Genomic DNA, 115343 nt, shown 5'->3' on the forward strand with positions numbered 1-115343 from the left:
TGGCGGAGTACCTCGTCCTGACCGAGCGCTTGGGCGATCTCACGCAGGTACGGGTCGACGGATCCAAAAGGTCGTGTCTTACCGACAAGAATCTTGTCGAAGACGAGTTCGTCATGCACTTCATCACGAGCGAGCAGTTCCTCGTAGAGTTTCTCGCCTTTTCGAATGCCGCTGTAGACGATTGGAATCTGCTCTTCCGTGAATCCACTCAAGTGAATCAAGTTCTTCGCGAGTGTCGTGATGTGGACCGGTTCACCCATATCGAGGACGAACACTTCGCCACCTTTTGCGAGGACACTCGCTTGGATGACGAGACGACTCGCTTCCGGGATTGTCATGAAGTAGCGCGTCATCCGGGGATCGGTGATCGTGATCGGTCCGCCTTTCGCGATTTGTTCTTTGAAGAGTGGAATGACGGAACCGCGGCTCCCGAGGACGTTGCCGAACCGGACGACGGCGAACGTCGTCTCGCTGTTACGCGCCATCTGCTGGATGACCATCTCGGCGATTCGTTTCGTCGCCCCCATCACACTCGTCGGATTGACGGCCTTATCGGTCGAAATCATGACGAAGCGTTTGACACCAGCCGCTTCCGCCGCTCGAGCGACGTTGCGTGTTCCATAGATGTTGTTCTTGACGGCTTCGCTTGGGTTATCCTCCATTAGCGGCACGTGCTTGTGGGCTGCCGCGTGATAGACGAGATCCGGTTCGAACCGTCGCATGACTTCAAGCATCCGATCACTGTCTTGCACATCGGCGATGACGGATTCGAACTGGATGTCCCGACTGAGACACTCGAGTTCCCGGCGGATCAGATAGATGCTATTTTCGCCGTGTCCGAGAAGGATGAGCCGTTCAGGACGGAAGCGAATCAGTTGCCTGCAAATTTCGGAACCGATCGAACCACCAGCACCGGTGACGAGGACGGTCGCGCTATGAACGCTTCGTTCGATTTCCGTAATATCGAGTTCGACCGGTTCGCGACCGAGTAAGTCAGCGATCGAGACTTCACGAATTTGTTTGATCGAGACCTTTCCGGACGCCAGTTCGACGAGCATCGGTAACGTATGCGCTTCGACTTGGGTTTGTTTAATCCGGTTCAGCAATTCAACCCGCTGCGGATACGGTAACGATGGGATCGCGAGAACGACTGCTTCAATCTTTTGTTCCTCGATGATGCATTCGAGTTGGTCGATTGCTCCGATGACGGGAACACCGTGAATCCGCATCCCGCGTAGTTCGAGCGAATCATCCAGTAATCCAACGACGTTTAAGATATGCGATTTCTTTTGTTTCAGCTCTTTTGTGATCATCTGACCGGAAGCACCGGCACCGATGATCAGCGTTCGTTTGCCGAGCGTCTTATTGTCAGGGACGAGTCTTAAGCTACGTCCACGAATCAACAACCGGACGAATAAGATACCGTTCAAGACGAGTCCGGTCTGCAAGAAGATCGCTCGTTCGACCGCGAAGTCGAACAACGCGTATTCAAGACCAAGTAAGACGAAACTGCTGGCGAGAACGACGACGAGGAGAACGGCGAGATCACGAAGACTCGCGTAACGCCAGATGATTTGATAGAAGCGCATCCAGTGTGCAACGAACGTAAGGGCGACCCACTGGATGAGAGCGATTTCGAGTGCATCCTGCAACTCGAAGTTGACGGTGAGATGGAGCGGATTAAAGAAGTAGAACGTAACGACAGTCGCGAGTGCGATGATTCCGGCGTCGATCAGGCGAAGGAGTCCGATCTTCAACTGCCGACGGTACGGGGTGAGCGGGGAATGCTGCATGACGGTGTCTCCTCTCCTCTCTCATGAATGGGTGCGGGGAATTGCTTTCGGATAACTATCAGTGGATTCACGTGTCGCTTCCTTTTTGCTTAACGAGCGAGAATAGACGATCAGGAGTCCGAGCATCAGACCAAGAACGCCACCGATCCCTGTATTCATCAGAATGTTCGGTGATACGGGGTTCGTTGGAATCCGTGCACTCGAGAACACTTCCGTCTTACTCGTGTTAATCAGTTGCGGGAGATAGTCCTGGAAGACTTCCGTCATCGTGTTCGCTTGAATCGCTGCCTGCTCCGCCGAACGATCCGTGACGGATAAGGCGATGACTTGCGAATCGAGATTGCTCGAGACCGTCAGACGATCCGTCAAATCGAATAACCGCTTGTCGGTGACGTTCATCTTTTGGGCGACCTGATCGACGACCTCTGGGCTTCGTAAGATATCTTGATAGGTACTGACGAGTGTCGGCGTCGATGTCGCCTCAGCGTTCGCTTGAGGAACGACGAGGATGTAGGCCGTCGCCTCGTATGTCTTTGGAATGACATACATGCTGAGTGCATATCCAGCACCCGCGAAGAGAATCATGAAGAGTGCGAGTAGCCACCAGCCGCGTCGGAGCGTCGTCAAATGATCTCCGAAGGTTTTTCTTTGATGCATCGAGCTCACTGTTGTTCACCTCTTTCTGACTTGACCGAATGGATGGACATTGGTTGTATCTACACCTTATTTCCAATCGAATCCCAAAACAATTAGAGCTTGGTGGAAATGATTATATTTTTTTCGGTAGCTATCTCGCTTGCGCAACACTAGTTCACCGTATGAATTCATGTCACGAAAAAAACGCGATTCACGAAAAAATGATCACGTTTTTCTTAATCTTTTTTCATTTATCTGCATGATGTTTTGAAAGATAAGGGTAAATACCAATTTGATGATTAAAAAGTGTTCAAATCGGTAATAAGTCCTATATGAAGGGTGGATAGTCTTTAGAAATCATGTTAAAATCAGCCAATATACCCACATCGTTTGCCTTATCCATCCTAGTCGCTTGGATCATGCTCGATGCTTGGATTCGTCCCTTATCCTTCACGGACGAAGTGTTGCCGAAACAGTGGTCTCTTTGGTTGCTTCCGGTCTACATCGTTCTGTTCAGCGTCTGTTGGCTCATCTTACGACCGTTCTATCGCGCCAATCGGGCGAGAGGACATCAAATCGCACTAATTTTTCTGATTTATCTGACATTTCATATCGTTTTTTTCTTCTTTAACACGAATACGGATCGTATTCTTGCTTCGCTTTACCTCATCTCGACTTGGCTGTTCGTTGGCATCGTCTCTTCGCTCTCGCGTACATCAATCGAACAATGGCAACGGCTGTTGTGTCACTTTCTTTATGGACAAGCCGTCTTTCTCGCTTCCTATGCCCTCATCGTCTCATTTGGTTCAGAGTATGTTCCGGTCGAAAACCTGCAATGGCTTCGGATCGGTCCTTTGTCATTTCCTCAACTGTACGTCGGGGAACAAGGTTCATTCCTTCGCCTCGCTGGTCTGATGAACAATCCGAATACGCTTGCAGCATGGCTTGTTCCAGGCGGACTGTTTGCTTGGTTCTACTTGCTCAAACAGTTCCCGCGTCGGCAAAGCTTTCTGCACGTCGTCCTCCTCCTTCTCATCATCATCGCATTACTCAGAAGCGGTTCGCAGACAGGAATCTATTCTTTTCTCCTCCTTGCTCTGCTGACGAGTATTCGAATGGTTCCGGAAACGAGACAGCGGGTGCAGGTGACAGCGTGTTACGTAACGGGCAGCTTGATCCTCCTAGCTGTCTTTGCGTTTCAAGGACTGCTTCCCCGTTTGCTCAGTCTCAACGGACGATTGACGCTTTGGCAAGCCGGATGGCGCGCTTCCGCTGATTCGCTATGGGTCGGGCACGGAATCGGGAGTGCCCCACGCGGACTGGAGGAACAACTGAACGAACAAGTTCTCTATACGTTCCACAGTACACCGATCACTTATCTCTATGAATTTGGACTCATCGGTTGTTTGCTGTACGGTGCAGTCTTTCTGTATCTGTTCTATCGACTGTTTCGGATTCAGACAACGGATCTCGCGTTTCTCGCACTGTTGCTTGCAAGCTGGCTCGGACTACTTCAATTCACGGAAAGCATTCTCGTTAGACCGAGTGGATTTTATTTCATTTGGCTCAGCCTTCTCGCTTATACGTCGCTTCGTCGACTTCCACCTCACGACAGTACCCACACCTAGAGCACCTACATGAAAGGGGTATGACATCATGAAGAAATGGACAGAACAACAAGTCATCGATAGCCTAATCGAAGCTAGTATCGAATATCCCGCTCTCGACGCAAAGACGTATGCGCGCTGGTCGGTCGGAAAAGACATTCCATCGATCACGACGATCATCAATGTATTTGGCTCTTGGCGTGAAGCACTCCAAGCCGCTGGTCTCTCATCGATCCGTCCTTATTTCTCAGACGAAGAAATCCTTGCTTTCATCAAGGAAGCGTCAACGCGTCTTCATCCTTTCCATAGCAACAGCTACCGGGAGTGGGCAAAGGCGAAACATGGCCCCTCCTTGACATTGATCAACTTACGCTTCGGTTCTTGGTCACGTGCACTCGAAGAAGCACACATTGAAATGACACGTTCTATCTCGATGACAGAAGAACGTATTATCACGGCACTGCTCGAAGCTTCAGATGTCCTTCCACGTCTGACGACACAGACGTATGCGATTTGGGCACAAGAAAACGGACATCCGACAGTCGCGACGATTGCCCGTAAATACGGTTCATGGGCAGATGCCCTCGCTTGCCTCGACATCGCCCCGCCTCGCCGGAAATGGGTCGAAGAAGATGTCCTTGAAGCACTGCGGCAGGCACAAGAAGAGTTACCTTCGCTCAGCATCATTCATTACCGAAAATGGGCAGAAGGTCGCTCGGTTCCGAGTACTTCGACAATCAATGCTCTCATCGGTAGCTGGACCTCCGCCGTGCAATGCCTCAAGCGTGCACGCGTCTCTCTTTCCTGATCAGCCTCCTCTACCTAAAAGGAGTGACCCGGTCTCGACCGGATCACTCCTTTTTCGTGCGCTCATGGTTTTTTAATTTGCTCAAGCAGTGAGGCAGGCAGTAGCGTCACCGTGTCGTGCTTCAATAAATAGATGTCTTCCGCATATGCCCCGATGCGTCGGGGATTACGTTGTCCCTGTAGATTGTTTCGGATCGCTTTCGGAAAATTGACGCCGCATTCATAAGCATGCGGATACCCCCCACCGAATCGCGGATTGATCTCTGATAGGTAGAGCGTTCCGTCCACATCGAACAGGTCAAAATCAAGCGGTCCGACAAGACCGGTTCCATCTAAGACGTGCTCAACCAGTTCAAAGACATCATCACGTTTGACGGAACGACTCTTATCGGTTTCTCCTGCACGCATGACGAGTTTCTCCTTGATGAAGATATCGGTCACTTCATGCGTCAGCCAGTCGACATAGACATCGACACCGAGCTCTTGTCCTCTTAAGTATTCTTGAATCAATAAATCTGGATAGGTAGCGAATAATCCTTCGACGACCTCAAGTGAAGAAACCGCCTGGACATGGAGACTGGCACTCCCATTGCGTGGTTTGACGAAGACCGGGAACTGGACCTCCCCTTGCGCAAGTGCGCTCCGGAATGCTTCGAGCGTCACGTATGTCCGCGCATGCGCGATCCCTTCCGCGACACAATACGTATACATCGCGTACTTGTCGAAACAGAGACGACAGGCATCCATCGGTGAGACGAGGACCGTGACACCGATGGCTTCAAACCGTTCCGTCGCCGCTGCGAGTAACTCCAGTTCAGGATCAATCAATGACAAGAGCGCCGTCACCTGTTCGCGCTGGCACAATTCAAGTAAATGCTCGATATAATCCGGTGCATCGATCCGTGGTACGAGATAATGGCATTCCGTCATATAGAGACCCGGTGCGAGTGGACTACAATCCGCGGTACTGACATGACCGTTTGGCATCTCACGGACAAAATACTCGACCAGTTTCGTCCGACGACCAACGCTCGTCATCAATAAATGGGAAGTCTTCATAAGGCAGTCTCCTTCGTTAAAAGTGATGCCTGTTCTTTTCGTTCCGGAAGGAAAGACTTCCTGCTTGGCGTCGTACTTTTTTCCTATAGACGAGTAGATAACATCCGATTCCAATCAAGGCACCCGTTCCATCGAGTAAGGCATCTTGGATGAGACCTGTCCGGTCCCCTGTCAAAATCTGATGGAACTCATCAAAGACAGCAATCATGATTGCTAACGAATAGGCAAACAAGACGGCCAGTCCTGTCGTTAGGCGACGACGCGTCAAATCAATCAATCCCACACCTAACACAAGAAACGTTGAGACGTGCGCGGCTTTTCGAATGAAAAATTCAATGAAGCCACTCCGTCCGAGTGCAGCGACACTGACTTCTCCGTGATACGAGAAAGAAATGAAACGCAGATGATCGACGAATTCTAACGGAATGAAGCGCGATAACCCTGGTTTGATGGATTGTTCCTGGTACGGCATCGAACTTGAGATAAAGAGGACTAAGAGAACGGCAAGGACGACGTAGCCGGACCATGTAATTTTTTTCATGAAGACACTCCTTTTTTCACATACACCTTAGAATAGCATGTGATTTACCTCAGCATGACTATCGTTTTAAAAGCCAGATTTAGTATTTCACTATCTTTTTATTTCCTTATTCAAACGTTTTTTACATTTCAAAGGTTTCTCCCGTACGATAAGTGGTTAATTAGTACTATAAACGATGACCTGAGGAATAGGAGTGAAGCGCTATGAATCGCGCACTTGGAAAAAAAATCATGCAACTACGAAAACAGCACAAGTACACCCAAAAGCATCTAGCCGAAAAATGCGGTGAAACTGCGACGACGATTTCCGCATATGAACGCGGACAACGGATGCCAACTCCCCAATCCCTCGAACGCTTAGCACTTGCTTTAAATACAACAATCATTGATTTGATTGATCCAAAGCATGTTCAGCACCCATCTCTGAATGAATTCATACAACAAGCGCTCGAACCGACGAAACCTCTTGATTTGAAGCTCGTATTAGAGGATTTACTTGTTCACTTGAGTTTATCTAAAGAAATTTATTTCGATGGTAGACTGATCTCAACTACAGTTCGAGAAGAGATGGCGACTTCGATTGATCATGCGTTAAAACGCGGATCAGCATCGATCGAAGCCTAAAAAGAGAAAAGGCATGGGGCGTAATCGCTCCCATGCCTTTTCTTTGGATTAATCAGTTTTTACGACATGATCGATGTACAATTGATTTTCTTCATATGTTGCCTCCAACAGCCTTCGGAAAAAAGTGTTTTGTTTAGTTTTCTCCGAAACAAACACACGATCATATCGTTGATGTGTCTGTTTGAGAAGACTGAATTTTAGCGTTCGAAGTTCTGAAGAAAAAAACAATTGAATACCGTGATGTCCGAAAGCATCCATTGCTCTCGATTCTTCTAAGAAGTGAAAGGATTCGTCTGGAAACAAAGTCTCAATGAACGATAGACAGCTTTTTTGAAAGGTAGTTTCGTTCTGATTTTCCATGATGGTCCGGCTCCTCTTTCTCATGATGTACTTTGAATCGTAATACAAAACTTCTGTATCTCCATACCCTGCCTTTAGACCTATTCAAACTAAACTAGGAGATATATTTTTAATTTATTCTCCTCCTATTCTATCAAAAGCTTATTGTTTATTGAATTCAAGAACGACAATTGTTTTTCCTTCATATATTGATCGACCTTCATAACGAGAGAGTTTCGCGAATTCAAACAAGGTTTCAGGTTTGTATAAGTAATCGATTGCATAGCTTACTTTTTCTTCGCTACCTGATTTTAAATACGCATTAAATAAGAGTCGTTCGCCATCTACATGATGACCAAAGAACATTAAAGTATCATGTATCCGTCGAGTCGAAATGGACTGCTCTGATTCTCTTAGATAAGGAATATCGTGCAACGAAACGAGCAGTTTTCCATGTACACCTAAAAGTTGACGTATGTTCCGAAAGAATAATAGCAGTTCCCCACGGTTGTAATGCATGATGGTCGTACCAGGAAGAACGATCCGATCAAAAAATTCAGGACCTACGACGTCTGTCACATCATGGCTCCAGCCATATACTTTATGACGGTACGGTGTATCGATTTGATGTGTCCGAATCATTTCTGACTCGATCAAATATAAATCGTATCCTTCATCAGATAAGAGATTAAAGAGTTTTGGATCGAACGTGCCGTAAAACAGAACCTTCTCTTCTTTTTGTAGATAGCGTCGATAAAACGTCAATTCATCAATTTCTGTGACTTGCTTCGCTTCTTGATACAGTTGCCCAAAACGTTCATCCGCATAAACGTGATCGAGTACTTCAACACGTGAATAGCTTCCCTTTCTTAAAAATGGACCAAATAATACGTCACTCATGATACATCAACTCCTTATAGTATCGAATCGCTTCTGCATAGTCTGCTCCAAGTCGTTCTGGTAATACATCAAATTGTTCTTTTTGATCAGCTTCAAGAATCCACAAAAATGCTTCGTTCGTTTCGAATAGTTGCATCGATGTTAAATCGAAAGCGAAATACCCCTCTTCGTTTTGAATACCAATCAACGTGAGTGGACCGATACGTCCAATCGTTCGTGGTAATTCTAAATCTGAATAGGGTGTAACAAATCGACTTTCACCTGAAAATGATCCTGCGAGTTGATAGAGTAACGGAAATAACTCGAGTTCCTTTGGTGTGGCCATTGCCTCTAACTGCCCTGCTCTTTGCTCAACCATTAGAGAAATGTCCGAACTCAACCGATCGGTTTTCTGACGATCCGCATAGATACCATCTTCAAAGAAAAAAAGACGATATGAATTTTTCAATCCAGCTTGTGTCGCATAATCCAATATACCGGCGAATCGTTCGTTTTGAATCCACCCGGTATCCTTCCAGCGCTCCAACTGACGAGCGAGTTCTGCCCGAGATAAAACATCAAGTCGTGTTTCAAGCGGAGGGGACAAGGTATCAACGAAAGCAAGAAGGACTGGCGTCCGACTCATTAATTCAATGATTGGTAGATCGTGACGCATCGGATGATCGAAATACACGATACTATTCACTGTCATCGATGTGAAAAAAGATGCCGGAATACGATTCAACAATGAGCTATCTTCGATATAGACATGCCGCAACGGTTGCGGTTGGAATAGTGAAGCATATCGATGAACGCCCGTCATCAAAGACAATAACTCGTTTTGAACGATGGGAAGTACTAACTTTTCATCCTCAAATATGAGAGGTAGTTCCAAACCATTTAGAAAATCGGGTTGTCCAAATACGATATCACCTTCCGCTCGAATTAAATGAAACTGAACGTGAAGCATCTGCTGCTGCAAATAAGCAACCAGTCGTAATGTCCGTTCTCCTTCACCTTGTAGAATAAAAAGATAATGCTCATATTCTTGAAAATCCATATAATCCAGTAAATCCTCGAACGTATGCATGTCGTAATCAAAAACATCTAAAGAAAAACGATGGGTTTCACAAAAGTGTCTCATCGCTGAAGAGGGACGTGAGCGTTGTAACCAACCATCCTGTTCTGATACGATCGTAATTCCTATCATGTGATTGCTCCTTTCTGATGAAAATCATGCAAAAAGGACTTCATCCCACATACGAATGAAGTCCTTAGAATGATTCAAGCAGTCTTGTTTCTATCTTTCTTAGACTTAGCAATGGTTTGATCCATTTCCCGATGAGCCAAGGGGGCGACTGAGACGGTAGCAGCATTGAGACACCAAGCGCAAGAAGTCATGTTACGTCGCGTTTCTTTTAAGATGAGTGTCATGGGTGTACCCCTTTCTGAATCAAATACGGCGGGCGATGAAACATTGATATGAAATCAAGTAAATCTATGGTATCCCTTTGCAAACACTTCTATAATAGAAATGGATACTGAGTAACAGTTCAATTTTCATGAAAGGACGAGGATCCAATGGATCATTTCACGTCACCGCAAATCGGTTTAGCGTTACGTCGTCTCCGAAAAAAACACAACTTGACACAAAAGGACTTGGCAAGTGGAATCTGCAGTCAAGCAGAAATTAGTAAGATCGAGAGTGGTACACATTCGCCAACAGTTGAGTTGTTATATGCGTTATCAAAACGATTACAAGTTTCAATTTCTGCTTTTTTAGATCCTAATCGTCAACAAGATTCACTTAAGACGATCGACGAAGATTTATTATATCGCTTTAGAAATTTAGATTTTGAATCTATCTATAAAGAGAGTCAAAAGATTTTAAAGCAGCATGATTCTTCTTTTGAATATGTCTTACTCTATAAATATTACTATTATATTTGTTCATATCGGCTTCAAAAAATCGATTATCGAACCTGTATCGTAGAGCTCCAAAACTTATCAACAGAATACCTAACATCTCACTATTCGCCTAATATGTTGATTCGTATTAAATCAGCTATTGCGAATCTATACTCTGAAAATAAAAGTTATCAACACAGTATTAATGTTTATGAGGAAATCCTAAAATTAAACTTTGATAGTGATGATTTAGTGACTGAAAAAATCAGAATCATGTATAATTTTTCTAAGATTTTATTAGAGTTCTCAAAAAATGATCAAGCTTTACAATTAATTGATGAAGCAATCGAAGAAAGTCTTAACTTTAAAGATATGTCTCTCCTAGGGCAACTGTATTCCCAAAAAGGAGATTGCTTAGAGAGACTAGGTGCTTCGAAAGAAGGTATACTTGATGCGTACGATAAGGCGTATTTTTTGTGTGATTTGCTCAATATGAATCACTATAAAAAAATTATTGTTTCAGTGCGAAATAACTATTTAAAAAATATAAGTGAATCGATTGAATAATTACGCCCGCTTCGTAGCGTATTCTAATGGAAGACGTTCAATCGCTACGTCACGCTTGACTGAGTACTCAAGTGGTAAACGTTCGATCGCTACGTCACGTTTGACTGAGTACTCAAGTGGTAAACGCTCGATTGCTACGTCACGTTTGACTGAGTACTCAAGCGGTAAACGCTCGATTGCTACGTCACGTTTGACTGAGTACTCAAGTGGTAAACGCTCGATTGCTACTTCTTTATGATCAAGTTGATTTGCAATGCCAACTCCAACAGTAGCAGTCAATGAGAAAGCAGCAATTGCTAAACTTAATTTCTTTTTCAAGTTCATATAAATAACCTCCTAATTTTTTTCGGCTGGCTTTGTAACAACATCATATATCCTTAGACCCCCTCTAAATATTCGAATACGAATATTTATGTTATTTTACACATTATTCATTATAACCATTACTTTTGACACGTATCATATGTCCTGAATACTGTCCTTTTTTTACAAACTATCCATCAAAGTGTTGAATTTGTGTATGAAAATAGATTCTTTTGAATATTCCATCGCTTTATTTTTTCAAATCTAAATAAAAATGCTCGTTCAACTCATTAGAGTCGAACGAGCATCTTTATTTAGATGATTGTCGTAACGCAATGACGTAAAAGATACCGAGTACTACAATCACGCCTAGTAGTATCGAACTAATCGTCGTCCGAGTCGATGTATCGGGCATCCATATCCCAAGTCCTAAATTGATTGCTGCGATGATTAGGACGAGCCAAACAATTGTACGTGGTCGCATATCGATCTCCTTTCCATTCTGCCTTCCCATCGTCGAATATGCTATGGTGGAAACAACGAAGGAGGTTCTTTCATGAATAGACTTGCTGTATTTTGTGGTTCCAAAGATGGTGCCGATTCACTCTTTCGAGAGGCGGCAGGAAAACTCGGTCAAGCGCTCGCCGCGCGCGGCATCGGACTTGTATATGGAGGATCACGCGTTGGAACGATGGGCGCAGTCGCAGATGCTACGCTCGCTGCTAAAGGTCAAGCAATCGGTGTTCTTCCCCACTTTCTTCAGGAAAAAGAACTTGCGCATCCTGGACTAACCGAACTGCATCTCGTCCACTCGATGCATGAGCGAAAAGCCAAAATGTCAGAGCTCTCTGATGGATTCATCATTCTTCCGGGTGGTCCAGGAACGATGGAAGAATTTTTTGAAGTTTTCACTTGGGCACAGCTTGGACTTCATGAAAAGCCATGTGGTGTACTGAACATTGATGGCTACTATGATCCCTTGATTTCCCTATTCGATACGATGGAACGGCAAGGATTCTTGATTCCCGAACACCGTGCGATGTTGATCGTCGAGTCAGATGCTGAACGTCTTTTAGAACGCTTTGCAACGTATGAAGCACCGCGCGTCAAAACCTATATGGATCGTTCACAAACCTGATGAAAACGGAGTCTTGAACTCCGTTTTTTTTGATTACATTTCTTGATTTGCGATGATTCCTTCTTTTTCCACTCTCCTTTAGCATTCTTCACTCCTTTTACTAATTCCTACTTACATGATATAAAAAGCCAGATACCGATTGGTACCTGGCGCAGAGAATCAAAAGAAATTTAAGATTGCGTCGCTGAGATTCACCAAAGATGGCGTCTCATCAACGACCATTAAGCTTCCTGCTGCAAGTACAAGAATACCTAGCGCAGATAAGATCAATGCCGGATGTTTGATGTTTTCCTCTGAATCCGTATTTTGTTTCCCGGAACGGGCATTAGCCGCCTGTGCTTTTAAACGGTCACGCCGAAATTGATGTTGCTCCTCTTTCGACCATTTTTTATATTCCGCAAGAAACTTTTTATATTCCGGTAAGACATCTTTGGTTGTTCCGTCGAGTCGTACTTGACCGTATTCGAGCCAAATGACGCGTTCACAAAAACTCTTGATTTGTGACAACGAGTGACTGACGAAGATGATCGTCTTACCTTCATCCTTGAACTCATTCATCTTATCGATACAACGATTATAGAAGGTTTGGTCACCAACGGATAGGGCTTCATCAACGATTAGAATATCTGCATCGACATTGACGGCAATCGCAAATCCGAGTCGAGATTTCATCCCACTCGAATACTTCTTGATTGGCTGATCGATGAAATCACCGATATCCGCGAAATCGATGATGCCTGGCATCCGACGCTCGATTTCCGCATCATCCATCCCAAGCATGAGACATTTCAAGCGAATGTTCTCTCGCCCTGTCAGGACATTCTTTAATCCTTGTGAGACGGCGATGATCGCGACTTCACCATTAATGGCGACGTCTCCTTCGTTTGCATAGATGATTCCTGAAATCAAGTTCGAAAGTGTAGATTTACCGGAACCGTTGATTCCGACGAGTCCAACGACTTCACCCGAGCCGATTTCAAGCGAGATATCTCGCAGTGCAGTGAATGTTTTAACGCTCTTGCTTTGATTCTTGAACAAGAGCTTGAATTTTTCTTTCGTAGTCGTAACCATGTCGAAGCGTTTCGTGACATGGTCGAGTTTAATCATAGACATGGCGATTTCCTTCCCTTAGACGAGCTCAGTGAATGATTTACGGAACTTGATATGCAAGAATGTTCCGGCTGTGAACAAGAGGAGCGTCACACTCCAGAAGTACAGTCCAGTTGGCCATTCCTGCCAGACCCAATGTCCTCCGAGCAGACTCGCCCGGTATCCCTCGACGAGATAGTAGACCGGATTCAGGCGAAGGACACCGTGCAGGGCGTCCGGGAACCGCTCAATATTCCAAAGAATCGGTGTCATATAAAAAAGCATCCGCATCATCGATTGCAAGAAGAGCTGAATATCTTTGACGAGCGTAATGAGCGTTGAAAAACAAAGTGAGAATGCGTAGACGAAAATGTATGTCGCAATCATGTAATAAGGCAACTGAAGTAGTTTCCATGTAATCGGAATCCCATTTGCGAGGATGACGATGAATACGATCACAAGCATTGCGAAGTGTTGATACATCCGTGACAAAATAACGTATGACGGAATGGCACTCATCGGGAAACGCATCTTCGTCACCATCGCAAGTCGACTATTGATCGAGTTCGATCCACGTAATAAAGCGTCGTTGATAAAGAACCAAACGACGATCCCACAGAGAAGCCATACGATGAATGGAATGTTTCCATCGACATTTTCATTTCCCCGAAGACCGACACCAAAGACGAACCAGTAGATGAAAATTTGGAGACCCGGATTGAGGAGTTCCCATAAGAGGCCAAGGCGTTGTTCTGCGTGCGCGGACTTAATTTCATATCGCGCGAGCCGGCGAATCAAAGGAAAGTTTTCAACCTGTTCCCGGATGATACTTTTCATTTCTTTCAACATAAGTGTAAGTTCCTTCCGATTTCATGGTGCATGTATTTGTAATTCAATGAATTCTGGATCAAATTCAAACAAAAAACGGGTTCTGTCCGCGATTCCTCAAACGAACATTCCTCCGATCGACATGATATATCATGTCTAATTATCCATCCCTCCTCGTTTATCTTTCAATTGTGTATACACGAAGTACACTTAATCAATTCTAGCCATCCGTAAAAAGCGTGTCAACGTATAGCGTGAACCGACACCAAACTGTAGCTTTCCCGTTGAAACAAAAAAATCGACAAGGACTCCTTGCCGATCCATTCACAGGATTAGGTATGTGTAAAGTTAGGAAATTCAATTGTCGTCGGTGGAGAGGCGAGCCCCCATATAATCAAGATTCCCATTATACAAAGTATACCTACGAGTAGACTCCTACGTATCTTTTCATCCATTCGTACTCCCGCCTCCCCATCGCATATTTTTCATATAGTAAATTATACATTTTTTTGAAAATGTTTACTACGCGATTCTCTCAAAATGAGGACAATTTCCTACAATCTATTATAATCTACGTTTCTTTTGAAGGAGGAACAAGATATAATGTAAGCGCAATCATTTATCTTTTCTTCTTTTAGGTAGAAGAAAACAAACGACTTGCAAGAGTTGTATTGTCGTCGGACCTAAGAATTTACGCATTTTACAAAAGGTTCATGACACGATTGTCCGTTAAGCATTTATAGTAGAAGAAGAGGTTACCGATCGCTGGTTGACCTCATACTATCTCGAGGGAGGATTTTTATTTATGTACAAATCAAAACCGCTTTACGCGGCAGCAGTAGCTGTCGCATTGACGACATCGGCAATCGTGCCGGCTGCACAAACGACCGTATCTGCTGCAACACATGTCAAAGTCAAGACGGTCAAATTGAAGTCTCTCACTTTCACGAAGGGTGAGCCTGTTAAACTTCCGGCTACATACAAGGGAGAAAAAATCTCATGGGGTGCATACAATAAGCACATCTTCAATCGCTACCAAACGGTTCATGGCACATATGGTAAGAAAAAGCTCCCAATCGAAGTAAAGATTCACGTCGAGAATTATGTGATCAAAATCATTGAGTCCGTTAAGGAACAAATGATTTCAGTCGATCAAAAACCAGTCCTTCCTAAAAAACTAGCTGTTCTTTACGCTAACGGCAAAGTCTACGATAAAGAAATCAAATGGAGCAAAGTTGATACGAGTGAGTCAGGTACTTACTATGCGACAGGTAGCTTGACGCATAAAGGCAAGACGGTCACGACAAAAGCAAAAATCATCGTCCGTGACATCAATACAGATGATTTCAGCCTTGCCTTGCTCCATACGAACGACACACACGCTGCACTCGATAACGCTCCAAAACGTGCGACTGTCATTAAAGAGCGTCGTGCCGCTTACCGCGCCGAAGGTACACCGTCGCTTCTTCTTGATGCTGGTGACGTCTTCTCAGGATCACTCTACTTCAACGAGTTCAAAGGACAAGCTGATCTCGAACTCATGAACTACATGAAATATGACATGATGACGTTCGGTAACCATGAATTTGATTTGGGTGACCAAGATCAAGGTGCTGCTTTACAAGCCTTCGTTGCTGGTGCGGACTTCCCATTCATTACAGCAAACGTTGATTTCAGTAAAAATCCACTCTTTAACGGCATGCAAAAGAAAACAATCACGTCTGGTCCGGAAGATGGACGGATCTACCAAGGTGTCATCAAAAAAATCAACGGTGAAGAAGTTGGTTTCTTCGGCTTGACGACAGAAGAAACAGTTGGTATTTCAAGCCCTGGTACGATTGCATTCTCAAACTATATCAAAAGCGCTCAAGCGACCGTTGATAAGTTCAAAGCACGCGGTATCAATAAAATCGTTGCGTTGACACATATCGGTTACGATGATAATTCTGAAATTGATAACGATCCATTGCTTGCACAAAACGTTGATGGTATCGATGTCATTATCGGTGGTCATACTCATACGAATCTTACTAAACCAGTACTGATTCCTGCGAGTGAAGAAACAAAGAAAAAAGAGCCTACAGTCATCGCCCAAGCTTCTCAATATAGTGAATTCCTTGGAGATGTCAACGTAACGTTTGATTACAAAGGAAAAGTCAAATCATACAGTGGTTCGACGATTGAAGTAAAACCGTATGCAGCAGATCCTGGAGCCGCTGCTATTCTCAAACCTTACGCGGATAAAATTACAGCAATCAAAAACCAAGAAGTTGGGGTTAATATTGTATCTGCCCTTCCAAACCCACGTACTGGTGGCACTAACACAGTGAGCGTTCGAAATAGTGAAACAGCTCTCGGAAACTTAATTACGGACGGTATGCTTGCAAAAGCGAAATCAATTAACCCAGAAACCGTCATCGCTGTTCAAAACAGTGGTGGAATTCGTGCCGCGATCGATGCAGGTCCACTTACAACTGGTGAAATCTTAACTACTTTACCATTCGGTAACACACTTGCACTCGTGACAATGAACGGTTCACAACTTAAAGATCTCTTTGAAATCAGTGTTGGACTTGCACCACTTGAAAATGGTGGATTCTTACAAGTATCAGGTATGAAACTTGAGTACGATGGTTCAAAAGCGAAGGGACAACGTGTTACGAAAATGACGATTACGAAAGATGGCGGTGTAGAAGAGCCCATTGATCCAGCCAAAACGTACACAGTTGCTACAAACGCTTTCACTGCTAAAGGAAGCGACTTCTTGACACCATTTGAAGATGCGTATAAATCAGGACGTGTGAAAGACCTCGGTCTCTCTGACTGGGAAACATTCCGCGACTACGCGATTTCGAAGAAAACAATCGATTATAAAATTGAAGGACGTATCCTTAACGTGGATCCAGCTCTTCAAGGTAAATAAGTTCATAAAAAATGCTCCTTCCCGATTTCGGGAGGAGCATTTTTCTTATAACGTTTGAGACGTATGTTGCTTTAACAATCGAATGATGTCGTCTAATTCATATTGCTGTGCCAACATCAAAGGCGTCAAACCATCCTTATTCTTAATCGAGACGTCTGCCCCTTGTTCTAGCAATACTTTCACGGTTTGAACGCCTTCCCCTTCCACCGCATGATGTAAAGGTGTGTACTTTTGATCATCAAGCTGATTGATGTTTTCACCGTTCTTTAAATACAGTTCTACTAATTCATTATTGTTACTATATACTGCTGTGATGAACGGACGTTCTCCGAAGTCATTGATTGCGTCCACATCACTTCCCTGCTTAAGTAACGTATCAAAGATTTCCTTCAGTCCTTCACTTGACTTGCGATACCCTAAATAGTGAAGTGCTGTATCACCATCTGCATCCACGGCTTTCATATCTCCGTCCGGTAACTCCTTCTGAACTTCTTCCAACGTACCTTTTTGAATGGCAGCCATCAACTTCGTTTCCTGCAATCCATTCGCCTTTGATTCATCCGATGAGGTGACGACAGCTTTTGCGGTTTCATTTGAAAACGAAACGTTCTGGACACTCCAGCCAATCAAAACGAATGCTACTATACTCGATGCTACCAACAAGAATCGAACAGCATGCTGCCCAGTAGGAGTCTCGCGTGACATCCAGCCTAATTCAATCAATCGTCTGTCTGTCGTCGGTGTCGTGTAGACCATTTCGCTAACGACTTCAGCTAGCGTAATCTGCCTCTTTTCAGCTAAATATGCTGTTACATCGATTTCATTGATCAATTGGTGCCGTCCGTTTTCTTTTAGAATACTCTGCATGACACTATCTGGATCGTCTACAAGATGCATGGCTTGACGATCCCGGTATAAGGATATAGTTCGTAAATAAGCCGGTCTTAAAAATGGAATCCAACTGCCTAATAGTAATGCGAAACGTTTTTCCTCGTCATTATGCTTCAGACGAAGCAACTCCCGAACTCGTTCGAACTCATTTCGCTCCCGCATGGCTTTCTCTGGTAAAAAAAACACGTTCGTTCGAAACAGACTCACGCCTCTAATCGGCGATACGTCGTCTCCGACGATATAGATGCGTGGTGTCTTTAAATTCAAACGTTCCGATAACGACGCGATATCATGATATAGTTCCGGAAAACGATATTCGGTTACCTCAATGCCTTCTTGTTGCAATCGGATCACCGAGGAAAAGAGTCGCAATATTTTCCAGGCGAGCCAGACAATCGTTAGCCCCATTAAGACAAGGCCCAAAGCGCCCAGTTCAAAAGACAGGTAGACCAGTGCCCCTACTGTCGCAATCGCATTTAAAAACAAAAGCCAGAAGTATATTTTTCCTTTCATGCCAGTCCTTCTTTCTATGTGTCTCTTCTCTTTATTCTTTAGTTTAGAGTAACATTTTCAATTTTGTCGTGCCTATATTTTTCCATTCCTTACTCTTTATCGGTCAACTTCTTGTGATTTCAAAGCAAAAAGCACCTTATCTCAAAAAAGATAAAGTGCTACAGACTTAAAGTGATGACGGTTTTGGTTCACGCAGGAGATGCTTGATGTCCTGGAACGTGACGAACGTCTTATTTTTTGCATCGTACAGTTTATAACGTAAGGATTTTAAGCTAGAGAACAAACCGATCGTCGTCGCCTTTTGAAGCGGTGGTGTCGAGACGTGTGCTTTCTCTAGATGATAGTTCGGTACACGCGGACTCAAGTGATGGACATGGTGGAAACCGATGTTTCCTGTCACCCACTGTAATACTTTAGGGAGTTCGTAATATGAACTACCTTCGATCGCAGCCTTGACGTAATCCCATTCGTTTTCATCTTCAAAGTAGGAATCCTCGAATGTATGCTGGACATAAAATAACCAGATACCAAGTACGCCTGCTGTGAACATCGTTGTCCCTTGGATGATCAAGAATGCTTGCCAGCCAATCCAGTAAATTAAGAGACCGTACAAAACGATCAGTGATACGTTAATCAGATATGTGTTAAGACGCTCTTTCTTCCGTGCGTCTTTCCGGTTGAAACGACTTGTCACCAAAATCAACAGCAACGGACCTAGCCCGAACATGACGAGCGGGTTCCGATAGAGTCGATATTTCAATCGCGTCCATTTCGATGACGCAATGTATTCTTCGATTGTCATTACCCAAATATCACCGACGCCCCGCTTGTCCAAGTTACCGCTTGAAGCGTGATGAATCGCATGTTCTCGTTTCCACTTTTCGTATGGAAATAGCGTTAGCACACCTGTAATGGTTCCTACGATTGCATTCGCTTTTTTGTTTTTGAAAAACGAACCATGTGTACAATCGTGGAAGATGATGAACATCCGCACGACGAATCCCGCAGCGATCATCGCAAGCGGTACTGCGAGCCAGGCTGACACGTGAAGTGCTTGATACGCCAAAAACCAAATGATGAGAAACGGCAGGATCGTATTGATCATCTGTCGGATGCTGGCCTTGATGTCTGCCTTCTCAAAAGGCGAGACATGTTTGCGCAGCTGTGCGATTTTTTCTTTACTCATGTATTACTTCCTCCTCGGATTGTTCCAGCGTTCACGACGCTAATGATGATGATGCCTAAAAAATGAAAGAATTGAGCGGCGTACGTGACGATGTCCTCGGAGATTCGAACGTAATCATGCCCATATTGATTAATCGCTTGAATATTTTTAGTACCAAGTAATGATATCATATCATATATTTTTCAGGATTTTGATTTATTAGAAAAGTTTTTTTAAAAATAAGGCTGACAAAAAAGAATGACACGTCTTTTCACGCCCTTTCCTCAGGCGAGACTCAAGTCAGTTTTCCTGCCTTATTCAGGCATGAAATTGGGGCTTGTTTGTCCCTGATAGCGCAAACATACGCATTTTCCTGTAGGAGTGGCGTATGACGCGTCACTCTTTTTGTTATGAGGTAAAGGTGACAGCTCATCACTCTGCCACCCTGACCTTTGTAGAGAATGACTGTTGAGTCAGCCTCACTGTCATGTATTAGACAATTGGCGGTGACACCAAGATTTGTTCAGCGTTCCATTTTAATCGATCGACGACATTCGCTCCAGACCACTGTTCAATCTGTTGATACGCCGGCATAAGATGAAGATGGTCTGTTGCTTTTTTAGCGTTGGATGCGATGAAGTGTACCCATCCTTTTTGAACGGCACGCTGACAAAATAGTTTCTTCTCTTCTCCGTGATGACCGAGAATACTGTGTGTCGCCAGTTGACAACGCACGCCCTTTTCAATTAGCTGGACTAGACGTTCAGGATGCTCGAGAAGTTCTGCGTTATCTTCCGGTTGCGCAAGGATTGGCAAATACCCGTCTTCGATTAATCCCGTCATGATTTCTTCCGTATAGACCGGTAGTGGATCGTCGGGGCAATCGATTAACAGATAGGCGGTATCCGCTAACGTCAAGACGTGCCCTTGGTTGACCGCATCACGCAATCCGAGTGTCAAACGCGTCTGTTGTCCCGGATAGACAAGGACAGGAATCTGTCGCTGGGCCAGTAAAACATTCAGCTCTGCTACGATCAATTGGACTTCTTCTGCTGTCGCATGCGTCGCATATGGTGTTGCGATGATTCGGCGCACCTCTTCCGCAGCAGCACGCCGTGCCATGCGGATCGTTTCTTCGACATGAGTCGCTCCCTCATCGATCAACGGCAAAAGATGATTATGAATATCGATCATCAACGTTCCCCCTTTTCTCATTCGTCGTCCCATAAAAAATGATATCATAAAAGGAAACGGAAAATTCATACATATCCTGACGTTAGAAGGAAGGAGGATGCCTTATGCATCGCGCCTTATCCGCTTTACAATTCTATACCTCTCACATGGAAGTTGATATCAAGCGTCTCCATGAACGAATCCTGCTGTCCTTGTCTTCCTCTTCTTCGCTTCAGGCGACCTGCCTTCATCTGACAGGGATAGCACCCTCGCGACCGTTTCAGCAAGATACGGTTCGTCCAGAAGAGTGGCAACGATTTTTGGACGGTCATCCACACGAGAGCATCGCCGACTTTTATGGTTTCCTTACATCTGTTCCTTTACTAGATGAAGGAGACGAGATGCCGCTCGAACAGACGACGCCCAATGCAGTACCGAAAAAGCGAGTCTTGTCCTGGCGACTCGTCCTCCTCGCGCTCGCTTGCTTCTGTATTGGTGCGCTTGCTACATGGGGATATCAGACATGGGCGAAGAAAGACGTAATCTATCATTTCGTCTCCACGAAATCGAGTCCGATTTATCGTCATCCTGATTCCTCGACCATTCTTCAATCCGCCGACTTTGGTGATGCATTCCCTGTCCTCGATATCGTCAAGGATCGTGCGCGTATCCAGCTCCCTGACCGGACGCAGGCATATATGAAAGCGAGCGACCTATCCGAAAAAACGATTGGTTCCATGATGACGGATCAGGCGTTGTTGAAATGGACGGACGCATATATGACGCTTCCGAAACAAACACGAGCGACCGATCTATTGGATGATCCCGCTACGACATGGGTCGGTCTCGGATCACCGAAACAGAAAATCAAAACGGCTGTAGATGAAACATGGACGTATGAGTCATTCACCATACACCTCATCGATGATCGCGCATACGCCATCGATTGGAAGAGCCCACGCCTTTCCCAAAAAGAGTTAGCGCGTCTTGGGACGTTCCAGCGAACGAATACAGCGGGACGACTGCGCATAAGTACCCATTATCAATTACAGATCATCGAGTCCGAGTCGCGTATTCAGCTGATTCGTCTAACAAAACGGATGTAAAGCAAAATCAAGAAAAAACCGCTCTTTTTATGCTATTATTAGATAAATAATGGAATTTAACGGAGGGTATCCTATGAACATTTTAGTAACAGGAGGCGCTGGCTATATCGGCAGCCATACCTGTCTCGAACTGCTACGAGAGGGTCATGAAGTCATCGTCGTCGACAATTTAAGTAACAGTCATCGGAGTGCCCTTGAACGTGTCGAACACATCGCGGACCGGACGGTCACATTCTATGAGTCGGACGTGCGGGATGAATCGGCACTCGAACGGATCTTCCAAAACCATTCGATTGATGCTGTCATTCATTTTGCCGGTTTAAAAGCGGTTGGTGAATCGGTATCACGCCCGTTGTTCTACTATCAAAACAACCTGATCAGTTCGCTCGTCCTACTCGAAGTGATGGACCGACATGATGTCAAAAAACTTGTCTTTAGTTCATCTGCGACCGTCTACGGTGTGCCGGAGACGACACCAATCACCGAATCTGCTCCGCGCTCCGCGACGAATCCTTATGGTGCGACGAAACTGATGATCGAGCAGATGCTTGAAGACATCGCGTTCGCTGATCCGACGTGGGATATCACATTACTCCGCTACTTCAACCCGATTGGTGCCGATATGAGCGGTCTGATCGGTGAGGATCCAAACGGTATTCCGAACAACTTGATGCCATATGTGACACAAGTTGCTGCTGGAAAACTCGATACGCTTCAAATTTTCGGAAATGATTACGATACGGATGATGGTACGGGTGTCCGCGATTATATCCATGTCGTCGACTTAGCGAAAGGACATATCAAGGCACTCTACCATGATCATTCCGGGATCGAGGCATTCAATCTAGGAACGGGACAAGGGACAAGTGTGCTTGAACTCGTCGCGACGTTCGAAGATGCGACGTCTCTGCAAATCGATCGAAAGATCACGGCACGACGTCCGGGTGATGTCGGATCGTGTTATGCGGATGCTTCAAAAGCAGAACGCCTCCTCGGATGGAAGGCGGAGAAAGACTTGTATGATATGTGTAAGGATGCTTGGCGCTGGCAATCTAAGAATCCAGACGGGTATCAAAAATAATAGGTAGGATAAATCATTTTACCTGCAATTAAAAAGGGCGATCCACTTCCGATACGAATTCGGAAATGGATCGCCTTTTCAAATTAACCTACATACTATTGATCTCCTCAAAAGAACCTTTAACCGCTTCACATCCAGGAACGATTCAATCGTTCACTCCATCGTGTAAAACGCATCGAGCGTGGCGGTAACACCATCCGACAAAACGTATGGTAATCAATATCCGAGACATAATGGATGAGTCGCATGAGCGCAAACGCAAACGTCAAAGTTGATCCGATCGCGAAGCTGAGACCGTATCCGGAAAAACCGAACGGCGCGATCAACAAAGCTAAAATCCCATTAGATAAGAAGAACACGCATGAAATCCATGCCGCTCCTTTTTGATCTTCAAAATACAGTAACAAGAGGGTCAAGACGAGAACCATCGCATTCGAGAACGCACCGATCGTCGTCATTTGGAAAATGCTGATCGTTGCTTCAGGTAATGCGAGGTAACCGAGCAATGTCGAGGCGAACAATAAGGTGAACAGCGTAAACAATCCTTGATTTCGAAACAGTCGTTGTAATTCCTGTCGTAAGACGAGTAACATCGCGTCCCGCGCTTTTTCAACTTGATCCAGCGTTCCGCCCTCGTTCGCGTATCCATAGAAGATGCGATACCGTTCATAGAAACGCGTCTCGACGGAAACGACGAAGATCGTCATCGTCGGGATGACCGTCAAATAGGATAAGAAGATCGCCGTATCGTATAACGGATGATAACGGAATGTCCCGAGATGAACAGCACCGCCGTCAGAGAACCAGATGACCCAGTTCCCGACCCACACCCCGATATTGTAGAGAAAACTCGTCCAAAAGAGCGCCGGGTAACGATCAAAATAACTCAAGTAGGTAAACTGATTTTTCGTCCCGCGTTGCGGGAACGTCAACAACATCGAGGTGAATAGACCGAATAACGTGATGACCATGCCGAATGTGAAACCTGCCGTTAAGGCAAGACTTGGTGTCACGATACCCGTTACATACTCCATCAGATACCGATCAATCAGTAAGACCGATCCGACAGCTACGATACCGCCAATCAAAAAGCTGTATGCGACAGCCTGATAGAACTTCGCGGCACTTAAGAATAGGAAATGCACCCAGATCAAATTGATCGTCATGAACAATATGAAGATCAGCCCGTTCAACAAGAACGGAAGTTTTGAGAAGCTGAGGAAGATGAGAAAGGCGATACTGCCTAACGCCATCGTCATCTTCGTCATACCTAGAAATGCAGGAAACAGATCTTCATATCGTTTCTCGTAGAAACAGTCTGCCAAATAGCGCGTGACGACGAGTTGCTGAATACCGAGCAACACTTGTGAAAAAATGAAGCTGTATGAGACGACCAGATTGAAGGTCGTCCGTTCTTCAAAAGAAGCAATCGACAGGAACGTCGTCAGCCACTGGGTCACAGCGATCGTCAAGATGACGATGAGCCATGGACCGGACGTGACGAGTCCAGCGAAAGCATATGCCTTTAACCGAGATGAGAAATAGTCCTCTTGAAACAATTTTTGAAGCTTAAACCCGATGCCCGCCATACGTCACCCCCCTCTCTTGATACAATGTTTGATACTCCGAGATGAAGCGGTGCGTCTGATAATACGCAAGCGCGCGTTCTTTCCCATTTCGTCCAAAGCGAATCGCCTCTTCCGGATGTGACTGGAACCAGGCACACCGTTCTGCGATCCGGCGAGGATTGACCGGTGGCACGACGAATCCAGCCGGACCGTAAGGATCATCCTCACGTCCGTTGATCAGCTCGGAACACGCACCGACATCAGTGACGACCCACGGTATCCCTGCAGCCATGCCTTCTAGGACAGCCAGTGGTTGACCTTCGGAAATACTCGTCAACAAGCAGACATCAAATGATGGCAGATAGCTCCGGATATCGACCTTTCCGACGAGTTTCACACTCTCTGATAGTTCAAAGAGATCGATTTGTTCTTGGCATTCACGGGCGTATTCCGGATCCTCTTCAAGCGGACCCATGATCGTCATTTCAAATGGAACGTGCATTTCCTGTAAAACCTTCGCGGCATGGATCATCGTCTTGATGTCCTTGATTGGAACAATGCGGACGATTGCGCCAATCCGGAGTACATCTTGCTTTGGAGTATGTCCTAACGCAGCAAGTCCTGTCGCATCAATTCCATTCGGGATGACGCGAATTTTTTCGGCAGGTGCTCCGAGTTCACGCTGCAATTCACCGTTTCGGTCAAAGAGCGTGATGATATTGTCCGCCCCAGCGTAGGCTTCGCGTGATAAGTGATGGAAGAACTGCACCCAGTGCATGCGGTATTCTTGTGGAATCCACATCGCTTGGACGAGCTCCTCTTCTCGTTCACGGGAGTAGATCCCGTGTTCCGTTAGGACGAACGGAACGTGTTGGCGTTGTTTGATCGCCGCTGCGACGAGTCCCGCATATCCCGTCGACGCGGAATGGATCAAATCGACGGTCGGTAAGTCGGCTTGGAGCAGTTCCAGAACAGGCGCATACATGCTACGCCACATCCATAAATAATCGATGAAGGAGCCAGCTTGTCGTTCTTCCCGGTAACTCGTCTTGACGAGATCAAAAAAGAGACGACTTGAGAAAAATTGCGTCGATGTTCCGATCGCCTGACCGAAGAGTGGGAAAATCGACGTGTTCGTCGCTTGGAATCGCATCCATCGTTTGATATCCTCTTCCTGCTCCGGCGTCAATATCTGTTTTAGCGGACGCGTCTCATGGGTTTGATCGAGTGGAAGGTTCGTCACACCAACGACGTTCGCGGGAAGCGTGTAACGGAACTCTGCTTCCGTCATGCGTGTAGGTGTGATCGTGATCAGCTCGAACTCATGCTCTGTCATTTGTTGAATCAGCATATGTGCCCAACTAGCGACGCCACCACTGACATAAGGGTAACTCCCTTCTAACACTAAACCAATCTTCATTGGGATCCCTCCAGTACCGGTATGCGCGCGAAGTTCTTCTTGAGTTCTACTTCGTATAAATCGTCCGCATCTCCAAGTTTTCGCACTTGCCCGTACGCGAAGGACCCGGTCGCTAGTTTTCCTTCATTGACACGAACGACCATCTTCGAAGGAAGGAGCATTTGACTACCTGAAATCTCAATCGCTGTTTTAGAATAGCGAACATCGATTTTCGATTCTTGATACAACTTCATTTTTTTGTAGCCATCGTACTGCGTCATGCTCTCGAGATACGGATAATCCGTATGGATCGTTTTGAACATCTTTTCAATCGAACGTTCCATCGTCGGCCACCCTTGCCCTTTTGAGCGTCGTTCATCGAGAACGTCATCCGGGTGGATGAAGTGCGAGACAAGTCCGAAGTTCGCGACGGCATCTGCTAAGACAAACATGTCTTCAGGCGATTCATTGTATCCGCTTGTGATTCGGGGGAAGTTATAGAGATTCTTATGAATCGGATCTGGCTCAAACTCTTGGATGTAACTTCCTTTTGACGGGTCTCCGATATAAAGAGACGCGATGATCATTCCATCCGGAAACGCCTCATTTAAGACGGATAGACCGGTCGGACCAATGATGTTCGAAGGTGGTACATAGCTGCGCAATTGCTCGTTCGGGAAGAAATACTGATGTGCCACTTTTACTTCCTCAATACCTTTCATCATTTGAGAACGATCGTCCCATGTGTTATAGCCAAGTCTTGAATCCATCGTCTCCCCATTAACAATGAGCGGTTGGTGGTTATATCCATGTAAACCGAGCTCTCCACCCATCTTCAATAATCCGCGTCCGAAGTTCAGCATCGGAAAACGAATGTTTTCAATCAACTGCTCTTCCGTATCATCGATGGCGTTCTTATAGCTTCCGATGATGAATCCGGAATAAATGACATCCTGTTCCTTCGCGACCCGTTGCATGTCTTTCCACCACACTTCTGCAAAGAAATCTTTAACGGTCAAATCATAGTTTTTCTGAATCGCTGGATTGGAGGCATCTGGTACGGGTGCCGGGAAATCATCGAAGTGCGCTAGCTTCACAGCGACTTGCTGACTGACGAATGTCGGAAACAGTAATGACAGGGACTGGACGAGTAGACCACGCGAGTTTTTTTCGAGTAACGAAGAAGTATTCCAGAACAAGACCTCTCCTTTTCCGTATTCATGGGTCCATAAAATCGGATTCCCATCAGCCTCGATTTTGACGTCGGCATCTTTTAACGTCACATCCGCAATACTATGGACAAACAAAGTAGAAGTCTTCGGTAAATCGATATACCCGGGAAATAAATCTTTTTTGAATGTCATCCCGTTAACATTCTCTTTAAAATCACCAAAGCGTTCTACCCCTACTAAGTCGCCCCATTTCGGATCAATGAAGCGACCGGCGATGTACAAGCGACCGCCTTGTTGGACGAATTTCCGAATGGTCTCGTACGGCCATTCTTTCGTATGTTCACCAGATAAGACTAGTACGGTCCGGTCACTCGGTTGAAGCATCTTGATGTCTGATGTGCGAATCCGTTGGTGATCGATTTTCGCATATTTCAACGCGTACGAGAAATTTTCGATTACACCTTTCGATAGATCGCTATCGTTTTGAAGCAGGTAGACACGAAGTGCTTCCCCTTTTGCTTCAGTCGTTTTCGTGTTTGCTGTCTCGAATGAACGGACCTTCGTTTTTTCAGAAGGAATCAGTCGATGTGGATAATCGAGACGAAACAGCTGTACGATGCCCATCGTCACGAATAAGACGACAAATAATCCAATGAGATAGCCATAAGGTTTCTTATTCATTGGTCTCCTCCTTCCAAACGTTCCAATATGAAGCGATGCTCTTCTGGAATATCCTCTTCTGCTACTGTTGTTCTTAACTTATGGAGCACCGGACCGATCGAAGTCCAGTCCTGCCGTTGAAAGTAATAACGAATCAACGCTAAATATCCGTCTGGCAACGTCGGATGGATCTGAATCATCTCTTCGTAGAAGGAAATCGCTTTTTCCTCTTCTCCTTGACGTATCGCCATTTCCGCTTCCGCTTCAATCCGGACGAGATCCGTCGGATAGAGAGCGCGCATTTGTTCTAGCACGAGGTGAAGTCGCTCATCGAGTCGACCGATACCGCCTTCATCTAATAGACCACTGTCGAGGAAGGTTTTACATTCCTGAATGAACAGATGATACGTCGTCACGTCTACCGGATTGAGTTGTTGTTCCCGTAGCCGAAGATTTGCTTCATAACGGTCAAATAAGGAATTTCGGACCGTCGCTGCGTAGTGGACGGTTTCCGAGTCATCATGATCAAGTCCGTATTGCAAATACTTCCCAGTCTCCTTCAAGGACGATGTCGTCAAATGAATCATCGATTGCTTCCGGCGTTTCGCATCCATGTTCAATGCCTCCTTGATCGGAACCATCTCCATATTGTCTGCAGCTTGCTGTTGAAGTCCTTCGAGATTCATCACGTCGAACTGCACATATTCATCGTAATCCAGTAACGTATCGGAAGAAGTAAAACGACGGGAAATCAGATAAGCCAGTCCCCCTAGTACTTCACCGAGAAGTGGTAGGACGGCACTGAACAAGCACACGAACGTTAAGATCCCTCGCTCTTGCTCTGGCAATCGAAAGACGAGTACACGATAAGCCAATACGATGAGTAAAAGATGAAGTACATAAAGCATGAGCAGGAGTGCCGTCATTGGACGCGCCCTCCTTTTTGAACGTACACAGCCTTGATTCGTTCGAGGAATCGGTTCGCATGTTCTTGAGGTGTTCCGGGTAATAAGAATTGGAGGTGCTCCGTGTTTTCATCAAAACCGATCAGGTCGATTTCACGCATCGATTGCCGCAAGATCAATTCCAGTTCAATCAGAGAAAACGGTGTATTGCGAATATCAAGCTGTACGAGGCTATACGGCTGACCATAATGCTCGCGTCGATATTCTTGGTATTTCACTTTCTTCTCGAAGTGCTCCCGTTTGAAGATACGCGTGCCTTCAATCAATTCATGACGCGTCTCGATCCATTCCATCAGCATCGCTTTCTCGATGCGCGACCCTGTCCAATCGACGATCAATTGCATGACGTGCATCTCATAGTTCGTCAAACGTTCGAAGGCGATCGATTGAATGACGACGACTTCCTGGATGCGTCCGTCATAACGGATTGGTGCAATCAGTAACGGGACATCTGTCTCATCAATTGTCCGGATGGCAATCGCCTGTTTCTGGAACATCCGTTGATAGATGCCTTGTTCCGGATCGATGAACATCGTTTGCGGCAACAGTTCCTTATCACCAAAACGAATATGCAAACGAAGCGTACGACGTGACGCATCAACGTGATAGATCGCGATTTCCTTCGCATCGAAGGAATCCTGTAAGATTTGCAACAGCTTATCGCGTACGATGTCCGCGACGGATTGATCAAGTTCTGTCCCGATCCGGTAAATGTTCGTCAACGTGTGATTGGATTCAAGCACTTTGTTACGCATTGCCTCTTGCGCAACGCGCAATTTTTCGAGCGTATCGCGCAACCGTTCGTTCTCTTCTGTCACTTCCTCTTGTCGTAAGCGTAAGGATAGATAACGTTCTTGGAAAGAAGTACTGAACATGCCGCATGAAATCGCGACTAAGAAGTGCAAAATGATCCATGACAATTCGCCACGATCATAAACGAAGAGTAAGACGTCTTCTCCCGCCCAGGCGAGAGAACTCAGGTGATAAATCATCGTAAACAGAAAACTCGCGAATGCTCCGAGGAGTCCATAACGGAGAGAAAAAAGTAAAATATAAAAAATAAGCGGATCAATCGTCCATTTTAAGATCGAAAGGTTAAACATATAGTCTAAAGTGCCGATAATAAGAATACTAACGATCATCTCAATCCACTTGATGCCTTGCCGGTGCTGAGTATATATCATTTTATTCACTCCTTTTGTTTTTTATCGGTATGAAGATGGAAGAAATGTATCGTTGGAACACTACAATTTCATATCGAGAAGGGCAAACTTACTGAAAAGTAAGGGCGCAAAGACATGGGTCGTCGATCTACGGATACCGATCGCCAGTCTGCAATGCCGCGGCCGCTCTCTGATAATTAATCAGGAGGCTATCAACATGGGTATTATCTCACTCAAGCGCATGACGTCTATTTTGTGCATTCTTTTATTAGGAGTGTTCTTCATGTCGTCACTAGACGCAAAAGCAGAAAAATCCAATCCATTGGACAATGCGAAGTCGTACAAAGTTTACTACGACGCACCGTCAGCAGCGAAAATCAAAAAGATGCAACAATACGATGTCATGATCATCGAACCCGTCTTTTATTCCGCTGCACAAATTAAACAGATCCAACAAAACGGTACAAAAGTATACGGCTACATCAACACGATGGAAGCAGACAACTGGAATACGGATTTGATGGGACAACTCGTCGAGTCAGACTTTTTCCATCGCGATGGTCAGCGTATTCATTACGCTGAATGGGATTCGTACTTAACGGATATTACATCGAAGCACTACCGAGCTGTTTTAATGAAAGAAGTCGAGAAACAAATCGTCCAAAAAGGACTAGATGGCGTTTTCCTCGATACAGTCGGTAACATCGATAACGAACATGCCGACCAGCCTGCCGTTCTTGAACAACAACGGGTAGGAATGACAAACTTCTTAAAATCACTAAAAACAAAACATGCATCTCTATCATTGATCCAAAACTGGGGATTCGGAACGTTGAAATATCATACGTATCCTTATGTCGACGGCATCATGTGGGAGAACTTCAATTATTCAACGGTCGCCAACGATCAGTGGTCAAAGGATCGGATGACAGACCTCCAAAAATTGAGTCAATCTCAAGACATCAAAACATTGACGATTTCTTCTGTACAAGGAACAAAAAGTGCGACACTCGCTCAAAAAAATGGATTCCTTCACATGAAATCAAACGTCGATTTGAATTACAATAAATTCTAAACCCTTTCATATACCACCTTATAAAATGACAGTGAATCCCATCACTTGTCAAGTATCTGGCATATGCTTTACTTCGAAGATGAAGGACCATTTCCCTCTAAAATCTGAGGAAAATGGTCCTTTTTGTCTCGATAGAAATCTATTATGTCAAATACTGATATACAGTATTTGACACTACTTGTTTTTAATTATATATTTTAGAAAACTATTTGTATAGATTGGATGTCTTATATATGATTCAAAACTGGATGATTCAAGGGTCCATGATATTCGCCCTGACGTATCTCCTTTTAGCCACATACCAACTGATTCGTAATAGAAATAGTGAAATCGCAGGCACTGTCATCCTGATTCTCTGGTTTGGCAGTTACTTGTTGGTCATCGACGTCTTATTTTTATCATATGCATTGATCTGGCAAGTCATTCCTTTTGTTATACTGGCTTATCATCGAGAAAAAAGAGCGTTCTTCAGTATAGCGCTCATCACTTTAATGAATACAGGAATGAAGGCAGATATCGAGCAAGCGCTCCTTTCAGTAGTGGGCATCGTGATTCTCTCCTCACTCCTACAAAAAAAGACATATCTCGCTCTACGCTTAGGTATGCTGCATCTTCTAATCGGAAGTACCATTTTGTTCTTCCTACCGGATCGAACGCTTTCCACGATCGTCTTTCATGTAAGTCTCACGTTATTGATGTACGGGATATTCCTCTATCTGTTGCCGCTGCAGCAACGCCACCGAAAACAGCTCGAGGTCTATCAACATTTAGCGGAGTATGATGCGTTGACGGGGCTTGCTAATCGGCGGGCATGGGAATTACGTGCCAAGACACTCGCCGGTCAATCTTCGACCTATCACTTGATCATCCTTGATTTGGATCAGTTCAAACAAGTGAACGACCAATATGGTCACTCTAATGGTGATGCCGTGTTGGAACAGTTCGCAAAAATTTTAGAGCGCAATACACGCCCAGAAGATTTAGTCGCCCGGATGGGTGGCGAAGAATTCATCGTGCTCCTGACCGATTTGACGGCAGAACAAGCGACTACCATCGCTGAACGGATCCGTCAGGAAGTCGAACGGCATACGTTCCGTTTGCTAGACGGCTCTTCGATTCACGTCACGACATCAATCGGACTCTCTTCCGGAAAACGCGGCATCCCTGTCCAGCACTCGATGGAACTATCGGATCAAGCACTCTATCAAGCAAAACGATCGGGACGAAACATCGTTCGGATTGCAAGTCATCTACTATAAAGAGTTCGACGCTTACGCGAACTCCACCTTACAGAGGACACATCGTCCGACGTATAAGGTGGAGTTTTTGCTGTTTATAATTAATCAAAAAACGTGTACACCCCCTCGGGCGTACACGTCTGCTTCACTGGAATCGTTTCAGGAACGCTTTTAATTCTTCATGCATTTCAGGATCCTTCATCGCATATTCAATCGTCGTCTTGACGAAACCGAGTTTCTCACCGACATCATGACGGTTCCCCTCGAAATCAAACGCATAGACCGCTTGGTCCGCATTCAACCGTTCGATCGCATCGGTCAATTGAATCTCGCCCCCAGCGCCTTCCGACTGGTTTTCCAAGTAATCAAAGATATCCGCCGTCAAGACGTATCGACCCATGATGGCAAGATTCGAAGGCGCCGTCCCGGACTCCGGTTTCTCGACGAATCGGCGGACCGGATAAAGTCGTCCCTCTTTATCGAGCGGATCGATGATTCCGTAGCGGTGTGTTTCTTTCGGTTCGACTTCTTGGACACCGATGACGGACTGACCGGTCTCTTCGTAGGCGTCCATCAACTGCCGGATCGCCGGCGTCTCCGATTCGACGATATCATCACCGAGCAAGACGGCGAATGGTTCGTCGCCGATGAATTGACGAGCCGTCCAAATCGCATGACCGAGTCCTTTCTGTTCTTTTTGACGAACATAAAAGATATTCGCCAGATTCGTCGAAGCACATACCTTTTCAAGTAACTCCGTTTTTCCCGACGCCTGAAGTGCGGCTTCTAGTTCATATTGATGATCAAAATGATCCTCGATCGCACGCTTGTGTTTCCCGGTCACGATGATGATATCTTCGATTCCTGCGGCAGCGGCTTCTTCAACGATGTATTGGATCGTCGGTTTATCGAGAATCGGTAACATCTCTTTTGGCATGGCTTTTGTTGCCGGTAAAAAACGTGTGCCGAGCCCCGCAGCTGGAATAATGGCTTTTTTGATTGGTTTTTTCATGACATTCGCTCCTTCGATCATTCAGTATGCAGCCAGTTCATCAGGTTGCGGTAATTTTCGATGCCTTGTGTTTCATATAACCCAGGTTTCGTCCGCACATGTGGGAGTGGTCGTTCGACGATTTCGACCATCTTTTCTGCGAATCCCGTGACGTCTCCTTCAGGGACGAGGTAACCATTTTGACCATCTTCGATGATTTCACGCGGTCCGTACCGAACGTCGTAAGCAATGACAGGACAGCCGACATTAATGCTTTCCATGACGGTTAATCCGAATCCTTCAAAGCGACTCGTCAATAACGACGCACGGGACGCAGCGAAGACTTGGTCCGGTGTCGATGTGAAGTCGTGAATGAGAACATCTTCCTCGATATTCAGTAAATACATCATCTGCTTCATCAATGCTAGTTGTCCATCCTCATCCGCGCCATACAGCGCAAGCTTCGTCGGATGTCCCGATCGTTTGAAGATTGCGTAACTGCGGAGCAAGTGCTCGAGTTGCTTTTGTTTTCCAAAGCGTCCGATAAAACAGAATTGATCCTCTACATGCGTCCGGTCGATTTCGACCGGTTTGATCGAGTGCGGAATGACTGCGAACTGATCATCCGGTATCGGAAAACGCGCTTGAATCTCGTCTTTTTGATGTGTCGTCAAGACGAGATATTTTGCCACACGATCTGATCCTTCGAGAGCGGTTTGGTAAGATTTTTTGATTCGTTGCTGATCTAACTCCAAATGAGAATTATGGAACACGAGAATATTTTTTGTCCGTACCTGACAGTTGAGCAATGACCAGTCGAGAAGTCGCGCATCGTTGAAGACGATATCTCCATCCGTCAAACGGTGATTGAAGTAGTAGAGAAATAAATCCTTTTCAGTCTGAAAGGTATGGACAGGACGTCCAAGTTGGTAGGTTTGAATCGAAATCAATTTATTCCGTTTTTGTTCCTCATAATGTTTTTCGCAGTAGATATGACCTTCTTGATCATAGAACTGTTCATGAATTTTTTTATGCGTTTTTGGTGAGTATCGAATCTTGCGATGCAATCGACCGTTATCGTTATATTGCCAACGTTCGACTTTTTTCTTCGATGCAGGACTCATGAAGTCTTCAAACGACAGCTGATCACTCGCTTCATGGTACTTCCGGTATAAGACATATGTGTCCCCGTCATAGTACCGGACTGTGTCTGTGTCTACCTGCACAGCTCGTAATCCTTCGATTTCCCGGGAAGTCACAAACGGTGTCGTAGCTCCATATAATCGATTTCCGGAGAGCCATTCGTAGATATTCTCGATTTGCGTCGTCTCGCTTAAAATGTTCTTTTCTCTAAAGATTTGTACGATACGATCGTATGCTGCATCATAGTTGGTTGTAAGGATCGTTGTCGCATAGCCAAGGTGTTTTTCGATCATTGCGATTCGACTGAGGAGCGACTTCGTGCGTCCCCCATGTTGTGCCGGCAATGTCGAAGTCATCGTATACAGCATGATTCACACTTCCTTTTTCCCGTTCTCCGAACTATTCTCTGTCAAGACAGACAGTCGCCTGTTTTCTTTTTCATATTTCAGCATCTTTTATTATTTCCGAACTGCCTCTCTCAGAAACTTCAACGAGCATATTGTTTACTTTTCCCTCTTTTTTAACGGTTTAACAGCAGGTCCTTCCATCACTGCCCCGTCGTGTGCAAAGCGCGAACCATGGCACGGACAGTCCCATGAGCGTTCGGCTGCATTCCACTTCGTATCACATCCCATATGGGTACACGTCGTTGAAACGAGATGAAGCCTTCCGGCAGGATCACGATATCCCCCGACTGTCTTTCCATGATGCCGCACAAGTCCTCCTTCGTCAGGCTGAAGATCTTTTGCGTCACGATGTGCTTTTGATACTTTCCCTTTTACGAGTTCAATCGCGACATCCGCGTTATTCTTGATGAATTGGGTCGCGTCGACTGCTTTAAGTTTTGATCGCGTCGGATCAAACAGATGTCGAAACCGATTCGGTGTCCCAGTTAAAAGATCACTGAGTAACAGTCCTGCCGCAATACCATTCGTCATGCCCCATTTTGCAAATCCGGTTGCGACAAAGACGTTCGGGTCATCTGCTGTCATTTGACCGACATACGGGATGTGATCCAGTGTAATTAAGTCCTGCGCCGACCAAAATCGGTCGAACGTTTCCACTTGAAAGGCGTTCGTCGCAAAATCTGCTAAGTGCTGATAACGTGCCATCGTTTCCGTTTCGTGACCCGATAAATGATTTTCTCCACCAAACAGTCCTAATCGACGACCGTCCGAAGTACGTGTGTGTCGTAAAGAACGACTTGGTTGATCGGCACTCATGAACATACCGTCAGGAAACGAATCGTCGACGAATCCTGAAACGATGTACGATCGATGAACTTCAAGCTTCGAAAAATATAATCCTTTGAAATCATGAAACGGAAAATGGGTTGCGATCACGACCTTCTTAGCTTCAATACGATGTCCATTCTCAAGGACGATCGTCGGTGTTCGATTACTTTCAATCGTCGTCGCCCGTGACTTTTCATACAGCGTCCCACCTTGTCGGACGAAATGTTCTGCTAAGCCCTGTAAGTACTTGACGGGATGAAACTGTGCTTGATCGCGCAGAACGACCGCCCGCTTCACGGTGTACGGCAACTTCTTCTGTACTTCATCTGTCGCATCGCCACCGTTTATCTCAAGACGAGCATACGCTTTGATTTCACGATCCATCGCATGCTCTTTTGAAGAAGAGACATACAGATACGCATCTTGGGTCTCAAGCTCACACGCTAGATCAAGACGTTCGACTTGATGACGAAGAAACGTAATAGCTTCTTCATTTGCTTGATAATAAAGTCGTGCTTTGTCCTCTCCTACACTTTTGATCAATTGATCATAGATGAGACCATGTTGAGACGACACCTTTGCCGTCGTATATCCAGTCGTACCAGATGCCACCTCTTCTGCTTCAATAACACCCACGTCATACCCTCGTTCTGCGAGTTGCAAAGCGGTGACTAAACCGGCAATGCCAGCTCCAACGATGACGACATCATGTTTTGCGTCTGTCTCAAGGGGTGGATACGATACACCAGCAGATGATGCTTTCCAATACGATGACGGGAAACCGGATAATTCAGACATACAAAAACTCCTCTCTTCAAACAGGCACAACGATCAACTTCGATAGTATTAGTGCTTCCCTGTCTGCGACAAAACATGCACAAAAGATATTTTTTTATATAAGAACGTCATCCGAAGTTTTTGAACCTTAAATATGAGCAACGAAAAACAGCCCCTTTTTAATCAAGAGGCTGTCCATATTCATGAACTTAGTTTGTCCGCTTGGCGTTCCAGCAGTCCGAGGCGGCGAATCTTTTTCTCCTCGACGACGGCGACAATGGCGAGGGCGATCAAACCGAACAGTAACGCAGCATTAAAGATGACAAACGTGTCACTCCAACCGTGCAATGTAACGGAACCGATCGTTAGACCATTCGTTTCCGGATCAGCGATTTTTGCGAGACCGACTTTTGCGATCGAATCACCGAACAAGTAACCGAACGTTCCGACCATCCCGTTCGTGACTGTCGTCGCTTGTTTTGGTGCAAAGCTGATGACCGAGACACCGATCAAGAGCTGCGGGCCGTAGATGAGCGCACCGAGTGCGAACAATGACGCATAAATCATGAGTTCACTCGTACCGTAACGATAACCGAGGACCGCGACGGCCGTCAGCAAAAGACAGATCGCGGCAACGAGCGCCCGGCGTCCTTTGAGTAAATCGGACACGTAACCCCAAATCATACTGCCGCATAACGCACCGATTTCAAAGAAGAAGATTGTATTGACGGCACTCTCCGTGCTGAAGTGCAAGTGTTCCGTGACGTAGAGTGGTGCCCAGTTATCAATCCCGATCCGGACGATATAGACGAAGACGTTCGCGATACAGAGCGTCCAAATCCAGGGGTTCGAGATAACGTATGTCTTGAAGATTTGCCATTTTGTCATGCTTTCTGCAGCAATATTTTCCGGTTCGATCGGTTCCTCGAAGATTTCTTCACTCCGATTCCATCCGAGTTCCTCCGGATCATCCTTCCCGATGAACAGACCGACGATCCCGATGACGAGCGCGATCGCAGCTGGGAAGATGAACATCCCGACGACACTGCCGTTAAAGAAGACGTTCGCTCCCCAAAGGGCGAGACCACCGGCAATCGCTCCACCGATGTTGTGCGAAACGTTCCAGAAGCCGAGGTAGCGTCCGCGTTTTTCAAACGGTGTCCAGCGAGCAATCGTCGAGTACGACGACGGTCCCCCAACCGATTGGAAAAAGCCACTAAGTCCCCATAAAACCATCAAGAGACCGATTGGACTTCCACCGGCACTCATCAACAGTCCCATCGCGGTGACAATTAGAGAAGATAAGATCAATAAGAACGAGATGACACGTTTCGTGTTTTTCCCGTCAACGAAATAACCGAGTAACGTTTTCCCGATTCCGTATGTAATCGAGAAGGCGAAGCCGATATATCCGAGTTCCGTCGTCGTAAAGCCGAGTTCCTCTTTCAAGAGCGGTTGCGCTGCCTTGAAGTTGTTCCGGATGAGATACATCGCCATGTATGAGAAGAAGACGACTAAAAATGCCTTTAAGAATTGTTGTAACCATTGTTTCCGTTGTACTTCGATTGGTATGCCGGCATTCGGCAATTTTTTGATGCTGAAGAAGCCCATCTTCCATTTCCCCTATCTGAATCAGAGTCTTCGCATCATTTGTCCTGGAGCTGATTGAATCGACGGAGATAATCCCGATAGTCGGCGACGATATCCTGTCCGACGTTTTGCTGGATCGGTTGTGTCTTCGCGATCGCATAGGTCGGCGTACCAAACGAGACTTTCCGCAAGATTGCCTGACCGTCTGCTGAGAGCACGAAACGCATGAAGGCGTTCGCCTGCTTTTGTTGCGTCCGTCCTTTCAGCTTTGAAATCGCGTTGATCGAGTACGTATCGAGTGGAATGCTTTTGACCGGATAATACTTTTCGCGCAGCGATTGTTGATCCCCGATGAAATTGACCCCAAGCATCGCTTCCCCACTGGCGACATACGACGTCGGTGCAAAGCCGTTCGCCGTGAATAGTCGTGTTCGCTCGATTAGCTGGCGTAAGACATCTTCCGCCTTCGTTCCGTATCCGTCAAAGACCGCTTGCAGAATCGTGGCACCGGTACCAGAATGGTTCGGATCCGGCAAAATCAACTCGTTCTGATACCGCTTTGCCGTCAAGTCAGCGAGCGTCTTCGGATACGGTGCTGCCCCGAACCGCTCGTTCCAAACGTCTGTATTAATGACGATCGCTAAGCGTTCGACTTCATAGCCAATCCAGTAGCGATCCGGATCCTGCAGTTCCGCTTGATCCATGTCGCTTGGGAACGGTGTCGATAAGCCGCGTTGTTTGAGCGTCTGGTGGGCATCCCATGTTCCGCCGATGATGACGTCGGCGCGCGGGTGATCCGCTTCCTTCGTAACACGCCGGACGAGTTCTTCTGTCGAGAGACGCACGAACTCATACGTACAACCCGCCTGCTCACAATATGACGACAGCAAGGCGCGACCGATATCCTCTTTCGCGGAGACATACGCCGTCAAATGCGGAACGGTTTCCCGTGCAGCCGTTCCCTGCTTCGTCTGCTCATTGTTGCGGACGATCCAAATGCTCATGAGACAAATGATACTCAGCAAGAAGAGCATTCCTTTTCTCATCGATCTGCCTCCTTCCCGGTCGGCAGGAGTTGTCCTTTTAAATAGAAAGTGTTTCCATTGTCATCATCCATGTACTGAACGCTGAACAATGTCTCGTACACGGTGATATTCAGCAGATTGGCACGCGTATTCTGCTCATTCATGAACCGTTGAAGCTTGAGAATGCGCGGCTGCCGCTGACTCGCATCAAGTGCCTGACCGACTTCTTCGTAGTCCGTCATCGGCTCTGCTTGCGCCAGGCGACGCTTGACGTCTTCACGCTCGCGTGCGGTTAGAGTACGCGACCGTCCCGCTGCATACCATGTCACGACTTCCGCCTCAGCAAACTGACGCGCGAGCTGTTCCGGTTCGTGGTAAGCGTTTAAGAACCGTGCTTTTAATGTCGTCGTCTGGGTGCTGGGACGTTTTGCAACACATTGTCCATTCAGTGTCATGCTTTCCCCGAGCGAGAACGTCCACGTCGTTCCGTTTAAGAAACGAAGCGTCCCGTTAAATGTCGCAGGATCTGCTGGACAGGTCCCGTTTGTCACCGTCTTCATTTGCTTCAATAGCGTCGTGATGCGCTGGACTTCCGTTCCGTCTTCTACCGTCTGCTCCCCCCATGCCCGGTGACGTAACGTCAACTCGGTCGGGAGCGAGTCATCGGAAGCATTCAGTCGTTTCGGTCCATCGAGGACATGTAAGCGTCCGAAGACCGTCTGCTGAAGCAAAAGAAGACCGAGGGCAAACAAGACCCCCATCAGGAAGAGATAGGCGATGGTCGATGCTTTCATGATTCCTCTCCTTGCTTGATTCTTAGATTACGGGGTAATTGTTTCGTAAATCCGGTCGAATTGTTTCGTAAATGTATCATTTGTAAGCGATTACATCACGTTTGGTCGGCTAATCGGAATGTAAGTGTGATACGTGTACCGCTCGCATCACTTTCCAGTGCAAAATCACCGCCTTGTTCCTGCATCAAACGCCGACAAAGCGGTAGACCGAGTCCATTCCCGCTCGCCGTCGTCAGACTATGTTGCTCCTCCTTCCATTCGGTCAGGACGGCTGGATCCATACCAATTCCGTCATCTGTCATGAGAAGTTGTAAGCTCGTGTCCGTACTGACTACTGCGAACGTCACCGTCATCGCGTCACTGTATTTGACGGCATTCTCGAGAAGATTTAACAAGACTTGTTTCGTCTGATCCGGTTGTCCGAGCACGTAAATAGGCGGAACATCCTGTTCGACTTGAATCCCTTGTCCGTCAAGTCGCAGTTGCATGATGAATAAGGCGTCTGCGAGCAGGGCATCGAGTGCGAACATCGTCGACGTCGCGTGGCGTTCGTTGCGCTGTTGTTTCGCCTGTTCGAGATTATGCGAGACGAGTCGTAATAAGCGCTGGCTCTCGACTTCGATGTAGTGGTAACAGTGTGCCGCTTCGTCTGGCGGCAGCTTCGGAATTAACTCGACGTAGCCCATGATCGCCGTCATCGGTGTTCGAAGTTCATGGGTGATGTGATCAATGAACGTCTGTTGGTCGTTTCGTTGTTGCTCCAGTTGCCCGATGTTGTGCTGAATCGCGTCAGCAAGCGTCGAAAAGTCCGCTGCCAGTCGATTCAGTTCTTCGTATGGATAGGCTGGAAGTGCGTTTGCATAATGCCCCTTCGTCAAGGCATGCGAGACGCTACGTAAATCGTCGATTGGTCCAATTAACGTCTTCGCCATCCGCCGCGCTGTCCAAACGGCAATCACAATCAACATCAGAAACACACCGGTGAAGACATAGGTAAATTGTCGAAGCAGTTCCGCTTCCGTCCGGAGATCGACGAGAAAGCGGACTGAACCGATGACGTCTGTCTCACCATACAGCGGGCTCGAGAAGAATAGCACAGGAACATCGGTCTCTTTGAGGAACAGATAACTCGATTTTCCTTTTAAGGCTTGATCAATGTCCCCTGCGAGAAGCGGTAATTGATCGCGCTCCGAATCGGCGAGTAGTTCCGCATTCGGTCCGAACAGTTGGACGCGCGCGTCAAACCGGTCTGCTAAGTATGAAGCGATTGGGACAGCCGTATCGGCGAGCGAGTCCGTCTCTTCGCTCGCGAGATAGTTCGTCGTATAGAGTTCTGCTTCCCGACTCAGTTTTTGGACAGACTCGACGGCGTTCTCATAGAGGTTCGATTGAATAAAGGCATAAAGAATCAAGAAGAGAACGAGCAGTGCCGGAACGAGGAGCAAAACAAAGTTTTCCGTGATGACTTGACGTAGCTTCATGCGTCGACCCATTTGTAGCCGACACCGTAAATCGTCTTGATCCGCTCCCCTTGCGCTCCGAGTTTCTTCCGTAAACGCTGGACCATAATATCGACGGCACGGGTCTGACCGGAGAAGTCAAAGCCCCAGACCTGTTCGAGCAGTTCGTCACGCTCGAAGACCCGTTTCGGATGGGTCAGGAAGAGTGCGAGCAACGCATACTCTCGGTACGTCAGCGGTAACGGTTGACCATCGAGACGGATGACGCGTTCTTCCGGATCAACCGATAAGAAGGGATCCGTCACGACAGGCATGGGTGGTGCGACCGTCTTTACACGTTTCAACAGATTTTTCACACGTAAAACGAGCTCTGTTCCATTAAACGGTTTCGTCATATAATCATCCGCTCCGAGCTGCAGACCGATGATCTTATCATTCATTTGATCACGTGCTGTCAGCATCAAGATCGGTAAATCAGGTGTCGTCTTCCGTAGCTTGGGAATCAAATCGAAGCCGGTCGTATCCGGTAGCATCAAATCAAGGACGATCAAATCAAACGTCTGCGTCTCTTGCAATGCGAGTGCCGTTGCCCCGTCCGCTGCCGTCTCGACCGTCTGACCATCGAGCTCAAGTTGTAGTTTGACGAGATGCCGAATGCTCGCCTCATCATCGATGACAAGAATATGCATAGGAATTCCTTCTTTCTGAACAGGTTTTTCTGTTCCCTAGCGTATCATGGAATCGCTTGCAATCGCACCGAATAGACAAATGAAAAACCAGCTCCTGAATCGACAGGACCTGGCTTGTACTTATTTCACTGTAAATTTCACTGTAACGGACTTATCGTAAGCATCCGGCTCAAAGTTCCACTTCTCAACGCCCTTTTCGACCGCTTTAAAACCATTTCCGTCACCCTCTATCTTCCCCTCTCCTGAAGAAAATACCCGATAGACGTAAGGCGTTGTATCCTTCGTCGACTTACGGACGATTCCAAAACGTTGACCTTTTTTTAGCGTTATCGACTTCCCACTTGTCAGATGTGTTCTACCACCATAGTAATCAAGTAACATGTATGTTGAAACTTTTCCGACAGCCGCCCGGTCATCCGCTCCTGAACCGATCCGATGTTTCAACGTCTTGTTTTGATAGGAATAGACGTCATACACGATAGTGGAAGATCCCAGATACAATTTCTTATTTTTGATGAGTGCCTGACCAAACACATATGCTTGTTTTGCTTCGAACATCTTTTTGATCGACTTCCCGTTCGTCGACCCGATCAGTATGGGTATTAAAAAGCCCCCACTTCCTTCGACTGATCCGATGACAAGCTGCTCCTTCTTCGTATCGACTAACTTCCCTTTCGACCAAACATCGTAGTAACCCGTGTCCCGATCCGTATATGTATAGATCGTCGTCCACTTCTTCTTTTTCGCATCGTACTTTTGAGCTTTTCCGATGACATCATTCGTATACGTCTTCGAATTGAAGCGTTCATACAGCGTGAACGTCTCAGGGTATTTTCCACCAAGTAGATAGACGGACCGTACATCAATCGGTTTGTAGCCACCGGATAGCTTGCTTTTTTTTAGTAAAGCGATTTGTCGATCAACGATTGATTTTTCCCCTTTTCTTAAAGCTGCTGCTGAGTCACTCGCTGCTGGCAACGTGCTGAGCACAAGAGCAAGTGTCGATGCTACTACGATTTTTCTCACTATAAGTCCTCCTCTGATTTAATAGGTCGTCGTATCGTTTTGGCTAAATGATTTCAGTGGTTGTGAATCCACGATGTACCATCGTTCATTCTTCACATCATATTTTAGATAATACTTGAACGGGATGTCTTCTCCTGGGTCGCTCTCCTCAAGTGAATCATCCTCTTCTCGATAATAATCGCCCTCGTAATAGCATAGCGCTTCGACCGTAGCCGATAAATCCGTTGCTTTTTCGCTGACCGTGATCGATGCCGGTGAATATTCGACCGAATCGAGGTATCCATCCCAATAGACACCACGTTTGTTCATGCTGGCATAATAACTTTGTTGTTTGTTCAAGTAAGCAGCCGACGTGAATAACGTGAACGCAGACGTGTCTTTATCGATATATGCCTGCTCCCATTCCTTCGCATGCTGGTGAACCGTATCGATGATATCTCCTTTGACGGACTCCCGGACTTCCATCCCTCTACCGTCCGCTGAATCCGAGAGAGATTTCCGCTGATTGACGAGCCAGTCTTTCCCGGACTTGACGAGGTTCAATTCCCAAACGATCGTACTCGATTCTGGACGTTCATGTAGATAGGGTTGGTACGATCGAGAGGAATAATCGACTGTCGCTTTGACCGTTGCTTGGTCCCCTTTAATCGTGATGTCGTTTTGAGGAATGTCCTTGACGCTGAGCTCTCCGTCAAAGATGTATCCACCTGTGACTAAGTCATTCAAGCTCCCTTGGAATGTCTGATTGTACGTATCGGTGCTGACGGAAAGTCCTTTGACACTTCGGTCTGTCAATGCATCTTCGAGTTCTCGGAAGAAGAGTGTCGAAATATCTTGGATATCTTTATAGTCTTGTTCCGATACTGCCTTCGAGTCTGATTTTTGCGGTGTTTCCGGATCTTGCGACGATTTCGAATCCGTCTTTTCCTCACTCTTCTTCTCTTCCTCACCAATGACGAATGAAGCATTCTGTTTTTTACGCTCGACCACTTGAGGCGCCTCTTCCTGATTCAAGAAGAAATACGTCCCTCCACCGGCAGCGAGCAGAAGAACGAGCGCTCCGATTCCAACCGTTCGCTTATTCCGCTTATTCTTTTGTTTTTTCTCATACTTGATGACGACGTATGCTCGTTCGATTTCCGTCCGTTCCTCGGATTCGTCTGGATGCGCTTCTAACTTTTCAGCGTACGCTTGCTCCAATTCTTTCATCGATGAGGTACGCGATATCCCTAATCGTTCATATGGATCCATAATTCCCTCTCCTTTTTAAAAATTTTGTTATTTTTTATCTTTATTTTACATTATAATGACAAAGGTAAGAAAGGAGTGCTTTTTGTGTCACATTGTTCGAATTGTCAAACCCCGATGAATGACCAGATGATCTATTGTCCGGTCTGTGGTCAAAAGAATCATCGAACGCGGTCCCGTTCATCTAAAAAATCATGGTTCATCGGATTGTTACTTCTCATGCTTTGTATCGGTGGAGGTACGTTCGGTTACTTGAAATATCAAGCTGCACAACCGTTGTTTAAAACAAGTGAGTTGACGCGGTCCGCTGCGGATGTCGATCAGGTCTTGCCGGAAGGTTTCTCATCGACTCAACGAAACCAGCTTACAGATGACGAACTTGAGGATTTCCTCACGTTTGATACGGCATCACCCGATTCGCTATACCACTTTTTGAGTACGTATGCCGAGCGTCTTCCTTCGATCGGAAACGAAACGGGCGGTGACTGGGAATACTACGACTCGTCACTCGATGAATACATACCGTATGCCGACTTGTTCTATGGAGACGATGATTTGACGGAAGACGAGCGCGAGTCCTTCGGCAATCGACTCGCCTTTTCAGAAGAAAGTCCAACAAGCCACGTCGCCTTACAAAATATGACGTTCGACGTTATAAAAGCCATTGATGAAACACACTTCCATGTCGAGACGACCGAAACATACGATCGACGAGACTTCGATATGGAAAACCAGCCATCTCATTGCGCCAGCGTCGAATATGAAATCACGTTCGATGACGAACAGTATTACATCACGTCGATTAAACGAACGTTCAAGAAGGAGGCTACCTCATGATGTCACGTGTACTTCCTCTTCTCTTCACAGCTCTCGTACTCAGTGGCTGTAACAAGGATTCAGCGGATCTTTACTTAAAGCAAAGTGCTCAAAGCACGCTTTCCGGAGACCTTTACGAAGAACAACAATGGCGTGAAAAGGCTCGTGCAGAAGGAGCGACAGACAAACGTCTGATTGCGCTGACACAACAACAAAAAGCGTTTCATGATCTAGAGGCCGCTTTATTCATGAATCAGACGACCGATGCTGTACGTTACGCGGAACGGGTCATGAACCAGACGTTTGGTGACCGAGCACTCGCGAACGAAGCCGCACGCCGCCACCGGACTCTTAATAAAGTAGAGAAGGCGTTTCGTGACGTGGCAGGAACCTATACTTACTCGACGAGCGATCAAGGCGAGTACGAGCAAGATTATACCGATGCGACGATCGATGTCGTGACACGTCCGAATCGTGAGGCGACATTGACGGTTCATGATGCCCGTGATTTTGAAGGACAACCCCTCGATGACTATTCGTACAGCGGACGTTTTAATTCCGATAACAGCTTGATGCTCTACTTTTATGAGTCAGCTTTAGAGATCACGTTTAATGAAGACGGCAGCCTGACATTCCATAGTATGGGCATTGAGCAGGACTCGACGATCGACTTTGAACAGACGACCAAACAATCCTTATGATAAAACGCTTGTCTTCGAAAACGGAGACAAGCGTTTTTTGAATCATCCTTTTGTATCTTTGAAGCGGCTCAATCCATACCCTGCCAATCCGCCGAGGAACGGGAAGAGGAAGAGCATGAACGCATTCCACCATGTCAACGTAGAGACGACGATACCGGCTAATAAATCGTTGTCCCATTGAATTTCAAGTCGTGCTTGTGTGAAGTAAGCTAAAAGAAGTCCACCGACCAAGAACACACCAGCATAAATTGCAACACCAGGTAACGTCCGGATCCAGCGGAAACCGATTCCGACGTGAATGACGAACATCAGAATTAAAGCAATCAAGCCGTACGGGGCGACACTTGAATTGACAAGTTGTTCTTCTTCGAACGACGTGGAGGCATCTGCCATTTGTGCGAAGCGTGTCAACAGTCCCGCATCCACGGTCTCATCGAAACGTGTCACTTTCGGATCGAGTGTCGGCTCTTCTCCATTTTCAATCTGATTGTAGATGATTCCTTGAATGCGACCAAGATTCGATGCTTCTCCGGCTTCTTCGACCGGCCGTTGAAGATCACTTAAGCGGTCTTCGCCATATAAGGCAGCACCTAAATGGAAGTCTTCCGTCAAGACAGTCATCTTGAAGTCGACTTGTCCTGCTTGTGACATCGCGTAAAACGGAGATGCGCCACTCAACAGAACAAGGCTTGCGGATTCACCGAATTCGACTTCGTCCAGTTCATCCATCTGATTAATGTAATACAGTTGCCCGAACGATGTCAGAAGGACACCGAGCAAGTAGATGCTCATCAACGTCGTCGCGGCAATCCGTCCGACCTGCCAAGAACCGTCGAGATTCGTTTGACCAATGAATTGGAATAAGAGGACACCAGCAAACGATAGAATGAAAATACGAATCATCCCAGCGAACAGATGCAGATCGAAGATTCCGAAGTCCGTCGCAAACAATCCGACGACCAGCGTGATCACTGATAACGTCAGGGCGAATACGACAGCACGTTCAATGCGTTCATTCCACGATGTCGCCTTGATTCCTATGACACCACCGCGTTCGAGTAACCAGGCACTTCCGATAAGAAGAAATAGCCCCGGTAAGGACAACAAGAAGTGCCCTGAGAAAATATGAAAATCAAGCTGATTGACAGCTTTTTGAATTTCAGAGAAATATTCCGTATCGTTACCTGTCACTTCCATCAGAAAGCGCGACTTCAAGTCTTCACTTGATGTCAGTTGTAGACCAGCAAGCGCAACGAATGCGAGGAAGAAGAACATGCCGAACGTACTAAAGTCGTCTCCCATGTTTTGTTGCACCGTCTTGACTCCTTCGAGTGCCGGATTATCGCTGAGAAGACCCAGCATGACGAATAAGAAGACGATGATGGCAGCAAAAAAGATGACAGCAGTGATACTACCAATCGCAAGACTCGGATTCCCGAGTGATAGATTGAATCGCGATAAGAATGCTCGTCCCCGCTCTTTCCACGGAAGATTCACATTCCAATCTTGCGACTTTAGCTTTTGCCGAATATCGTGCATGCCCGGTAGACGATCCACGAGCGACTCTTCTGACGTCGCGGCGACAAGACGCGAATGTCCGCAATTTGGGCAGTAGGACGAACGACCGTCCATTTGTGTACCACACCCGACACAGAAATGCGCAGCTTGTTCAAAACGGATAGGACGACCCTGCTTGTCTAAGGGTGTTCCGTCTACTTCGCAGTACTGGGCGTGCGGAGCATGCGCTTGTCCACAGGTCGAACAATATTTCATAGACGTTGCCCCATTTCCGATCCACAACATGTGCAATAGTGTTGCTCACTTCGTTGTGGCGTGTGGCACGTCATGCATTCAACTTTCGCTTGTTCGTTCTCGCGCGGGACGGACGTACCGCATTTCCCGCAGAACTTCGCGCCTGGCTCAAGCGTCGTACGGCATGACTTGCATTGTTTTTGAGCCGCTTCGACTTCCATCTCGTCGATCCGTGACAAGGCGCCGAATACGAGTACTTCTTGCGCAAGAATCTCCTCGATTTCTTGACGACGTCCTTCACTTCGGAGCTTCATGTAATGCCGCTCACCGATTTCATACAACAAGCGCCCTTTCTCACGTCGTGCTTGCTCGGCCTGTTCCTGTAATTCTTTTGCTGTCATTCCTTGAAAACGTGATTTGACTGATTGCCAATCCATCATCTGTATAGCCTCCCTTATGTTCATTTGATGTTCGTTGCTTGCTGAATTCGGAACTCTTCTTCATAACTATCTTCACCACTCGTATACGTGAAGAGATAACGGAAGAGGGATTTTGCGGTCGATTTTCCTGGTGATTCACTATCCGGTGTGTACATTTCACCCCGGATGTATGTCGTCGCCATGACTTCGATGCCGACCGTATCGCCATATTCGACGAACTTCGCTGAAGAACGATCAATCGATGCGTTCATGAATTCACCGTCCCACTCCAAGTCCTTCCGGCTCCAATCGTCATAGTTCTTTTGTTGTTTTGCGAGATATGACGCATCATCAACGAGCGAGAAGTAACTCGTATCCTGATAGATCGCTGCATCGACCCAGTCAGATGCATGCGCTTCGACGACTCCCTGAAGTTCGTTTAAAACGGCTTCAGACGGTTTGAATGTGAATGTCGCTTTTTTCGTATCGGGTTTGACGAGAATCTCATCTGACGTTTCTTCTCCCCACGGGAAGTCATTCTCGACTGAGAGCTTGATTCCGTTTTTCGGGATCGGTCCGTAGTTCTTCAAGTCCGACACTTGTTTAGAAGTCGACTTCCCGTCAACGATCAAATAGGCATCCGGATAGGTCTGATCCAGTTCGATTGCATCCCCTTTTAACGTGATTTCGAATTTGCGATTCGACGCATCCAGCGTCAACGGGTTGATCGTGACCTCACTCGTTTCTTTTCCATATTCACCGTCATACGCAATCTTCGCATCGGTCAATCCCGGATAGACACCGTCCATCATGATGCCTTCTTCCGACGCCTTGCTGCTTTCCGTCCCGACCGGATTCACGAGTGTGACCTTTGTTCCTTTAAAATTACTGACGACTTCCGTTTTGACCGTATCCAGACGGAGTCGGTAATCCTTGAAAATACCGAGCTGACGACCGTTTGCTACGATTTGACCAGGAACGTCACTTTCGTTTTCTGCTTGAATCGACGCACCAGCCATCAATAAATAATCCATGAATGATTTCTTTTGTTCCGGCGTCTCTTTCAAGGCATCTAAAAAGCGTTGTGCCATTTTTTGGTCGATCGGCTTTCCATTAAATTCTGTATGCTCAGCAAGTAACGCAGCGTCACCTGAGCGAATCGCGTCACGTACTTCATTCGTCGTCGCTTCAACTGTGAACCATTGCGTAGCGAGTCCATAATAGGCGCCGCCTGCTACGACCACTAACACGACAGACAGAAGAATTGCTTTCGCAGACTTGCTCATCTTTTTAGAGCGCGCGGGTCTCGCATCCCGTTCTGTTTTCACAGGTTCTGGGTGTTCTACATGTTTTTCTAGGGCATCACCGCAACTTGGACAAAATTTCAGTCCACGTCTTGCGGCATCCGAACAGTTCACACATGCCATTCGATGTCCTCCTCACTCGTCATCTATTTATAGTAAAAAATAACCATAGAAAATACTAACATGCATTCAACTTTTTTACTATATTTCATCAGAATATTTTAGAATCTAATTTTAATATCAAATAAAAAATGTAAAAACTGTTTACCAAATGCAGTTGTACGGATAAAAGGATTAACTCAAAAGTCGAGCTACACAAAGATAAGGGTGGCAGAATGATGATCTGCCACCCTTATCTTTCCTCAGTGATTATTTTTAATGTATAGCGCTGGTCATCGTGTTGAATCCTTTCTTGAATTCTAAAATAACAATCGGATATCATTCTTGCCAATTTATTCACTTCACTATTTTTTAATGAAATCATTTTTACTTCATCAATTTTCATTCATCCTAAATAGATTAGGATTTCAATGAAAAACATTGTATAATTTAGATGAATTTGTAAATAATTTTAATTAGGAGGCTTTTTATGAATAAGTTGCTTCTTCCACTTCTTGCGACATCCCTTTTGTTGCCTACCTCGATTTCTGTCGATGCTGCTTCGAAAGCAACCGTCGTTACAAAGTATGCCCACGATAAAAAAAATCTGAAGTACCCTTATGTGTCTAAAGGATTGACTACGTCAGTAAGAAAGACGATCAACGCCGATTTGACCGGGTATTCAAAATTTCTCTATCAAACATATCTCGATACAGAAGCCTTTGAAAAACAAGAAAAAAAGAAGGATTATTGCAAGGAGTTACCCGCCACTTGTAACTTCACTTTCGATAGCTCGTATAAACGGGTCGGAGATAACGCCTCTTATCTCAGCTTCACCGTGCAAAATCATACTTACCTTGGTGGCGCACATGGATCTACCTACAAATTCGGTGTCAATTACTCTTTGAAAACCGGAAAAGAAATACGGATCACATCCGTACTAAAAACTTCCACACAAATGAAAAAGGTAGAACGATACATTTATGATCGTCTCAAAAACAATGAGAATTATTTCGTGGATCATTTGAGTGATATTGATGTATCGAGCACATCTGAGTTCTACTTTACTAAAAACGGTATGAAGGTGATTTTCCAAGAATATGCGATTGCCCCTTATGTCATGGGACAACCAGAAATTTATGTCCCTAAATCCGTATATCAATAAAATGGAGTTTCCTCCACCTCTGCTTGGTTAAAAAGTGGAGGTGTTTTTGAGTTATTTAATCTCATGATTAAAATGGACACAGATGCTTTACTTTGACGTAAAAACGATTCAACTCAGCTGTAACAAGGCTTCGATGTCTTGATTCATCCCTTTGTACAACTCATGAATCGAAGTGACGATCTCATCGTTGCTTGAAAAGGAGTCTTCAATGATTTGATTCGTATTATAGGAGTTCGCTTGAAGATGATCTTTGAATGCAATCAGATACGATCGCTGCTTTTCATTAAAGTATTCCGGTTGATATCTGACATGATGTCCTATGCTTTTCACTAAACCGTTCATGTCATTCAATAATTGTAGTACATCCGCTTTACGTACATCTTTCTCATTTAATGCAGAAGAAGCGAGGACGTTCTCCACCTGCGCCTTTATTTTTTCATTGTATTCTTCATCTTCCGACAGAGTCGGAACGTGTGAAGACAACTTTTGAAGGTTGTTGTGATAACGACTCGTTGTTTGATCCGAATCCACTTCAACTTTTTTGTTGATGCTGAGAGCGCTATACGGATACATGTAACGAATGGCTATGGCAGCAACAAACAGTACGATGATTGCAATCACCGTATACCTCATCATATTCTTTTTCAAAATTTGCAACATTCTTGTTGATATAACTGAGAGATTATTCAAAAATATACCATTATTTCACCACTTTATAAAGCTAACCATATTAATTATTTAAGAAACTATTCCTTGAAGAAATAAGCCTATTTTCACCTCGTTCACTACAAAAAAAGCTACCAGACACCATCGATAGATGGTATCCAGTAGACTGATGACGTGTTCTATATTGCGTACTCTCCTTCATCGATCCGTCGCTGAAACACCAAATGCGCGGACATAGCCTTTGGTATCGTAGTCAAACCACAGTAAGGCTTTTTTACTTACGTTGTAATAGTACGTACCCTTTTGTTCGAATCGGAGATATTCTTCTTTTTTAATTTGGAAGCTCATCTTTGCTGGGACTTCATCCTTTTGTAGCGTTTCGTGTTGACTCGGTTTCCCGAGCGCCTGTTTGACCTCACTCAGCTTAATTTTACGGTCGTTGAGCTGCGGTAACGTCATCAAGACTCCGACATGCTCCGGGTACTTCGCACTAAACCGAAAATCGGAATACAGATACGTTCCTTTCAACTTCCCGAAGACACAACAATCGGTCTGATCGACCCCATAGCTGGCGTCCTTTCCTTTAATCGTGAAACGATCATACAGCTTCGCCTTTGCATCAAGCAAGGTTCCTTTTTCTGCTGCTGCGAATTGTTTTTTCAAGTACGCGGCATTCGACATCGTTTTCGCATCAACCGTCATTGGAACAAGTAATACAAGCACTAATAGTAGTGCCATACATCCTTTCATCCATTTCATTCGATGTTCCTCCTTTGTCGTGGATTACCGTTACCCTAACACAACTCCTTCATTTTTCCAAATCCATCCATCTGTTTAATTCACATGAATCAACCGTACCGTTCCTTTCGCGTCAAAGGCGAACTGGCACGTCACTTGTCCGATCCGATATTCGTAGACGCTGCGAATCGCGTACGTCGCGCGCGTCGTTTTGCCTTCGACGACGCGTTGCGAGTAGGACGTCGCATACGTTTCCTTGAACGTTGGTTTCCCGAACACGGCGCTGACTTCTGCTTTCGTCAGCGTCCGTTTCTCAAGAGATGGTGCGAGCGTGACGAGATCGATTCGATCGATTTGACTGCCGAAGCGCGGATAACGGGCTACAAAGTGACGACCTTTCCACTTTCCGTTGAGGACCTTTTCTCCTGTTTGAACGAGGCTACCGGACGTACCTGTCCACGAGACATAACTAGCTCCGACGCGTGGTGACCCTTCAAACCCTTGTTTCTCTTGCATCGCCTGCTTTTGACGTTTCAACCAACTGCTGTCGGAGACAGTCGAGAGCTTCGGTAACGGGATGACTTTTCCTTTGAGTGTCGCAGTGTAGCCTCCGTAGGATGCTCGTAACGTGTAGGCTCCCGATTTTTTCCCATACAGTTTTCCGGACGAGACGCTCGCGATCGTCGGCTGATCCGAGACCCACTTCACTTTTGCCGCGACTTGTTTTTTCTTGCCGTCTGCTTGCGTGACATTGAGAAGAAGCGGCTCAGGTGATCCGACCTTCACTTCCTTGAAGGAAGACGGGATCGAAAGCGCGACCGGTCGCTCGACGAGCAGGCGACCATCGTACATGTTCGTCCGCTCACCACCATCGGCATTCGCGATAAGGTAGCGGGCTCCTTTCGTCATGCCGAGCACCGACGAGTAACTGACGGAATCATCCCGATCCAGCGATGTCTCGATCCGGTGACCGTTTTTCTCAAACAAGGAGAAGTAACCGTCCCGTCCCGTATACAAGGCACCGATGAACTTCCCACTTTCGTCGACCGCGATATCTTTATACGTTCCGGTCATCCCCGTGATGAACTGCGAGGAGGTACTTTCCTTGAATTGATGTGCTCCATCATAGACATATAGACGGCGGTCATTCGCCTTCGCGAGTACGAGTGTGCCCTCGCGTCCCATCTCATAGGCGGCGTAGCCGGATGGATGCGTGAGACGTTTCGCGAGCGTTCCGTCTTTCTCGTAGACGTCAACGCTTGTCTCACGGATGATCGCTAAATAAGCAGTCGACGTCCGAATCGCTTTTGCCCCTGTCGTCTCCTGGACAAAACGAACGGTTGCTGAATCTAAATCGTAGGCGGCTGTCTGCTCGACCCGCTCTTGTTTCGCGCTCACAGCAAGGAGATGTGAGTCTGGGAAGAAGCGAGCACGAGTGAACGACTGGAGTGTTCCTGCAGGTGTCTTGATCTGATCGATGACGTGTAGCACGTTTCCTGTCGCATCGCGTACCTCAAGCACTTGATCCTTCACAAAGACGAATCGTTGTTGATCGTCCGATACCGTGAAGTCTTGTATCGGTGCTCCTTCTTCAGTCGATAGCACCTGCAAATCACGCGCTTGCTCGAAATCGAAGAGTCGTGGTGCTTCATAAGTCCCCCAGCGCCAGACACGCGACTCATCCGGTACGACTTGAAAAGCGGATGACGGAGTGAGTGACGTGACGAACGGAATTTTGACTTCTGCCGACGAATGGATCGACGTTGCAGAATACAATACGGTCGCAGCAAGACCGACGATCAATTTTTTCATATGTAGCTTCTCCTTTTTAGTAGCGTCTTATTCATAAGTATAATGAAATTCTCAATCTTTTCCTTCTTTTTCCAAAAATAAATCTTTTTTCGAACACGTTCGAGGATAAGTAGAGTTATCCGATACAGCCGTCTGATTTCATGCGGTTTTTCTCGATTAAAGAAGAGGATTTTTTCTGTATTGAAGGGTGAACGTATCGTAAAAGATGAGAAAACCGTTGGCACGATTCAAAAAAGTGACGTTGAAAGCCGAGGATAACTCTACTTATACTGAAACTACCGCGGAATACATAGCAGATATGCATATCTCGTCAAAGGACTCCCTCCGATGAATGAACTTCTTCGCAACTGGCTCCCCCTCATCAACTCCCTGCTCTCCCGCCTGTCGATCCACCCAAATGAACAAGATGAATGCCGGCAAGCTGCCTTGCTCCGACTCTGGAAATCGATCGAGGACGGGAAGACATTGACCGTCACCTTCGTTCGGATTCGCGCGAAAGGCGCGATGCTCGATTACCTGGCGACCCGTAACCGGACGCTTGCGACCGAAGTCGTCTCCGACGCGTTACCGGAACGCCCGCGTACCCCGCACCTGTCGTTCACCTACCTGATGAATGAACTCAAGCGAGACTTATCAGCGACGGAGTTCACGTTTCTCGAGTCGTTGATGAACGGGACGGAAGAGACGCTCGGGTACTCGCACGCCCGGCTCCGATCCTTGAAATCCGAACTCCGCAAGAAAGTCGAGTATTTGCTCGGATGATGGTGTTCTATGAAGAACGACTATTAACGTTGATCGAACAAGGACCCTACAGTCCATTGACGAAAAAAGCTTACCGCAGCGACGTCCGTCATCTGTGTCGCAACGTGACCCGAATCGATGTTCCTTCGTTGCAACGGTACGGTACCTTACTGCGAACGTCGTATGCTTCGACGACTGTCGCCCGTCGTCTCCACGCCCTGTCGACACTGTTCGACCAACTCGTCACTGAACGTTCGTTAGCACACAATCCCCTCGCACAAACGAAACGTCATCCCCCGATTGCCCGTCGACGCCCCCGCTTTTCGTATGATGAGGTCCGGTCCGTCCTCGAACGGATTACGGACGAGACCATCTACGCGTTCTGCTTTTTACTGCTCCATACGGGACTTCGTTTCGCCGAGGCACATGCTTTACGCCTGACGGATGTCGATTGGGACACCAAGCAACTATTCGTTCGTCACGGAAAAGGAGGACGTATGCGTCACCTGCCGTTACATGACGAATTGCATCGCGTCTTATTGCGTTATCTTGAGACAACATGTGTCCCTTCGCAGGAATTGTTTTCAACGGAGACGGGTCGTCGCTTCCCGGCAGAACGGATTCGGTCGACGTTACGCGAAGCGAGTCTAACGCAGCTCGGTCGGATTCTCCGTCCGCACGATCTTCGGGTGACCTTTGCGACCACGCTCTACCACGAACATGAGACGGACGTATTGACGATCATGCGTCTACTCGGTCACCGGGACGTCCGGACGACCCAACACTATATCTTGCCTTCTAGCGACATCGATCGCGCCTCGGTCAACCGACTCAAGCCGACAACGTATTGAGGATCTCCCGGATTCGGTTCGTACGACTCCGGATATAACCGACGGTCGTCGTCGGATGCGCATGACCGAGTAAGCGCTGAATCTCAACGATCGTACAGCCTCCTTCATGATGCAGATAGGTCGCATATGCGATCCGGAGCGCATGCGGGCGGAGCGGTGCGCCGCTCAAGCGCAGGGCGGTGTCCCGAAGAATCACACGTGCCGTCTGTTCATGCAGATGGCGTCCGGTCACGGACTGAAACAGAATGCCCTCTTTACGTTCACCGATGAAATGTAGGAGACGATGCGACAGCATCATCCCGATCGGAATCGTCCGTAGGCGGCGTCCCTTGCCGTAGCGGACGAATAGCGTATGCGTCTTAAAATCGATATCCGTAACGGATAACAGGCGTGCTTCAGTGAAGCGGAGACCGGTCTGGCAAATCACCTCGAAAAACAAACGGTACACCGGATCTGTGATACTCCGGACGATCGACAGTCCTTCCTGTAAGTCATGGTAAGTCTCGTCGGAAAAACGTTGATGCGTGATCGGTGACACGTCATGCAGTGGATTCTTTTGCAACCTTCCGGCTCGGACTAGTACATTCCCGAGTGAACGCAAGGCATGGAACCGCCGCAGAATCGTCGACGGCTGATAATTCAGACGCATCTGATCGAAGTAATGCTGGAGCGACGCGATCGACCACGAGACACCGGCACGTTCCATATGCCGGACGTCACTACGGTAGGCTTTGATTGTCGGTTTTGCGAACGTCGGATGTGAGATGAGATATTCGTGCAAGTACTCGTCGTGTTGCATGGGAATTCCTCCTTCAGCTAAATGATTTCATCTGCTCGATCTCGTCAATTCCTGCTCCGCTTAGACAACAGGAGTCCATCTAGCAAAAGATGGACTCCTGTATGTATTCATAGTGACGTATGATCTGCGACTTTGAAGGTTTTTTTCTTGTAGTCGTAACTCATGAGGACCATCTTCCGTCCACCCGTCGAAGTCGGGAAAACATACGTCTTATAAGATGACTTCTCTGCACCGATCGCAGCGAGTTCCGCTTTCGATTGAATCGACGACCAATCCGTCGCCTCGACTCCTGTCCACTCCCCAAGTTCTGTTCCAGAAAGAATCGCATCGAGCTGCTTCGCAGTCATTCCTTTTTTAACCTTTGCGCCCTTTGCCAGCTTACGTGTGCTTTCACGTGCGGCAGACTTCGTATTTTCACGATAGATATCAAACGATTTTCCGATCAACCGATAGACAGAACTATTCTTTTTCGTCATAAAGACGAGTGACGTATCGCTATCTCCGTTCTTGCCATTCGTGAAGTAGTAGAACTTCGTTTTTTGACCGTACGAGATTTCCGTCGACTCGGCTTGTTTCTTCAAGACCGTACTGCCACTCTTCTTCACCAGTTGTTTTTTGTAATCATTACCGTATAAGACTTTTGCTACTTCCGTCATCGTCATACCGGTCTTTAAGTTCGTGTACTGCGTCGTGTACTTCGTTTCTTCTTTCGTAGCAGCCGATGCACTTCCGGCACATACTGTCGCGCCTGCGATCATTGCTGCAAGTACCGTTGTTGTCATGCGTTTCATTCAATCATCCTCTTTCTTCTGTTCATTTCATGAATACATCATTCATACCTCATCTCATTATAATGGATTTAATGGTTTTTTCTATCTATTTTTCCTTTTTAGTTTTTATTTTTACATTTTTATTCAATTTTTATCGTTTTTTCATGACCTTTATTTCGAAATAACACTCAATTTATACGCTGGATGACCGAATTTAGTACTTTTTGAAAATAAAAGAAACAAGTATGTCATATATTTGAAATTTAGACCGAAATTACTATTTATTGAAACTTTATGAGTATATAGACCTTCAAAAGATGAATATTTATTACATCTCTAAAATCCTCTTATACCAACGTTTCAGGTCAATCGACCTATATTAGATGCCTAATAAATACCATTCAATATAATTATTTTAAAAATATTACATATTTCCCATAATAAAAGGGTAATTTTATTTTATACACTTGAGATGCACGTTCATCCATGCACACTTTAGTCTATTGATTTAGAGGAGGTTGTATTGATGAAAAAAGGGTTGGCAATTGTTCTGAGTCTTCTTCTCATTCTGTCCTATGGGTTGACCCCATTGGGTGCTTCTGCCGCTTCTTCGAGTAGCGTCAAGACCGTCTACTCACCGAAGTATCTCGTTCACTACGGTGGCGTGAAGTATGCCAAGAAGAAATTGACGTATCCAAAATCCGTCAAGGTCAAGCTCTCGAACGGGAAGTATGCGTATCGATCCGTCAAATGGAGTAAGGTCAGCTTTGATAAGAAGTACATCGGAAAGAAACAAAAGATCAAGGGGGATGTCTACGGTACATCAAAAAATGCGTACTGGTATGTCAAAGTCAAAAACTATCCAGCGAAGGTACTTGCTCCGAATGTCATGACCGTCGGAAAGAATCAACCAGCGAACTTGCCGACACGTCTTTCAACGATTTTCGAGGGTGGACAACGCTACTCGTATCCGCTCAAATGGAGTAAGGTCTCAACCGCTTCATTCGGTACGAAAAATCTGACGTATTCGACAGTCGGACGCAACCTCGAAATCTACGGGGCTGCCAAGCTGAAAGTATCAGATGTCGTTCAGTCGATGCAGAAGTACTATCTCGTCTCGTACGGGAAAAAGATCCGGGCAACCGGCAAAATTCTCTATGAAGCAAAAGGTATGAAGAGCTACCTCGTCATTACGGATAAAAAGACGGGTGAGAGCACGAAGATGTATCTCAAGCTCGACAAAAAAGGTCACTACTACGTGACAAGTCAGGAACTCGCACCAGGAGACTACACGGTCTACATCCTGTCGGGTTCGAAAAAGACGAAATCCGTCACGATTACGATCAAAAAACCGATCATGGAACCAACGGATGAACAAAAACGGGAACTGCTTCAAAAGTTACTTCTCGTCATCAACGTCTCGAATCCCCTATTAAGTGACATCGAGTTCCCAGAAGTCGATGGTGTCTCGTTTACGGTCGATTCAGACAACTCAGCTGTCTCTAGCAGCGGAAAAGTCATGCGGGGCGCGACCGATCAAACCGTTAATTTCGCAATCAAGGCGACATTCGGCGGTGTGACGGAAAGCAAATCGTTCTCGAACATCCTCGTTCCACGAAAAGATTTATCGGATGAAGAGTTGATCGACTTCACGCTTCAGAACTTCACAATCGCCAATCCACTCAAAACGAATATCACATTACCAACGGCTGAAGGAATCTCGTTCTCGCTGATTTCGTCGAATGAAGCCGTCGTCTCAAGCAACGGAATCGTCAAACGCGGAATGGAAGATAAACAAGTCGACTTGACGTTACGCGCGACGAAAGGCAGCTTGACGAAAACGAAGAGCTTCCCGAACATCCTCGTCCCGAAAGTCGACAATGCGACAGATAGCCTGTTGCAAGATTATCTCGATAAACTCGATATCAAGAGTCCGGTGACGAAAAATATCGTCCTTCCAGCACTTCCGGGTGCTACAGTCTCGATCACATCAACTAGACCTAGCGTCATCTCAGACACAGGTGTCGTCACACGCGGTATGACGGATCAAACCGTCTCGATCGTCGTCTCGGTCACAAAAGACGGTATCACGAAATCACGTGATTTCTGGAACTTAACGGTTCCAAAACAAGATGCAACGACAGATGAATTACTTGATCTTTACCTGTCTGGTTTGACAATTAGCAGTCCGTTGACAACGAACTTGTCGCTCACACCACCAGCTGGTGTAAACTTATCAATCAGTGCGTCAGACCCAAATATTTTATCGAACTCAGGTATTCTGACTCCACCAGATGTCGATAAAACAATTTCTGTGACGGTTACCGTCTCTAAAGACGGCATCACGAAATCGCGGACGTTTACGAATATTCTTGTGCCTCTCAGTCTTTCAGCAGAGCTAGATGCTGCGCTGAATGCAATCAATCTGAATCTATTGAATTTAACGGGTAACGTCAATTTACCGAGTAGTTCGAAAGGAATTGCGGTTCAATGGACTTCAAACAATCCGGACGTCATCTCGAACGACGGTGTCGTGAAAGGGGCATTGAACTTACAAAACTTCACACTCAAAGCAAGCGTCACAAAAGGTGGTATCACGAAAACGAAAACATTCGCAGGAACAGTCGCAGCTAATCTGGGGCTATCGTTTAAAAATGATATCGCTAAAATCAAGTCGAGCGTCGGTACGCTGAACGTCGGTTACAACCTCAACCTTCCGACTTCATTGAATGGTTCAGTGGTTACTTGGACTTCGAGTGCACCATCGTTATTAAGTAGCACAGGTGCCATCTTGAACGACTCTAGTTCAACGCCATTCACACTGACAGCAACATCTGGAGGGACGTCAGAAACGTTGAATCTTGCTATTCAACGCCCTAATGGTGGTCTACTCGGTGGGTTACTTGACTTACTTGGAGACGTTCTGAAACCGGTCCTCAATGGTCTCACTGGGAATCAAAATACCATCACACTGCCAGATAAATATGGTGGTATTGGCTTACTGGGTATCGGAGAACGTAAAATCACAGGATGGAGTAGTTCTCATCCGGATCTCGTAACGATTCAAGGAAATAACTTGACGCTTAAACGAGATGACTATGATCACGTAGTTGTCCTCTATGCAAACTTCGAAGGATTTAGTAATCCAGTTCCAATCATTATCAAAGTTTCAAAACGTTAATGATGTGCGTTTCTGTTTAAACTAAATATGCGGTGAACCTAGCTTCTCATTAGGTTCATCGCATATTTTTCTACTTTTCTTGTCTACATACAACAAGGGAATTTCAACACCTGAGAGCCAATCATTTGCCTGGACACTACATTTTCTAGGGAGGTTTGGTCATGCGAAAGAGTCTCATCGTTCTTCTCTGTCTGTTGCTTTCCTTCCCCGCCTCATTTCAATCCGTTGCTGCCGCTAAATCAAGCAGCGTCAAAAAAGTATACCGTCCTGCATCAACTGTTCACTATGGCGGTGACGTGTTTGCGGTCAAACCTCTTTCTCCACCGAAGACCGTTCGTGTAAAACTTGGGAACGGAAAAAAAGTAAAACGATCCGTAAAGTGGAGTAATGTGCGCTTCGATAAAAAAATCATTGATCGAAAACAAAAAATAAAAGGAAATGTTTCGGGAACGTCTAAGAGTGCCTACTGGTACGTCACGATCAAAAACTATCCGAAATCAATTCTTCCCCCCGTTGTTACGACGGTCGGGAAAAATCAATCAGCCAAACTTCCAGAACGGCTATCGACGATTTTCGCTGGTGGGCAGCGCTATTCGTATCCACTCAAGTGGACACGGGCAACAACGGCGTCCTTCGGGAAGAAAAGCGTGAAGTACACAGCCGTCGGACGCAACGTCTTGATTACCGGAAAAAATACATTGCGCGTCTCAGATGTCAAACATGAAAACGTGAAGTATACGCCGTTTGAAAGTGGTCGCCGACTGCTGGTCACCGGTCGGATCCTCTATCCGGCAAAAGGTATGACACATCACCTGTACCTGATCGACGATAAAGACCGTGTATCCATGTATCCACTGAAACGTGATCGCCAAGGATACTTCCGGATCGAAACGAATATGTTACCGGTCGGACGCTATGATGTCTCGATTTTAAGTGGATCGCAAAATGCAGCGCCTTCCACTGTGACGATTCGCAACGTCGTCACGCCTCCAGCACCGGACGACTCAAGAAAAATCTTGAAGGCATTGCTTGCAGGAATCACGATTCCAAGTCCACTCCTCCAAAATATTCAGTTTCCACAAATGGATGGAGCCACATTTAGCATTCGCTCCACAGACGGCAATCTATCGCCTACCGGACAAGTCACTCGTACAGATCAAGAACGTGACGTCGCGTTCACGATCGTCGGGAAATTGAATGGCCTTGAAGAAACACGCTCCTTCTCGGGCATCACGATTCCGAAACGTGAGCTGACGGACGAGGAACTGATTGACTTCACTCTCGACAAATTCAAGCTTGCAAGTCCATTGACGAAGGACGTTCAGCTGCCGCAAGCAGAAGGTATAACATTCCAATTAGTGTCTTCAAACGAAAAAATCGTCACATCGGACGGTAAAGTACGCCGTGATCTGACAGATCAACTCGTCACACTCACGTTAAAAGCTTCAAAAGGTAGTCTCGAAAAATCACGTCTCTACTCGAATATCACTGTCCCAAAAGTTGACAATGCGACGGAATTATTCTTAGACGATTACTTGAGTCGTCTGACATTCCCAAATCCTTTAACAAGGGATTTAGTCTTACCTGCCGCTACGGGAACGACACTTTCTCTGACCTCTTCTCTTCCAGATGTCCTCTCGTCGACGGGGAAGGTGACACGTGGACTGACCGATCAACCCGTCTCATTTCTTGTTTCGGCGACGAAAAACGGCGTGACACGTACACGTAGTTTTTGGAACTATCAAGTCCCGAAACGAGATACGGCGATTGACGAACTGTTAGCAGATTATTTGAACAAACTCGATATCCCGAGTACGTTGACGCGTGACGTAAGTCTTCCGACAGTTGAAGGAATTCAAACGACACTTTCTTCAACCAATACATCCATCCTGTCAAATACAGGACAAGTCATCCGTGGTCAAACGGATAAAATCGTCTCATTAACAGTCATTGCGACAAAAGACGGCGTCACTAAATTACGCACTTTCTCGAACTTGACCATTCCAAAGAAAGAAAACGCGACGTCCGATCTGCTTGATGATTACTTGAGAACGGTCGAAATCCCATCACCTTTGACGACTGATTATTACTTGCCGACCCCAATGACACCGGGAATCGAGACCTCTCTCTTCTCAACAAATACAGCTATCCTTTCAAATACTGGAAGCGTGACACGTGGTCTGACTGATCAGATTGTCTCCGTGACGGTGACGGCGTCAAAAGACGGAATCATTCGTAAGAAGGAGTTTCCACTGATCACGATCCCAAAACAAGAGGTGTTACCGGATGCCTTGATCGATACTTATTTGGATCAAGTCGAGATTACTAGTCCGCTGAATCAAAACATTCAGTTGCCTCTCGCACCGGAAGGAATGACCGTATACCTGACCTCTTCTGAGCCGGATATCGTGGCAACGTCAGGCGTTATTAAACCAGCAGACACTGCTCAAACTGTTACGGTCAGTGTGACAGCTATGCTGAATGGTGTTTCAAAGACGAGGATGTTTTCAAACCTCTCAGTACCCGCACGTCCTCTGACAGTCACAGAAGAACTGACGAATTATTTGAATGGTGTTTCGATACCGAAATCACTTGAAACTGATCTTTCATTGAATCCACCTGCAGGAATAACCGTTAGTGTCGAGTCTTCCGTTACTTCGTTGTTATCTAGTACCGGAATCCTGACACGCGATATCGTAGATCGAACGACTGATATTACGGTCATTGCTTCAAAAAATGGGCTATCGCTCTCTAAACAATTTGAAAAAATTTCAGTACCGAAACGTGGATTGACGGATACCGAAGTACTACAAAAATACCTCGACCAACTATCAATTCCTTCTTTACTCAATGATAATCTTAATATCCAGCCACCTACTGGAATTGAAGTTACGTTATCTTCCGACAAAACGAATGTACTTTCAAACGATGGAATCGTCATTCCAGGTATTAAAGATGAGCTCGTCTCACTTAAAATAACTGCTAAAAAAGGAAGTTCTACATTACAGAAAACCTTCTCTAATTTAGTGGTTCCACAGGCAGGTTTATCTGTCAGGGATCTATTAGAGTCATATCTTAAGAACCTCACCATTCCGACTAAATTAACAGAAAATCTAGTGATTCAACCTCCTACAGGAGTAAAATTATCCCTCTCGTCTGATGATCCAGGTGTATTATCGAGTAGCGGAGTCATCGTTCGAGGCGATACGACCAAAAACATTGTCGTCACGGTTCAAGTAGAGAAAGATGGTGTGACTGCTGAAAAATCATTTCCTGAAATTGAAGTTCCATGGACTCTAGAAGCGGAACTAAATCAGGCAGTGAAAGATCTCTCCCTCTCTTCACTAACAGATTTGAAATTACCACTCAACTTGCCGACTGAAGTCAATAAGTTACCGATCACATGGACCTCTAGTAATACCAATGCCATCACAAATACAGGTACTATCATCCCAGCAGTTTCTTCACAGGCGTTTACGTTGACGGCATGGATCACAAAAAACGGCGTTCTAAAAAGTAAGACATTCAATGGAACGATTGCCGGAAATCTCAGTCTGATCCTTAAAGAAGATCTCGCCCGCATCGCTACTGCTAGTCCGACGCTGAACGTGTATCTCGATTTAAAGTTACCTAAATCGTTGAACGGTTCACCTCTTAATTGGTCGTCTAGTAACGAAAGTTTGATGACAACTTTAGGTAAAGTGCTAGTGACTTCAAAGATAGCCCCATTCACACTTTCAGCTGCAACCGGAAATACATCTAGCAGCTTATCGTTGTCTACACAAGACGTTCGCACCTCCTTATTAAGTGGCTTACTCAATCTTTTAGGAAGCATCGTCGATCCGATCGTCGATTCACTCACATTAGGAAAATCAGCATCTCTGCCAAAAAGTTACGGTGGTGTTCTTGGCATTGGAGCAAAATCCATTGACGGCTGGACATCCTCTCATCCAGACATCGTGACGATTCAAGGAAATCAGGCTGTCGTAACGCCAGACAAGTACGAACACCTCGTCGTCTTGTTCGCAAAGTTCGAAGACGTGCCTAAACCGGTACCATTCCTCATCAAGGTTCCAGCAAAAAAATAAGATTTCTTTTCCCTCTGTATGTGTTTCAGTACAGAGGGATTTTTGATTTTCGCTAAATTGATGTTTTTTAAAATCTCATTTCTTTATCATTTAAAACTGAAAATATATCCAGTAATTTCCTTGCTATACTACAGAAAAAGGAGGCGTTTTACGATGAAAAAAAGTATGACATGGACAGCACTCGTGACGCTTGGTCTCAGTAGTGCAGTCTATCTTTCGCCTGTTGAAGCGGCGACGGACGAATTCACGGTAGAAACGAAAAACATCCATACACGGACGGAAGTCCTAAAAGGAAAGGCACCTGCCGGATCCATCGTCGTCTTACAGTCGGATGACACAGAGGAAGAAGATCTCCAAGAAGTCGCTCATGCAAAAGCGGATACGAATGGGAACTATTCAATCGAGTTACCCGAAGAAGGATTGATCGGCGAGGATTTCTACGACTACCATCAATCTGATTCCGATGAGTATGACTATGATGAGGAGGACGAAGACAGCTCTTCTGACGTCACACCGAACTATTTCCTTGAAGTCGTAAGCGTTGATGATTACACAGGCGATGATGATGGAATGGACGATGGCTGGGACGAGTATTACGTAACGCGTGCCGCTTCTTACGGCGATGACGATGGAGGAGACGAACCAGGTGATGATGATGACGACGGCGATGAAGGAGACGAGCCGGGAGAGGATGATGGCGATACAACAGAAGAGCCACAAGATCCGATTTCGTACGACTTCGATCCAATCGATCTCACGGTGCGGACGTTCATTCCAAAAGCAGCAACCGTCGATACAAAAACACTGACACGCACGACTCGGACTGTAAGCGGATCTGTGTCGAACAAGGATGTCCGTGTCGAAGCTTACGTCTACCATAAGTCGAGCAAATCATGGAAACTACTTGGTAAGGCTAAGCCACGCAGTAATGGTTCATATAAGATGTCAATCAATAAGAAATTGTACAAGAAAGATGCGAGCGTTGACTTCTACGTCGTCGGGAATCGTGATGCAGATGGTTTCAGTAAAGCGATTCGAAAAAAATATAAGTAAATTGGAGTAGTAGAAAGGAAGTGCGACATCGATACGTCGTGTTTCCTTTTTACACTTTTCTTTCTCGATATGCGATTACATACGTCACCTATCATCTACAAGTTGTTTAAAAAGCATATCAAAAACAAATTACTCAAAAACACGTTTCCATAAAAAGTTAATCGAAGCCTATAATTAAAGATTTTTTCCTTTAAACTAAAGAAGGTTACATTATTTGGTTTTAAACCAAATTTAATTCCTCAATTTTCTAATTAAAAGGAGCTATTATTCATGAATCGTTTAACACGTTACCTACCTTCTTTGGCTGTGATTATCTTTAGTATCCTTGTCTTCTTATTACCCTTCCGTTGATTCACCTCCCAATGTCAGATACTATGAAAAAACTGTCTCGACATGCGTCCAGGCAGTTTTTTATAGTATCTTTAGTTCCCTTCGTGTTCATAGTTCATCGCCAAAACGCTAAATCTTTTGATATGTTATACTAAATATTGTAAACGCATCAAATATGCCAGACCTTTAAGGAGTGAACGTATGTCGAATCGAAAAAAAGACTATCTGATTTCTTCATTGATCGTCCTCTTCGCATCCATCGTCATCTTCACACTCGATTTACCGAAAGGAACTAGCTTTGCTGCGATTCTGATTGTCGTGATTTTCTCCGTTTTCTTATACGAGTTTCGTATGCTCACTCAAAATAAGACAAAGTATAAAAATTAATTTGTTTCTATACAGTATGATTATGAAAAATAACAAACGACCTAAGTTCTTTGTACAAAAGTAACTCAGGTCGTTTGCTATTTCTGCTTATATTTAATTCAGATTAGTAATTTAGAAAATATGTATTTGTGATGAAAAATTCGTCTGTATATAACATCTGCAATGTTCATCTTACATACGATCGAAATCGTGCGGCTCTTTAAACACTCGCTAAGATCAATTCACGTGTCCAATCAATCGCACTGCTTTCTTCTCCAAAAAACTTATAATAGTAATAGACGATTTTTCTGATCAACCAACGTAAGAACCCACTAATCATGCGGATGACGAATCCCAACAAGCCGATTCGCCAAAGAATGAAGCCACCGCCTACAAGAAATACGAAACAGCCGCATCCCATTGGTCCTGTCAGTCTTAAGACGATCGCAAGAATGATGATTCCGATGATGACGTAAAGCATATGATTGTTCTCCTTCATCAATGTAATTTCTTTAGCCTTATTTTCCTTACTCAGCTATTCGTACTGAGCACAAACGTATAAAGGTGACACGTTCTATATCAGTTATCAGACAAATGGAAGACCCCATGATGAGATCTTCCGACGAACCGCTTTATATTATCGCTTACTCACAGTGATGAACTTCACGTTATCTTGTTTATCAAAGCACACTTCCACGGATAGATTTTTTAATTGATACTCATAGTAACTTTTGACTGAATACTTTGCGAACGTCTTATTGGACTTTGAAAAATGACGTGGTACGGAAGACGAATACGTCTCGGATGTCACAGGTTTGCCAAAGGCAGATTTAATCTCCGCTTTTGAAATCGAGCGTTTTTCAAGTGCCGGAAGCATCGTCAGCAACTCAATTCGGTTTGGCTGGCTCTCTCCGTAGCGCACATACCGTGAAGCGAGAACGCTCCCTTTCCATTTTCCGTTCGTGTTCGCATCCGTTTCTGGAATGAACATGCTCCCTTTCGTTCCTTTTAGCTTCGAGTACGATGATGCGAGGACCGGTAGTCCTTCGAACGACTGTTTATCGAGGAGCGACTGTCGGTGACGTTCCAACCACGGAACATCTTTTAGCGAAGATAACTTTGGCGGCGGCATGACTTTACCAGTTACTGTCGTCGTAAAGCCTTCATACGTCGCTTTTAAGGTGTATGATCCTTGTGTTTTGCCATACAGCTTTCCCGATTTGATATAGGCTTTCGTTGGATTGTCCGTCGCCCAGCTGACACCAGATTTGACGAGAACCGTTTTTCCATCAGCTCGTGTGACTTCAAGTGCTAACGTTTCAGAAGAACCACTGTCCACACTTTGATGAGCTGCTGGTATTTGGACAGCGACTGGTCGTTTGTATAGCTCTTTCCCACTATAGACATTCGTGCTGCTGTACCCTTCGACGACGATTGAGCGCGCTTCGTTACTAAGTTCAACTCTTGATTGGTATGCAAGATTTTGATCATAGTCGAGGGACGTATGAATACGCCGCCCCGTCTCCCGTTCAAATAACGAGAACGCTCGGTCGTTTCCATAAGAAGTCACCGCAATGAATTTGCCCGACTCATCGATTGAGAGATCATTGTAAGAAATGTTCTTCCCTGTTACGAACTGTCCACTCGTTTGAATCTTTCTGAACCCTCGATTCAAATCGTAGACATCAAGCTGTGGTGTGTTATTTTCTCCTATGATAAGTAATCCATCATCATTCATATCAAACGCTTCGATACTTTCCTCTTCTCTTCCATGAATGACGCCTTTATAGGAGAGATCGGATGTGTAGACATTAGCATCCGACGAGGAAATGATGGCTACATGATCGCGTGCCGTCAAAATTTGACCGAATTGACTTGTTCCTCGGATGTTTAAGAGTTGCTCCGAATCTAGGTCAAACGATAGCATCTTACCATCTCCGTTATTTTCGGCTAGTAAAATGACCGTATGCGTATCCGGAATGAACTGAACCTCAATGAAGTCAGAAACTTCTTCTTCCTTGTTGAGAATCGTCGGTATTTCTTTGATTTTCGATCCAAAGGCGTCATAGACATGAATGGTTCCTTCTGATACTGCAACACGTAGACTTTGATCATCGGACGCATCAAATCCGTCCATCGACGAGTCAACATTAGGGAGCGACTGAATACGTTCGCCATTAGAAAGATCAATCAGCTCTGGTTTTTGATAAGAAGACCATCCCCATACGAGTTCTTGTCCTTTGATGATGTTAAACTGTCCGTATAACTCAAACGAAGTCGTCATGGGTGTATCGACCTCTGCTGAGACAGGAGATGTCCCACCCAAAATTGCCATACCTCCAAGTAAAGCTATCATCGTTTTCTTCATAATTTCATCATCCTCTTCCTGTTTAACGTTCCATCCATAGTTTACCGTAATCAAAGAATGATAAAATTCCATTTTTTAAAATAAAAGATAATATTTGGTTCATCACCATAAGGTGTGGTGGACACATGAAATCCATAAGATTTTGAATCGGACATAGAAAAAAGTAAAAACCCCGGCATCGTAATTTTTACATATTGCTTTTTTCAAGATAGAATCCTAGAAATCGCTTTGCGTCACTCTTCGTCCAGCAGTATGATGCTGCCTCAACTTTGTAATCTGCATGATCCACCGGTACTAATACATTTCGTGAGTTAGAAGGGCTCGCGACAATCGTATATTCTTTTGCAAGATTCCCGTCCTTCAATTCAAAAAATGAATACTTCTTTTTGGAAATAAAATAGCAGGTGACGTATGTCTACGCCACCTGCTTCATGTATTTGATTCAAGAATCGGAAAGTCTCATGATGAAATCTTTTTGTTCCCTTTTTTAGAGGATTGCTTACTCACTGTGATGAATCGTACCGTATCCTTTTTATCAAAATAGGTTTCTACGGAGAGATCGTTCAAGCGATAGCGATCGACACGTTTGATGGTGTATTTCGCGAATGTCTTATCGGACTTTGAAAACTGATGCGAAATGGAAGGAGCGTACGTTGTTGAGGTCACTGGTTTACCAAAGATGGACTGAATCTCCTTTTTCGAAATCGAGCGCTGTTCAAGCGCTGGGAGCATCGTTAGCAACTCGATTTGATTCGGCTGATGTTCTATGGGGCGTGGATACCGTGAAGCAAGGACACTTCCTTTCCATTTCCCGTTCATATTCATCTTCTCTTTTGGAATGATCATCTTCCCCTTCGTTCCTTTGAGCTTCGAATAGGACAAGGACAGGACCGGTAAGCCTTCAAACGATTGGTAATCGAGCAGTGATTGGCGGTGACGCTCTAACCACGGTATATCTTTTAGCGACGACAGCTTCGGCGGTGCGACCACACCGGTGACAGTCGCCGTGAACCCCTCATAGGTCGCGGATAGGGTATAGTCTCCTTCTGCTTCACCGTACAGTTTGCCTGATTGAATGAAGGCTGCTTCTGGATGATCCGTCTCCCAGGTGACACCTGCTTTGACGAGAGCAGTCTTTCCGTCAGCTCGCGTGACTTCAAGTGCTAACGTTTCTGAAGCCCCTCGATCTATGCGTTGACGGGCTTTCGGTATCTGAATCGCAATCGGTCGTGTCGATAATGCGTTTCCACTGTAGATGTTCGTCTGGTTAGATCCTTCGACAATGATGGAACGTGCTTTGTTACTGAGTTCAACACCTGATTGATAGGAAAAATCTTGATTGTGGTCGAGAGAAGTATAAATACGCCGTCCCGTCTCTCGTTCAAATAACGAGAAGGGGCGATCACTTCCGGACGAGGTGACCGCAATGAAGGTTCCTGATTCATCAATCGCAATGTCACTGTAGGAAACGTCACTTCCCATCACAAACTGCTCATTCGTCTGTGTTTTTTCAAGACCGTGATTTAAATCATAGACGTCAGGCTGTGGTACTCCCTGTTCTCCGATGACGAGAAGTCCCTCGTCATTCATGTCAAATGCCTCGATACCATCTTCTTCTCTCGCATGGATGACGCCTATATACGTTAAGTCAGCGGTATAGAGATATACAGCAGACGAATAGACGACAGCAACATGATCGCGTGCGGTTAACAATTGACCATATGGACTGGTTCCACGACTACTAATGAGTTGCTCCGTATCTAAATCATACGAAAGAAGTTTACAGTGCCCACCATTCTTCGCTAGTAAAACGACCGTATGCGTATTCGGAATGAACTGGACGTCCACGAACTTAGTAATCTTGTCTTCCTTGTCGACAATCTCCGATACTTCTTGAACCTTTGTTCCAAAAGCATTGTAGACATGAAGCACTCCCTGTTTTATTACGACACGTTGTGTTTGATCGTCCGAAACATCGAATCCTTCAATCGATGATTCCCTACCAGAGAGCGACTGAATGCGTTCTCCACTTTGAAGGTCAATCAGACTCAGTTGTTGATAGGAAGACCACTCCCAAACACGTTCTTGTCCTTTGACGATTTGAAACTGTCCCGATAACCCGAACGATCCTGTTAAAGGTAGAGCGACTTCTGCTGCGACAGGTAATGCTCCTCCAAAAGATATGATTCCCCCAAGTAAAGCCATCATTATTTTTCTCATGCCTATCATCCTTTTTCGTCTAACTTTCATTCATAGTTTAACGTATTCAAGGATAATAAAATTCCATTTTTTAAAACAAAAGAAAATATTTACAATCACTTAAAATGATTTTGTCGATAAAGCGCTTTCCTTTTATTTGTTAATTGGAATGCATTAAAAACGTACGTATTAAGCGAGTGGAGACCAGTACGTAATCATTTTTCGACTCAATTTTTCTAACCATTCTACTTTGACATGACATACAATAATGGTAATAACATGAAGTATTTTAAGGGAGTTGAATCGAATGATTGTTTTATTCAACAATGTAAAATCACCTCGCATGATTCTACCAAAAGAACGATTACATTATTACATCGAATATGCTCAGCATTTAGGACAACAGGTCGCCAGTTGTACGATCGAAGATGTTGATTTTGATGCTCAAATCATTCAAGCAGAAGTATATGATGGAGAATGGTGTCGCCAATCGATTCCGTTTCCGCCTTTACTCTTAAATGAGAACTGTGTTGTTCCCTCACAGTCAGCGCATCCCGAAGAGGATCTATGCCTTCAGCAAGTCATTCCTCATTTCTTTCACCTGATTGATGATAAGTATGTGCTTCAACAAAAACTAGAAGACGCGGGATCGTGGGGAACGTTATTCATTCCAACCGAACGATTAACAGGATTCGATCAATTTCTAACACAGTTGAAGAAACACAATGTCACCGTCTTAAAACCAACGAATGCTTCTAAAGGAACAGGAATATATAAAATTACCAAAGCGGCGGGGGTAGGATATTCTGTAACCATCCAAGATCAGCGTCATGTGTATACCTATCAACAACTGCGAACATTAATTCTTTCGTTAGCCGAACAAGGCAACTACATCATGCAGCCATTTGTGATATCACGCACGACAAGCGGCGAAACTTTTCATCTGCGCACGCACTTAGTTCGAGATGCCTCCGGCCAATGGACGGTGCTCGCTTCCATTGCGGACGTTGCAAAAAAAGGACGGTTCATCACGAACTTAAGTGGCTACAAGACAGAACGAGCTGACGCGTTTCTTCAATCGTTACACCCTGAAGGTACCTTCATGCACCGTGCACTCGTTGAGCAAAGTCTTTTACTAGCGAAGGCCATCGATGCTTTGTATCCTTTTACCTTGCCGGAGCTGGCTCTTGATTTTGCATTAGACGAAACATTCACCCTTCGATTCTTTGAAGCCAACACAGGACCAGAGATCATAGCTTATAAGGAAGAGCGGGAACAACGTCGAGCAGCAGCGTTACTTCCGTTTGCTGATGCTGTATCGCAAGCGATTGTAGGCGTTCCTATCGAACAACGATTTGGTCGTTATTTTAAAGTCGGACAATAAACTTTTATTCAAACAGTAAAAAGACTTGAATATAAAGTTGATGATTCAGGTCTTTTACTACTTAAGATTTCTAAATTTCTTATTAATGGCGTCAATCCTACTTACTATTCGAAGCATATAATTATTCTTTAATTCTTTCTTTTCCCTAAAATAGACTTTACTTTCAGAGTTGCTCTACTGCCTGTTGTTTCTCTTCTTTCGAAGTCTGGATGTAGTATCGATTCGTCTGCTCGATCGAATGATGCCCAAGCAAGCGACTGATAACGGTGATATCAACATGCTTCTGTGTCAATCGTGTCGCGAACGTATGACGAAAGAGGTGTGGATAGAGATGACGACCAACATTGGTATCGAGTGCTCTCAGAACATCCGATAGACCACCTCGCGTCAATCGCTCCCCTCGTTGACTCAAGAAGATATACGGACTCTCTATCGCCTGACGATGTTTCATTCTATCTTCCTCCACATACTGACGTAGACAACGTAGCGTATCTTCGCGTAATGGGACTTCACGGACCTTATCACCCTTCCCATGGACTTCGATGCTTCGTCCTATCCAGTCAATCTGCCACAAGCGTAACTCGACTAGCTCACTTGCTCGAAGCCCGGCATACAATAAGAGATGAATCAACGACTGGTTCCGATAAGACAGGGACGGTAGGACTTGTTGTACACGACGAAATTCTTCCTCCGTCAATACGTCGACCTGATGACTTCCCTGTGCTACCTTGATGCGGTCACTCCAGTAAATCCATCGTCTATCCAACTTCCCTTGTGCCATCAGAAAGTCATTGTAGGCAGTCATCGCATTGAGGAACTTATTGATCGTTGCTGCCTTTCTTCCTTGATCGAGAAGCCATTGTTTGTACGACAGGATATCCTCTCGTGAAGAAAACGTTCCTCGTCCACTAAACTTCTCGACTTCTGCGACATAGCTAGCAATCGTACTCGGTTGGCGTCCTTGTTCATAGAGGAATCGTCGGAAGGATTCGCGTTCCCCGTTTGCTATTCCCGATATCATGGGTCCATCCCCTCTCGATTATTTTCGGGGTTTCGGGGGATGAGAAGACGAAAATCCCCGAAACCCCGTTTTTTTACTCAGAGATACATCTCTATATCCAGTGAAAACAGAATCGGGGAACGGGAAATCTCCCTACAGTTCTACTGGACGTCCCCCCGAAATTCCCAGCAGTTCTACTTTTGTCTTCTACTCCTTTGCTGAATAGCTACCGAAACCGTTGGTATACAATACTTCCTTTCCTTCCTTTACTCCCAGCAGTCTTAATGAACAGTCTGGAGTCACAAACAAGAATACTTCCACAACGTGCTAAGTCGAGTCCCAAAACAGGACAAATAAAAAAGACCTTCTCATTCGAAAAGCTCTACGACACGTTCTAGATATTCGACATAAGACTGGATGACCAGCCGGTCATCTTCGTCCATGATGTTCTTGATACTTCGTTGGACGCGCGATCGATCGACATGAATGACGTCTTGTACGACATCCTCTAAGACTTGCTCGATGACATCCTCTTCAGTCAGTAACTCCCCTTCGTAACAGTCCAGCATCTCATCATATTGACGATAGTAATCCTTCCCTCCAAGTACTACCCGATGATATTTTCGCATTCTAATCTCCTCCTTTGGTATTCTCCACGTCATCGCGTCTGTTACATACACTTAGTGTAGTCATTCCTACTCAATCCTCATCATGGCTTCGTTTCGTCGTATAGTTCGTAGGCAATCGTTCTTCCATCATATATCCATACCTCATAGACCAGCCGATACGTAAGCGAATCATAGCCCATTCCAGCCATCCATTCCTTTCCGTCTTCCTCGACATACACGAATGTATCGAACTGTATAGGATCAGGAAGCGACGAAAGATGTTCCGACGATACGATAGACTGATCAATCTCTGAATGCTCGAACAGATAGGATTCCATACCGACTTCATCGACGACTACCACTTTATCAAATAGTTGCTTGATACGAACGACGAACCCGATTCTTTTATCCAAAGTGAACTCTCCTTTCTCCAAATAAAAAGAGCCTTCATTCCGTATTGAAATGAAGACTCTTTTTAACGTCATACAATATAATAATATATATTTATTTTTCAGAATCTACTTTACTCAAAGTTATTTTAATAAAAAATACAAGTCTGTTATTAAAAACAGACTTGTATCATCAACTAGTAATATCAAGATAGAAGGAGTTTCTTAGTTTGAAACTGTGATGTTAGAAGGAACTGATAAAACATTTCCTGCTGCATCTTTGATATCAAGTGTTGAAAGTGCTTTGAGCGAGAGACCTTTAGAAAGTGAATCTGCATCTACTGCAGTAATAGTAACTGTTGCAGTACCAGTTGCAGCTGTGAATCCAGCATCAAATTCACGTTTGACTTCGTAAGATTTTCCTCCAACTAATAACTCGAAATCAGCTTTGTCAGTAACAGCTTGTAGCACTGATTCAGAGAACGTAAGAGTAAGCTTATCAGTAGCAGTCAATTTAGCTGAAGTTACTTTAGGAGCAACGTTTTCTTTAAGAGAAACATCATTTACAAATTTCTGATCCATACTTACAGAAGAACCAAGAGCTTTAACGTTAGAAATTGTAATGTTACGTGTTCCAGTGAAAGTGTTTGAATCAGCTTTCAAGTTAAGAACAGCAACTTGTTTGTCATCTTTAACTGGTAACAAAGTTACTGATTCAACAATAGCACCATCAATACGATAGTTAGATACGTTAGTTGCAGAAGCGCCATCAACAGCCTTGTCGAATGTTACTTCTACTTTACTGTTGTTTGTAGCATCTTGAGCGATTTTTTCAACAGCAACTTTATCAGTGTTTGCTACTACTCCATCTTCTCCACGAGTGAATGAAGATTTTGATCCTTCGGCAGCAATTTTAGCTACACTGCTAACGTTTGCGAATGAAAGATTTAATGAGTAAACTGCACCCTTAACATCTTTATCTGTTAACAAAGTTTTCAATGCAACACGGATAACTTTTTTGTTATCAGTTGTTTTGTAAGCGACTACTTTCGCAGTGATATCACCATCAGCAATTGACGTAGTAACAAAATCTTTTACATAAGATCCAGATGTTACATCTACAGTTGAAGTGTTATCTACAACAACATCTTTATCGAAAGCAATTTCAAGGTACTCTTGTTTGTCTTTTGCATCTACAACAACGTTACTTGAAACAACTTTAGGAGCAACTGTATCTTTAACGAATGTAACTACACGACTTTCGTTAACACCTGCAACTCCACTCAAATCAGTAAATGAGCTTACAGCAACAGTCTTAGCTTCTTCTAATACAGCAGGAGCTGTTACGTTGTATTTTGTAGGATCTTTTTCATCTACAACAACTTTAGCAGCATCGATAAGTGTACCAGCAAGGGTAACTGTTGGTTTTGTTAGTAATGCCTCAGAGAACTTGATTGCAAATGTGTCTGCACCAGTTTGAGTGATTGAAGAAACTGTAGGAGCAACTCCGTCAGCTGCACCTTTTGAGAATGAAACAGTTGCTGGGTTAGGTGTTAGTAAGTTACCAGCTTGATCTTGTGCTCCAATGAATGTAGCAACAATTTCTTTTCCAACTGTTACATCGCCCAAAATAAAGACTGCTTCAGTAGCACCAGCTTGAATTTCTCCAGAAACGTTTGTTACTGCACTACCATCAGCATACTTGAAAGTGACTGTGTTAAATGCTTTCATCGGTTCAGAGAACTTAACTTTTACTTGACTAGCAGAAAGTTTCTCAGTTCCAAGGATAGTAGGAGCCACAGTATCTTTATCGATTGTGATGATTTTGCTGAACTTCTCTACAGATGAACCTGTGAGTGTTTTTACTTTATCGACTTCTACATCGTAGCGTTTTTCAAGTACTTTTGTAGAAGTAACAGTTAATGTCTTACCATCAGCACTCAATTTACCTGTAAGCGTACCGTCTTCGACAGCGTCGATTGAACGGAATTTGAGAACATCAGTTACCAATGCACCAGATACGCCGTCAGTGAACACTGATTTAGCATCTACAGCTTTATTGAATGCAATTTCAACTTGAGTAGCGTTAATCGCCTTAACTTCTTTAACCATTGGAGCTTCAATTACGAAGTCTTTAGCAGGTGAAACAACTTCACCGACTTTAACTGCGAATGCGTGAGTTCCAGCTGGAAGTACAGCTGATTTAGCAGTCAATTTGCCGTCTTTGAGTTCAGCAGCAACTTTGATTGGCTCTTTAGTCATGTCTTTGAATGCATAGACAAGAACTTCTGCTTTAGCATCTTTTGCTGGGTATTTCACGTCAGCAGAAACTGAAAGCATATCGTCTTTGATTTCGTTCATCACGTTTGTGATTTCAGCAGCTTTGACTTCATAAGCGATTGAACCCTTGATTGAAGAGTTTTTGCCCATGTAGTTGTAAGAAAGCTTCATTTCGCCAGCTTTGTCTGTTTTTTCAGCCGTGAGGTTGAAAGATTTAGCAGAACGAGCGATGACTTTACCGTCTTTGTATTTCACGTCGATTGTTGAAGGAAGGTTGAGTTTCTCACCAACTGCGACAGGAGCGAGCTTTGGCTCAACAACGTCAACTGGGTAGTTGTTCAATTTCACTTTGATCGAAGCTTTTTTCGTAGTACCTGAAACAGTACCAGAGATCGTTTGGTATTTACCGATGTATTTTTTGTCGTAAGAGACTTTGCCCCATTTGACTGAACGGTTTTCGTATTTCTTGTTTGAAAGCAATACTTTAACCGTTTTTGGAAGTGACAATTTTTTCACTGCGAATGTGTAACCACCGTAGTGCGAGATTGATTTAGGTGCAGTAATTGATTTAACTGTGACTTTCGATGCAGCATCCGCCGTAAGGCCTGGTGCTACTGCTGAAGCTGTCACTGCAAGAGCAGCTGCTGCAGCGTATAATTTGTTCGATTTCTTCGTGCCCATGTGTAAAAATCCTCCCTTAATTAAACTACTAGTTGACTTGACGACTTGCCTCCAATAAAAGACAAAAGACAAACTTCAGGATCTCCTTCACCCAGCCTTTTCTCGTCCATACAATGGTAATGAAGTTGCTATTTCTACCAACTAAATTTCAATTGTATTTCAAATCCAAGTCAGATAAAGGAAGAAGTCTTACGTCCTGACGAAAATTGATAATTAGATAAAATAGGTAATATTAGAAACCTAATTTTCCCTTTTCTATCGAATCAGTATGTAATCGTCATTCCATAATTCTTATCGACACCTGATACTCCAATGTTTAACGATTTCTCGAAGAAAAATCGTTTTTTCATGAATTTGCAGGTTAATCCCACTGTTTACCAGTTGTCTCGACCTACAAGAATAAATATACCGAAAGTGTTTCATTTCAACAACCCTAAATTTGTAACTAAAATGCAATCTAATGGTCTTATTAAAAATTTTTTACATGGTGTCTTATGGAAAATGATTTTCCGATTACCCTACTGTTAAAAAACACCTTTTTTTCGACAAAAAGTGACACGTTTTCACGACTGGGTGTCGAATGATTTTTTTATCAAAAAAGCTAGACTAACTTCTCTGCTTTTAGTCCGATTTTAAAAAACGCGGAAATGATTCGAAAGTCACGCTCTGATTTTCGAGTCGAAAGAGATCAAAAAAAAATTTTTTAGATGTTTTTTGATCCTTTCATTGCTTTTCCCCTAATTGTCCCTACTCACAAATTGTGTCGAAATCATGAAAACGCATTCCTTGTCTGTTAGGAATGCGTTCTTTCTATAGATGATTAGCGCGTCACGTATACCTGCTTCGTGGTTTTTCCGTACCGGTTCTCAGAAGAGACGGTGATCTTTGTGCCACGCGTTGCTGTTGGGATCGAAAACGCAAAGTGTCCCATTTGATTCGCTTTTTGAGTATACGTCCGCTGATTGATCGTTACTCGTACCGTAGCGTTTTTCTCTGTCGTCCCGTTGACCTGTCGCGCTCCGGCCTTCACCGGATTGATCTGTAAGACTGGGAACAGGTAACTCGCTGTCATCCGGAAGTGATAGTATCCGCTGTAGTACGTACTCCCAATCCGGAAGTAGTAAGTGCCTTTTGGAAGTTCAAGACTGTCCTTCCATCTCCCTGGTGTCTTTTCACTTCCACTCAGACTCCGGTAATAGAGCGACTTGTTCATCGGGTCCGTCCATTCAATCGTCATAGATGGATCGATCATCGTCGTAACATCGAACGTTACCTGACTCTTTTTCGGCAATGTCACGCGGTAGTAATCGTGATGATCCTGCCACGTCAGCAGACCACTGTGGTCTTGCGCAAACAAAAGGCGTGTTGCCTCAAGGACTCCGTCATTCGGTTCCTGTTCATTCGTCGTTACCGGTTGCATCGCTGCCTGGACCTGATAACGACCGGTTTGTGTACTCGTCCGTGACAAGGTCAGAAAGTAAGTCCCTGCTTCTACATAAACCGCTCGACGGAATTTTCCCGGCGACTTCTCTTCACTGACGAGATAGCTCGAGAAGACGTTCTCGTTTAAACTGTCCGTTAGACTGATCGTTGCATTGCCGCGCAGGTATGTATCGATGACTAGTGATAGCTTGCCGTTTTTTGGGACGTTCACTTGATAGATGTCTTTTTCATCTTGAGCAGAGAGCATTCCACGGACCGCTTGCTGAAACGGTAAGACTTGTGCTTCTAGCGTACCGTTATTCGGTTCCTGGTCATCCGTCGTGATGGTGTCCGCTGTCGCACGAAGCGTATAGGCTGCCGGTCGTTTACTCAAGATGTATTCCGATACGATCAGACGGTAGTTGCCTGGCTCGACGTATTCAGACAGAACAGCTTGTTCCGGTCTGACGCCGTCACTCGTTAAACTCTGATAGATAACTTGTTTGCTGCGCTCATCCTGTAAGGTCACACGTGTATTTTCACCGAATCCACTGACGTCGACAGTCAGCTTACTTGCACGCGTCACGGTGAGATCATACTTCGCTGACTCGTTGGCTTTTAGTACACCTGACACCGGTTGATCCCATACGAGTGGACCGTCCGCTTCGACAGCGCCACTCAACCAGATGATCAAGAGTAAGCTCAGCACACTCGCTCGCCCGATCATACGTATTCCGTTCATCGCTTTCACTCCTTGTTTTTAGGTCATGCCTTCCTCAGTATACGAAACCACTTGCTGGAGGAAGCTTGTTCTTTTCAGGAGGATGGGAATCGGTTCTTAAAAATCAGCGATAACAAAAAAAGAAAGCCACGCAGGCTTTCTTTTTAAAGTCGACTTACTAGTGTTCGCCCGAGTACAGCGTTCTTCTCCGACGAGTTCGTTTTTTCAATAGATGCTTTCTTACGAATCTCACGGTAAGGCGTACATCGACTTTTCCAGTGCTTCGAGAAACGGACGCTCGGCAAAGGCGTGGCTCCGTTCTGCCGTGACGACGATCGTCTCCTTCTCGCGTTTAAAACGGACCGGTAGTCCTTCTGCGATCCAGTCGAGCTGGGCTTGCATCTTTTGGCGGATGCTGCCGCCCTTGCGTTCGGCTTCCATGAACTGACGTATGTACTGCAGGACATAGCCGAATCCGAACTCGATTGGAATTCGGAGTTCCGTTCCCCGTTGACGAATCCGGATCAGTCCTGCCCCGTAATGGACGGCCCGTTCCCACTCTTCGTTCTGTCGTTGATTCCATCCGGGATATAACACATGTGCCTCGAGCGCTCCTTTGGGACCACTCGGTTGAACCGCGAAATAATCGATCTGCATGTCGCTTCGTCCTTTCGTCTAGCAAAATAGGGATGACACCATGACTGGTCTCATCCCTAATGACAGGTCGCATTTAGCGTTTGTTCGAAAATTCTTTTCCCGGACGTCCGATTGCTTCATAGGCAACGCCTGCCGGGGCATCGACGTACTGCCAACAGTTCCGTCCGTCGATCAAGCGTGGCGTCTGCATGACGCGCGTCAACAGTTCCGGCGCCATCGTCTTCATCTCTGGCCACTCCGTCATGATAACGGCGACGTCCGCTCCGCGTAACGCTTCTTCAAGCGTCGGTTTCTGGTCAAGCAACGTCCGCGCCGCCGGATCATAGCCGACGACGACGACACCAAGTTGCTCGAGCCGTTCCGCGAGGCGTAAGGCCGGTGCGTCCCGTAAGTCGTCCGTTCCCGGCTTAAAGGCAAGACCAAGCAGCGCGACACGCATTCCCCGCTCCGGACGGACCTTCGCGAGGACGTAATCGAGCTGGGCTTCGTTCGTCCGGTCAGCTGCTTCGATGACGTGCAGCGTCGTCTCGTGCGTCCGCGCAAGCGTCGTCAATGCGGCGATGTCTTTCGGGAAACAAGATCCGCCGTAGCCTGCACCCGCTCGCAAGAAGGCAGAGCCGATCCGAGGATCAAGTCCGATCCCGTGGGCGACTTCCGTCACGTCGGCACCGACTGCGTCCGCTAGGCGAGCAATCTCATTAATGAAACTGATTTTGACGGCGAGGAAACTGTTCGCCGCATATTTCGTCAATTCCGCTGTCGTCGGATCAACGACGACGACCGGGGCTGTCGTTTGAAATAACTGCTCGACCGTTTTCGCAAAGGCGGCATCCGTCGTCCCGATGATTAGACGGCTCGGCTGACGGTTGTCCGCGAGTGCCGTTCCTTCACGCAGGAACTCCGGTACCATCGCGAAGCGTAACGTTGGGTGCGCTTCCTGCAGGCGGGCCGTCGTTCCCGGTGGTACCGTCGACTTGACGATGACACTGGCACCGGGGCGTGTTTCTTCAATCAAACGTGCGACGGCTTCAACAGCCGATAGATCACAGCTACCGTCTGCCCGTTCCGGAGTCCCGACGGCGATCAAGTACAAATCGGACGCCGGATAGTCCGTCGTGAACGTCAAGCGTTCGCGATTGAGGCGGAGCGCGTCTTCGATTCCTTCTTCGGTGATCGGTGCAATCCCTTGCGCTAACCGTTCCATCCGTTCTGCATTCAAGTCGACACACGTCACCTCATGTCCGTTTTCTGCGAGTCCGATCGCGGTGACGAGTCCGACATATCCTGTCCCAATCACTGTTGCTTGCATCTCCATCACGTCCTTGTCCATTTTTCTCTGTCTTCACTATACGGGAGGAAAGCCGATTTGTGCATCGAAAAAGCTTTCCGAATACGCTATACTGAGTACGGAATGGAGGAATGCATGTGGCGATCATCATTTTTAGCCTCATTTGTCTCTTCGCGTATCGGATCCGTAAGCTTCCAGAAGTCCTGCGGTCGATTTTACTCGTCCTTGGTTTAATCAGTGGATGGTTCGCGTTATTTGAGATCATTGGATATATCGAAGCCAATCCGTACTTGGCGGCCATCCCGATCGCACTCGGGCTCGGCTATTGGTACTGGAAACGTAAACAACGTTCCGTCAAAAAGACGCCTTCGGATCAGTGAAGGCGTCTTTTCCTCTTACATACGAAAGCGCACGAGGGGGATGCCCCTACGTGCGCTTTGCTTTTAGGATTGTTGTTTACGTTCCATCGACGCGATCTGTTCCTCGATATCGAGTAACTTCAATTCGTGTTCGAGCTCAAGGCGACGTTTCTTCCGTTTCAAGCGTGCGAGTTCCGCTTCCATCGAAGCTTTCGAGGCTTCCGGTGTTGTCGTCGTTTCACTCGATTGCATCGTCGCTTGAAGTGGATCAAAGACGTTCGACTTCGCGAACTGAGCTGCTTCCGGTCCGAACATATCTTGGATGATTGGGAGAATCTTGTTCAATGCGGTTCCCGGAATCTGTGATTTCTCATCGACTAACCGTTTCAGCGCCAATTCATCGACACGGTACCCTTTGCCGTCCTGCTCCGCGTGCAATTCCCCTGTCCGAATCCAGCGCCGGACCGTCTCTTCCGATACGCGTAATAATTCACTGATCTGTTTTGTCGTCAACATCGAATCCCTCTTTCCTATGATTTGATACTACTATTATGCGCATATGTGTGCGTGTGTGTCAATAAACACACACATCATCCCATAAAAAAGAACGCCTCCACTCAGGAGACGTTCCGTTTAAGCCTTATCGTTTTCGAACGAGCAACCATACTCCGACGACGGAACTCATGCCACCGACAATCGCGAACGGAAACGGCTTGTCTTCCCCTGCTTGCGGTAGACGTTCTGCTGTAACGCTTGGAGTCGACGTCGTATCCGCTTTTGCTGCGACCGGTGCTGTCGATTTGACCGGACTAACGACCTTCGTCGGCGTTTCCTTGACCGGTTCAACAGGTGGCGCCAGTTCGACGGCAACCATTGTTCCGCCACCATCGCGTGTTAGATCAAGGACGGCGTCGACCGATTGACGCTTCAAGTGTTTTAAGAGATGCGCCTGAGCATCCTTCGCCTCACTCATGTCCTCTTCAAACGCGATGTAATCGAGGTGATGCATCGCCTTAACCGTATAACCGGCAGGCGCTTTGACTTTTAAGATGTACGTGCCGACCGGGAAGCTGTCTCCGCCCGCAAAAGCGTGATCATCTCCTTCGTCTTCAATCGTCCATGCCGTTTCACCCGTGACCGTATCCAGTAACGTGTACGTCATCGGGACGGTCTCTTCTTTTTCCTGCGGCTGTTGGTCCCCATTCGCATCGACGAAGTTTGTCAGTGTCAAGAAGTGCGACGGTTCCATCATCTCGTCCCCTTCCGTCATACCGGCATCGATGACCCGGACGTCCCCTGCTTGGATCGTTACGTTCGTCGTTCCGAACGTGTTGACATCTGAATCCTGATGCGGCTTCGTGAACGTATACAAGCCGATGTCATAGCCATCGACCTTGACTTGATACGTCCCTGGCGTCACCTGTTCAAATATGTAGTTCCCTTGTTCCGTGATCGCCATGTCTGTGACGTCGCCACGTGGCGTGATCAAGAAGACACTGACGTCATCAAGAAGGGCTTCTGTCTCTTGGCGAATGCCGTCTTCGTTTGCGTCATACCAGACCGTTCCCGTAATTTGCCCCTTCGTCGCCTTGACGTTCGTCGCCGGAGCCGGTTTTGTTTCTGTGACCGGCTTTTCCTTTGTCGGCGTCGTCGGTTTTGGTTTACTCGGTGTAACCGGTTGTGTATCCGGTTTGACGTCTGGTTTAACTTCCGGTTCCGTGACCGGTTCTTCCGGTGTCGCAGGATCATCCGTTACCGGCTTCTCCGCGTCGACTTTCGGAAACTCAAGGAGAATCGATTGCTGTGTCGTTGGTTCCGTGACGACGATCCGTGGTGCCGTCTCTGCTGTGAACGTCACCGTCGGATGTGCAGTGATATCAATGCCGCTTCCCGTCAAACCGTCTGAGAACGCAAGCGTCGTCTCACTCGTCACATCGACGATGCCTTCTCCTGTGAAGGTCAACGTATACGGTCCTGTCCCGCTTGCTGTCACGTCCCATTTCGATTCGGCTTGGACCGGAGCGATGCCCGTCCCACCCCACATCAGGAGTAACAAAAAGATGATGATTTTTTTCATGGTGTCTCATTCAGCTCCGTTTCTAATAAGAAAAACATATCTAAATTTTAAACAACCGCGTAAAATTAAACCAGATAATTTTGTTTAAACTGTTCTTTTTTTCAACTTTCCACCATTTTCCGTAAAGGTCGTGATTTTTCATGAAACGTATCCTTCCACTCCTCCTCGGCGTCAGTCTCCTGACCCCGTCCGCCGTCTCGGCTGCGACGACACCACTTCCGGTGACGAGTCAGACGTTACGCGGTACATATGATGCGTCCGGACGTGCCGTCTTCACCCTACCGTCAGCCCTCTATATCGAACGGGCAACGCATCTCGAATTCGACTTGGATCGCTCGAAAGGTTCCGTCTATACCTCAAAGACGAATTACAGCAAAGGGACGACCTACAAACGGTATCGTCAACTGCAGGACGAAGCGTTGATCTTCCCGCTCAGCTGGTCCGGTACACAGTATGTCGTCTTCGAAGGAAAACCGGGGACCCGCTACCAGATTCCCTTTAGCCTCCGTAAACTCCAGCCGCTCTTGCCGATGAAGCCAAGTGCGACGACGTCAAAGACCGCGAGTCTCCTCGTCAAGATGAAGCACGGTAGTCTGAAACAATCCGTCTCGACGTCGCTCCAGGCGACACGATCGTCGCTTCCGGCCCTGTCCCTCGAAGAATGGACGTTCAAGACGAAGGCCGCCGCGACGCAGGCAAAACGTTACTTGGAACGATCAGCTGCTGTTGACTACGTCGAGCATACACAGACCGTCCGGACGGCAAAGGATATGTATCGTCCGTACCAATGGTCGCTCCAGAACACGGGACAACGAAAAGGAAAAGTCGGAGCTGACATCCAGTACGCCGCTGCCTTAAAACGACTCGCCGGAAAAACGTTACAGTCGACACTTGTCGCCGTCGTTGATACCGGGATCAACTCGACCTATGCTGACTTCGCAGGACGTGTCCGGACCGATCTCGGGTACGACTTCATTCGCGGGAAGACTTCCGTCACCGATCCGGACGGTCACGGTTCCCATGTCGCCGGGATCATCGCTGCGAATGCCGATAATCTGTATGGCATTCAAGGGATTAATCCAGCGGCTTCCTTGATTCCGATTCGTGTCCTCGATGCACACGGGCAAGGGTCCACGTCGGACGTCGCACGTGGTATTCTCCATGCGGTCAAAAAAGGCGCCCGCGTCATTAACCTTAGTCTGGAAATGGATGAAAAATCGCGCGCTATCGAGGATGCAATCGCGTATGCCTATCAGAAGAAGGTCCTCGTCGTCGCTGCTTCCGGTAATGACGGCGCGAAGACGATCAGCTATCCTGCGCGCTATGCGCATGTTCTATCTGTCGGCGCGACGGACCGAAAAGATGTCCGCGCTTCGTTCTCGAATCGCGGAAAAGGACTCGATCTCGTCGCCCCAGGGGTTGAGATCCCAAGTTATATCGGTGACGGTGAACTCGCCTATTCGAGTGGTACTTCGATGGCAGCCCCTCACGTCGCAGCAGTCGCGAGTCTTTTGATGAGCTTGAAGCCGAGCTTGTCACCGAGTGCGACAGAGAAGCTTTTAAAATCGTCTGCCCGAGATCTCGGAACAAAAGGCTACGACACCTCATACGGCTACGGTCGACTCGACGTAAACCGTGCCGTCTCGCTCGTCAAATAAACGATAAAGCGCCGATTCCTGTGACAGGAGTCGGCGCTTTATCGTTCATCGGATGATTTCGAGCGGAATCTCAATCCCGCGTCCTGCTCCGGCGTCAATGACGAGGACAGGCAGGCGATTTTCGTTGAAAACTTCATCTTCAACGGTTGTATCTGAAGTGTACGTGCGAATCTCACCCATTTTTTTAGCGGAAAACGACACGAATGGGAACGGAATCGATTGATTCGAGACTTCAAGACGAATGTCGACTTGCTGATCGTCGAGACGAATGTCATTCGTCGTCTTGATCGTTAAACGCATCCGGTCCTTACTCGTCAAGGAAATCTGGGCGGAGATGTTCTCTGTCTGACCAGCCCGTTTGATTGGGTCGACGATGACCGATGGGGAAGCGGTCTCGACCTTTTCAGCACGCTGGCAGCCAGGGATGATCAATAAGGAAATCGCGAGAGGGAGCAACCAGCGTTTCATCTGGTCATCACTTAATTGCGAATGTCAATTCGGCAGTGCAGGCGACTTCCCCGTCTACCGTCGCTGTGGCACGACCTTTTCCAATAGGTCCACGTAACTTCGTCAATTCGACTTCAAGGCGTAATTGATCGCCCGGCACGACTTGACGTTTAAAGCGGCAGTTCTCGATGCCCGCAAAGAAAGCGAGCTTTCCTTGGTTCGCTTCCATCTTGAGGACAGCGAAGGCACCGACTTGCGCGAGCGCCTCGACGATGAGAACGCCGGGCATGACGTTATAGTCAGGAAAGTGTCCGTTGAAGAATTCTTCGTTCGCAGACACGTTTTTCACTCCGACCGCGCGTTTGCCTTCTTCGACCTCTAAAATCCGATCGACGAGCAAAAAGGGATAACGGTGCGGAATGACTTCCTTGATTTGTTCGATTGTATACATATTAAACAGCTCCCATCACTGACAAATTAAGATTTCATCCAAAAATCGGTGATGCGGGTCCATGTGTCGAGCTTTAACACATCCATTGCCTCGCCACCACCAAACGTTGCATACCCTACCATTGCACCGACAACCAGTGCGACGATGACGAGAACGAGAACGATCAACAACCGGACGAGAATTGGGACACGTCGCGTCGTGTACTGACGAAGACGTGGTGTTTTCTTTTCAGATGCTCCGGCGTCCTTGCCTTGTTGATGTCGCTTCGAACGTTCACGCGTTGGCTGTTCCGTACCTGCTTGGTCTTGTACCATTTTGATCACCTTTCATTGATTCAGTCTAAGCGTAGTATAGCACATTAGTACCAGGTAACAATATAAGGAATGACTTTGTTTTCTCCTGGCTCCTAGCTAGTGTAACACGAGCAATCGGTAAACATTAAAAAAAAGTTTTCTTTTGTTATATAAGGAAGTAAAAAATTCGCAACACATTATTTCCGTAAATCTCACATTTTTTTAAATCCAAATGCCATCCACCCGCGTAAGCCTTACAGATTCACAAGCAACACTTACAAGCACAGGATGACACGGGCCCGGTTTCATCCCTCTATTCAAGTTTAGATCAACGCTTCCAAACGTTTTTCCTATTTAAAACCAAAGCAAGCGCTCCACTACCTTAAAATCGAGAGGATGGATTCAATATGAAACACACTAAAAAATTCGCAGCATCAGCAATGGCAGCAGCACTCGTACTTCCAGGAACAGCAGCATTCGCTTCTGGTGGCGCAGATGACATGAAACAAGAAGCACCGAAGAACGTCACGGTTAAAACAAAAGCTGCTGACCTTCGTGCAACACTTGATCAGTTACTTTCAGAGCACTTCGTCCTCGCTGTCATGGACATGAAAAAACAATATGACGGTTCTAAAGACGCAGAATATTACGAAGCAGCACTTAAACAAAATGCACTCGATATGACACCAGCCATCGCTTCAGTTTACGGCGACGAAGGCGCAAAACAATTCGAGAAAATCTTCGTTGATCACAATAAATATACGACAGACCTCGTCAAAGCTGTAAAAGCAGACGATCAAGACGGCATTAACGCTTCGAAGAAAGAAACTGAAGAGTTCGTACAAGATCTCTCAAGCTTCCTCGATACAGCAACGGAAGGAAAACTTCCTAAAGCAGCAGCTGAAGAAGTTCTCCGTGCGCACGAAGCAGATGTCTACAAGACATTCCAGCAATATGCAGCTGGTGACTACGAAGGATCGTACAACACGTTCCGTGAAGGATACAGCCGTATGTACGATATCTCAAAAGCACTCTCAGTCGCTATCACAACACAAATGCCTGAGAAATTCGATAACACGAAAGCGGACTCAAAAGCAGCAGATCTTCGTTCAACGCTTAACAGCCTTGCAGCTGAACACGTTGCACTTGCGAACATCAGCATGACAGCTGGTGTGGATAAAGCGAAAGATTACGATGCAGCAAACTGGGCTGAAGATATGCACACTGCAGACTTCAAAGCAGCGATCAAATCAATCTACGGTCAAGCTGGTGCAGATCAGTTCGAACAAGTTTGGACGAAAAACCACATCGAAGCACAAGCAAACCTTGTCACAGCAGCAATCAATGACGACAAGAAATTGATGGGTGACGCACAAGAAATGCTCAAAATGTTCTCAAATGATTTCGGTGCATTCCTCGGTGCAGCAACAGAAGAAAACCTTCCAACAAAAGCAGCACAAGAAGCCGTATCAGGTCACGAGACTTACGTCCAAGATACGTTCATGCAGTATGTTGAAGGCGACTACAAAGGTTCTGTCGACACATTCCGTGAGTCTTACGCTTACATGTACGGCGTAGGTGAAAACCTCGGTGAAGCGATCGTTAAACAATCGCCAGAGAAATTCATGGATGGTACACCAGGCTCAATGCCGAACACTGGTAACGGTGGTATGAGCGACAACAACACAGCTGCAACAACAGGTGCAATCGCAGTATTCGGTCTCGCACTCGGAGCAGTTGGTCTTGTTCTCGCACGCAAACGTCAAAACGCCTAAGAAATTGGGTATACTCAATAACAGGATAGCCACATGCTATCCTGTTATTTTTTTACATAGAGGGAATCCCTTCTCTCGGAAAGGAGCTACGCGTTTATGAAACGTTGGTTATTACCGGCGAGCATCGTCTTGATGGTCGTATCGGTCGGAACACTGCTGTTCCTCCTATTTGGTCAAACTAAACCAGATACATCAAACATCACGCAAGGTGATCAAAAAACGGAATCCGCGGCCTCTTCCGAGACGAAGGAAGAAGATCCGCTCAAACCGTCTGAAATATTCAAGAAGGAGTTCAAGGATCTCTCTGCAACGGAGGTCGAACTTCCAAAACAACTCGTCATTCCAAAGCACGACATCAAAGCGAAGGTCGAACAAGTCGGGCTTGATAAAGATGGAGCGATGGCAACACCGAAAAACGAACAACAAGCCGGCTGGTACAAGTTCGGTCCACGTCCAGGTGACGTTGGTAATGCTGTCATCGACGGTCACACCGATACGAAGACCGGTCCAGCCATTTTCTATAAGCTACATGAACTGAAAAAAGGTGATCCAGTCGAGATTACTGATGCGTCCGGACGGAAACTCATCTTCCGCGTCAAGGAGCTCGTCCAATACGATCACTTGAAAGCACCACTTAAGAAAATCTTCGGTCCAGCAGATACACGGAACTTGAACTTGATCACGTGTATCGGAACGTTTGACCGAAATGCCGGTACGTATGATGATCGACTCGTCGTCTTCACAGAACTTGATGAGAAAGCATCTGATCCTGTCAAAACGCCACCGAAACCAGCCACGAACGTCCGCGTCAGTGGCGGATTCGTTAACTGGTATGCATCTACGGATAAAGATGTGACATCATATAACGTCTATCAAGAAAAAGACGGCAAACGTAAAAAACTCGGTACAACAGACGTCATCGAACGGAAAGCTTTCCCACTTCCGGAAGATGCGACGGGTCGCTTCATCATTACAGCCGTCAACAAAGCAGGCATTGAATCGGAAGAAGCTTTCAGTGCCGTACGCCGCTAATATCCACACAAAAGCCAGAGTCCCTATTGCGACTCTGGCTTTTGACGTTCCTCAATAACGAATATGCTGTTTGCTCCAGCGAATCGATTCCTTGAACTGACGAACGAGATCTTCTGCTGGTGCCGTTAAATAGTAGGCAAGCCCGTGCACTTTTTCTGACATCTGCTGGATGACGAGTCCATCTTCGATCAGCTCCTGCAACTGTTCGAGGATTTGACCGTGTGACTGATCGATCCGTTGCTCGAGTTCCCCGATCGTCAACGCACCGTCCCGTAAGAGATAAATGATACTCGACTTGAGGCTATTTTCGAAATTGTGCTGAAACTTCTGCAATGCCAGTAAATCGGCTTGTTCTTCGGTATGACGTGAATCCATCTGATCCCTGCCCCCTTTTTCTTAACTACCTCTTCAGTATGACGCACTTTTACGTGAATTTCAAAACTCAATCGCGCTCCGTGATAATCGTATCGAACGTCTTCTCTTCTTCCGTAATGACCATCTTCTTTTGCGAGCGAAGATGATAGAGACGACGAATGTTCAAGATGACGACCTTCATGACGGCGTAGAATGGAACGCCTAACAAGACACCGAAGAATCCAGCGATGTTCCCTGCGACGAGTAAGACGATGATGATCGTCAACGGATGGACATCGAGCGTTTTTCCTTGGACGAGTGGTGACATAATGTGTGAGTCAATCTGTTGCGCGACCGTCATGACGATGATCGCATAAATCGCAAGAATCGGATCTTGAATGAACCCGACGATCAACGCTGGAATGACACCGAGCACCGGACCGAGGAACGGAATGATGTTCGTCAACGTTGCGAACAAGGCGAGCAGCAACGCATAATCAATTCCGATGATTAAGTATCCGATATAAGCGATGATCCCGACCCCGATACTAACGATGACCTGACCGCGGATGTAGCTCATGATCGTCAAGTGGACGTCCCCGAGAATTTTTTTCGTTTCTTTATGATATTCGTACGGCATCAGCTTGACGAGATTACCTTTTAGCTTATCGCCATCAAGCAACATATAGATCAACATGATCGGGATGATGACGATCGTCACGACCGTTGTCGTTACGACACTGACGAAGCCACCGACACCCGTCCCGATGTTCTTCAAGAATGTCGAAGCGTATTCCGAAATATTGCCAGAAAACTTATTGAACAGGTTATCCGGTCCTGACAAGAAGCGTGAGAAAACCGAACTGTTTTCAAGTTGCTCTCGGACATCGATCAATTGACGCTGGAACTGTGTCGCGAGTGTCGGAATCGAATTGACGAACTGTGTGATTTGCTCCGATAGCATCGGACCGAAGATGAAGCCGAGTGTCGTCAAGATCCCGATCAGACCAACGAGGACGATCAAGACAGCAGGCCGTCGCTTCATCTTTTTCTCGAGCAACTCGACGATCGGCAGCAGGACATAATAGAGAATCCCAGCAATCGCAAGCGGCGGAACGACCATCTGAAGCAGAATCGCGACCGGTCGGAATAGGAACGTGACATGATCGCCAATCCAGACGATGATGAGTAACGTCATGATCCACCACGCAAATCGGTACCATTTGTTTTCGAACATTTTTTGCATCTAACCACTTCCCTACGTAAAAGAATAAAGTTCCATATCCTCTTTAGTTTTCCTTAAAACAATGCTTCTTAATCCTTATTCTCAGAAAATATATCGTTCCCTCCATTTTAACCAATATATGATATATTTGTTTTAATAAGATTTGCAGATTCAAATTTGCCGTACCCGTTGAATGTGTGTAAGATGAGTATATTCGGACTTAAGAAATCTTTTTCATACATGTAAAAATAGAATACGGAGGATACCCTAGTGAAATGGATCAACCATACAATCGGTCGCCAATTGATGTTCGCCTTCTATATGGTGTTTGTCGCTCTCAGCATCACGTCTGCGATCGTTTACTTCTATACGGAACAGAAGATCGATCAGGCGAATGCGACGTTCGATGACTTGCGCGAACGACGGACGAATGCCAATGCCCTCGCAAGCGAGTGGACCGTCGCGCAAAGTAACGTCAAATCTTACTTATTGACGGGCTCACAAGAAACACTCGATGCCGTCAAGACAAATCAACAGGAAATTAATCGCTTAACGACATGGTTCGAAAAGTATGCCGTGTATGAGCAAGGGAAAGAATATGCAACGGCAACCCGTCAAATGTATGACGATTATTTTGGAACGTCACTTCCGCTCCTCAACGAATACGTCGAAGGAAAAAAGGACGGGAAAATCAACGAAGATTTTGTTGATCCGAATACACTTGCTGCCCTGTCGAACGGAAAAGACTTATTCACAGCGAATGGGACGTTACGTGGATCAGTCAGTCTGTCAGATGCTGATATCGATATGACACGGATTGATACGTTGCTTGGTGATTACCTGACGTTGATCCAAGGGAAGGAAGTGGATGCAAAGAACGATCTTCTAGGCGAGATGCGCGTTGCGCAGTTCATCTGGCTCTCGAATCTCGTCGTGCTGATACTAGTGCTCCTATCACTCGTGCGTCCATTCATCAGCCGCATTACAAAACAAGTCAATGCCTTGTCTCGTGACAGCGCGATGCTTGCAACAGGTGAAGACATCCAAGCGATTCCATTGCCAAAACGTAAGGATGAACTGCATACGTTGACGACATCATTCAATCAGATGGCGGCTTCGATTGCTGATAACAAGGTCCATATGCTGGCGAAAAACGAAGAACTCCAAGCACAACAGGAAGAACTCGTCGCCCAGCAAGAAGAACTGCAAGCGCAACAGGAAGAGCTTGAGGAAGCACTCGATATCACGCTTCGGAGCGAACAACATCTCAAGTACCGCAATGAATTGACCGAGACGCTTGCGTCCCGTGAGACACTGACGGCGTATCCGGAAATCATCGAGAAGCTCGTCTCGATCACGCATTCTGAGATCGGTGCCCTGTTGTTCCTCGATCAACAAGAAGTCCGCTCGACGATCGATTATGGGATGACGGAAGAGATGGTCGGTCGTCTTGTCTCCGATGATCAATCACTCTTGCACCGCGCACGCCTCCTGAAGCGTCCAGTTCATTCATCGAAACAGGTCGCGCATGAGAGTCCGCTTCCATACCCATACTATATGTATGAGGTCGCAGTCCCTGTTCTTGATCCGTCAAAAGAGCACATGATTGCCTGTATCTATCTCGTTCGTTATCGTGACGCCTTTACAGCGGAGCAGATGGATGACATCCTGTCGTTCTCGCATCAATTATCACTCTCACTCTTACGGATGGGGATCTATGAAGAAATGATTCGTGAGAAGAATAAGACGACGCAACTGTTGAACTCGATCCGGGAAGCAGTCGTCTACATCGAACATGAGACGGACGAATTGCTCGTCAACGAACCGCTGATGACGTTGTTCCCGGAAGTCCCAACAGAGTTCAAAGACGAAGAGCGCTCTGCCTTCCAGCAAGCGATGCAAGCACTCGCTGACATCATCGATGAACCAGCACCATTTGAGCGTTACATCGAACAGATCGTTGAGCTGAATTTACCAAAAGATAGCTTGATCGTCTCGATTCGAAAACAGAGTACGTACATCCAGATTTATGCCGAGAAGATTGAAGTCGACGGCATGTGGGTCGGTACGATGCTTGTTCTCCGTGACGTGACGAAAGAGACGGAAGCCGAGCGGATGAAGGAAGAATTCGTCTCGACCGTCTCGCATGAATTACGGACCCCACTCTCTTCGATCTATGGCTTCACCGAGCTGATGCTTAATAAACGGTTCGAGGAAGAACGGCAACGGAAATATCTCCAGACGATCCACTCCGAGACGGGTCGCCTGACGACGCTCGTCAATGACTTCCTCGACGTCCAGCGCATGGAATCGAGTGAACACCGTTACGAGATGTCGACGTTTGATGTCGTCGAACTCGCCCAGGATTTAATCGAGTTCTATGATGTCTCGCACGAGACGCACACGATTGATTTCGAGGCACGTGGACCGATCATGATCGACGGCGACGCAGAAAAGATGAAGCAGTTGCTCAACAACCTGCTCAGCAATGCCGTCAAGTACTCACCGAGCGGTGGGACGGTCTTGATACGGATTACAAATGAACTTGGTTTCGCCCAAATCCGCATCCAGGATGAAGGCATTGGGATTCCACAAGACGCGCTTCCAAAATTATTCGATAAGTTCTACCGTGTCGATAACTCCGAGACACGGAAAATCGGTGGAACCGGTCTTGGTCTATCAATCTGTAAGGAAATCGTTAAACACCACAGCGGAACGATTGATGTCGAATCCGTCGTCGGTGTTGGATCAACCTTTACGATCCGTTTCCCGATTGCTGTCATCTCGACCATCCTCACGTATGAAGATTAATCACCTGACCGTTCACATCATGTGGACGGTCTCTTTTGTCGTTAGATTCAATGAAGTGCGGGGTATAGTCAAAAGCGCATTATTTTAAGGAGGAATCAACATGCAACTGGGATGGATTGGTTTAGGACATATGGGTATACCGATGGTAAAACGTCTGCTTGACGGTGGGCATAACGTGATCGTCTACAACCGGACGTTTGAAAAAACAGCGCCATTGACTGATCGAGGAGCAACAGCTGTCAAAGAAGCACAGGAAGCAGTACGTCAAAGCGACATCATCTTCGTCATGCTCGCGGACGGTCCTGCTGTCGCGTCCGTTCTCGAGAGTGTAACAGACGACCTCACAGGTAAGACGATCGTCAACTTGAGTACGATCTCACCGGAAGAGACAAGGAAGATGGCTCGGCTTGTCGAAGAGAATGGTGGGACGTATCTTGAAGTTCCTGTTTCGGGGTCCGTCCCCGTCGCAGAAAACGGGCAGCTCGTCTTGCTTGCTGGCGGTGACGCAGACGTCGTCACGGCTTGTCAGCCGTATCTTGACCTACTCGGAAAGGAAACGATCCATTTCGGTCCACATGGCTCAGGAAGTGCGGCAAAACTTGCCATCAATCTCTTACTCGCCGTCGTCGGACAAGGAGTCGCGGAGACGTTATTGCTCGGAGAAGGTGCGGGTCTCGAGAAAGAGAAGCTGATCCAGATGATCAGTGCATCGGGCATGAACACGCCACTCTTCACCGGTAAACGGGACATGTACCGAAACAATGATTTCCCATCTGCCTTCCCACTCCGTCTGATGGCGAAGGATCTCGGGCTGATCACAACTGAAGCAAAACGTCAGCAGCTCAAGTTGCCACTCGCTCAAGCAGCAGATCGTAGTTATGCGAAGGCAAAATCGAATTACGGTGATGCTGATATGGCAGCCATCTATCGTGCCTTACAAGACTGAACGTAAAAAGCAGATCCGCACTCAAATCTGAGGCGATCTGCTTTTTCATGTTATTTCAGTGACGTGACGATTCCCATCATCTGATCGGTCGTCATCAGTGCTTTTGAATTGAATTGATACGCCCGTTGAATCTGCGTCAAATTCGTCATCTCGGTCGCCATATCGACGTTCGACGACTCGAGTGTGCCGACCGTCAATGGATTTCCATCGACTGTTTCATACTGTCCTGGTGCTGTAAACAAGCCGGCTCCATCTTCCGTCAACTGATTCGGATTGTCGACATACCCGACAGCAAGTCGCGCGAGGACACGGCGCTCTCCATTGACGATTCCCGTGACGTTGCCGTCCTTGTTCAATTCGACACCCGTCGCATCCGCAGGTAAGAGAATTGGTTCATTTTGACCGTTGACGACAGACCGTCCCGCGTCATCCGTCAATTGAATACGCCCATCGGCTTGCGGAGATAGTTGGAAGTTTCCGTCTCGCGTGAACTTCGTCACCCCATCCCGATCGATGACCGCAAAGAAATGATGCGGATCCGATAAGGCGGCATCGAGTGCCCGGTCCGTCCGTTTGAACGTTCCCATCGAAAAGCGCGTCGCTTCATTAGCGACATAGCCGCCGACACCGATTCGTAAGCCGGCCGGTGTCGATAAAGGTCCCGTTTGCAATGCAGCCGGTTGGTTCTGGATGTTACGCGTCAACAGCTCCTTGAACTGGGCGTCACGACGTTTATATCCGTTCGTATCGACATTCGCTAAGTTGTGCCCGGTCGTATCGAGTTGTTTTTGTAATTGCGCCATTGTACTAGCTGACGTATAGAGTGATTGCATGGTGTTCCCCTTTCATTATCGGACGCGACCGATTTCAGAAACTGCCTTTTCCGCTGTCCGGTCATACGCTTGAATGACTTTTTGATTCGCTTCAAACTGACGCAGACCAGCGTTCATCTCTGCCATCGTTTGTTCGATTGCGACGTTCCCTAGTTCAAGTACCCCTTGATCGACCTTGACGTTTCCTTGTGCCAACGCTTCAGGAGCCCGGTAGAGTCCGTTCTCGACTCGTTCAAGTTGTTCCGTATTATTCGTCGTCACGAGTCCAAGTCGTCCGACTTGCTCTCCGTTCCCCCGCGTCACGATACCTTCAGGTGAGACTTTGAAATCGTCATTGCCGACATTCATGAAGTTACCGTCTTCATCGAGTACCTGATCGCCGTCCGTCGTCCGTAAGATACCGTCTCCATCGACTGCGAACTGCCCATTCGTCGTATACAATGTTTCTCCTTCGATTCCTGTTCCTTCTCCCGTATTATGGAAAATCGTGAACATCGGCACACCGTCGATCGAACTAATCTGTAAATCCGTCGCATTTCCTGTCTCCGTGATGGATCCAGGTGCGAAGTTTGGTGTCGCCGCCTGCATAAACACACCTGTCGCGAGCGTACCGACGTTTCCAGCAGGTCGAATTCCCGTCCGTTCATTCGTCGCCGCTTGATGGATCATCATCTCCGGAAACGTGCGCAGGGATGCTTGATCGGCACGGAAGCCGGGCGTCCGTGCATTCGCTAAGTTATTACTCAACATCTCTTGTTGGCGTTGCAATGCCTGCATCGCACCGGATGCCGTATACATTCCGCGTAACATCTATATTTCATCTCCTCATTGACTTCATGTTCAATTCTATCTTTTAGTATATCGGTCCGTTTGCTTCAGATTATGAGTTTTTTTCAAAAAAAGGGAATAAAATTCTTAGTTGCATCTAAAGTACTACCATTCCTGTCAAAAAATCATTCTCCTTCTTTTGAATTCGTTTCATATTCATAATTATTCCAATTGGGTATAATTAGAAGTAGTTCATATCGACCAGTTGAAACGAGGTGATGACGGTGTCTTTCTTTAAAAGACGTACGAACCAATCGACCACTCCTTCTTTAGATTTCACACTGTTGACAGACATGACCCACTTCCTTGAAAATCACCCGGATGCAGTTTATACGATGGATTTGAAAGGAAATTTCATCGCATTTAATAATAAGCTACCTCTTTTACTCGGTTATCCTACCGACGCGATCCGTGGTATGCATTTCAGCGAGCTGCTCATCAAATCAGAAGCTGAACGTATTGCACCACTAAAACATCGTGTTCACGAAGGCGAAACGATTCATTTCACAACGGACATTCAACGAAAAGATGGTCAAATCCTGACTGTCAACGTCACGAACATTCCCCTCTACAATCAACACGTCATCATTGGACTTTACGGCATTGCGCGTGACGTCTCCCAACAAAAAGAATTACGTACCGCTTATAATCGTCTACTTGCAAAGGAACAGTTGACGACGACGCTTGACGGCGTCACCTTTCTTGAATATATTCCTTCGACGAAACAACTGACTGCCGATGCCGCACTTAGTCAATTGCTAGAATGGTCACAGCGTCATGTCGCACAAATGGATGCATACGAACTGCTCGACGAAATCCACCCGGAAGACCGCGATCTATTCTTACAACAAAGTACTGCCTTGTGTGACGAGCAGATTGCTGAATTCTCGATGTCCCTTCGAATGAGCAAACGACGTCACTATACGAAAGTCGTTCGTTGTGATGCCTTACTTCAGCAAAACTCTTCTCCCCGCTGCGTCAACTTCATCCTGCATGATGCGACGGAGCTGACGAGTCTTGAACGCGAACGCGATCATGCCATTCAGTCCTTAAAGGATGTCTTCGGCTCACTGGATACGTCCATTTACGAACATATCTATCATCCGCAAACCGTCACGTTTCAATCAGCCGGTTTTTTAGCTCCCTATCAGCACATCCTGAACCGGATTGAAAAGGAACCCCAGTTATGGCGGACACTGATTCACCCCGAGGATTTACCACATTTAGAACTCTCGTATCCTGAGATTCGTAACGGTAAGGTCATCCGACACGTCTATCGCCTCCAACTCCTCGACAATGTCTTTTGGATCGAGGAAACCTGTATTCCAATTCTTGATAATAAGGGCGATGTCTCGGGTCATTATGGGGTCTCGTCTGACATTACGATTTTAAAAGAGCAACAGCATACGATTTGGCATCTCTCCATGCATGACTCGTTAACTCAGTTACCGAACCGCGCCTTTTTACTCGAGGAAATCACGAGTTTATTGAAGACACGAACATCGTTTACGTTGCTTGCTGTCACCTTTAAGCAATACAATGTCATTCATGAACGTTTCGGACATGATGTCGGAGATGAATGGATTCGCCAGACGAGTACTGAAGTGCGTCGCTTTGCAGATCAAGATCATTTCGTCGGTCATCTGTTCGGTGATAAGTATCTCTTCATCATTAAGAAACCGATTGATGAGACAGCTATCGTGAAACTAAGCCATCAGCTACTGAAGCTGTCTGAAAAACGTTTTGATGTCTTGTCTTATGAATTGTTCACGAACGTCTATATCGGTATCACATACGTCGTCAACGATAAACTATCAGCAGACGAATTATTGAAACAAACGTATACAGCACTCCGGCGTGCGAAATCACGAACGAAGAGCAATTATCAGTTTTACTCGACGACGCTCGATATTGATATGTATCGCCGTTATGAACTCGAACGGGATTTACGGTACGCCATTCAAAACGAGCAGCTCGTCCTCGAATACCAGCCGAAAGTCGACGGCTGGAACGGAAATATTCAAGGAGCCGAAGCGTTAATTCGCTGGAATCATCCGGAGTGGGGACGCTTGACGCCAAAGGATTTCCTCTCCTTGTCGGAAGAAAGTGAGATGTATCTCCACATTGGGGATTGGGTGCTTGATCAGACATGTCGTTTTCTCAGTAAGCTTCGCGAACAACGCCATTCGAACATCGTTCCGATTTCCATCAACGTCTCCCCGAAGCGTCTGTTTTACGGAGATTTCGGACAAGTCATCGAACAATATCTCAAGCGATACCGAGTACCGGGTCATCTCCTTGAGATTGAATTACTCGAGTCCGACATCTTACTTGAAAGCGATAAAATCCATGAGATTCTAGAACGAATTTCTGCACTCGGTGTCCATATCTCCTTAGATGACTTCGGTACCGCCTATTCATCGATCTCTCACGTCCAGCGCTATCCGATCAATTGCCTAAAGATCGATCGTTCCCTCGCGCAACTGATCGAGCACGATCCAAAAAGTCGTTCCGTCGTCAAAAGCATTCTCTTCATGGCAAAGGAGTTTCAATTGATAGTCGTCGCAGAAGGCATCGAAACGATTCCGCAGCTCGACTTTTATCGCGAGTTACAGTGCGACCTGATTCAAGGTTATTTGTTTAGCAAACCTGTGTCAGAGAGCACTTTTGAAAAATTACTGACGAAAGGGATGTTATATCCTCAACACACCGGTCCAGCCGCTCCAGTCGAAGCGATCTTATCGTTATTCGCTCAAATCACGATTACCCGGCTAAACGGTCGAGCCATCCAAGTCGGATCCTCTGATATCCTGATCAACCGATGTACGAATAAGACGCTGTTCTTCTACTCTTCGATTCGTCTGCCGATTCATCAAAACATCGAACTAAACGTGACGCTTGCCTCATTGATTCATCCCGAGATTTTTCTCGTTCCTGTATCCATCACGGAACTCGATAACGGCCTGTTCCATTATGCAGCGGATTTCAAGGTGCGTGCGCTCTCTTCTCTCGTCCAGGAGCAACTGAAACATTCTCAACCTTCCTTTTTGGAAGACGTTCTCGAACCGCCTTCTTAAGACAAAAAACACGTCGACTCCTTCGTTAGAGTCGACGTGTTTTACCTTATCCGTTATTTTTACTGAGCACTGCTGTTTGTGTCCGCTCTAACACGGCATTCGTGATGACGATCAGTCCAGTGAAGAGGAATAACGCTTCAAAGCCGAAGTGCCCGGCAATCTGTCCACCCGCGAGTGGTCCGAGGAAGTTCCCCATGAACTGCGCGGACTGGTTATATCCAAAGATCCGGCCTGACGCATTGGCTGGCGTATTCTTCCGAAGCAACGTTTGGACGGACGGCATTAGTGCTGCTGTCGCAAAACCAATTCCCATCCGTAAGACGATCAATTGGCTCGTATCCGTGACGAATGCTTGCGGAATCAAGAACGCCGCAAAAATAAGTAGCGCAAAAAACAAGACACGCTCTGCTCCGATTTTATCCGATAGACGACCGAGTCGTTGCGCTGCAATCAATGCTGCGATCCCAGGTGCCGAAGCGACGATCCCGGATAGTAACGCGAGACGTTCTGTACCCGGACTGAGTTCCCGGACATAGAGCGACAGGATCGGACTGATTGATTGTGCCGCGAACTGAATCAGGAACGTCGTCAAAAAGAGACTTAAAATCAGTTCCGGATGACGCAGCGACTGGATGATTTCCTTCGCGGACGCCATCTTTTTGACTTCCATTGGGACGAATTCTTCTTTGACTAAGAAGTAGGTCACGAGGAAGGTAATGAAGAGCGGTACGCTCGTAAAGAGAAAAACGGGTCGAAGCCCAACAACGTCGGCGAGGAATCCTCCAATGAGAGGTCCTAGCAATCCACCGGCAATCCCACCGGTCGACAGGGTGCCGAGCGCCCAGCCACTTTTCTCTTTTGGGGTTTGGGAAGCAACGAGTGTAATACCGGCTGAAATGAATCCGGATACGGCTCCCATGACAAGACGTAAGAATACGAGTTGATAGACGTCTTGAACGAAACTAATCAAGAACATGACGATCGACATACCAAGACTTGCACGAAGCAACATCAGCTTCCGACCTTTTCGATCAGCGAGACGTCCCCAGATTGGTGAGACGATCGCAGCGACGAGGAACGTTGCACCAAAAGCGATGCCGGACCAGGTCGTAATATCTTGTCGGCTGTCGACACCGAGTTCTTCAATGAATAAGGGCAAAAACGGTAAAACGAGACTGAGGGCTGCAGCGGTCAAAAAACTACCGAACCAAACGACGACTAAATTTCTTTTCCACAATGGCATTGTGGCATCACTTCCTTTTATTTTACAATTCGTTTCAATACAACAACTTCTAATATACACTTCACAATGTGAAATGTCTAGCGTTTGAATCGTTCAAGTATTTCTTCCAGTTGTCCTCTACTCTTCATTAATTCGCAAAATGAATGCTACAAAAAAAGAAGCATTCTCCGTTGAGAACACTTCCATCTTTTCATCACTTGCCTAGATTATCGAGCATGATGCCTGTACCGCGTGCGACACATAGCATTGGATCTTCTGCGATCAGAACCGGTAGTCCGAGTTCTTTTGCAAGCAGTTGATCGATGCCGTCAAGGAGTGCGCCCCCACCCGTCAGGATGATACCGCGATCGATGATATCCGCTGCAAGCTCTGGTGGCGTCTTCTCGAGCACACGCTTCGTTGCTTCGACGATTTCCATCGCTGCTTCCGCGAGCGCTTCGTGCATCTCTTCAGATGTCACCGTGATGTTGTGCGGTAAGCCTGTCACGAGATTGCGTCCCCGAATATCCATCTGTTCGCTCCGTCCGTCTTCTGAAACAGTAGCAACTGTCGTCTTGACCGCTTGTGCCGTCCGTTCCCCGATGATGAGCTTATGTGTATCCTTGATTGAACGGATGATGTCGTGGTCGAAGCGATCTCCTGCGACTTTGATCGTCTCCCCGCATACGATATCACCCATCGATAGTACAGCGACGTCCGTCGTTCCCCCACCGATATCAATGACCATGTGCCCTGCTGGCATCCAAATGTCCATACCAGCACCGACTGCTGCGACCTTCGGCTCGACTTCGAGGAAGACCGTCTTTGCGCCTGATTTTTCACCGGCTTGACGAATCGCCTTCGCTTCAACCGTCGTGATGCTTGCTGGTGTACAGATCAACATCCGGACGCCACCGAACATCTTACGGACTTCAATCTTATCGATGAAATGGCGAAGCATTGCTTCCGTCATCTCGAAGTCCGCGATGACTCCGTCTTGTAAAGGACGAATCGCGACGATGTTCCCCGGTGTCCGCCCTACCATCAAGTGTGCTTCCGTTCCTACTGCATGAATCTTACCTGTTGCCTTATCGATCGCGACGACCGATGGCTCATCGAGGACGATGCCTCTCCCTTTGACATGAATGACGACGTTCGCCGTCCCTAAGTCGATTCCGATATCTTTTGAAAACATCTCGTGTGCTCTCCTTTACCCGATGGCTATTCTTCCAAAATATAGAACGTCGTTTGGACGTCTAACCCATTTATGTATACATACTTTTCAATTCTAGCATACGCCTCATAACGAAACGACTTTCTTTTTCGCTTTTCACATTTCATTGTCATCTTTTTGAAAATACAGCAAAAAAGCATCATCTCAAAAACATGAGATGATGCTTGGATAATTGGAATTAAAGCTTTGTTGCTGCCGTTTCTTCGACGATTGCCGCTTCTTCTGTCACACGTTCGACGTCTGCACCGAGTGCTTGAAGTTTGAGGTGGAAGTCGACGTATCCACGATCGATGTGGTGAAGCGCACCGACACGCGTTTCGCCTTCAGCGATCAATCCTGCTGTGACGAGTGCAGCACCTGAGCGAAGATCCGTTGAAAGAACTTCCGCACCTTGTAACTGTACACCACCATTGATGATCGACGAGCGACCTTCAATCTTGATGTCCGCGTTCATGCGACGGAATTCTTCAACGTGCATGAAACGGTTCTCAAAAACTGTTTCCGTGATGACCGATGTGCCGCCTGCTTTGAGAACGAGGGCCATCATCTGTGCTTGAACGTCTGTCGGGAAACCAGGGTGTGGCATCGTCTTGACATCAACTGCTTCAAGTTTTGCTGGACCAACGACACGGAGTCCTTCTTCTGTATCCGTGATCTTAACGCCCATCTCTTCCATCTTCGAGATGAGTGGACGAAGGTGTTCGCGCTCAGCACCGATGACTTCGACGTCACCTTCTGTGATCGCTGCTGCGATCATGAACGTACCTGCTTCAATCCGGTCAGGAATGACATAGTGTGTTGCACCGTGTAATTTCTCGACGCCTTCGATGCGGATCGTTTCTGTACCTGCACCGCGGACTTTTGCGCCCATTGCGTTCAAGAAGTTCGCAAGGTCAACGATTTCTGGTTCTTTTGCGACGTTCTCGATGACTGTCGTTCCTTCTGCGAGTGTCGCAGCCATCATGATATTCTCTGTCGCACCGACTGATGGGAAGTCGAGGTAGATTTTTGCACCTTGGAGACGACCGTCGACATGCGCTTCAACAAATCCGTTTCCGATGATCGTCTTCGCGCCCATCGCTTCGAATCCTTTCAAGTGAAGATCGATCGGACGTGATCCGATTGCACAGCCACCTGGCATTGCAACGCGTGCGCGCCCGAGGCGTGCAAGTAATGGACCCATGACGAGAATCGAAGCTCGCATCTTACGCACGTACTCGAGTGGTGCCTCGTCTTTAAGATTCGGCTCTGCATTGACCGTCACCGTGTTGGCTTCCGCATCGAATTCGACTTCCGCGTTCAAGTTGCGCAACACGTTATTGATCGTATAGACGTCTGCTAAACGTGGTACGTTTTGAAGGACGGATTTCCCTTCTGATGCAAGCAATGTTGCAACGAGTGTTTTTAATACGGCATTTTTTGCACCTTCTACTTTGACTGTGCCAGCTAATTTACGTCCGCCTCGGACAACGATTTTTTCCATTCCCCATACTCCTCTGCTTCGTTTCTGTTCTATTTATGATGGCGTGATAAGTGCGTATGCGGTTCGAGATGAACCGATAGAAGAGAAACTCCCAATAGTTAAAACTACTACGCGACTGTTTCGATGATTGATAAATTGACTGTGTTCTTTCATTAAAGAACAGTGTCCTTTTCCATGGTAATCCAGTTTCACGATACAAGGTTTACAATGAAGTTACAAGTTCAGCTGAATAAGAATTTCAGACGTTGCGCAAAACCCGCATATTCAAGTAAAAAGCGCGCCAGACTGGAACCAAGAGCAACAGCAAGCAGGACACGTAGTAAAACCGCCTGTGGACCTCTAGGATGTTGCAGGAATTTATCCCATTTGATTGGTAACATCACCCACCAAGCAAACAAGATGGCGATCACGTACATGAGCATGCTGATCAGAGCACTAATACCAATTGACGTCACTACCATTGCACCTCTTCTTCATAATTTCTTCAACTTTACCATGATTTCATAAAATGAATGATTGCGCAAACAAAATGACACAAGCTGCATTTATTTTATCGCATAAAATATATTTATTGAAGAGCAAATGAGGAAAATCATGAGCTTTCTGTTGAAGAAATCGTGAAAACAAGGCATATAGTGTTCTTTTACATATTTTTCGCTTCCTAAACCTGATTCCAAGCGCCTCGCTCAGAAAACGCTTCTTCGCACTCATTCATTGATGCGTCGTACAAAAAAAGACCCGATTCCATGAAGGAATCGAGTCTTTGATCGACATCAATCGCGACCGTAGTCTTTCAAGCTGAGACGGTTAACTGCTCGTTTCAGTGAAAGTTCAGCACGCTTGAATTCGAGTTCTGATAATTTCGTGTCCTGGAGACGACGTTCTGCACGAACCTTCGCAGCTGCAGCACGGTCGTAGTCGACCTTGTCTGCTTGCTCCGCAGTTTCCGCAAGAACCGTTACAGTATCCTGGCGCACTTCCATAAAGCCACCGCTGATAGCGATCAACGTGCGTCCGCCATCTTCGTGGCGCAACTTCAAGATGCTGATATCGAGTGGTGTTACGAGTGGGACGTGGTGCGGGAGAACCCCGATCTCACCAGAAATCGTCTTCGCAACGACCATACGGATATCGCCATCATACACTTCGCCATCCGGGGTGACGATATTGACATGAAGTGTGTTCATCTCAAGTCCCCCTTATGCTTTGTCACTTAGACAAGCGCCTTCGCTTTTTCAATCGCATCTTCGATCGGACCGACGAGACGGAATGCTTCTTCCGTTAAGTCATCGTGTTTACCTTCGAGGATTTCTTTGAAGCCGCGGATCGTGTCCTTAACTGGGACGTACGATCCTTTTTGTCCTGTGAACTGCTCAGCTACGTGGAAGTTCTGCGACAAGAAGAACTGGATACGACGCGCACGGTGTACAGTCAATTTGTCGTCTTCTGACAACTCGTCCATACCGAGGATCGCGATGATATCTTGAAGTTCTTTATAACGCTGAAGTGTTTCCTGAACTTGACGTGCAACACCGTAGTGCTCTTCGCCGACGATTTCCGGTGAAAGGGCGCGTGATGTTGAAGCAAGTGGATCCACGGCAGGATAGATCCCCATCTCAGAGAGACGGCGCTCAAGGTTCGTCGTTGCATCTAAGTGAGCAAACGTCGTCGCAGGAGCCGGGTCAGTATAGTCATCGGCTGGTACATAAACCGCTTGGATCGATGTAACCGAACCTTTGTTTGTTGATGTGATTCGCTCTTGGAGCATACCCATCTCTGTTGCGAGTGTTGGCTGGTAACCAACGGCAGATGGCATACGACCGAGAAGGGCCGATACCTCAGAACCCGCTTGTGTATAACGGAAGATGTTATCAACGAAGAGAAGAACGTCTTGTCCTTGCTCATCACGGAAGTATTCTGCCATTGTCAAACCAGTCAAGGCAACACGAAGACGTGCACCCGGTGGTTCGTTCATCTGACCGAAGACCATCGCTGTTTGTTTGATAACGCCTGAATCCGTCATCTCGTGGAACAAGTCATTTCCTTCACGCGTCCGCTCACCAACACCTGCGAATACCGAGATACCGCTGTGCTCTTGCGCGATGTTGTTGATCAATTCCTGGATGAGGACGGTCTTACCTACACCGGCACCACCGAAGAGACCGATCTTACCACCCTTGATGTAAGGAGCGAGCAAGTCGACGACTTTAATTCCAGTCTCGAGGATTTCAACTTTCGTTGAAAGGTTATCGAAAGTCGGTGCTTTTTTGTGGATCGGAAGACGTTCCACGTCAGCAGCGATTTCTTTTTCATCAATTGGGTTACCGAGTACGTTGAAGACGCGACCAAGTGTCGCTTCTCCGACGGGTACCGAGATTGGAGCATTCGTATCGAGTACTTCCATTCCACGGCGTACTCCATCCGTAGAGTCCATCGCAATGGTACGGACGACGTCGTCACCAAGGTGCAGGGCGACCTCAAGCGTCAAGTCGATAGCCACTTCTTCTACAGTTTGCGGCGTATATTGAATACGAAGCGCGTTGTAGATGTTCGGTAAGTGTCCTTCGAACTTAACGTCGATGACAGGTCCCATGACCGCGACGACGCGGCCTTTTAAACCGAGTTCGTTCATCGTGTTTCCTCCTACCTATCGTTACGCCAGTCGGGATTATTGCTGCGCAGCAGCCCCACTGACGATCTCTGTGATTTCTTGCGTGATCGCAGCTTGTCGAGCTCGGTTGTAGACGAGAGTCAATCGACCGATCAAGTCATCTGCGTTATCTGTCGCACTTTGCATTGCTGTCATACGTGACGCATGTTCTGCTACTTTCGCGTCAAGAAGCGCACCGAAGATCAAGCTCTCCGCATAACGCGGGAGGAGTTCAGCAAGGATTTGTTCCTCGCTTGGCTCGTACTCATAAGTCGTCGAAGACGAAGCTTCGATTTCTCCGAGTGGGAGAAGAGTTTCGACTTTCACTTCTTGGCTGATGACAGATAAGAAGTGGTTGTAGCACAGCTTGAGCTCGTCGATTTCGCCGATCGTGAACGCACTCACTGTGCGCTTCACGATCTCAGCGACGTCGACATACGAAGGAGAATCGTTCAAGCCTGTGATCGCATCCGTGACCGTAATTCCGCGTGAACGGAAGAACTGGACACCGACTTTACCGACCACGAAGAGAACGTAACTGTCCGTAGTATGCTTTTCTTTGATTTCCCGGTAGACTTCACGCAGCACGTTGGCGTTATATGCACCAGCTAAGCCGCGATCCGATGTGATGACGATGTAGCCCGTCTTTTGGACGGGACGTTTCTCGAGCATCGGATGGCTCGCACCTGTCGTGCCATTCGCAATGGTTCCGAGTACCTCTTGCATTTTCAGCATGTAAGGTTGGAACTTCGCGCTATGTGCTTGAGCGCGGTTCAGTTTCGACGCCGAAACCATGTTCATCGCTTTCGTGATCTGTTTCGTACTTTTCGTCGAGTTGATCCGCGTTTGTATCTCGCGCAACGATGCCATTTCGATTCACCACCTTGTTAGTATCAAGAGCGTTCCGCCGGATTAGACCGTCGCTTGGAACGTTTTCTTAAATTCTGAGATTGCTGCTACGAGCTCTTCGTCTGCTGGAAGGTTACCTGTCTTACGGATCTCATCGCAAAGTTGTTTGCGGTTTTGATCGAGCCAGAGGTTGAGTTCCTTTTCAAAACGACGAATATCCGTTACAGCAACATCATCAAGGTGACCACGAGTCAAGGCATAGATGATGATGACTTGCTTATCGACAGTAAGTGGTTGGTTCAAGTCTTGTTTCAAGACTTCAACTGTCCGCTCACCACGGTTAAGCTTCGATTGAGTCGCTTTATCAAGGTCAGATCCGAACTGAGCGAATGCTTCAAGCTCACGGTAAGATGCGAGGTCAAGACGGAGCGTACCCGCTACCTTCTTCATCGCTTTTACTTGAGCCGAACCACCTACACGCGATACCGAGAGACCCGGGTTGATCGCGGGACGGACACCTGAGAAGAAGAGATCCGATTGAAGGAAGATTTGACCATCCGTGATCGAGATAACGTTCGTCGGGATATAAGCTGAGATATCCGACGCTTGTGTTTCGATGAACGGAAGGGCAGTCAAGCTACCTGCGCCAAGCTCGTCGTTCAACTTCGCCGCACGCTCAAGAAGGCGTGAGTGGAGGTAGAAGACATCCCCTGGGTAAGCTTCGCGGCCTGGTGGGCGTTTCAAGAGAAGTGAAAGCTCACGGTAAGCAGCTGCTTGTTTTGAAAGATCATCATAGATGACAAGAACGTGTTTGCCTTGGTCCATGAAGTGTTCACCCATCGCGACACCTGCGAATGGTGCGAGGTAAAGAAGTGGAGCTGGCTGTGAAGCCGCTGCCGAAACGACGATCGTGTAATCGAGGGCACCGTTTTTACGGAGCGTCTCGACGACGCCACGGACTGTTGATTCTTTTTGTCCGATTGCGACGTAGATACAGATCATGTTTTCTTCTTTTTGGTTGATGATCGTATCGATCGCGATCGACGTTTTACCCGTCTGACGGTCACCGATGATCAACTCACGCTGTCCACGACCGATTGGAACGAGGGCATCGATCGCCTTGATTCCTGTCTGAAGTGGTTCGTGTACCGATTTACGCGCCATGACGCCAGACGCCTTACGCTCGATCGGGTTGTAGTGTTCTGTTTCGATTGGACCAAGACCATCGATTGGCATACCGAGTGGGTTGACGACACGTCCGAGGAGTGCGTCTCCTGTTGGTACTTCCATGATGCGGCCCGTACGGCGGACAGAGTCGCCTTCTTTGATTTCAAGGTAGTCACCGAGGATGATGATACCGACGTTGCCTTCTTCTAAGTTTTGCGCCAAGCCCATTGTGCCGTTAGCGAATTCTACGAGCTCTCCCGACATGACGTTGTCGAGTCCGTGTGCACGAGCGATACCATCACCGATTTGGATGACCGTACCTGTCTCGTTCACTTCCATCGTAGAACCGTACTGCGCGATACGCGCTTTAAGCAGGGCGCTGATTTCTTCAGCTCTAATGCTCATGCGTTTCACCCCTATTTTCTTACGCTTTTAACAGCTCACGCTCAAGGCGCGTTAGTTTAGTTTCGATCGTACCGTCATATGTCGTGTAACCGATTTGAACGCGAAGTCCTCCGATGACACTCGTGTCGACGACGTTCTCGACTTCAAGCGTTTTACCTGATTTTTGGCCAAACGTCTCTTTCACTTTCGTGAGTTCCTCGTCTGACAATTTGTATGCACTCGTGACGATTGCCGTCGCGACATTGCGGTGTTCATTCAACAATGCAATGAAGTGTTCCGGTAATGTAACGATCTCTGCCGCCCGGTCGTTTTCGACCATGACGAGCAATGTGTTCAAGACGATCGAGTTGAAGCCAGTGAAGCTTGTTTGAAGAACTTGCTTGAGCTCTTCAGCAGAAATCGATGGGTTATCTAAAACCGAAGCGAGCTCTGGTGTTGCGTGGAGCACTTCGCCGAGCGTCCGCACATCAGCTTCTGCTTGCTCGAGCACATGGTGCTCAAGCGCAAGATCGAAGAGCGCTTTTGCGTAGCGTCCCGCTACGTGATCACGCATTAGTTCGTGCCCTTAGTATCAGCAAGGAATTGATCGACGAGTGCTTTTTGAGCCGCTTCGTCCGTTGCAAGCTGTGTTTTCATGACGTGGCGTGCTGCAGCGATTGCTTGAAGAGCGACATCGTTCTTCAAAGCAGCTTGTGCTTCAGCGCGTTCACGTTCGATCGCACGGCGAGCTTCTTCCTTACTCATTTCGGATTCAAGACGTGCCTGCTCCATCGCACGTGCTTGCTCTGCTTCTGCCTGACGGCGTGATGCTTCTAAAAGGTCGCGTGCTTCCGTACGCGCCTTGTTTAATTCTTCGCGTTGTTGTTCTACGTAGACTTCAGCGTCTTTACGGCTCTTTTCAGCCGAGTTGATCTCGCTAGCCACATGCTCTTCCCGCGCTTTCATCATGTTGACGAGCGGGCCCCATGCGAATTTCTTCAAGAGGATAAGGAGCAAGAGGAAAACGACGATCGTGACGATCATGTTGGCTAATAAAAGATGGTTGCTTTCGCCACCAGCCTCTGCCGCAAGATACGTTAGATTCATTCGATTACACTCCCCTCGTGGTTGGTTCAACTTCAATATCTACATAAGGGAGCCTAAGCTCCCGTGACGGTTCACTCAAACGTTGAACGAATAGCGCCCTATGTAGTCCGTTCTCGTTAATCGTGGATTAAGAGTTGAGAAGAAGGAAACCGACCGCTACACCGATGATTGGAAGTGCCTCAACAAGACCGATACCGATGAACATTGTTTGACGAAGTTCGTTTTTGAGTTCTGGCTGACGTGCTTGACCTAATACTGTACCGTTTACGATAAGACCGTTACCGATACCTGCGCCGAGTGCGCCGAGTCCGATGATGATCGCTGTTGCAATAAGATTCATGATAAATTGCCTCCCTAGAGTATGTTCATTGATTTGTCGTGCTGTTATCGGAAAAGCGGATGCTTTACCTTCGAATTAATGGTCGTGCGCTGCCTTATGTCCGATGTAAACCATCGTCAGGATAAGGAAGATGTACGCTTGGATACCACCGATGAAGAGTGAGAATCCTTGCCAGATCAACATCGGGATACCCGAGATGATCGCGCCGACTGGTCCGAGGAATTGGAAATCGTTCGTACCAGAGACGATACCGATCGAAAGAATGATTCCGATCATGATTTCACCAGCGAAGATGTTTCCGTAAAGACGAAGACCGAGCGTCAACGTGTTTGCAAACTCCTCGATGATGGTAATGATAAACATCGGCGTCATGAATGTTTTCGCATAAGCGCCGAAGCCTCGCATCTTCACACCGTAGTAATGACTTAAGACTACTACGAGAGATGAAAGTGCCAGTGTCACGTAAGGATCTGCAGTTGGTGAGTTGAACCAAATGTAGTGTCCCGTCACGACGTTGAATGGGAGACCCATGATGTTGGACACAAGGATGAACAGGAATAATGTCATTCCGAACGTAAGGAAGCGACCCCCTGTTTTCCAGTCCATCGTGCTGCTGATGATTCCGCGAACGAATTCAAGGAACATCTCCATCACGTTTTGAGCACCGGTTGGCTTCATCACAAGACGTCGCGTACCGGCCACGGCAATCAAGAAGACGAGAGCAGCAGCAATCAATACTGTGATCAAGTTCGTCCAGCTACCGTACAGAACGAAGTCACCCCAGAGTGGGATTTCGTAAAGTGGCATTTCGTGGTTCATTTGACTATTCACCTCTTTTCCCGCTTGAGTTCGTGAGTCAAGAACTCACAAAATTGTATGACGTGGCCGGCGAGAAGGCCTATTACCACCGCAGTTAATGACAATTCAGTTTGATATTTCAAACCGATCATCACACAAAGTACCGCGACCGCCATGCGTGAAACGGTCCCTCGAGACACTGGCTTGCGCCCGGTCTCAATTACACGATACATACGATCGACGCTTAATCGTTGAAGCGTCAAGATCAGAAAGCTGCCAGTTCCACCAAGTGCTAGTCCATAAATGACTGGGTCACTCGGGCGTCCGATGAGCAGCAGGACAGCCAGGATTCCGTAAAAGAGTCCAAACCATCGTAAGTACGCACGATACAACGCATCTTGAAGGATGATGTTCATGTCTTCTCCCCTAACAAGTGCCTGATCATGGCGATCATGCAAAGAATGCCGATGAAAATCCCGATGAACACGGCGAACGTCGCACCCATTTTTTCCCACCATTGTTGTTGTTCCCCATAGTTCCCAACCAAAAAGCCAATGACGATCGGTGCAGCCAGTGCCGTCGAAATTTGCGAGGCCATGACCATACTCTTCGCGAGCCCACTTTGGCGCACTAGAGACGACCCCCTTTTTTCCCAATTGCGAGTTCTTTTTCTTTCCCACAATTTGCGGATTTTCATACTAGTCAAGAATACAATGAAGCAGCTTTCATAGTCAAATGAATTCACAATAAAAACAGAGCCGAAAAACCTATACATATCAACGAATGATAAGGTTTTCACAGATGTCATCCGTGCAACTCATTTCACGAAGATGTGAAGAAAATATGTAGTACTATCAACGGTTATAGAGATTGTTCATATGGTGAACAAAACCGTTGAATAGTAACGTTATATCGTGCTACCTCAACCGAAACAAGACCTCTAAAATTGATTTGTGTCGATTTTGTGAAAAAACATTTTCTGTTCACAATTGTAAACGCTTCCGAATCGGGACACAAAAACAGCTCTGACATCTGTTTGTAACAATAGATTTCAACGATTACCAATTTTTCAATCGTGAGATGTGTCACAGCCTGAATCGTCATGGTTTATCTTCCAGTTTCAAGGTCATCTGGTTTTACATTTTCTAAACAAATGGGCTGATTTTAGTGGAAATGGTAAGATTTAAAGATATTATTCCTATAAACTAAAATTTCTTGTCGATATAGATGTACTAAAACAAAAAGAATCGCTTATTTCACGCGACTCCTACAGGAAAAAGCACAAGTCTTTGTGCTGTCAGAGACAGGTGAGACCTGACTCCTCGTCTAAGGACGATGGAGACGCGGCTTGCGTCTCGCCTGAGGAAAGCAAGTGAATGTAAGCGATTCGGAGAGTACTAGTCGTTTCTCATTGCGTGAGTAGCGGTGCCGGCGCTTCCCCTTGACCGAAGTGATGCAGGATCGCTTGGACGATCCGTTCTGACGCATGACCATCACCGTATGGGTTTGAGGCATGTGCCATTTCTTTATAAAGTGCGTCATTCGTCAACAGTTCGGTTGCCATCTGATAAATCGTCTCTTCTTCTGTTCCGGCAAGCTTTAACGTCCCAGCAGTAATTCCTTCCGGACGCTCGGTCGTATCGCGTAAGACAAGTACCGGAACACCGAGTGACGGCGCTTCTTCCTGTACACCACCGGAGTCCGTCAAGATTAAGTGAGCACGACTCGCGAAGTTGTGGAAGTCGAACACGTCGAGCGGAGCAATTAACGAAATCCGATCATGTCCCTCAAAGACCGTCTTCGCCGCTTCCTGAACAACTGGGTTAAGGTGAACTGGATAAACGACGTGTGTATCCGGGAATGCATCGACGAGACGACGAATCGCGCGGAACATCTGGTGCATCTTCTCGCCTTGGTTCTCACGACGGTGCGCTGTCATCAAGATCAACTTCCGATCCCCGACCGTCTCAAGCATCGGATGGACGTAATCGGCTTGGACCGTCGTTTGCAGGGCATCGATTGCTGTGTTCCCTGTAATATAGACGCCAGCATGACGATTCTCGGACGCAAGGTTCGCTGCCGCTTGTGCGGTCGGAGCAAAATGTAAGTCTGCGAGCGTCGACGTCAACTGACGATTGACCTCTTCCGGGAACGGTGAGTATTTATTATACGTGCGCAGCCCTGCCTCGACATGACCGACCACGATTTGGTTGTAATAGGCAGCAAGGCTCCCAACGAACGTCGTCGTCGTGTCGCCATGGACGAGGACAAGGTCCGGCTTGATCTCTTTCATGATCGCATCGAGTCCTTCAAGACCACGCGTCGTAATGTCAACGAGAGTTTGACGTTGCTTCATGATGTTCAAATCGTGATCCGGTTCGATTTCGAACAGGGTAAGTACTTGATCGAGCATCTCGCGGTGCTGGGCTGTGATCGTAACGTGAACATCAAAAGCAGGGTGTTGCTTCAGGGCGTTGACGAGCGGTGCCATTTTAATAGCTTCCGGTCGAGTCCCGAAAATCGGCATGACTGTAATCGGCATGGTGACTTCCTCCTTTTTTCCTTTTTTCATTAAAACATATTTCAGCAGTCTTGCGCAGTTTACGAAATAGCAACGAAAAGACCGCAGATCATCGTCTGCGGTCTTTTTGTGTATCTTACTATTTTTACTTCGTTCCGAAGAGACGGTCTCCTGCGTCACCGAGTCCTGGGACGATGTAGCCGTGGTCGTTCAACTTCTCGTCGAGTGCCGCGAGATAGATATCGACGTCCGGGTGTTCTTCTTGAACGCGTTTGACGCCTTCAGGTGCTGCACAGAGACATGCGAGCTTAATGCTCTTCGCCCCTTGTTTCTTTAAGGAGGAGATGGCGTCTGCCGCCGAACCACCTGTCGCAAGCATCGGGTCAACGACGACGAAATCACGTTCTGCGACGTCTGTTGGGAGCTTGAGGTAGTATTCCGTTGGCTCGAGTGTCTCCGGATCACGGTACAAACCGATGTGACCGACCTTGACGTTTGGCATCATGCGGAGCATGCCGTCGACCATCCCGAGACCGGCGCGGAGAATCGGGACGATCCCGAGTTTCTTGCCTTCGATCATCTTCTGCGTCGTCTTCGTGACCGGTGTCTCGATCGCGACATCTGTGAGTGGAAGGTCACGTGTGATTTCATATGCCATCAATGAAGCCACCTCGTCGACAAGTTCCCGGAATTGTTTCGTTCCTGTTTCGACCTTACGCATGATCGTCATCTTGTGCTGAATCAATGGGTGATCAAATACATGTACTTTACTCATTGTTTGCATCTCCTCTCCATTCTCTTTTCGCATTGTACTCTAAAAGCGCACTGCTTGGGAACTGTTTTTTCGTCAGTCCCCAAGCGTGCTCTTGCCGGAAAGAATCGCTTTCGCCGCGTAAGACCATTCATTGTCCGGCTGTTGTGCGAGTTCTTGCAAGGTCGCGCGATAATCACCTTTTTTATATTTTTGTTCATAGACCGCTTGCATCCAGAGGACATCACTCATGTAACCCGACTTCGGAAAATCCTCACGGTACGCGATATAGTCCGCCTGTGTCGTCTTCTTTAACTTACCAGCGGCAATCAACTTATAAAAACGCGCCATCCCTGCCGTCTCTTTATTTTTCAAGACGTCTGCACTCAACAGGTCATTTGCTTTTTGATAATCCTTTGCTTGGACAGCCGCAACCGCTTCCTTTAATGCGGCTTCCGGTTTCAGACCACTCGTTTTCGTCGTTTTCTTTTCCTTAACCGGCGACTCTTCTTGTTTTACTTCCGCTTCCGTCTTTCGCTTCTGATCGGTATTCAATTTCTCGTTTTCTTTTTTTAACTGCTCGACTTCCGTTTGTAAGGCAGCCAATTGTTGCGCAATTTTTTGATCGGTCTCTTCTTTCGGTGCAGCATTTTCTGAAGTAGGAGACCACGCTTGAATACCTAGGAATAAGAGGCCGGCCGCTACCACTCCGGTTGCCGCCATCCACCATTGATTCTGATTCACCGCTTGGCGCCACTGTTTTAATTTGTCATGTTTCTGAATCGCTTCCGGCAGCGCCTTGAATCGCTTCTTCGCAAGACGTCGTCCGCCTGCCTTTGAGGCGATCGCAAGACGATATGTATAATATTCAACCGGCATCGGTAAATGTTTCCATTGCAGAAGCCGTGCATCCGCTTGTTCATAAAAGCCTGCTTGTTGCATGATGATGATCGTCTTGAAATCTTCGTACAGTCGTTTGTATTCTGATTTCGTCGTACTCTTCTTCTCCAACCATTTCAACATCTGGCTTCCTGTCGTCGACGCGAGCTCGGCTTGGGTCAACTTCATAATATTCATAACGCGTAAACTCCTTCATTTCCTTTTTTAAAAAGTATAGCAAATTTTTGGAATGACATCGCCTCCTCTTACAAGATTGAATATAAAAAAAGAATCGCTTTCCATTCTCTCGAAAGCGATCCATTCGTTGTCTTATGCTGTATGAATTTTTCCATCCTCGATCCGCCAGATGCGATCACAGACGTCAAGCATCCGTTCATCATGAGTGATGACGATAATCGTCTTGTTTGACTCATGCGTTTGCCGTTGTAATAGCTCCATCACTCGACGCCCATTCGCATAATCGAGACTTGCGGTCGGCTCGTCCGCTAAGACAAGTTGCGGATCATTGACGAAGGCGCGGGCAATCGCGATTCGTTGACGCTCACCGCCCGATAACGCATGCGGCAAATGATCTTTGCGATGTTCGAGTCCGAACATGGCTAGTGCTGCGACCGTATCCACTGTTCGTCCAGCTTCTTTTGCGACGAGTTCCAGTTGCTCCTGGGCTGTCAAAAAGGGTACGAGATGCGACTCCTGAAAGATGAACCCGACTTCCTCAAGACGTAAGCGACGACGTTCTTCGCCCGATGCTTCACTGACGCACGTATCATCAAAATAGACGGCACCTTTTGTTGGTGTCTGCAGTAAACCGAGCAACTGAAGGAGTGTACTTTTCCCACTCCCGCTCGGTCCAACAAGGGCAATCAGTTCCCCTGCTTCTGCCTGTAAGTTGATATCGTGCAAGACGGTCATCTCACCATAACTCTGTTCAATCCG

The 115343-nt window shown here is 46.5% G+C and carries 101 protein-coding genes and 1 riboswitch (2 of these 102 running past the window's edge); of the genes, 27 read left to right on the forward strand and 74 right to left on the reverse strand.

Annotated elements, in window-relative coordinates; genetic code table 11:
- Both KNQ12_RS06615 and KNQ12_RS06620 read right to left on the reverse strand, forming a co-directional pair.
- A protein-coding gene (locus tag KNQ12_RS06615; protein WP_023469400.1) for a polysaccharide biosynthesis protein crosses the window boundary here: on the reverse strand, positions 1-1793 show its 5' portion. 73 nt of this gene lie to the left of the window's left edge; only the first 1793 of its 1866 coding nucleotides appear in the window; it begins with the start codon at positions 1791-1793; its stop codon lies off the left edge, out of view.
- A gap of 21 nt (positions 1794-1814) precedes the next feature.
- Positions 1815-2450, reverse strand: a complete 636-nt coding sequence (locus KNQ12_RS06620; RefSeq protein WP_235147600.1) for a YveK family protein — start codon at positions 2448-2450, stop codon at positions 1815-1817.
- 338 nt (positions 2451-2788) lie between these two features.
- Here KNQ12_RS06620 and KNQ12_RS06625 point away from each other — a divergent pair, with 338 nt between their 5' ends.
- Positions 2789-4057, forward strand: coding sequence for an O-antigen ligase family protein (locus KNQ12_RS06625; RefSeq protein WP_214746963.1), 1269 nt, complete (start codon positions 2789-2791; stop codon positions 4055-4057).
- A 28-nt stretch (positions 4058-4085) separates the two neighbouring features.
- Positions 4086-4844, forward strand: a complete 759-nt coding sequence (locus KNQ12_RS06630; RefSeq protein ID WP_214746966.1) for a homing endonuclease associated repeat-containing protein — start codon at positions 4086-4088, stop codon at positions 4842-4844.
- A gap of 62 nt (positions 4845-4906) precedes the next feature.
- On the opposite strand, the gene KNQ12_RS06635 is transcribed toward KNQ12_RS06630, so the two are convergent.
- Together KNQ12_RS06635 and KNQ12_RS06640 are read right to left on the reverse strand one after the other, a co-directional pair.
- Positions 4907-5902 carry an ATP-grasp domain-containing protein gene (locus tag KNQ12_RS06635; protein WP_214746969.1) on the reverse strand — a complete coding sequence of 332 codons (996 nt, stop codon included), beginning with the start codon at positions 5900-5902 and terminating at the stop codon, positions 4907-4909.
- A gap of 16 nt (positions 5903-5918) precedes the next feature.
- Positions 5919-6443: a VanZ family protein gene (locus KNQ12_RS06640; protein WP_214746972.1), complete on the reverse strand. Its 525-nt coding sequence runs from the start codon at positions 6441-6443 to the stop codon at positions 5919-5921.
- Positions 6444-6646: 203 nt separating this feature from the next.
- Here KNQ12_RS06640 and KNQ12_RS06645 point away from each other — a divergent pair, with 203 nt between their 5' ends.
- The gene (locus KNQ12_RS06645; protein WP_023469406.1) at positions 6647-7066 is read left to right on the forward strand and encodes a helix-turn-helix domain-containing protein; all 420 of its coding nucleotides are present in this window, start codon (positions 6647-6649) and stop codon (positions 7064-7066) included.
- Positions 7067-7114: 48 nt separating this feature from the next.
- Here KNQ12_RS06645 and KNQ12_RS06650 read toward each other — a convergent pair whose 3' ends face one another.
- The 3 genes from KNQ12_RS06650 to KNQ12_RS06660 all read right to left on the reverse strand — a co-directional run bounded on the left by KNQ12_RS06650 (position 7115) and on the right by KNQ12_RS06660 (position 9494).
- On the reverse strand, positions 7115-7426 hold the full coding sequence (locus tag KNQ12_RS06650; protein ID WP_023469407.1) for a hypothetical protein: 312 nt from the start codon (positions 7424-7426) through the stop codon (positions 7115-7117).
- 141 nt (positions 7427-7567) lie between these two features.
- On the reverse strand, positions 7568-8305 hold the full coding sequence (locus KNQ12_RS06655) for a class I SAM-dependent methyltransferase (protein ID WP_035396050.1): 738 nt from the start codon (positions 8303-8305) through the stop codon (positions 7568-7570).
- Positions 8298-9494, reverse strand: a complete 1197-nt coding sequence (locus KNQ12_RS06660; RefSeq protein ID WP_035396048.1) for a hypothetical protein — start codon at positions 9492-9494, stop codon at positions 8298-8300. The genes KNQ12_RS06655 and KNQ12_RS06660 overlap by 8 nt, the downstream gene beginning before the upstream one ends.
- Before the next feature lie 371 nt (positions 9495-9865).
- Here KNQ12_RS06660 and KNQ12_RS06665 point away from each other — a divergent pair, with 371 nt between their 5' ends.
- Positions 9866-10759 (forward strand): helix-turn-helix domain-containing protein, encoded by an 894-nt coding sequence (locus KNQ12_RS06665; RefSeq protein ID WP_023469411.1) that lies wholly within the window; start codon positions 9866-9868, stop codon positions 10757-10759.
- On the opposite strand, the gene KNQ12_RS06670 is transcribed toward KNQ12_RS06665, so the two are convergent.
- Complete coding sequence (locus tag KNQ12_RS06670) at positions 10760-11083, reverse strand: hypothetical protein (RefSeq protein ID WP_214746975.1); 324 nt, start codon at positions 11081-11083, stop codon at positions 10760-10762.
- A 289-nt stretch (positions 11084-11372) separates the two neighbouring features.
- Positions 11373-11546, reverse strand: a complete 174-nt coding sequence (locus KNQ12_RS06675) for a hypothetical protein (protein ID WP_023469413.1) — start codon at positions 11544-11546, stop codon at positions 11373-11375.
- A 72-nt stretch (positions 11547-11618) separates the two neighbouring features.
- On the opposite strand from KNQ12_RS06675, the gene KNQ12_RS06680 reads away from it, so the two are divergent.
- Positions 11619-12200: an LOG family protein gene (locus KNQ12_RS06680; RefSeq protein ID WP_023469414.1), complete on the forward strand. Its 582-nt coding sequence runs from the start codon at positions 11619-11621 to the stop codon at positions 12198-12200.
- Positions 12201-12359: 159 nt separating this feature from the next.
- Here the strand turns inward: KNQ12_RS06680 and KNQ12_RS06685 are convergent, their stop codons facing one another.
- The gene (locus KNQ12_RS06685; RefSeq protein ID WP_214746978.1) at positions 12360-13313 is read right to left on the reverse strand and encodes an ABC transporter ATP-binding protein; all 954 of its coding nucleotides are present in this window, start codon (positions 13311-13313) and stop codon (positions 12360-12362) included.
- Between the two features lie 15 nt (positions 13314-13328).
- Positions 13329-14126: an ABC transporter permease gene (locus KNQ12_RS06690; protein ID WP_235147601.1), complete on the reverse strand. Its 798-nt coding sequence runs from the start codon at positions 14124-14126 to the stop codon at positions 13329-13331.
- Positions 14127-14922: 796 nt separating this feature from the next.
- Between KNQ12_RS06690 and KNQ12_RS06695 the strand changes: the two genes are divergently transcribed.
- Positions 14923-17040 (forward strand): 5'-nucleotidase C-terminal domain-containing protein, encoded by a 2118-nt coding sequence (locus tag KNQ12_RS06695; RefSeq protein WP_214746982.1) that lies wholly within the window; start codon positions 14923-14925, stop codon positions 17038-17040.
- A 45-nt stretch (positions 17041-17085) separates the two neighbouring features.
- Here KNQ12_RS06695 and KNQ12_RS06700 read toward each other — a convergent pair whose 3' ends face one another.
- The 3 genes from KNQ12_RS06700 to KNQ12_RS06710 form a co-directional block, all read right to left on the reverse strand.
- The gene (locus KNQ12_RS06700) at positions 17086-18444 is read right to left on the reverse strand and encodes an ankyrin repeat domain-containing protein (protein WP_214746985.1); all 1359 of its coding nucleotides are present in this window, start codon (positions 18442-18444) and stop codon (positions 17086-17088) included.
- 166 nt (positions 18445-18610) lie between these two features.
- The gene (gene desA, locus KNQ12_RS06705; RefSeq protein ID WP_214746987.1) at positions 18611-19630 is read right to left on the reverse strand and encodes a Delta(5) desaturase DesA; all 1020 of its coding nucleotides are present in this window, start codon (positions 19628-19630) and stop codon (positions 18611-18613) included.
- Between the two features lie 471 nt (positions 19631-20101).
- Complete coding sequence (locus KNQ12_RS06710) at positions 20102-20803, reverse strand: tyrosine-protein phosphatase (RefSeq protein WP_214746990.1); 702 nt, start codon at positions 20801-20803, stop codon at positions 20102-20104.
- Positions 20804-20907: 104 nt separating this feature from the next.
- On the opposite strand from KNQ12_RS06710, the gene KNQ12_RS06715 reads away from it, so the two are divergent.
- Both KNQ12_RS06715 and galE read left to right on the forward strand, forming a co-directional pair.
- Positions 20908-21888 (forward strand): hypothetical protein, encoded by a 981-nt coding sequence (locus KNQ12_RS06715; protein WP_214746993.1) that lies wholly within the window; start codon positions 20908-20910, stop codon positions 21886-21888.
- A gap of 73 nt (positions 21889-21961) precedes the next feature.
- Positions 21962-22969: a UDP-glucose 4-epimerase GalE gene (gene galE, locus KNQ12_RS06720; protein ID WP_035396028.1), complete on the forward strand. Its 1008-nt coding sequence runs from the start codon at positions 21962-21964 to the stop codon at positions 22967-22969.
- Positions 22970-23097: 128 nt separating this feature from the next.
- Here the strand turns inward: galE and pelG are convergent, their stop codons facing one another.
- Genes pelG through KNQ12_RS06745 form a run of 5 tightly spaced genes read right to left on the reverse strand, consistent with a single transcriptional unit; the run spans position 23098 to position 29917 of the window.
- Positions 23098-24558 (reverse strand): exopolysaccharide Pel transporter PelG, encoded by a 1461-nt coding sequence (gene pelG / locus KNQ12_RS06725; RefSeq protein ID WP_055969159.1) that lies wholly within the window; start codon positions 24556-24558, stop codon positions 23098-23100.
- Positions 24539-25957: a GT4 family glycosyltransferase PelF gene (gene pelF / locus KNQ12_RS06730; protein ID WP_214746996.1), complete on the reverse strand. Its 1419-nt coding sequence runs from the start codon at positions 25955-25957 to the stop codon at positions 24539-24541. Before pelF ends, pelG begins: the two co-directional genes overlap by 20 nt.
- The gene (locus KNQ12_RS06735; RefSeq protein WP_214746999.1) at positions 25954-27789 is read right to left on the reverse strand and encodes a DUF2194 domain-containing protein; all 1836 of its coding nucleotides are present in this window, start codon (positions 27787-27789) and stop codon (positions 25954-25956) included. Before KNQ12_RS06735 ends, pelF begins: the two co-directional genes overlap by 4 nt.
- Positions 27786-28694, reverse strand: coding sequence for a hypothetical protein (locus KNQ12_RS06740; protein ID WP_214747002.1), 909 nt, complete (start codon positions 28692-28694; stop codon positions 27786-27788). The genes KNQ12_RS06735 and KNQ12_RS06740 overlap by 4 nt, the downstream gene beginning before the upstream one ends.
- Positions 28691-29917 carry a GAF domain-containing protein gene (locus KNQ12_RS06745; RefSeq protein WP_214747005.1) on the reverse strand — a complete coding sequence of 409 codons (1227 nt, stop codon included), beginning with the start codon at positions 29915-29917 and terminating at the stop codon, positions 28691-28693. Before KNQ12_RS06745 ends, KNQ12_RS06740 begins: the two co-directional genes overlap by 4 nt.
- Positions 29918-29988: 71 nt before the next feature.
- A riboswitch (cyclic di-GMP riboswitch) is annotated at positions 29989-30073 on the forward strand.
- 106 nt (positions 30074-30179) lie between these two features.
- Here KNQ12_RS06745 and KNQ12_RS06750 point away from each other — a divergent pair.
- Both KNQ12_RS06750 and KNQ12_RS06755 read left to right on the forward strand, forming a co-directional pair.
- Positions 30180-30971, forward strand: a complete 792-nt coding sequence (locus KNQ12_RS06750; protein WP_251055721.1) for a glycoside hydrolase family 191 protein — start codon at positions 30180-30182, stop codon at positions 30969-30971.
- A 233-nt stretch (positions 30972-31204) separates the two neighbouring features.
- Positions 31205-32230, forward strand: a complete 1026-nt coding sequence (locus tag KNQ12_RS06755; RefSeq protein WP_214747011.1) for a GGDEF domain-containing protein — start codon at positions 31205-31207, stop codon at positions 32228-32230.
- Between the two features lie 124 nt (positions 32231-32354).
- On the opposite strand, the gene galU is transcribed toward KNQ12_RS06755, so the two are convergent.
- The 10 genes from galU to KNQ12_RS06805 all read right to left on the reverse strand — a co-directional run bounded on the left by galU (position 32355) and on the right by KNQ12_RS06805 (position 44190).
- A complete protein-coding gene (gene galU / locus KNQ12_RS06760; protein WP_023469433.1) occupies positions 32355-33221 on the reverse strand; it encodes a UTP--glucose-1-phosphate uridylyltransferase GalU in 867 nt (288 codons plus the stop codon).
- Positions 33222-33238: 17 nt separating this feature from the next.
- Complete coding sequence (locus KNQ12_RS06765) at positions 33239-34711, reverse strand: glycosyltransferase (RefSeq protein ID WP_174316604.1); 1473 nt, start codon at positions 34709-34711, stop codon at positions 33239-33241.
- Positions 34712-34846: 135 nt separating this feature from the next.
- Positions 34847-36376, reverse strand: a complete 1530-nt coding sequence (locus KNQ12_RS06770; protein ID WP_214747014.1) for an FAD-dependent oxidoreductase — start codon at positions 36374-36376, stop codon at positions 34847-34849.
- Positions 36377-36556: 180 nt separating this feature from the next.
- The gene (gene uhpT, locus KNQ12_RS06775; RefSeq protein WP_214747018.1) at positions 36557-37966 is read right to left on the reverse strand and encodes a hexose-6-phosphate:phosphate antiporter; all 1410 of its coding nucleotides are present in this window, start codon (positions 37964-37966) and stop codon (positions 36557-36559) included.
- Positions 37967-38001: 35 nt separating this feature from the next.
- Entirely contained in the window at positions 38002-38991 is a 990-nt protein-coding gene (locus KNQ12_RS06780) for an ABC transporter substrate-binding protein (RefSeq protein ID WP_214747021.1), read from the reverse strand.
- On the reverse strand, positions 38988-39764 hold the full coding sequence (locus tag KNQ12_RS06785; RefSeq protein WP_214747024.1) for a DUF3919 family protein: 777 nt from the start codon (positions 39762-39764) through the stop codon (positions 38988-38990). Before KNQ12_RS06785 ends, KNQ12_RS06780 begins: the two co-directional genes overlap by 4 nt.
- A 95-nt stretch (positions 39765-39859) precedes the next feature.
- A complete protein-coding gene (locus tag KNQ12_RS06790; protein WP_214775412.1) occupies positions 39860-41245 on the reverse strand; it encodes a HAMP domain-containing sensor histidine kinase in 1386 nt (461 codons plus the stop codon).
- A complete protein-coding gene (locus KNQ12_RS06795) occupies positions 41242-41913 on the reverse strand; it encodes a response regulator transcription factor (protein ID WP_023469441.1) in 672 nt (223 codons plus the stop codon). Before KNQ12_RS06795 ends, KNQ12_RS06790 begins: the two co-directional genes overlap by 4 nt.
- Before the next feature lie 120 nt (positions 41914-42033).
- On the reverse strand, positions 42034-42939 hold the full coding sequence (locus KNQ12_RS06800; protein WP_214747030.1) for a hypothetical protein: 906 nt from the start codon (positions 42937-42939) through the stop codon (positions 42034-42036).
- Between the two features lie 18 nt (positions 42940-42957).
- Entirely contained in the window at positions 42958-44190 is a 1233-nt protein-coding gene (locus tag KNQ12_RS06805; protein ID WP_214747033.1) for a J domain-containing protein, read from the reverse strand.
- Positions 44191-44274: 84 nt separating this feature from the next.
- Here KNQ12_RS06805 and KNQ12_RS06810 point away from each other — a divergent pair, with 84 nt between their 5' ends.
- Together KNQ12_RS06810 and KNQ12_RS06815 are read left to right on the forward strand one after the other, a co-directional pair.
- Positions 44275-45024 (forward strand): zinc ribbon domain-containing protein, encoded by a 750-nt coding sequence (locus tag KNQ12_RS06810; protein ID WP_214747036.1) that lies wholly within the window; start codon positions 44275-44277, stop codon positions 45022-45024.
- Entirely contained in the window at positions 45021-45704 is a 684-nt protein-coding gene (locus KNQ12_RS06815; RefSeq protein WP_174316611.1) for a hypothetical protein, read from the forward strand. The genes KNQ12_RS06810 and KNQ12_RS06815 overlap by 4 nt, the downstream gene beginning before the upstream one ends.
- 42 nt (positions 45705-45746) lie before the next feature.
- Here the strand turns inward: KNQ12_RS06815 and KNQ12_RS06820 are convergent, their stop codons facing one another.
- The 3 genes from KNQ12_RS06820 to KNQ12_RS06830 are packed head-to-tail and all read right to left on the reverse strand — an operon-like array spanning position 45747 to position 49302.
- Entirely contained in the window at positions 45747-47477 is a 1731-nt protein-coding gene (locus KNQ12_RS06820) for a zinc ribbon domain-containing protein (protein ID WP_214747039.1), read from the reverse strand.
- Complete coding sequence (locus tag KNQ12_RS06825; RefSeq protein ID WP_035395989.1) at positions 47474-47896, reverse strand: zinc ribbon domain-containing protein; 423 nt, start codon at positions 47894-47896, stop codon at positions 47474-47476. Before KNQ12_RS06825 ends, KNQ12_RS06820 begins: the two co-directional genes overlap by 4 nt.
- Before the next feature lie 20 nt (positions 47897-47916).
- The gene (locus tag KNQ12_RS06830) at positions 47917-49302 is read right to left on the reverse strand and encodes a TcaA 3rd/4th domain-containing protein (RefSeq protein WP_214747042.1); all 1386 of its coding nucleotides are present in this window, start codon (positions 49300-49302) and stop codon (positions 47917-47919) included.
- A gap of 466 nt (positions 49303-49768) precedes the next feature.
- Here KNQ12_RS06830 and KNQ12_RS06835 point away from each other — a divergent pair, with 466 nt between their 5' ends.
- Positions 49769-50443 carry a DUF3298 and DUF4163 domain-containing protein gene (locus KNQ12_RS06835; protein ID WP_058264566.1) on the forward strand — a complete coding sequence of 225 codons (675 nt, stop codon included), beginning with the start codon at positions 49769-49771 and terminating at the stop codon, positions 50441-50443.
- Positions 50444-50551: 108 nt separating this feature from the next.
- Here KNQ12_RS06835 and KNQ12_RS06840 read toward each other — a convergent pair whose 3' ends face one another.
- The 3 genes from KNQ12_RS06840 to KNQ12_RS06850 all read right to left on the reverse strand — a co-directional run bounded on the left by KNQ12_RS06840 (position 50552) and on the right by KNQ12_RS06850 (position 53659).
- On the reverse strand, positions 50552-51064 hold the full coding sequence (locus KNQ12_RS06840; RefSeq protein ID WP_214747046.1) for a hypothetical protein: 513 nt from the start codon (positions 51062-51064) through the stop codon (positions 50552-50554).
- Between the two features lie 243 nt (positions 51065-51307).
- Positions 51308-51868 carry a hypothetical protein gene (locus KNQ12_RS06845; protein WP_214747049.1) on the reverse strand — a complete coding sequence of 187 codons (561 nt, stop codon included), beginning with the start codon at positions 51866-51868 and terminating at the stop codon, positions 51308-51310.
- 75 nt (positions 51869-51943) lie between these two features.
- Complete coding sequence (locus KNQ12_RS06850) at positions 51944-53659, reverse strand: hypothetical protein (protein WP_214747052.1); 1716 nt, start codon at positions 53657-53659, stop codon at positions 51944-51946.
- 327 nt (positions 53660-53986) lie between these two features.
- Here KNQ12_RS06850 and KNQ12_RS06855 point away from each other — a divergent pair, with 327 nt between their 5' ends.
- Together KNQ12_RS06855 and KNQ12_RS06860 are read left to right on the forward strand one after the other, a co-directional pair.
- Positions 53987-54421, forward strand: a complete 435-nt coding sequence (locus tag KNQ12_RS06855; RefSeq protein ID WP_023469451.1) for a sigma factor — start codon at positions 53987-53989, stop codon at positions 54419-54421.
- Positions 54418-55251, forward strand: a complete 834-nt coding sequence (locus KNQ12_RS06860) for a tyrosine-type recombinase/integrase (RefSeq protein ID WP_214747055.1) — start codon at positions 54418-54420, stop codon at positions 55249-55251. The genes KNQ12_RS06855 and KNQ12_RS06860 overlap by 4 nt, the downstream gene beginning before the upstream one ends.
- Here the strand turns inward: KNQ12_RS06860 and KNQ12_RS06865 are convergent.
- Together KNQ12_RS06865 and KNQ12_RS06870 are read right to left on the reverse strand one after the other, a co-directional pair.
- The gene (locus KNQ12_RS06865; RefSeq protein WP_214747059.1) at positions 55232-56050 is read right to left on the reverse strand and encodes a tyrosine-type recombinase/integrase; all 819 of its coding nucleotides are present in this window, start codon (positions 56048-56050) and stop codon (positions 55232-55234) included. The two genes, KNQ12_RS06860 and KNQ12_RS06865, sit on opposite strands and share 20 nt — an antisense overlap.
- Positions 56051-56157: 107 nt before the next feature.
- Positions 56158-56841: a hypothetical protein gene (locus tag KNQ12_RS06870; protein ID WP_251055722.1), complete on the reverse strand. Its 684-nt coding sequence runs from the start codon at positions 56839-56841 to the stop codon at positions 56158-56160.
- A 505-nt stretch (positions 56842-57346) separates the two neighbouring features.
- Here KNQ12_RS06870 and KNQ12_RS06875 point away from each other — a divergent pair.
- From KNQ12_RS06875 to KNQ12_RS06890, 4 genes are all read left to right on the forward strand, one after another.
- Complete coding sequence (locus KNQ12_RS06875) at positions 57347-60001, forward strand: immunoglobulin-like domain-containing protein (protein ID WP_214747062.1); 2655 nt, start codon at positions 57347-57349, stop codon at positions 59999-60001.
- Positions 60002-60162: 161 nt separating this feature from the next.
- On the forward strand, positions 60163-64089 hold the full coding sequence (locus tag KNQ12_RS06880) for an immunoglobulin-like domain-containing protein (protein ID WP_214747065.1): 3927 nt from the start codon (positions 60163-60165) through the stop codon (positions 64087-64089).
- 153 nt (positions 64090-64242) lie between these two features.
- Positions 64243-65142, forward strand: coding sequence for a hypothetical protein (locus KNQ12_RS06885; RefSeq protein ID WP_055969226.1), 900 nt, complete (start codon positions 64243-64245; stop codon positions 65140-65142).
- 531 nt (positions 65143-65673) lie between these two features.
- Entirely contained in the window at positions 65674-65859 is a 186-nt protein-coding gene (locus tag KNQ12_RS06890) for a hypothetical protein (protein WP_055969229.1), read from the forward strand.
- Positions 65860-66058: 199 nt separating this feature from the next.
- On the opposite strand, the gene KNQ12_RS06895 is transcribed toward KNQ12_RS06890, so the two are convergent.
- The 3 genes from KNQ12_RS06895 to KNQ12_RS06905 form a co-directional block, all read right to left on the reverse strand.
- Complete coding sequence (locus KNQ12_RS06895; RefSeq protein WP_055969232.1) at positions 66059-66319, reverse strand: hypothetical protein; 261 nt, start codon at positions 66317-66319, stop codon at positions 66059-66061.
- Positions 66320-66475: 156 nt separating this feature from the next.
- A complete protein-coding gene (locus tag KNQ12_RS06900) occupies positions 66476-68173 on the reverse strand; it encodes a hypothetical protein (RefSeq protein ID WP_214775414.1) in 1698 nt (565 codons plus the stop codon).
- A 492-nt stretch (positions 68174-68665) separates the two neighbouring features.
- Entirely contained in the window at positions 68666-70411 is a 1746-nt protein-coding gene (locus tag KNQ12_RS06905) for a hypothetical protein (RefSeq protein WP_214775416.1), read from the reverse strand.
- A 301-nt stretch (positions 70412-70712) separates the two neighbouring features.
- Between KNQ12_RS06905 and KNQ12_RS06910 the strand changes: the two genes are divergently transcribed.
- A complete protein-coding gene (locus KNQ12_RS06910; RefSeq protein WP_055969241.1) occupies positions 70713-71789 on the forward strand; it encodes a YheC/YheD family protein in 1077 nt (358 codons plus the stop codon).
- A 163-nt stretch (positions 71790-71952) separates the two neighbouring features.
- Here KNQ12_RS06910 and KNQ12_RS06915 read toward each other — a convergent pair whose 3' ends face one another.
- From KNQ12_RS06915 to KNQ12_RS06945, 7 genes are all read right to left on the reverse strand, one after another.
- A complete protein-coding gene (locus KNQ12_RS06915) occupies positions 71953-72810 on the reverse strand; it encodes a tyrosine-type recombinase/integrase (RefSeq protein WP_214747074.1) in 858 nt (285 codons plus the stop codon).
- A gap of 347 nt (positions 72811-73157) precedes the next feature.
- Complete coding sequence (locus tag KNQ12_RS06920) at positions 73158-73418, reverse strand: hypothetical protein (RefSeq protein WP_214747077.1); 261 nt, start codon at positions 73416-73418, stop codon at positions 73158-73160.
- 80 nt (positions 73419-73498) lie between these two features.
- A complete protein-coding gene (locus KNQ12_RS06925; protein ID WP_214747080.1) occupies positions 73499-73810 on the reverse strand; it encodes a hypothetical protein in 312 nt (103 codons plus the stop codon).
- A 201-nt stretch (positions 73811-74011) separates the two neighbouring features.
- The gene (locus tag KNQ12_RS06930) at positions 74012-76747 is read right to left on the reverse strand and encodes an Ig-like domain-containing protein (RefSeq protein ID WP_251055723.1); all 2736 of its coding nucleotides are present in this window, start codon (positions 76745-76747) and stop codon (positions 74012-74014) included.
- Between the two features lie 820 nt (positions 76748-77567).
- The gene (locus KNQ12_RS06935; protein ID WP_214747083.1) at positions 77568-78911 is read right to left on the reverse strand and encodes an Ig-like domain-containing protein; all 1344 of its coding nucleotides are present in this window, start codon (positions 78909-78911) and stop codon (positions 77568-77570) included.
- A gap of 228 nt (positions 78912-79139) precedes the next feature.
- Entirely contained in the window at positions 79140-79547 is a 408-nt protein-coding gene (locus tag KNQ12_RS06940; protein ID WP_035395896.1) for a hypothetical protein, read from the reverse strand.
- A gap of 73 nt (positions 79548-79620) precedes the next feature.
- Positions 79621-80856: a UDP-glucose dehydrogenase family protein gene (locus tag KNQ12_RS06945; RefSeq protein ID WP_214747086.1), complete on the reverse strand. Its 1236-nt coding sequence runs from the start codon at positions 80854-80856 to the stop codon at positions 79621-79623.
- Between the two features lie 110 nt (positions 80857-80966).
- On the opposite strand from KNQ12_RS06945, the gene KNQ12_RS06950 reads away from it, so the two are divergent.
- Positions 80967-81215: a hypothetical protein gene (locus tag KNQ12_RS06950; RefSeq protein WP_041255214.1), complete on the forward strand. Its 249-nt coding sequence runs from the start codon at positions 80967-80969 to the stop codon at positions 81213-81215.
- A gap of 63 nt (positions 81216-81278) precedes the next feature.
- Here the strand turns inward: KNQ12_RS06950 and KNQ12_RS06955 are convergent, their stop codons facing one another.
- Both KNQ12_RS06955 and KNQ12_RS06960 read right to left on the reverse strand, forming a co-directional pair.
- Positions 81279-81731: a helix-turn-helix domain-containing protein gene (locus KNQ12_RS06955; protein WP_353047612.1), complete on the reverse strand. Its 453-nt coding sequence runs from the start codon at positions 81729-81731 to the stop codon at positions 81279-81281.
- 103 nt (positions 81732-81834) lie between these two features.
- On the reverse strand, positions 81835-83271 hold the full coding sequence (locus KNQ12_RS06960) for an SdrD B-like domain-containing protein (protein ID WP_214747092.1): 1437 nt from the start codon (positions 83269-83271) through the stop codon (positions 81835-81837).
- A 140-nt stretch (positions 83272-83411) separates the two neighbouring features.
- Here KNQ12_RS06960 and KNQ12_RS06965 point away from each other — a divergent pair, with 140 nt between their 5' ends.
- Positions 83412-84929, forward strand: coding sequence for a S8 family peptidase (locus tag KNQ12_RS06965; protein ID WP_251055724.1), 1518 nt, complete (start codon positions 83412-83414; stop codon positions 84927-84929).
- Positions 84930-84974: 45 nt separating this feature from the next.
- Here the strand turns inward: KNQ12_RS06965 and KNQ12_RS06970 are convergent, their stop codons facing one another.
- The 3 genes from KNQ12_RS06970 to KNQ12_RS06980 are packed head-to-tail and all read right to left on the reverse strand — an operon-like array spanning position 84975 to position 86141.
- Positions 84975-85397 (reverse strand): hypothetical protein, encoded by a 423-nt coding sequence (locus KNQ12_RS06970; RefSeq protein ID WP_053454386.1) that lies wholly within the window; start codon positions 85395-85397, stop codon positions 84975-84977.
- Positions 85398-85404: 7 nt separating this feature from the next.
- Positions 85405-85827 carry a 3-hydroxyacyl-ACP dehydratase FabZ gene (gene fabZ, locus KNQ12_RS06975; RefSeq protein WP_023469477.1) on the reverse strand — a complete coding sequence of 141 codons (423 nt, stop codon included), beginning with the start codon at positions 85825-85827 and terminating at the stop codon, positions 85405-85407.
- Positions 85828-85853: 26 nt separating this feature from the next.
- Positions 85854-86141 carry a DNA-directed RNA polymerase subunit beta gene (locus KNQ12_RS06980; protein ID WP_214747331.1) on the reverse strand — a complete coding sequence of 96 codons (288 nt, stop codon included), beginning with the start codon at positions 86139-86141 and terminating at the stop codon, positions 85854-85856.
- 386 nt (positions 86142-86527) lie between these two features.
- On the opposite strand from KNQ12_RS06980, the gene KNQ12_RS06985 reads away from it, so the two are divergent.
- Positions 86528-87895: a copper amine oxidase gene (locus KNQ12_RS06985; RefSeq protein ID WP_214747095.1), complete on the forward strand. Its 1368-nt coding sequence runs from the start codon at positions 86528-86530 to the stop codon at positions 87893-87895.
- Between the two features lie 96 nt (positions 87896-87991).
- Entirely contained in the window at positions 87992-88927 is a 936-nt protein-coding gene (locus KNQ12_RS06990) for a class F sortase (RefSeq protein ID WP_214747098.1), read from the forward strand.
- A 51-nt stretch (positions 88928-88978) separates the two neighbouring features.
- Here the strand turns inward: KNQ12_RS06990 and KNQ12_RS06995 are convergent, their stop codons facing one another.
- Both KNQ12_RS06995 and KNQ12_RS07000 read right to left on the reverse strand, forming a co-directional pair.
- On the reverse strand, positions 88979-89302 hold the full coding sequence (locus tag KNQ12_RS06995; protein WP_029342725.1) for a winged helix-turn-helix transcriptional regulator: 324 nt from the start codon (positions 89300-89302) through the stop codon (positions 88979-88981).
- Positions 89303-89369: 67 nt separating this feature from the next.
- Positions 89370-90527 carry an AI-2E family transporter gene (locus KNQ12_RS07000; protein ID WP_053454391.1) on the reverse strand — a complete coding sequence of 386 codons (1158 nt, stop codon included), beginning with the start codon at positions 90525-90527 and terminating at the stop codon, positions 89370-89372.
- 249 nt (positions 90528-90776) lie between these two features.
- On the opposite strand from KNQ12_RS07000, the gene KNQ12_RS07005 reads away from it, so the two are divergent.
- A complete protein-coding gene (locus KNQ12_RS07005) occupies positions 90777-93317 on the forward strand; it encodes an ATP-binding protein (RefSeq protein ID WP_055969273.1) in 2541 nt (846 codons plus the stop codon).
- A 100-nt stretch (positions 93318-93417) separates the two neighbouring features.
- Complete coding sequence (locus tag KNQ12_RS07010; protein WP_055969275.1) at positions 93418-94263, forward strand: NAD(P)-dependent oxidoreductase; 846 nt, start codon at positions 93418-93420, stop codon at positions 94261-94263.
- A gap of 50 nt (positions 94264-94313) precedes the next feature.
- Here KNQ12_RS07010 and KNQ12_RS07015 read toward each other — a convergent pair whose 3' ends face one another.
- Complete coding sequence (locus KNQ12_RS07015) at positions 94314-95096, reverse strand: flagellar hook-basal body protein (RefSeq protein ID WP_023469485.1); 783 nt, start codon at positions 95094-95096, stop codon at positions 94314-94316.
- Between the two features lie 15 nt (positions 95097-95111).
- Positions 95112-95906: a flagellar hook-basal body protein gene (locus KNQ12_RS07020; RefSeq protein WP_055969278.1), complete on the reverse strand. Its 795-nt coding sequence runs from the start codon at positions 95904-95906 to the stop codon at positions 95112-95114.
- 311 nt (positions 95907-96217) lie between these two features.
- Between KNQ12_RS07020 and KNQ12_RS07025 the strand changes: the two genes are divergently transcribed.
- A complete protein-coding gene (locus KNQ12_RS07025; protein ID WP_251055766.1) occupies positions 96218-99001 on the forward strand; it encodes a sensor domain-containing protein in 2784 nt (927 codons plus the stop codon).
- 46 nt (positions 99002-99047) lie between these two features.
- Here the strand turns inward: KNQ12_RS07025 and KNQ12_RS07030 are convergent, their stop codons facing one another.
- The 18 genes from KNQ12_RS07030 to KNQ12_RS07115 form a co-directional block, all read right to left on the reverse strand.
- Positions 99048-100244, reverse strand: a complete 1197-nt coding sequence (locus KNQ12_RS07030) for a multidrug efflux MFS transporter (RefSeq protein ID WP_023469489.1) — start codon at positions 100242-100244, stop codon at positions 99048-99050.
- A 193-nt stretch (positions 100245-100437) separates the two neighbouring features.
- Positions 100438-101418 (reverse strand): rod shape-determining protein MreB, encoded by a 981-nt coding sequence (gene mreB, locus KNQ12_RS07035; protein ID WP_023469490.1) that lies wholly within the window; start codon positions 101416-101418, stop codon positions 100438-100440.
- Between the two features lie 217 nt (positions 101419-101635).
- Entirely contained in the window at positions 101636-102940 is a 1305-nt protein-coding gene (gene murA / locus KNQ12_RS07040; protein ID WP_023469491.1) for a UDP-N-acetylglucosamine 1-carboxyvinyltransferase, read from the reverse strand.
- Positions 102941-103161: 221 nt separating this feature from the next.
- Positions 103162-103362 (reverse strand): DUF1146 family protein, encoded by a 201-nt coding sequence (locus KNQ12_RS07045; protein ID WP_217448997.1) that lies wholly within the window; start codon positions 103360-103362, stop codon positions 103162-103164.
- A 351-nt stretch (positions 103363-103713) separates the two neighbouring features.
- Positions 103714-104127: a F0F1 ATP synthase subunit epsilon gene (locus KNQ12_RS07050; protein WP_023469493.1), complete on the reverse strand. Its 414-nt coding sequence runs from the start codon at positions 104125-104127 to the stop codon at positions 103714-103716.
- A 26-nt stretch (positions 104128-104153) separates the two neighbouring features.
- The gene (gene atpD, locus KNQ12_RS07055) at positions 104154-105572 is read right to left on the reverse strand and encodes a F0F1 ATP synthase subunit beta (RefSeq protein WP_023469494.1); all 1419 of its coding nucleotides are present in this window, start codon (positions 105570-105572) and stop codon (positions 104154-104156) included.
- A gap of 36 nt (positions 105573-105608) precedes the next feature.
- Positions 105609-106460, reverse strand: coding sequence for an ATP synthase F1 subunit gamma (gene atpG, locus KNQ12_RS07060; protein ID WP_214747105.1), 852 nt, complete (start codon positions 106458-106460; stop codon positions 105609-105611).
- A 42-nt stretch (positions 106461-106502) separates the two neighbouring features.
- On the reverse strand, positions 106503-108011 hold the full coding sequence (gene atpA / locus KNQ12_RS07065) for a F0F1 ATP synthase subunit alpha (protein ID WP_035395863.1): 1509 nt from the start codon (positions 108009-108011) through the stop codon (positions 106503-106505).
- Positions 108012-108030: 19 nt separating this feature from the next.
- A complete protein-coding gene (locus KNQ12_RS07070; protein ID WP_023469497.1) occupies positions 108031-108564 on the reverse strand; it encodes a F0F1 ATP synthase subunit delta in 534 nt (177 codons plus the stop codon).
- Positions 108564-109097: a F0F1 ATP synthase subunit B gene (atpF, locus tag KNQ12_RS07075; RefSeq protein ID WP_050676948.1), complete on the reverse strand. Its 534-nt coding sequence runs from the start codon at positions 109095-109097 to the stop codon at positions 108564-108566. The genes KNQ12_RS07070 and atpF overlap by 1 nt, the downstream gene beginning before the upstream one ends.
- Before the next feature lie 127 nt (positions 109098-109224).
- A complete protein-coding gene (gene atpE, locus KNQ12_RS07080) occupies positions 109225-109437 on the reverse strand; it encodes a F0F1 ATP synthase subunit C (RefSeq protein ID WP_023469499.1) in 213 nt (70 codons plus the stop codon).
- A gap of 75 nt (positions 109438-109512) precedes the next feature.
- Positions 109513-110256, reverse strand: coding sequence for a F0F1 ATP synthase subunit A (atpB, locus tag KNQ12_RS07085; RefSeq protein ID WP_023469500.1), 744 nt, complete (start codon positions 110254-110256; stop codon positions 109513-109515).
- Between the two features lie 8 nt (positions 110257-110264).
- Positions 110265-110651 (reverse strand): ATP synthase subunit I, encoded by a 387-nt coding sequence (locus tag KNQ12_RS07090; RefSeq protein ID WP_023469501.1) that lies wholly within the window; start codon positions 110649-110651, stop codon positions 110265-110267.
- Positions 110648-110866 (reverse strand): AtpZ/AtpI family protein, encoded by a 219-nt coding sequence (locus KNQ12_RS07095; RefSeq protein ID WP_023469502.1) that lies wholly within the window; start codon positions 110864-110866, stop codon positions 110648-110650. The genes KNQ12_RS07090 and KNQ12_RS07095 overlap by 4 nt, the downstream gene beginning before the upstream one ends.
- A 777-nt stretch (positions 110867-111643) precedes the next feature.
- Entirely contained in the window at positions 111644-112777 is a 1134-nt protein-coding gene (wecB, locus tag KNQ12_RS07100; RefSeq protein WP_058264532.1) for a non-hydrolyzing UDP-N-acetylglucosamine 2-epimerase, read from the reverse strand.
- A gap of 124 nt (positions 112778-112901) precedes the next feature.
- A complete protein-coding gene (gene upp / locus KNQ12_RS07105; RefSeq protein ID WP_023469504.1) occupies positions 112902-113531 on the reverse strand; it encodes a uracil phosphoribosyltransferase in 630 nt (209 codons plus the stop codon).
- Positions 113532-113603: 72 nt separating this feature from the next.
- Positions 113604-114575 carry a hypothetical protein gene (locus tag KNQ12_RS07110; RefSeq protein WP_214747108.1) on the reverse strand — a complete coding sequence of 324 codons (972 nt, stop codon included), beginning with the start codon at positions 114573-114575 and terminating at the stop codon, positions 113604-113606.
- A 141-nt stretch (positions 114576-114716) separates the two neighbouring features.
- Positions 114717-115343, reverse strand: partial view of an ABC transporter ATP-binding protein gene (locus tag KNQ12_RS07115; RefSeq protein WP_214747111.1) — the 3' portion only. The gene runs 15 nt beyond the window's last position; only the last 627 of its 642 coding nucleotides appear in the window; its start codon lies off the right edge, out of view; it ends in the stop codon at positions 114717-114719.

The organism is Exiguobacterium sp. s11, assembly GCF_018619015.1.
Lineage (GTDB): Bacteria > Bacillota > Bacilli > Exiguobacteriales > Exiguobacteriaceae > Exiguobacterium_A > Exiguobacterium_A indicum.

Coding starts and splice junctions, on each gene's coding strand:
- KNQ12_RS06620 (WP_235147600.1), bottom strand. CDS start 2,450: ATGCATCAAAGAAAAACCTTCGGAGATCATTTGACGACGCTCCGACGC.
- KNQ12_RS06625 (WP_214746963.1), top strand. CDS start 2,789: ATGTTAAAATCAGCCAATATACCCACATCGTTTGCCTTATCCATCCTA.
- KNQ12_RS06630 (WP_214746966.1), top strand. CDS start 4,086: ATGAAGAAATGGACAGAACAACAAGTCATCGATAGCCTAATCGAAGCT.
- KNQ12_RS06635 (WP_214746969.1), bottom strand. CDS start 5,902: ATGAAGACTTCCCATTTATTGATGACGAGCGTTGGTCGTCGGACGAAA.
- KNQ12_RS06640 (WP_214746972.1), bottom strand. CDS start 6,443: ATGAAAAAAATTACATGGTCCGGCTACGTCGTCCTTGCCGTTCTCTTA.
- KNQ12_RS06645 (WP_023469406.1), top strand. CDS start 6,647: ATGAATCGCGCACTTGGAAAAAAAATCATGCAACTACGAAAACAGCAC.
- KNQ12_RS06650 (WP_023469407.1), bottom strand. CDS start 7,426: ATGGAAAATCAGAACGAAACTACCTTTCAAAAAAGCTGTCTATCGTTC.
- KNQ12_RS06655 (WP_035396050.1), bottom strand. CDS start 8,305: ATGAGTGACGTATTATTTGGTCCATTTTTAAGAAAGGGAAGCTATTCA.
- KNQ12_RS06660 (WP_035396048.1), bottom strand. CDS start 9,494: ATGATAGGAATTACGATCGTATCAGAACAGGATGGTTGGTTACAACGC.
- KNQ12_RS06665 (WP_023469411.1), top strand. CDS start 9,866: ATGGATCATTTCACGTCACCGCAAATCGGTTTAGCGTTACGTCGTCTC.
- KNQ12_RS06670 (WP_214746975.1), bottom strand. CDS start 11,083: ATGAACTTGAAAAAGAAATTAAGTTTAGCAATTGCTGCTTTCTCATTG.
- KNQ12_RS06675 (WP_023469413.1), bottom strand. CDS start 11,546: ATGCGACCACGTACAATTGTTTGGCTCGTCCTAATCATCGCAGCAATC.
- KNQ12_RS06680 (WP_023469414.1), top strand. CDS start 11,619: ATGAATAGACTTGCTGTATTTTGTGGTTCCAAAGATGGTGCCGATTCA.
- KNQ12_RS06685 (WP_214746978.1), bottom strand. CDS start 13,313: ATGTCTATGATTAAACTCGACCATGTCACGAAACGCTTCGACATGGTT.
- KNQ12_RS06690 (WP_235147601.1), bottom strand. CDS start 14,126: ATGAAAAGTATCATCCGGGAACAGGTTGAAAACTTTCCTTTGATTCGC.
- KNQ12_RS06695 (WP_214746982.1), top strand. CDS start 14,923: ATGTACAAATCAAAACCGCTTTACGCGGCAGCAGTAGCTGTCGCATTG.
- KNQ12_RS06700 (WP_214746985.1), bottom strand. CDS start 18,444: ATGAAAGGAAAAATATACTTCTGGCTTTTGTTTTTAAATGCGATTGCG.
- desA (WP_214746987.1), bottom strand. CDS start 19,630: ATGAGTAAAGAAAAAATCGCACAGCTGCGCAAACATGTCTCGCCTTTT.
- KNQ12_RS06710 (WP_214746990.1), bottom strand. CDS start 20,803: ATGATCGATATTCATAATCATCTTTTGCCGTTGATCGATGAGGGAGCG.
- KNQ12_RS06715 (WP_214746993.1), top strand. CDS start 20,908: ATGCATCGCGCCTTATCCGCTTTACAATTCTATACCTCTCACATGGAA.
- galE (WP_035396028.1), top strand. CDS start 21,962: ATGAACATTTTAGTAACAGGAGGCGCTGGCTATATCGGCAGCCATACC.
- pelG (WP_055969159.1), bottom strand. CDS start 24,558: ATGGCGGGCATCGGGTTTAAGCTTCAAAAATTGTTTCAAGAGGACTAT.
- pelF (WP_214746996.1), bottom strand. CDS start 25,957: ATGAAGATTGGTTTAGTGTTAGAAGGGAGTTACCCTTATGTCAGTGGT.
- KNQ12_RS06735 (WP_214746999.1), bottom strand. CDS start 27,789: ATGAATAAGAAACCTTATGGCTATCTCATTGGATTATTTGTCGTCTTA.
- KNQ12_RS06740 (WP_214747002.1), bottom strand. CDS start 28,694: ATGACGGCACTCCTGCTCATGCTTTATGTACTTCATCTTTTACTCATC.
- KNQ12_RS06745 (WP_214747005.1), bottom strand. CDS start 29,917: ATGATATATACTCAGCACCGGCAAGGCATCAAGTGGATTGAGATGATC.
- KNQ12_RS06750 (WP_251055721.1), top strand. CDS start 30,180: ATGTCGTCACTAGACGCAAAAGCAGAAAAATCCAATCCATTGGACAAT.
- KNQ12_RS06755 (WP_214747011.1), top strand. CDS start 31,205: ATGATTCAAAACTGGATGATTCAAGGGTCCATGATATTCGCCCTGACG.
- galU (WP_023469433.1), bottom strand. CDS start 33,221: ATGAAAAAACCAATCAAAAAAGCCATTATTCCAGCTGCGGGGCTCGGC.
- KNQ12_RS06765 (WP_174316604.1), bottom strand. CDS start 34,711: ATGCTGTATACGATGACTTCGACATTGCCGGCACAACATGGGGGACGC.
- KNQ12_RS06770 (WP_214747014.1), bottom strand. CDS start 36,376: ATGTCTGAATTATCCGGTTTCCCGTCATCGTATTGGAAAGCATCATCT.
- uhpT (WP_214747018.1), bottom strand. CDS start 37,966: ATGGGCTTCTTCAGCATCAAAAAATTGCCGAATGCCGGCATACCAATC.
- KNQ12_RS06780 (WP_214747021.1), bottom strand. CDS start 38,991: ATGAGAAAAGGAATGCTCTTCTTGCTGAGTATCATTTGTCTCATGAGC.
- KNQ12_RS06785 (WP_214747024.1), bottom strand. CDS start 39,764: ATGAAAGCATCGACCATCGCCTATCTCTTCCTGATGGGGGTCTTGTTT.
- KNQ12_RS06790 (WP_214775412.1), bottom strand. CDS start 41,245: ATGAAGCTACGTCAAGTCATCACGGAAAACTTTGTTTTGCTCCTCGTT.
- KNQ12_RS06795 (WP_023469441.1), bottom strand. CDS start 41,913: ATGCATATTCTTGTCATCGATGATGAGGCGAGCATTCGGCATCTCGTC.
- KNQ12_RS06805 (WP_214747033.1), bottom strand. CDS start 44,190: ATGGATCCATATGAACGATTAGGGATATCGCGTACCTCATCGATGAAA.
- KNQ12_RS06815 (WP_174316611.1), top strand. CDS start 45,021: ATGATGTCACGTGTACTTCCTCTTCTCTTCACAGCTCTCGTACTCAGT.
- KNQ12_RS06820 (WP_214747039.1), bottom strand. CDS start 47,477: ATGAAATATTGTTCGACCTGTGGACAAGCGCATGCTCCGCACGCCCAG.
- KNQ12_RS06825 (WP_035395989.1), bottom strand. CDS start 47,896: ATGATGGATTGGCAATCAGTCAAATCACGTTTTCAAGGAATGACAGCA.
- KNQ12_RS06830 (WP_214747042.1), bottom strand. CDS start 49,302: ATGGCATGTGTGAACTGTTCGGATGCCGCAAGACGTGGACTGAAATTT.
- KNQ12_RS06835 (WP_058264566.1), top strand. CDS start 49,769: ATGAATAAGTTGCTTCTTCCACTTCTTGCGACATCCCTTTTGTTGCCT.
- KNQ12_RS06845 (WP_214747049.1), bottom strand. CDS start 51,868: ATGAAATGGATGAAAGGATGTATGGCACTACTATTAGTGCTTGTATTA.
- KNQ12_RS06850 (WP_214747052.1), bottom strand. CDS start 53,659: ATGAAAAAATTGATCGTCGGTCTTGCTGCGACCGTATTGTATTCTGCA.
- KNQ12_RS06855 (WP_023469451.1), top strand. CDS start 53,987: ATGAATGAACTTCTTCGCAACTGGCTCCCCCTCATCAACTCCCTGCTC.
- KNQ12_RS06860 (WP_214747055.1), top strand. CDS start 54,418: ATGATGGTGTTCTATGAAGAACGACTATTAACGTTGATCGAACAAGGA.
- KNQ12_RS06865 (WP_214747059.1), bottom strand. CDS start 56,050: ATGCAACACGACGAGTACTTGCACGAATATCTCATCTCACATCCGACG.
- KNQ12_RS06870 (WP_251055722.1), bottom strand. CDS start 56,841: ATGAAACGCATGACAACAACGGTACTTGCAGCAATGATCGCAGGCGCG.
- KNQ12_RS06875 (WP_214747062.1), top strand. CDS start 57,347: ATGAAAAAAGGGTTGGCAATTGTTCTGAGTCTTCTTCTCATTCTGTCC.
- KNQ12_RS06880 (WP_214747065.1), top strand. CDS start 60,163: ATGCGAAAGAGTCTCATCGTTCTTCTCTGTCTGTTGCTTTCCTTCCCC.
- KNQ12_RS06885 (WP_055969226.1), top strand. CDS start 64,243: ATGAAAAAAAGTATGACATGGACAGCACTCGTGACGCTTGGTCTCAGT.
- KNQ12_RS06890 (WP_055969229.1), top strand. CDS start 65,674: ATGTCGAATCGAAAAAAAGACTATCTGATTTCTTCATTGATCGTCCTC.
- KNQ12_RS06895 (WP_055969232.1), bottom strand. CDS start 66,319: ATGCTTTACGTCATCATCGGAATCATCATTCTTGCGATCGTCTTAAGA.
- KNQ12_RS06900 (WP_214775414.1), bottom strand. CDS start 68,173: ATGGCAATTTTGGGTGGGACATCTCCTGTCTCAGCAGAGGTCGATACA.
- KNQ12_RS06905 (WP_214775416.1), bottom strand. CDS start 70,411: ATGGCTTTACTTGGGGGAATCATATCTTTTGGAGGAGCATTACCTGTC.
- KNQ12_RS06910 (WP_055969241.1), top strand. CDS start 70,713: ATGATTGTTTTATTCAACAATGTAAAATCACCTCGCATGATTCTACCA.
- KNQ12_RS06915 (WP_214747074.1), bottom strand. CDS start 72,810: ATGATATCGGGAATAGCAAACGGGGAACGCGAATCCTTCCGACGATTC.
- KNQ12_RS06920 (WP_214747077.1), bottom strand. CDS start 73,418: ATGCGAAAATATCATCGGGTAGTACTTGGAGGGAAGGATTACTATCGT.
- KNQ12_RS06930 (WP_251055723.1), bottom strand. CDS start 76,747: ATGGGCACGAAGAAATCGAACAAATTATACGCTGCAGCAGCTGCTCTT.
- KNQ12_RS06935 (WP_214747083.1), bottom strand. CDS start 78,911: ATGAACGGAATACGTATGATCGGGCGAGCGAGTGTGCTGAGCTTACTC.
- KNQ12_RS06940 (WP_035395896.1), bottom strand. CDS start 79,547: ATGCAGATCGATTATTTCGCGGTTCAACCGAGTGGTCCCAAAGGAGCG.
- KNQ12_RS06945 (WP_214747086.1), bottom strand. CDS start 80,856: ATGCAAGCAACAGTGATTGGGACAGGATATGTCGGACTCGTCACCGCG.
- KNQ12_RS06950 (WP_041255214.1), top strand. CDS start 80,967: ATGCATGTGGCGATCATCATTTTTAGCCTCATTTGTCTCTTCGCGTAT.
- KNQ12_RS06960 (WP_214747092.1), bottom strand. CDS start 83,271: ATGAAAAAAATCATCATCTTTTTGTTACTCCTGATGTGGGGTGGGACG.
- KNQ12_RS06965 (WP_251055724.1), top strand. CDS start 83,412: ATGAAACGTATCCTTCCACTCCTCCTCGGCGTCAGTCTCCTGACCCCG.
- KNQ12_RS06970 (WP_053454386.1), bottom strand. CDS start 85,397: ATGAAACGCTGGTTGCTCCCTCTCGCGATTTCCTTATTGATCATCCCT.
- fabZ (WP_023469477.1), bottom strand. CDS start 85,827: ATGTATACAATCGAACAAATCAAGGAAGTCATTCCGCACCGTTATCCC.
- KNQ12_RS06980 (WP_214747331.1), bottom strand. CDS start 86,141: ATGGTACAAGACCAAGCAGGTACGGAACAGCCAACGCGTGAACGTTCG.
- KNQ12_RS06985 (WP_214747095.1), top strand. CDS start 86,528: ATGAAACACACTAAAAAATTCGCAGCATCAGCAATGGCAGCAGCACTC.
- KNQ12_RS06990 (WP_214747098.1), top strand. CDS start 87,992: ATGAAACGTTGGTTATTACCGGCGAGCATCGTCTTGATGGTCGTATCG.
- KNQ12_RS06995 (WP_029342725.1), bottom strand. CDS start 89,302: ATGGATTCACGTCATACCGAAGAACAAGCCGATTTACTGGCATTGCAG.
- KNQ12_RS07000 (WP_053454391.1), bottom strand. CDS start 90,527: ATGCAAAAAATGTTCGAAAACAAATGGTACCGATTTGCGTGGTGGATC.
- KNQ12_RS07010 (WP_055969275.1), top strand. CDS start 93,418: ATGCAACTGGGATGGATTGGTTTAGGACATATGGGTATACCGATGGTA.
- KNQ12_RS07015 (WP_023469485.1), bottom strand. CDS start 95,096: ATGCAATCACTCTATACGTCAGCTAGTACAATGGCGCAATTACAAAAA.
- KNQ12_RS07020 (WP_055969278.1), bottom strand. CDS start 95,906: ATGTTACGCGGAATGTATACGGCATCCGGTGCGATGCAGGCATTGCAA.
- KNQ12_RS07025 (WP_251055766.1), top strand. CDS start 96,218: ATGACCCACTTCCTTGAAAATCACCCGGATGCAGTTTATACGATGGAT.
- KNQ12_RS07030 (WP_023469489.1), bottom strand. CDS start 100,244: ATGCCATTGTGGAAAAGAAATTTAGTCGTCGTTTGGTTCGGTAGTTTT.
- mreB (WP_023469490.1), bottom strand. CDS start 101,418: ATGTTTTCAAAAGATATCGGAATCGACTTAGGGACGGCGAACGTCGTC.
- murA (WP_023469491.1), bottom strand. CDS start 102,940: ATGGAAAAAATCGTTGTCCGAGGCGGACGTAAATTAGCTGGCACAGTC.
- KNQ12_RS07045 (WP_217448997.1), bottom strand. CDS start 103,362: ATGCTCATGTACGTGATCGCCATCTTGTTTGCTTGGTGGGTGATGTTA.
- KNQ12_RS07050 (WP_023469493.1), bottom strand. CDS start 104,127: ATGAACACACTTCATGTCAATATCGTCACCCCGGATGGCGAAGTGTAT.
- atpD (WP_023469494.1), bottom strand. CDS start 105,572: ATGAACGAACTCGGTTTAAAAGGCCGCGTCGTCGCGGTCATGGGACCT.
- atpG (WP_214747105.1), bottom strand. CDS start 106,460: ATGGCATCGTTGCGCGAGATACAAACGCGGATCAACTCGACGAAAAGT.
- atpA (WP_035395863.1), bottom strand. CDS start 108,011: ATGAGCATTAGAGCTGAAGAAATCAGCGCCCTGCTTAAAGCGCGTATC.
- KNQ12_RS07070 (WP_023469497.1), bottom strand. CDS start 108,564: ATGCGTGATCACGTAGCGGGACGCTACGCAAAAGCGCTCTTCGATCTT.
- atpF (WP_050676948.1), bottom strand. CDS start 109,097: ATGAATCTAACGTATCTTGCGGCAGAGGCTGGTGGCGAAAGCAACCAT.
- atpE (WP_023469499.1), bottom strand. CDS start 109,437: ATGAATCTTATTGCAACAGCGATCATCATCGGACTCGGCGCACTCGGC.
- atpB (WP_023469500.1), bottom strand. CDS start 110,256: ATGAACCACGAAATGCCACTTTACGAAATCCCACTCTGGGGTGACTTC.
- KNQ12_RS07090 (WP_023469501.1), bottom strand. CDS start 110,651: ATGAACATCATCCTTCAAGATGCGTTGTATCGTGCGTACTTACGATGG.
- wecB (WP_058264532.1), bottom strand. CDS start 112,777: ATGCCGATTACAGTCATGCCGATTTTCGGGACTCGACCGGAAGCTATT.
- upp (WP_023469504.1), bottom strand. CDS start 113,531: ATGAGTAAAGTACATGTATTTGATCACCCATTGATTCAGCACAAGATG.
- KNQ12_RS07110 (WP_214747108.1), bottom strand. CDS start 114,575: ATGAAGTTGACCCAAGCCGAGCTCGCGTCGACGACAGGAAGCCAGATG.